This window comes from Francisella orientalis FNO12 (assembly GCF_001042525.2).
GTDB classification, from domain to species: Bacteria; Pseudomonadota; Gammaproteobacteria; order Francisellales; family Francisellaceae; genus Francisella; species Francisella orientalis.
In genome coordinates this window covers 1,037,777-1,153,119 of the sequence record NZ_CP011921.2, presented here as the reverse complement: position 1 = coordinate 1,153,119, position 115,343 = coordinate 1,037,777, and the positions used below count along the sequence as shown (strand labels likewise).

The window sequence follows — 115,343 nt, the reverse complement described above, 5'->3', positions numbered from 1 at the left end:
CACAATAAATGAATCAAATATTCAAGCTTTAGCTATATCCGAAGGAAAAAATTCTAGGTTATATTCAATATATCGTGATGGTCCACAATATTGTATTAGTGCTATAAAATTGGGCTATTCGATAAATAATAGTGCTGTGTTTTCTAGCTGTTTTGATAGTGAAACAAATGTTGGAAGTAAAGTTATAAAAGCACTTGCCTCTAAAAATGGTGATCGTTTATATTTATTCTCAAATCATATTATTTCTGAATATAGTATGTCACCAATCTCAAACAAAGTTAATTCGCAAATATCAAGTGAGCATATAGCCCAAAATATTATAGCTGTTGAGATGTTTAAAAATAAAATTTATGTTCTTACACATGAGGAAGATAGTAATAAAGGTTCCTTAATTATATTTACTATAGGAAATGATGGGGTTTTAGATAAGACAGACTCTAGGTCTTTGAGCTATACTCGAACTGGATTTAAATTCTATGAAGATGCAGGCTTTGACTATGTTTATGTTAGATCTAAAGAGCAGATATATAAATATGATATTTTGAATGATGACACAATTAATCGTTCTAGTAAGCTAGTAGATTACCCAGGTAATACAATTAAGGACTTTGGAATACTAAAAGATAGCGATAAAAAAAACACTACGAATGGAGGCGGCTTTAAAAAAATGGCGACTCTGGTCTTAGCTAGGGCGCTTTGAAACTATATATACTTAATGGTATGGGAGTGAGATTAACATCAAGTGTTAATCCAGAACTAGAGCCATATAAAATACAAGCGTATGATGAGAAAGAAATATTTATGGTAGCGTATGAGTATAGCTTTGACATTAGAGTAATTAATAGAAAAACGAATGCAATAGAAGATAAACTTGTTTTACAAAGAGGTTTTGAAGCTTCGCTTGTGGATATAGAATATAGTGATAAACTCACATCTGTAATGAGTGAGGCATCAATACAAGCATTTTATGGCTTTGTATTATCTCAAGCATTATATCTAAAAGATAAGCCTCTTCAGTTTATATTTAGTCCTGATACTCATTTCATGGGAGTGGCTAATAAAGATAGCGTAGATGTCTATGAAATAGTTAGGTCTAATGAAAACTAAAACTTTTTATGAAACATATTAAAATAGATAAGTAGTACAAACTAAGAGTTATAATGAAAATGTGACCAAACTCCATTTATTTGATTTTTTGAAGTTTCGTCGCAAGTATGTTTAAAGTTAATCTTAAGGATGTTTACTATGAAAAAATTTATTTTTATTTTTGTATTTATTATTTTTTCTGCTTCGGTATATGCTGCAGATGAACAATTAACTAGTGGTGATTTAAATTGTTTACAGGAACAAAAACATCAAGGGGAAATAAAAACTTGTTTACCATCAAAAAAGCCAGATAATTGTTCAGAAGAAGACTATGAAAAACTAAAATCAAGTGTTCAGGAATGTAGTTTTAAAGTCAGAGGTGCATTAAGATCAGCACTATAAACAAATTCTTTATAAACCTGTCTTTCTATTATAAATGTTAATAACTGTTGTATATTCGTTCTGTAAATGTAGAATTTATTCAAAGCAAGATTTTTAGTTAATATTATCATGCAAGAATCATTGAAACTAAGCGAATTTCTTGAGCTTATAAAAAGTACTATAGAAATGAGCTTTGGATATGAAGGCTTTTGGGTAGTTGTAGAGTTATCTGAATGGCGTAGATCTGGTAAGCATTACTATGGTGAGCTTATAGAGCATGATGGGGTTAGTAAATTTCCTATAGCTAAAATTAGATGTAATTGCTGGGCAAATAAAGTTGATTATATTCATAGTAAATTTAGTCAAGCTACTGGTGAAACTCTAAAAACAGATATGAAAGTTTTATTTAAAGTTGCTGTAAACTATCATACTAGCTTTGGTCTTAGTCTAAATATAATAGATATAGATCCTACTTTTACACTTGGTGATAGGCAAGCTCGTAAAATTGAGATTCTACAAAATTTATCTAAAAAAGGCATTCTAGAGAAAAATAAAGTTCTTAATATGCCAGGTGATTTTACCAATGTTGCAGTAATCACAAGTATGACTGCTGCAGGTAAAGGAGATTTCTTCGAAGAGGCTGATAAATTACAAGATTTAAATCTATGTAACTTTGATATATATGAAGCAAAGATGCAAGGTGTAGAATGTGCGAAAAGTGTCTCAACAGCATTTACTAAAATATCAGCAATCGCTGATAAATATGATGCGATAGTATTAATCCGAGGAGGGGGCTCTCAAGCTGATCTTGACTGGTTTAATAATATACTACCAGCTGAAAACATTTGTAATAGTAAAATTCCAGTGTTAGTTGGTATAGGACATGAGAGAGATAGTACAGTTTTAGATGAGATATGTACAAAAAGATTTGATACGCCATCTAAGGTTATAAATTATATAGCTAATACAATCGTTGATAATGCAATAAACGCTAGATATAATTACGAATCGATAGTGAGGGTTACTAAAAATCTAGCTAGACAAAATAAACATCAATTAGATAATCTGTATCATAACTTTAAAACACATTTAGAACATTATCTCTATCAGATGAATCAAAGTGTGGATCATAACTATAAAGAATCAACTTCTATGGCTAGAGGAGTCTCTAAATTATATGCCAAATCTATGGATACTGTATATCAAAGTATATTACTAAGTTCAAAAAGCTTGATGAGAAGTTATGAAAATAATGTTTATAATTTATATAATCAATCAATTAATAAGGCTCAAAATATTTTAAAATACTATAATCAAACAAGCGAATCTCTTTATAAGCAGATATTATCTGTATCAATAGAGCCAACTCTTAAAAGAGGTTTTAGTTTGACAAAGACAACAGATGGCAAATATATAACAACTCAAAAACAAGCACAAGCATACTCAGATTTAGAGATAGTTTATGCCGATGGACATATACAAGTAGAGGTGAAAAAAAATGGTAACTCAAAGTAAAAAATTTGCAAAAAATTATCAAATATTAGAAGAAATTAATGAAAAACTTCAAGAGCAACAAGATAATCCTCCTCTGTTAGATGAGTTAGCACCAATGCTAGAACAAGCCTCAAAAAGTTATCAGTTATGTAAAGAAAGAATCGCGGCAGCTCAGAAGTTTATAGATGAATTTGAAGGTAATGACTAGAAAACCATTCCAGGCATTTGCCATATACCAACAGCTCTAAGAGTATCTTTGATAATTATTACTTTTTCATAATCTGTAAGAGGATACATTATATTGTATCCTTTAGTCTCAGAAGTTAAGTTATGAATTTTTATATCAATCATATTATTATCAAAAGCTTCTTGTTTAAATATTGCATTAGCTCTTCTAATATCTGCTGTTGAAGTAACTAAAATGATATCAGTAGGTTTAAGGGTTCATATTTTTTATTGTCATAAAAGTATTAACGCCTTGTCATACCATGTTTAATGATTGATCTTCTAATATAATTTTGTTCAAAGGCACACTACCATTAATTAGACATTGTCTCATTTGATATGATTCAGTTTTGCCAGCTGTTACTCGACCACCACTTACTATAATAGTTGCATCTGGGAATCTAAAATAAGCTTCCAACCCTTTATAAAGTCTTTTGATTAAATATTCATTCATACTTGCATTAGAATTTAATGGAGATCCAAAAATTACAATCACAGGTATAGAACCTCGCTCGAGTTGTATCTGATTAGCACTAGTGTTTATATGTAAGTTAAAACTTCTTTTGATAATATCAAAAGTATTCACATATACGGGCATATCAGGCCATTTGGATGTTTATAATTTAGCAAATGCCTTCCTAAAGTTACTAAAATCAAAAATATATGAGTATGCTGAATCATATATTTGTACAATAGGATTATCAGGGAAGTTATCTACAAGCATATCTAAAGTTTCACCAGCTTGATTATACTCTTTTGTTTCTATTTGAAGAGAAAATAATGATAGTCCTAATTGTAAAAGTTCCTTACTATCTGGATCAGTTTGCTTCATTGCTAATTCAAGAGCATCTATATCATTATGTAAATATGTATCTGCAGATTGTTGGTTAAAAATACTATATTAAAAATGCTTGATGATGAGAATTTAGCAAATATAGCTAGTCAAATTGCTGAAGTAAAAGAGCAAAGAGAACATCATATCAAGCATTATCACAAATGAAGATTGTTGATAAATTGTGGTCAACAGATGCTAATTTTATATTAGTTAAATTTTAAGAGAGTATCTTTAATAAACTAATCGATAAAAAATAGTAGTTCGCTCTATGGCTCATTTTTTCAATGATGAAAAAGTTCTAAGAATTAGCATAGGGATAGTATCTGAAAATAAAAAATTAATCGAAGTATTACAAAAATTAAGTAGCGAATATGAAACAAAATAAATATTTATTCATTGATAGAGATGGTACTTTAATCGTTGAGTCACCTATAGATAAGCAGGTTGATAGTATTGAGAAGCTAGAGTTTTTTGAGGGTGTTTTTGAAGCTCTTAAAAAATTACAAAAAGCAGGCTTTAAACTTGTTATGGTATCAAACCAAGATGGTTTAGGTACTGAGTCCTTTCCTCAAGAAGATTTCGATGCGCCGCATAACTTGATGATGAAGATATTTAAATCACAAGGTATTGCGTTTGAAGATGTTTTAATTTGTCCACATTTTGCTCATGAAAATTGTAACTGTCGTAAACCTAAAGTTGGTTTATTGATGGATTATTTAGTAGAGCAAAAGATCTCTTATGTGATTGGTGATAGAGAAACTGATGTACAGTTAGCTCATGATATAAAAGTTAATCCTATTCAATTTGGCATTGGGAATTATCAATCTTGGGATGATATTACTATAGCGATATTAAATAAACCTAGAGTAGCTGAAATCAAGCGTATAACTAATGAGACTGATATTATTGTAAAAGTTAATCTAGATGTTCCTGGAACTCGAGAAATATATACGGGTCTTGGGTTTTTTGATCATATGCTTGATCAGATTGTAAAACACGCTGGTATTAGTGCGGTAATTTAGGCAAAAGGTGATCTTCATATCGATGATCATCATTGTGTTAAGGATGTTGCGATTACTCTTTCTCAAGCAATTGCTCAAGCTCTAGGCGATAAGTATGGTATTAATCGTTATGGTTTCTTATTACCGATGGATGAGGCTTTAGTTGAGATTGCTTTAGATTTAAGTGGCAGAAATTATTGCTCATTTGAAGCGAATTTTGATCGAGAAACAGTAGGAGATTTATCAGTAGAGTTGGTGAAGCATTTCTTTGTATCTTTTGCTGAAGGTCTAAAAGCAACACTACATATCAAAGTAACAGGTGAGAATACTCATCATATGATAGAAGCGTGTTTTAAAGGCTTAGGAAAAGTGGTCAAACAAGCGATTGCCAAAAATGGTATAGATGAGATTCCTAGTTCAAAGGGAGTATTATGATAGCGATAATAGATTGTTGTGGGAGTAATTTTGCTTCGATAAAATATGCTTTTGAGAAATTAGGGCGAGAAATAGTCCTAACACATAATGCTGAAGTTATAAAAAAATCAGCTTGTGTAATTTTGCCAGGTGTTGGACATGCTAAATCAGCAATGGCAAATCTAAAAAATATGACTTAGATAAGATTATTCCACAACTTAAGCAACCTGTCTTAGGAATCTGTCTAGGAATGCAAATTATGTATAGTTTTTCTGAAGAAGAAGATACAGATTGTTTGGGTATTTTTCCTGAAAAAGTAAAAGCTTTTAATAAAACCCAAGGTTTTAGTATTCCACACATGGGTTGGAACAGCTTACAAAATATAAATAAGGATCATTTTCTATTTAAAGATATCGCAGAAGATGATTATGTATATTCTGTGCATAGCTTTTATGCTAAGCTTAATCAATTTAGCATAGTTACTAATGACTATATAAATGATTTCACTGCAATGGTAAATAAAGATAATTTTTATGGCATTCAATTTCACCCTGAGAAATCCGGTAGAGTTGGTATGAGGATTTTAGAGAATTTTATACAAGGGGCTTTGTAAATGAATATATTTCCAGCGATAGATCTAATAAATGGCAAATGTGTTCGTTTAGAAAAAGGAGATTTTAATAAAACTACTACTTATGAACTTGAGCCAAAAGAATGTTGCAAAAGCATATGAACAAGCAGGTGCAGAGTTTATTCATGTCGTAGATTTAGATGGTGCTAAGAAAAGCCAAACTTGTCAATTTGAAACTATCGAAAAGCTTTTGGAAATCGGGGTTGATAGGGTAGTTGTTAGTAGCTTGGCTGTTAAGGATATAGCATTAACAAAGAAGTTTTTGAGAAGTATGGCGCTGAGAAGATAGTTTTAGCTTTAGATGTATTTATTAAAGAAGGAATACCTTATATAGCAATGCATGGCTGGCAAGAATCAAGCACAATAACTTTAGATGAGATATTACAGACTTATCTTGGTGACGGTCTTGAGTACGTGTTATGTACTGATATTTCTCGAGATAGTATGCTACAAGGTCCAAACTTTGAGCTATATAGAATCTATTCATCTATATATCCAGATATTCAGTTTATGGCTTCTGGTGGAGTTGGTAGCTTAGAAGATTTAGAAATTCTAAAAGAGCAAAATACTTATGGTGTTATCATAGGCAAAGCTCTATATGAAAATAAATTTACACTACAAGAGGCTTAGAATGTTAACAAAAAGAATAATTCCATGTCTTGATGTCAAAGATGGCGTAGTTGTCAAAGGTGTAAAATTTAGAAATCATAGAATCATTGGCGATATTATTGAACTAGCACAGAAATACTCAGATGCAGGAGCTGGTGAGCTGGTATTTTATGATATTGGAGCTAGTCCTAATAATAAGCTACTTTCTATCAAGTAGATACAAGAAATAGCTAAAAAGATAAATATCTCATTTTGTGTAGCTGGAGGTATTAAATCTATAGAGAATGCTCGTGCAATATTAAATGAAGGAGCAGATAAAATATCTGTCAACTCTGCAGCGCTTGCTAGACCTGATTTGATAGATGAGCTAGTCTATGAGTTTGGTACTCAATGTGTAGTAGTTGGTGTAGATAGTAAATTTATTGATGGTGAATTTAAAGTTTGCCAATATATAATATACAGGTAGTGCTGATAAAACTGTACAGACATTATTAGATCCAGTTAGCTGGGCAAAAGAAGTAGAATCTCGTGGTGCTGGTGAGATAGTTCTTAACTGTATGAATCAAGATGGTGTCAAAGGTGGCTATGATCTAGAGCATCTTAGAGAAGTTCAATCAAATGTCTCAATACCGGTTATAGCCTCTGGTGGAGCTAGAGAGATTCAGCATTTTATTGATGTATTTAAGCATACGGATATTGATGATGCTTTGGCAGCAAGTGTATTTCACGATGATATTATTGCGATACCTGAATTAAAACAAGAGCTTTTTAAAAATAATATACCTACAAGAATAGTTAAATAGGATACAAAATGGATAACAAAATTATAGAGTCTATAGCTTGGTAAAAAATGGATAATTTAGTTCCAGCTATTATTCAATCAGCGATTGATAATAGTGTCTTAATGCTAGGATATATGAGTAAAGAATCTTTAGAAAAAACTTTAGAAATCGGCAAAGTTACTTTCTATAGTCGTAGCAAGAAACGTCTATGGACTAAAGGCGAAGAGAGTGGTAATTTTCTTGAGCTAAAAGATATAGCTGTTGATTGTGATAATGATTCTATACTTATCAAAGCTATACCATACGGTCCAACTTGTCATACTGGTAGTAAATCATGCTTTACTAAAAATGAAGAAAATAGCTCTCTGTATATAATTGATAAATTAGAAAAATTAATAGCTGAAAGAAAAGATTACTTACCTGAGAATAGTTATTTAACTAGTTTATTCAAAAAAGGATTACCAAGAATTGCTCAGAAAGTTGGCGAAGAAGGTGTCGAAGTTGTAATAGCTGCGGTGAAGCAGGATTCGGATGATGAGTTGATTTCTGAGACAGCAGATTTATTATTTCATTTATTAGTTCTATTGAAGGAGAAAGAGATTTCATTAGAGCAATTTTGTCAGAAGTTGGTTTCTCGAAATACTTCTAATTAAGTTATAATTGCTATTTGAAACTAACTCAAAATTTACTTATATGGAAATAATAATTCGTATCTTAAGATTACACTTTTGGCTTTAATTACTACATCAGTGTACGCAGTGCCTGCTAAAGGTACATTTACAGCAGAGTCATCGTGTCAAGCATATATATCAAAAAACAAAATGACTAATCCTGATAATACTTATGTAATGGCAGAGCAAACTTACTCTATTCAGGAAAAAATAAAGATACTAATTCAGATTGGTTTAGAGTATTTATTTCAAATGCTAGCGAAAGTCAGTTACGCTGGGTAAGTAGTAGTTGCGGTATAGCGGATATTGAAGAAGGAGGCGATACTCCTGGTAAACAGTGCATCCAAGAACCTGAGCTTGCCGATAGCTATGTACTAGCTCTTAGTTGGCAGTCCGCATTTTGTGAGACCTATGGCTTCAGTGCTGGAAAGCAAGAGTGTAAAAATCTACCTGTAGATAGTGCAGCTGCTAAGAGTTTTTCGTTACATGGATTTTGGCCTAATCAAGATACTTGTGGTACAAATTATGGTTTTTGTGGTGCTCAGAAACAATCTAATTTTTGTAATTATGCTCCATTAAATTTAGATGATAAAACTGTAGAGTTACTACGTAGAGTAATGCCAGGATATAATGACTCTTCATGTTTACAACACCATGCGTGGTATAAGCATGGAACTTGTCAATTACATGACCAAAATTAATACTATACTCAGGCAGCTACTTTTGTAAATCAGATAAATGATTCAAAGCTAGAACAGTTTTTTAGCCAAAATATTGGTAAAGATATAATTATTGAACAGTTTGATAATGCTTTTAATCAAAGCTTTGGGGCTGATACTAGTAATAAAGTATATCTAAATTGTAAAGATGGTATGCTAGTTGATGTGTATATATCGTTACCGAAAAATGCTGATGAACCAAGTCAAAGAGATTTGTCTATTTTGCTGGCTAATGCGCCTAATGCTAACCAAAGTACATGTCCAAATAAATTTAAAATTTCTGATTTTTCTCATACTATTAACTAATCCAACAGCTTACGGATCAATGATCTGTCATATAATTAGTTGCATTTTATGCATAATTTTTGCGGATGAGCCAAGTAAAAATCTAAAGTCTATAGAGTTGCTACATTGCTAGGCATAATGGTTATTGTATCTGTAACAAAACGATTTTCATTATGGTTTTTAATATCTGCTATAAATAAGCGTAGCTTTTCTTCTGTTAATTTTGGTAAAGCAGTTATTGTCGTTAGCCTTTTTCTAGTTGGAGCGTGCCACTTTTTCATAATCTCTTTTGGAATATCTGTTAGCGCTAAAGTTAGAGAGTTGTTGTTTCTAAAAACGTTAATATTATTTTCTTCTAGTATTTTTTGATAATTTTTAGCTAGTTTCAAACATTTGTTAAATCTATTTTTTAATCCGTCAGCACTATTTAATTCTTTTATCCGTTTGTAAAGAAGATAAGGAGTTAGACCATTTCTACTACCACCTATTGTCACATCATTGTTTGATGTGTATTCAATATATCTACCACTTATATATTCTTTATTGATAATTGTTATACCACAAGGTATTGGTAGACCAATAAATTTATGACCACTTATATTTATTGAATCAAAATTTTGACATTTATGAAAATCATCTGTAAATGGAATAAAAGCTCCATTGAATGCGGCATCAGCATGTATATAAAAAGAGGTTTTAGATTCTTCTAATATATTTTTTACAATATTAATATCATCTATAGATGAAGTTATTGTTGAGCCTATAGTTGCAAAAAAAATATAATTATATTCAGATTTTATATTTGATTTCAGAGCATTATAATCGATTTCACCATATTCATTACTTTGAATTTTAATCAGTTCTAAATCTAATATATCAGCGGTTTTATCAATTGCATAATGAGAGAACTCATTGCAGATTATTTTTACTTTTTGGTTATTAGTCATTTGTAGATGTTTTTTTGCACGCCATAAGCAGTACATAATAGATTCAGAGCTACAGTTTGCAACATATCCCCAAAAATTTTTATGATCTAGCTTATAAAGATTAATGAAAAAATCAATGACACTTTTTTCGTGAGCATGACTACTAAAAGGATTATTTAAATCGTAAGGATTACCTAAACTATTCATAGAATAATCAAGAAGCTCAGCATACTGACTTAGTTTAAAATCTGTTGCTGGAGGGTAGCCTATATATAGTTCAGTATTATGTTTAAGACGATCTATGTACTTCATTTCTTTAATTATTTTTGGATATTTTTAGTATTTTACCATGAAAAAAGTTTTATCTAGATCATGAAAAGACATGTGAATAAATCATAATGTTTTTTTGTGTTTAGAAAATAGAGAGCCAAAATTATGCTAATAAATTTAGATCCATCAAATGACTTGGCAATACATTTGATAGAGAGTTTAGAATATTACTAGGTACTTTTGGATTCTCATGTGCTAAATCTTGGATTAGCTTTTTAACTTTTTTTCTTTTAAGATTTTCTTGAGATCCACATAAGTTACATGGAATTATTGGGAAATTTTCTTCTTTAGCAAATTCTATAAGATCGCGTTCTTGTACTAGTACCATTGGGCGGATTACAGTATTTTCACCTTCTTGAGTAATAAATTTAGGTGGCATAGATTTAATTTGCCCCTGATATAGAATCGACATTAACAATGATTCGATCAAATCATCGCGATGATGTCCCAGAATGATCTTATCCATTTTATGCTCTTTTGCATATCTATAGATGTTACCACGGCGAAGTCTAGAGCATAACGAACAGTAAGTTTTACCCTCTGGAACTTTATCTATCACTACACCATAAGTATTTTTTGTTTCAATCTCATAAGATACACCTAGATCACCAAGATATTTTCTAAGTTGACTATCATCCCAACCAGGTTGAGACTGATCTAATGTATACACATGAAGAGCTATATCATAAGTTTTATCTTCGATTAGTCCATGCAAAACTTTTAATAGTCCAAAAGAATCTTTACCTCCTGATAGACATAGCATAACCTTATCACCTTTTTCGATAAGCTTATAATCAGCTATAGCCTTAGTAATATAGTGACGTAATTTTTTTTCAGTTTTGCTTATTTTTATTTCAGTCATTTTATCTATGCGCCTTCTTAAAGATTCTATTCTTTTCGCGAGCCCAATCTTTATCTTTTTGAGCCTGACGCTTATCGTGAACTTTTTTACCTTGAGCAAGAGCTATTTCAACTTTTACACGAGTACCTTTCCAATACATAGCCAAAGGCACACATGTAAATCCTTTTTGCTCAATTCGTCCCATGATTTTGTCTATCTCACGGCGATTAAGTAGTAATTTACGATTTGCTGAAGCATCAGCTACCACATGAGTAGATGCTGACAATAGAGGAGTTATTAGACAATTAAAAAGCCAAGCTTCACTACGCTTGATATGCGCATGACTATCTATCATCTGTACTTTACCAGCTCTGATACTTTTTACTTCCCATCCTTGTAGGACTATTCCAGCTTCAAACTTCTCTAAAATAGTATAATCATGGAAGGCTCTTTTATTTCTAGCAATAGTTGCTGAAGAAACCTTATGTTTACTCATAACTTTATTATTTTTTGTAAAAGATATACAATGTAACGCTATATATTATCAGCAAAACACAAAAGATTAAATAAATGAATAAAGTTAATAAATCTGCAATTGTTAATTATACTGCTTCACAGATGTATGATCTTGTAAATGATATTGAAAGCTATCCTCAGTTTCTACCAATGTGCTATGATATAGAAGTTTTTGAGCATACAGAAACAGAAGCAAAAGCATCTCTAAAAATCAAATCTGGCTTTGTGAAACTTGATTTTGCTACACATAATACAATGGTAAAAGATCAGCATATTCATTTAAATCTTATGAATGGTCCATTTAAAAGTTTAACAGGTGATTGGAAATTTGAACCTCAAGATGAAAATTCATGTAAGGTATCATTAGACATGGAGTTTACCTTTGAAAATAAATTTGTTGAAATGGCTCTTGGACCTGTGTTTCGTGGGCTGGCAGATAAGATGTTAGGAGCATTTTGTAAACGTGCAGAAGAGGTTTATAAATAGTGAAAGTAGAAGTCATTTATGCTTTACCTAGTGAGCAGAAGTCTTTTTATATTGAATCTGATGATTGTATGACTGTTAGACAGGTGATTATTCAGTCAAAAATCTTAGATGCTTATTCTGAACTAGACAGTCTTGAAAATCTTAAAATTGGTATATATGGACAAATAGTTGATCTAGATCATGTTCTTGAGGATAGAGATAGAGTTGAAATATACAGAAATTTAACTATTGATCCAAAACAAGCTCGAATGCTAAGAGCAGAACAAAAGCGTAAAAGAGAAGGCATCAGAGGTTTTGGTGCGTAATAAAAAAATAGCTATTGTAGGAGCTGGACTAGCAGGTTGTTCATTAGCTTATGAATTAAGTAGAATCCTTAACTTTGATATAACTTTATTTGATAAAAACTCTGATATTGCAATCGAAGCTTCGGGGAACTTTGCGGGAATTTTAGAACCTTATTTAACCTCAGATAATAATTTCTCAGATCAGTTTCATACACTAGGCTATAGTATATTATTAGAGTTTATAAATCAGTATCGTAATGATATAGAAATTTGTAATCAGGGTGTTTTGCAAATATTAAGTGATGAAAAAGAACTAAATAGATACCAAAAGATTTTTACAAAAAGAGAGATAGGTGATGATTTAGCTAGATTAATATCTCCTCAAGAGCTTTCAGAATTACTTGGTAAAAATACTTCTAACAAAGCTGTATATTACCCTAATGCTTTATCTGTGGTACCTAAAAGTATTTGTCAGCTATGGCTTAAATTATCAACTGCTAAATTAAAATTAGATAATGAGCTCTTGGACATTAAGAAATTAGAGAATAATACTTGGCAATTAGCATTTAATAATTTTACTGAAGATTTTGATATTGTGGTATTTGTTGGAGGGTATCCATTATTTAAAAATATTTCTCTGCTACAAAATATTCCAGTATACCCATCTCAAGGTCAGTTAACAGTTATTAAAAGATGTTTTAATATCACAAATAATATTATGGATAAAGGATATATAATCCCTAATTATAAAGATAATCTACAAGTTATTGGAGCAACATTTCGAGATAATAATGATACTAGTGGAGATATAAGACAAGAAGATAATAATTTTAATATTAATCAAATTAAGCAAATATTTGATGATAAAAATTACAATGTTGAAATTGTTAATTCAAGAGTAGCTACGAGATGTGTAACTTCTGATCATTTACCACTTGTTGGTAGATTGACAGATTATGATAGTTTTGAACAAGTTTTTTATAAGCCTCTATCTAAAGGCTATCCAAAATCAAAAATGCCAAAGATTGAGTATCAAGAAGGCTTATATGTATCTTCAGGATTTGGCTCAAAAGGTTTATGTTCATCATTATTAGCGGCTCTGATTATCACAGCATACATAACAAATCAAAATCAAAAATACTCAGATAAGTTACTAGAAGCGCTTGCTATAGAGCGTTTTTGGACTAGAAGCTTCAAGAAAGGTATAAAATTTTCATAAAATATTACTTTAGATCATTTATATATAGCAATTATTGGCTATAATTGCGAGATTTTTTTTAAAATCAATTTAATAAGTTCATGAAATTAAAAATAAAAAAGAGTATTTTGTTACTCGCCACTATCATAGTATTATCAGGTTGTTCAATTAAATCGGAGACACCGGTTAATGATAGAGATCCTTATGAAAACTATAATCGTAAGATGTTTCATTGGAATAATGAATTATATGAGGATCTGACACCTGTAGCAAAAGCCTATAATTTCATTATGCCAGAAGCAGCACAAACAGGTATATTTAATTTTTTCAAAATCTTTTTGAGCCTAGTCGAGTAGCTAATAATCTTTTTCAAGGCGAGTGGAGTTATGCTGGAGATGATAGTATGAGATTTTTGGAAAATACGACACTTGGGGTGTAGGTATTTTTGATGTGGCCGGTAGTAGGTTTGGATTGCCAATGCGATATATCAAGATTTTGCAGTTACTCTTCATAAATGGGGCGTATATAAAAAAGGATATGCTTCACCATATATTGTTTGGCCAATTTTTGGACCAGGTACTATAGAGGGTGTTAGTGATGGTGTTGATGCTATGTTTAATCCACTTTCGTATTTGTTTTTAGCTCGAGGAGTAAGTACATTTACAGCGTATGCTGTAAACTATAGTGTCTATGGCTTATACTATACAAATTAAGGTGTTTTATATCTGCTAGCATATTCAAATTTAGAAGAAGTATCGGTAGATCCATATACAGCTATGAGAAACGCGTATATCCAAAATTATGATTATGGTATGGCAAAAGTTCTCAAACAAAAAGATCCATCACTTGATGGATCTCAAAACGATAAAGCTATACTAAGCGTTTTGGGTATCAACAATACTAATGCTAAATCAGAGGTTGCCTATAGTGATGAGAGTTTTGTTCAGGCATCTCAAGATACTCCACCAGTTCTAAAAAGTAGTCTTGCTAATGTAAATAAGGTTGCTGAAGTCTAATCTAAGTTATAAACAAGTCTTAAAAAATATCTTTTGTTTAGCTTAAAAGGTTTTTTTAAAATATCGTTTTTTGTTATCTTATATAGTATTATGTTTAAAAAATAGTTACTGAGGTTTATTAATGAAAAAACTATTTGTAAGTTTAATGTGTTTGGTAATTTTTTTACCAAATTTAGCTTTGGTTGCTACACCAGTACCAACAGGTTATGATTTTATCCCTATTCAAGAAGAGATGCAAATTGCTCAACCAGTTGTTGCAACTCATGGTATGGTTTCCTCTCAAGAGGCTTTAGCAAGTCAAGTCGGTTTAGATATATTAAAACAAGGTGGTAATGCTGTAGATGCTGCAGTTGCGGTTGGCTTTGCTTTGGCTGTTACACTACCTAGAGCTGGTAATATCGGTGGTGGTGGTTTTATGATTGTCCATTTACAAGATGGTAATAAGAATATAGCAATAAACTACCGTGAAAAAGCTCCTGCAAAAGCATCTAAAGATATGTTCTTAAACGATAAAGGAGATGTTGATTATGCTAAAGTTTCTGGTTCATACAGTGCTTCAGGTGCGCCAGGTACTGTAGCAGGTTTGGTTGATGCACAACAAAAATATGGTAAATTGAAATTATCACAAGTTATTGCTCCAGCTATCAAGCTTGCTGAAGATGGTATTCCAGTTAGCTATGACCTAAATCAGTCGCTTATAACTGCAAAACCATGGCTTAAAAAATCACCAGAGGCTATGAAAATCTTTTACAAGAAAGATGGCGCTGCTTATGCTGTTGGAGAAATCTTAAAACAGCCTGAACTTGCTAATAGCCTGAAGCTAATAGCAAAACAAGGTAAAAAAGCTTTCTATGAAGGAGATATTGCTCATAAGATAGCAGATAGTATGGCGAAAAATGGTGGTCTAATAACATTACAAGACTTGAAAAATTACAATGTTGAAGAGATAAAGCCACTTAAAGGGACATATCGCGGTTATACAATATATTCCATGCCTCCACCAAGCTCAGGTGGTGTGATTCTGATAGAGTTATTAAATATTCTTGAGAATTTCCCATTAGCTAATTATGGTAACAATAGTGCTAAAACTATTAATCTTATGAGTAATGCAATGAGCTATGCTTATAATGATAGAAATTCTGACTTAGGGGATCCTGGTTTTGTTAAGATGGATTTGGCTAAGTTCTTATCTAAAAAATATGTAAAACAGATTGCACAAAAAATCACTACGGATAAGCATATTCCAAGTAAAGATATAAGTACAGTTAATCCAGAAGATCGTGAGAAACTTCAGACTACTCAGTTTAGTGTAGTTGATAAAGATGGCAATATGGTATCAAATACTTATACGCTTAATTATTCTTATGGGAATGGTATTGTTGTACCAGGAACAGGCATCTTGTTAAATAACGAAATGGATGATTTTGCAGCAAAAGTGGGTGTGGCAAATGTGTTTGGTTTAGTTCAAGGTGAAGCTAATACAGTTGCTCCAAATAAGCGACCATTAAGTTCAATGACTCCAACAATTGTTCTTGATAAAGATGGTAAGCCGTTTTTAGCTACGGGCTCACCAGGAGGAAGTTGTATTATTACAACAACATTACAGGTGATTTTAAATATCATAGACTATAATATGAATTTGCAATCTGCGGTTAATAATCCTCGTATGCATAGTCAGCTATGGCCAGAAGAGATAGGTGTAGAGCAAGGTATATCTGTAGATACTATCAATTTACTTAAGAAAATGGGTAATACTGTAACTCCTTATGCTGCTATGGGTGCTGCTGAGTCTGTAATGTCTGATGGACAGTATGTCTATGGTGCTGCAGATCCACGTAGAGGTAATGCTTTAGCGATAGGTTATTGATCGAAATATCATATTAAAAATAAATAAAATCTTATATTTAGACTTAGTCTTTCAATCGAGGAAAGTATATTTATATTTAATAAGCTTAGTTCATTGATCTTTAGGGTTGTTGTGATAGGAGTCATGTCAATATTTCTTTATCAATTATCATATTCAAATATTATAAAAGTAGATAAAGAACTTACATTATCTGAAAATAATATCAACTATATTGCTACTATACACCAACCAAATGTCAAAGCTATGGCTATCAATAGTGATAGTACAAAGCTATATTCAATTTACTATAATTTTGGTCAGTTATGCGTCAATATTACTAAGTTATCAGCTTCTATTAGTTCAGCTAGTACTCATAGTAACTGCTTTGATAGTATTGATAGTAAAGACAATCATATTGTTGATATGCTAATAAATAAGTTTGGAAATGCTTTTTATTTATTTTCAAAGCATGATATTACAGCTTATAACATTTCACCCATTTCAGACAAGATCAAAGGTAGATTGTTTAACTATTATATTAATTCAGATATTATTCAGGTTATTCCTTCTATGAATTTAGATTTTATCTATGTCCTTACATCATCTGAAAACGCAAGTTCAGGGAAGCTATTAACTTATAAAGTTGATAAAAATGGACAGTTTGACAAAATTTCTGAAGAATATCTAAATTTTAAACCTATTGAGATGATGCTAGGCAAATATAATATTTATATATCAAGTAATAAAGAGATTTATAGATATAGTTTTGACTTAAAAAAAGATATTAATAAAAGTGAGAGAGTTGTATCTATCAATGATGGAGTACTCGAAAGTTTTGATATCACTGAAGATACTGATACAAAAGCTAAATTAGCTGTAGGAATTAGAAAAGTAGATTCGATTAATAATCAAGAATATGGTGTTTATAGATTATATAACTTAGATGGTTTTGTGCAGCTTCAAGAAGAGGAGTCTCTTGATAGAGTGCCAGTTAAAGTAGTTTATAGAGTAGCAAAAGAGCCTCTGATTTTATATGAGAAAGCAAAACTTAAGATTATAGGTGACAGATACATGAGTGCTGAAACTCTTGAACCTTTGAGAAAGGGTACATTAATTGCATTAAATATTCGTAATAATATGAACGGATATAGTTCAAATAGTGTTATAGATGAGAATGTATGTGTTATGACTTTTTGCTCTAAATTTTTTGCTGTAGCAACTAAAGGAGATATTTATGTTTTTAACGTAATTGGTTAATAATACTTTTGGACAGTAAAATCTTATATATGCCTCTTATCATTTAGGTCAATGTTTATAACATTTTTACATTTATTAATCTCTTTAATTTACAAAACTAGGTTTTACTAATGCAAAAATAGATATCTACTATTTATTTTTGTCTATATACAACCCTAAAGAACCCTTATTACAATATAGTTGAAAATTGGAATTTATTAATCACATTAAATAGAGGTGTTACGAATGAGGATTAGTTTTACTTTATTATTTAGTTTTATTAGTCCGATATATGCTGAAAAAGCTGGTAGTCAAGCAGTAGTGTTTATAACAAATAATTTATCAAATCAGATACGTAGTGGCTCTAGTAGAAGTGGTGATATGAAAACAACATCTGCTAGGGAGTGGATTTTATCTAAAGGAAATATCAAGTTTGTAATTGAGACTGCAGATAATGATCATCCAGGTGAGGCATACGATTGGATTTAGGTGATTGATGATAGTAATAAAAAATTTTTAAATATACGTTTTACAAAAATAAATGAAGATGAACCTTGTGAAAGTAAGCTTAGATCTAGAGCTAAGAATATATGTATTAGAGGAGATTATAATGAATTAGTTTCTAGTTATGACCTTACAGATGGTACAAATGTTACTGTTGAAGAAGGAGAAGTTATTAGTGAATATCAGCCTATACATGTAGATATTACTGTTAATTCAGAGGAGGGCTGGAGAAGCTTTGATAGTATAAATGAAATAGATGGAGAACCGGATGTAAAAGTAAGCAATAATATCTAAAGATTATTTAGTACTTAATACAACTAATACTAGTCATTTTTATTTGGAGTTGCAGAACTTCCTGAAAGTATTCTACCATCTACATTTAATTCAATCCCTGTGACATATTTTGATTCATCAGATGCTAGATATAAAGCTGCATAAGCTACATCTTTTGCTTCACCCTCAGAGTTTATAGCATGGACTTTTCGCCAAGAACTTATATCTAAATTTTCAGGGTCATGAGGACCTAAACTCTCTATAAAACCTGTAATGCCAGCATTATTAACTAAAATATTAAGTTTACCAAATTTAGATCTAATATATTGACTAATAATTATCCAATCATCTTCAAAACAAACGTCTAAATGTTTATATTCACAATTTGATGAGTTAATGTCATTAATAGTTTGATTACCCAAGCTATCGTTTATATCTGAAACAATGACATTATAGCTCCCTCACTAGCAAATAGCTCTGCTATAGCTTTACCTATTACTCTAGCAGAGCCTGTTATTAGTGCAACTTTATTTTCTCTAGTCTATGCATATTAAATTCCTTATAGATAAAAGCTTTAGATAAAAAAGAAAAGAATTAGTTTGAAAGAATATATTTTATTAAAGCGCACCACGAGATGCTTTTTTACGATCAGATTCTGTTAGATGTTTTTTTCTTAACCTAATAGACACTGGAGTAATTTCTACAAGTTCATCATCTTCGATAAACTCAAGAGCATATTCAAGAGTCAATTTGATTGGAGTAACTAGAGTAAGAGCATCATCTTTACCAGAGGCACGAACGTTAGTTAGCTGTTTACCTTTACAAGGGTTTACAGCCAGATCGTTATCTCTACTATGAATACCTATAATCATGCCTTCATAGACTTCAGTACCGTGACCGATAAACATTTTACCACGCTCTTGAAGATTCCAAAGAGCATATGCTAATGCTTTACCAGGTACCATAGAAACTAGAGTACCATTTTGGCGAGTTTCTAGAGTTTGTTTCTTCATTGGTCCGTAATGATCAAATACTTTGTTTAGTATACCTGATCCAGATGTAATCGTTAGGAACTCTGTATAGAAACCTATCAAACCACGCGATGGAATAATAAACTCAAGTTTTACTCGACCTTTTCCATCTGGTTCCATATTTTTAAGCTCACCTTGACGTAAGCCCATGCGCTCCATTATAGTACCTTGATGTTCTTCTTCAATATCTATAATAGCTTGTTCATATGGCTCATGTTTTTCACTATCAACATCTTTGAAAATTACATGCGGACGAGATACAGCAATTTCATAACCTTCACGACGCATATTCTCTAGTAAAATAGAAAGATGAAGTTCTCCACGACCTGATACTTTGAACTTATCAGGGTCATCTAATTGTTCAACTCTTAATGCTACGTTGTGAATTAACTCTTTCTCTAGTCTATCTTTGATTTGTCTAGATGTTACAAATTTACCTTCTTTACCTGCAAAAGGAGAGTTATTTACTTGGAAAGTCATGCTGATAGTAGGCTCATCAACAGAAAGAGCAGGTAATGCTTCAACATGATCAGGGTTACATAAAGTATCAGAGATCTTTAGACCTTCCATACCTGTTACACATACTATATCTCCAGCACTAGCTTCTGGTACTTCGTTTCTTTCTAAACCAAGATAGCCTAATATTTGCAGTACACGACCATTTCTTTTTTCACCTTTAGCATTCACGATAGTTATAGGAGTATTTGTCTTGATACGTCCTCTTTGTATACGACCAATACCAATAGTTCCTGTGAAGCTAGAATAATCTAAAGATGATATCTGCATTTGGAATGGTCCATCTTCGTCTACAGCAGGATGTTCAACGTTCTCAATAACAGCCTTGAAAAGATCTGTCATATCTTCTTTTTTCTGATCAAGGTCATTAGTTGCCCAACCATTAATTGCAGAAGCATAGATAATAGGGAAGTCTAATTGTTCATCAGTTGCACCTAATCTATCAAAAAGGTCAAATACTTGGTCAACAACCCAATCAGGACGAGCACCATCTCTATCAATTTTATTGATAACTACGATAGGTTTTAGACCTTGAGCAAAAGCTTTTTCTGTTACAAATCTTGTTTGGGGCATAGGACCATCAACAGCATCAACTAATAGTAGTACAGAGTCAACCATTGATAGTACACGTTCAACTTCGCCACCAAAGTCAGCGTGTCCCGGAGTGTCTACGATATTAATCCTATAGTCATTCCATTTTAGGGCAGTATTTTTTGCAAGGATTGTGATTCCTCTTTCTTTTTCAATATCGTTAGAGTCCATAACTCTTTCAACTTCAGGACCACGGTTTTTAAGCGTTCCTGATTGTTGTAGTAATTTATCAACCAATGTTGTTTTACCATGGTCAACATGTGCAATAATTGCAATATTTCTTAAATTTTCAATCATTAAGGATACCTATTTTTATAAAATCACCAACAATTATAGACTAATAAGGCGTAAAAGTACCTAAAAAAATAGATACTTTAGTTTGAAAGTGGTTTCTATTTTTAATATATGTAACAGAAGATTATATTCCTAAAAATATATCAAAGTAAATAATTTTTTATAATAAAAAAGTTTTACACACTCTAGTATTTAAGTCGAAATAATGGCTGATTTGGAGTTATCAATATAATTTTGTTAAAATTTAAAGTGAATTTGTTAAGTAATTTATAAATGTAGTTAGAGTATGCTGTCACAAGTTAATAAAGTTAAAGCACTTTTTAAGAGTAGAAATTCATATAATGATACTTATATTAGTGAGTTAATATCATCAATTCATCGTGCTGATATTAAAGCTGTTATACTATCTATACTTTGGGCAGCTGGACCTGTTACGATCATAGCTATAACTTTAGGCTATTATCTTAGTCATGGTCAAAAAGTCCCACTAGTTACAGTTGGTACTTTTCTTTTTATGTTTTCTTTGTAGGGTTAGTGGGTTTTATTAGTAAAATTATTTTTGATTCTATTAAGCATCGTAATAAAGAACAGATGCAAGATAAATTTCTATATGTGATAGAGGAGTCATATCAACGTTTATATTTGTCTAAAAAGATTGTTCTAAGCAATTTAACTGATCAAGTACGAGACAACAAAATTGCATATGAAATTTTTGCTAAATCTCATCCGACAAGTAAAGAAATTTTTTATGCTTTTGAGCTACATTTTGATAAAGAAATGGCTGAGTTTCTGAGATTATATATTTAGATCGTGATAATGGTTTTCCTATTGATACGCCAGCTAACAAACGTAAGCTAATAAAGTTTTATAAACAGATAAGTACTAGTCAAAGTATTTCTGAAGATTTGAAAGAGAAGTTCTTACAAGCTTTAGTAGGCAAATATTCAGATCTAAAAATGGGGCTTGACAGAAAAGTAGGCTTTTTATCTAAAGTTTATAATAGTGCTGGGATGTATAATCTATTTGATTTAGAAGATGCGAATAATGTTATAACTCTTTTTATAGAGCTACTACCAGGTAGAATAATCTATTATCTAAAGGCGGTTTCCAAGTTTGAAGATGCTAAAAAAGATTATTTATTTACTTCTATAGAGAATTTAAGAACGGGAATTCTCAAGAAATATAATCATATTTTAGGTATTTATAAACAATGTTATTTAGCAGTATCTGAAGTCGCTCCTGATTTTGATTTGATAGAAGTTGTTGATACTGCTCCAGATATAACAAACAATCTAAATCAATTAGAACAATCAATAAAACAACTATCTATAAAAAATTAGCCTAAAGAAATCAAAAAGCTAGTACAACAAAATAAAAACAGATTTTACCAAAGAGTGCGTATAGTAAAAACTCAGCTTAAAAGGATGAATATTTTATTGCACCAATGGAAATCTTTAGAGTTTGGTAATGATGAGAAATTGAGCAAAAATATAGAACATCAATTAGCCTATATATTTCTCGAAGAGCAAATGAGAATGTCTATAGCTTATAAGATGTTTCAATATATAAACCATGAGCATGATTTTTCTTCAAAAACTGAGCAAATCAAAGCTTATGCTCGACAGATAGTAAAAATATTACAAGAACCATTAGATTTACAAGAATCTACAGTGTTAACAGCTATTGAAAGTTCTCCAAAGGCAAATCTTAGTAGTATAAGATTTAGTAATTCAATAACAGAGAGGCTTAATACTACTTACAATCTATGTAAATCTGTTAAGACAAACATTATAGAACTAAGAAAGCATCTAAACAAAATATTAGTGACACAGTATATTTAGCAACTCATCTTGTTAATCTTGTATACCTAGCTACCATAGTTTCATTACCACTAGTTCCACCGCAGTGAATATAGATAATAGGCTTTGTAAGTTTGTGATATTCGTTTAATAATGCTCGCCAAGCTATAGGGTCATATAGTAGATCAAACTCAATTTCTGTTTGCTCTTGAAGCTTTTGGTATATCGTATAATTTTGGGTATCTAATTGCCCAAAATGAGTTTTAAAGTTTAAATTGAGAATTCTAGGATGCTTTAAACTACTATCAATATCATTAAATTGTTTTTTCAAGTATTGATTATCACCAACACATGCAACAGTATAAGCTTTACCTGGTAGATACTTTTCAAGATATAATGCAGTTGTTCCAGTACCAGATGCCACAACAACACTATAATTATCAATATCATTTTCTAGAGAGTACTTTTTGATTTCATGAGCACAGTCAGCTATGCCTTCTTCAGCAAGACTATTTCTACCACCTTGATCAAAGAAGTAATGACTATTATCTATATTGTAACTTGTTTTTATATTTTCTAGATTTAGTGAGCTTGTAGTTTCAAATAATTGCATGCCATTTTCTAGAGCTAGCTTTAGGTTGCCATTTTTAGCATTCTTAAGAAATTTTGGTAATGGTTTTATCCAATAATGGAAATTCCAAGCCTTAATTTTAGCTAGCTGCGACAATGCCAACATGAAATTAGAATGATTACCACCAAAAGATATAATAGTTTTGATGTGAGAATATTTATCTGGATTTTTAAGAAGATAAGTTAATTTTCTGGCTTTATTACCAGAGAAGATAGGGTGATTTAGATCATCTCTCATTACAATGAAATCTTTATTCTCAAAAGATATTTCTTGAAACAATGAGACCATTTAAGAAATTATTCTTCTAATAGTTCAAACTCTTCCTTACCAACACCACAGTCAGGACACTCCCAATCTTCAGGTACATCTTCCCATCTAGTACCAGGTTCGATACCATCTTCTGGCCAACCTTCAGCTTCATCATAAATTAAACCACAAACGATACAAATGTATTTTCTATATTCCATAATTAACTCTAAAAAAAAATGATTAATAAATAAAAAGTTGCGATATTTTAGCATTATAAAAATCGTATATCCAGTGCCTTATTAAAACATTACAAAAGGTTATACTTAGATTCATCAATGCCAATCTTACGTGATTTATTTGAAAAAAATATAATATTATTTTCAACGAAAAGATCTGTAATTTGTCTAGGTATATCTTTGTCTAAATGCCTTTTAATTAATCTATAGAAAGCATCTTTATTTGTTTCATTAAAGTGTTTTTTAAATGTTTTATCAACGACACCTTCGTAGCATTCAAGGAATTTTTTGATGCGCACTTTGGGGTCAGTATTGCTATTACCTGTATCACATTGGTTAGGAGCTGCAGTAGCTATATTGAATCCTTTGTGTGTATAGTATGATGCGATACCTTTAAAAATTCGGTCATTACTAAAAATTGTAATACTAAGATAAGTACGAAAATCGCAATATCTTTCGACATATTCGCCAACTTTAGCACAAATATAACCATCCATATTATCTTTGTTACCTTCACCGTAAATTATTGGTACAAGTTCAAAGTTGTGATAGATCTGGGTTTTATTGAAGTTTGCTTCTAATTCTTGTGGATTTGTAAAGACAATTACTCTGTCAAAATTACCATCAGAAATATGAGCGAAATTATTATAGTTTTCAGAATCAACTATTGCTAGTTTGAGATATTCCATAATTACCTGACTCCTTATCCTAGCGCTTATAATATCTATTTTACCTTAAAAGCTGTGTTATTATCTATACTCTGTTAAAATTATACCAAAATGGTAAAGTTTAGATTTTATGATTGATTTTCAATATAGCTATATAGATTTATCTGATAAATTTTATTCAGAACAAAAAGTGTATAGATATCCTGATGCAAAGTTACTGATTGTAAATGATTGTTTAGCCAAGGATTTAGGTTTAGATTTAGAAGGTAAATCAGAGCAAGAATTATTAAAAACTTTCTTAGGTTATAATGGTAAAAAGCCAATTTCCCAAGCTTATGTAGGTCATCAGTTTGGTAATTTTACAATGCTAGGAGACGGTCGAGCTATCTTAATTGGTGAGTACAAAAAAGCAAATGGAGAGCTGGTTGATTTTCATTTAAAAGGAGCAGGTTTAACTAAGTTCTCTCGAGGTGGTGATGGCAAAGCAGCTTTAGCGCCAATGCTTAGAGAATATATAGTTAGTGAAGCTATGTATGATTTATGCATACCCACTAGCCGAATTTTAGCTGTGATATCAACAGGTGAAAATATTCAAAGAAGTAAATTACAACAAGGAGCAATAGCTCTTAGAGTTGCAAGTAGTCACATTAGAGTAGGTACTTTTCAGTATGCGGCTATGCTTGGGGAGAGTTATAACCAAGAGTTATTAGACTATACGATTATTAGACATAATATTCCATACACTGATAATAAAGCTTTGAGCTTACTTGATTATGTCATTGATAAACAGACAACTTTAATAACACAATGGGAAAGAGTAGGTTTTATTCATGGGGTTATGAATACTGATAATATGACTATCTCAGGCGAAACTATTGACTATGGACCTTGTGCATTTATGGATACTTATGATCCTGATACTGTTTTTAGTTCAATAGATCGAGATGGAAGATATGCGTTTGCTAATCAAGCATCAATCGCTGGCTGGAATATTGCAAGACTAGCAGAAAGTTTATTGAAACTTATCTCACAGGATGAGGATGAAGCTATTAAATTAGCTCAAGATAAACTGCAAAGTTATTCAGAAATTTATAAGCAAAAATGGAGACAAATGTTTCTTAGTAAATTGGGTATTAGCAGTAGTGATGATGAAACTATTTTAGATTTACTCGTTGATATGTTTAAGCATAAGTTAGATTATACAAATACGTTCTATAATCTAAGCTATAATGATTTTGATCACTTGCGAAATAAAGGCTTAAAAGATTGGTTAGATAAATATGTCAATTGCGATATCAATTTCGAAAGTATGATGCAATCTAATCCAGTAATAATTCCACGTAATCATCAAGTTGAAAAAGCACTTGAGTTTGCAGAGAATGGTAATTTTAGCATTCTTCAAAGTCTAGTGACAGCACTTGAAACACCATATGAATTAAATGCTCTCACTAAGAAATATATCGCAGAACCTCTAGAACAAGAGAAAGTTAGATTTACTTTTTGTGGTACTTAAATAGTTTATTAAATATTAGCGTGTTAAGAAGCTTTGGTAGTTTTATCTACGATAATAGCTGTTGTCATAGTACCATGAATATTTAGGGGAGTTCTAAAGCTATCGATAATAGTGTCAACACCGATGATTAAAGCAATCATTTGCCAAGGTAGCCCAAAGTAAGAAAAAACGACACCCGCAGCAACAAATGCTGTACCTGGAATTCCAGATACACCTAGTGAAGCCAACATACAGATTAATGAAATCAATATCACAGTTGAAAATGTGATATCTACACCTGTAGCATTCATTGCCATTATTGCTAGCACTGCAGGAAATACCCCAGCACAACCATTCATACCTAGAGTAGTACCCATAGTTGGTGCAAATGTAGCAATACTACAGGTAGTACCGTATTTGTTTAAACCATCTATTGATAACGGTAGAGTGCCCATACTAGATCTAGATGTAGCAGCAACTAACATAGCTTTCCAAATACTTTTGTAGAATCTGACAATGTTAGTTCTAAATATGACTAATAGAATAATATGCATTATTAGAACAATTGCTAATGCTATGTAGCAAGTGAAGATAAAATATAAAACTGTAGAAATGCTATTATTATCTAGCTCTATGCTCATTTGTATCATCAATCCAAGTACACCATAAGGTGTGATAGCAATAATCATTCTAGCTAATTTCTTTATTACGAAAAATGCTGAATCTACAAAACTGATGAAAGGAGCTGCTAGTTTACTATCTTCACGATGAGCTATTAGCATTGAGAAGCCAAGAAGTATCGCAAATATAACTACAGCCATTACATTATTATTATCCATCTGATGGAAAATATTTTCAGGTAAAAATCCTAAGACAGTCTCAGATATGCTTGATGTTTTTATATCTTTAGCAACATTGCCTGTAATAGATGCGATATCTATACCATGACCTAAATTCATTATGATAGCAACAGTAGCTCCTATAGCAGCACTTACCCCAGTTAATATAAGTAGTATTGCTATTGTTTTATATGCAAATTTTATAACATAATAGCCTTCATAGTTTTTTAGATTTACTATTGAATGGATAATAGATGTCAGAACAATAGGTATAATTAGCATCTTAAGTAAAGAAATATAACCGTCACCCAATATATTACTAATCTGGATGAAACTATTGCTATAGCTATCAGTCGAGTTATAGATAATGCCAATAATTATTCCAGTAGCTAGAGCTAATATTGTTCTAAAATTAAAACTAACCTGCTTAATGTGTAAGTATATTAATAAGGCGATTGAGATTATAAGTAAAATTACCATATTTAAAACCTATTATAGAAAGTTGTAGAGAAGAATTTTAACATGGTTTACTAATTTGGTATACATAGTAAATGGCGGAGAGGTAAGTTATCAAAAATTAATAATGACAGTTTAAATTTGATAGATGTTTTTTTGTTGTAAAAATAAAAAAAACAAGCTTATAATCGATTACCTGTAATTTTTATTTCATCAGTTAATATGACAAAAACTCTTATGCATCAAGAGGCTAGTAGTAGCTTCGAGAAAGTTGCTAATCAACTTAAACTTAATAAAGATATTGTTAAAACTATAGTTAAAACTCTTAAGGAAAAAAATATTAAAAGAGTTATTACTGTAGCGAGAGGCAGTTCTGATTGTGTAGCGAATTATGCAAAGTATTTATTTGAAACACAACTTGGATTTAGTGTTTCTTCGTTACCACCATCTATAACAACTATTTATAACAAAAATATAGGTGATGAACATACATTAGCTATAGGTATATCACAATCTGGAGGTAGTCCAGATTTGCGTCTAGCACTTGACGGTTGTAAAAAAGCTGGATGTATTACTTTAGCTATAGTGAATGTTGAGAAATCTCCTTTAGCAGATAGTGCTGATTTGGTATTGCCTGTAAGAGCTGATGCAGAAAATGCAGTTGCAGCGACTAAGAGTGTAATAACCTCTTTAGTAGCGCTAGTAAGTATTGTAGCTGAATATAACCAAGATCAAGCTTTATTGGATAGTTTAAATAATCTTCCACAAGCACTAGAGAAAAGCTTGAATTCTGATTGGACTCCAGCAATACAAGAGCTTAAAAAAAGTAAAAATATGTTTGTTATCGGAAGAGGCTTTGGATTTCCAATAGTCCAAGAGATGGCTTTGAAGTTTAAAGAAACTTGTGGAATACACGCTGAGGCATTTAGTTCTGCTGAGGTGTTGCATGGCCCATTTGCACTTATGAATCAAACTTTTACAACATTTACTATTTTGCAGCATGATGAAAGTGCTCAAGGTACTCGAGAGATTGTTAAGCGAATGTCTGACTTAGGAGTTAGAACTGTATTTGCTACGACAGATAATGATTCTAGTGCAAAAGTTCACTTATATGTAGATGTAAAAACTCATCTAATTCTTGAAACTATAGTTCTATTGCAGAAGTTTTATCTAATGGTAAATGAATTAGCGCTGTCATTAGGATATAACCCAGATAGTCCAAGTAATCTAAAAAAAGTTACAGAAACTGTTTAATTTATTTTGAAATGATAATTTACTGATGACTTTATTTTTTAAAGGAGAAAAGAATGAAAGAAGCTAATAAGCTTAAAGTGTTTATGATTATATTCTTCTCAGCAATGGGTGGAATGTTGTACGGATATGATATAGGTATAATAGGCGGTGCTTTACCTTTTATCAAATCTGAATTGGGTATGACTGCAGCACAAGAATCATTTTTAGGAGGTTCAGTTTTATTTGGTGGAGCCTTTGCAATTCTTATAGGTGGTATATTAGCGGATATTTTTGGAAGAAAAAATATTATTACTGCGTCTGGATTAATATTCGTAATATCAGTATTCATGATTTATTCTGCTGAGAGTTATAATTTCCTTTTATTTTCAAGATTAGTTCAAGGCGTAGCAGTTGGTTTTATATCTATAACAGTTCCGCTATATTTGACAGAATCTGTGCCTAGTATGATTCGCGGTTTAGCCGTCACATGTTTTCAGCTATTTCTCACAGCAGGAATATTAATATCTGTTGCAGTAAGCTTATTGTTTATATCAAATGATCCTGTAACTGGTTTAGAAACTGGTGACTGGAGAAATATGTTTCTTACAGCTTTAATTCCTGGTCTGATTGTATTTATAGGAGGGTTTTTACTAATTAAATCTCCTAGATGGCTGATTATGAAAAACAGAGAGCTAGAAGCAGAAAAAATCTTATCAGAAACTATAGGTGTAGATGCAGCAAAACAGCAAATGCAAGAAGTTAAAGCTTTGATTGAGAAAACTAAAAATGAAGGTAGTTTATTATCGAGTCTTACAAAAATACATTATTTAATGCCAATGCTTATAGTATTCTCAGTTGCAATTTTAGCTCAAATGACTGGGATTAACAGTATCTTACAATACGCTCCTACGATGCTAAAAGAAACAGGCTTAGGTTCTGTATATGCAGCTGTTGTTGGTGGCGTTGCAATTACGGGTCTTAACTTTGTGACAACAATTATAGCCGTAGTTATAGCTGATAAAATAGAGAGGAAATTTGTAATTACTTTTGGAACTTTAATGGTTTCTATAGTCTTACTTACTCTAGCAGTTTTAATGTATGCTATGCCTGATACTTCAGCAAAAGGTATGGTATTACTTGTTGGTTTCGTATTATATATATTTTTCTTTGCAATCGGTCCAGGAGCATATATATGGGTTATCATGTCTGAGTTATTACCTACAAATATTAGAAGTAAAGGTTTAGCTGTCGCACTATTCTTAAATAGTATGGCTTCTGCAATTTTAGCTTCGTCTGTTATGCCTATTACTCAACATTTTAATGGAAATTACGGTGTAATTTTAGGTATATGTGGAGTATGTACTTTGGTGTATAGCTTTATCGCGTTTAAATTTGTACCAAAAACAAATGGACGTACTCTAGAAGAAATCGAACAAGGTTTTATCAAATAACTTTTACTAATTTTATATTCTTTCTCATCTTTTATTTTCAATAATCAAATAGTTTAGATAATATCTTTATTAAGTATTATCCATTTTAAATTTATTCAATTTGATATAAGGCATATATGAAAAAGAATTTAATAGCTGTATTACTTGGTTCATAGTGTTTACTTAAATAGTGGATTTGCAACTAATTTTGATGTACAAAAAATTCAAATAAAAAATATCAGTCAAAATAATCAGAATTTTGATATGAGTATTGATATCAAAGTTAATCAAAATCAATCAGGAAATTGGTTTTTATATGCCAAGAACTTATAATTCATCTAAAGAAGTAAATTCTGATCTTTCTCTTAAGGTAACTGATTTAAATACTAAAAAAATCGGCAAATTTAATTTATGTTAAAAAAACAGATAATCTGATTACTATGCCGATATATGCGGATGGGTATAGTAATTTATTTAGAACTATTTCTGATTTTGAACTAGAGGCAGCGCATACATATAGATTTAGTTTCGAGAATAATAACCAATGGTCTCCTAGTAATATATCATCTTTTCCTCAGAGTTTCTTTTTAATTGACTTTAAAGGGAGTGTAATAACTTCCAATGCTAATCTAGATGCTTATATATCTAAAGATACTAAGGAAATTTTAAGTATTCAGAGCTATGATCCTACTAAGATTGATATGGAAATCCAACAAAAGTTACAATTATATGTTGATAACTCAATTGCCAGTAATTCTTCTGAATTTGCAAATCAATATCATCTGATACCAAAGCCTCTAAGTATTAGTGATATTGGCTCAAAGCAAAATATAAATTTAGATAATGGAGTATATACGGATGATTCTGATAGTAAGCAGAATATCAAATTGTTAAATCAATATTTTAAAACAGATAAGATTGCAACTAATGATTTAAAAGCAGTTACTGATAAAAAATATGCGAGTATTATTCATGAAAAAGACTTATCAATTAAAAATAAAGAAGGTTATATTTTAAAAATAATTGATAATAAAATCTATACTAGATACCAGACAAGTGCTGGTTTACTCTATGCTATCCAAACCCTGAGAAACCTTTATCAAAAAGATAATGTTGGTAGTAAAAATAGTAGTAATATGTTGATATTTCCTCAAGTAACAATCAAAGATCAACCAAGATTTCAGTATAGAGGTATACTGCTAGATATCGCTAGACATTACTTTAGTGTTCAGACAATAAAACACTAATTGATGCTATGGCAAGCCAAAAGTTAAATACTCTACATATTCACTTTTCTGATGATGGAGGTTTTAGGCTAGCTCTAGAATAGTGTAGATGTTAAAAGAGCCAGTACAAGAGGATATAATGATAGCTCAACTATTCCGGTACAAATGTATCAACAAGCAAATTTAGATAAATCAAACTACTTTAATCAGAAAATAAAAGATGGCAATATTATATCGCCTAATTACCCAACAGTGCAACGATTTATGAGGGATATTATTCAAAAAAAGATATTCAAGAGATTATTAGTTATACAAATGCTAGACAAATAACAGTTATTCCTGAAATAGATTTGTCAGGTCATGCTAAAGCACTAATTGATTCAGCACCTGATATATTTATTAATAAATCTGATAAAAGTGACTATATAAGTGTACAAGGATATTATGATGATGTTTTACCAGTATGTTTATATAATCATGCAAATACACAAGGAGAACTTTTTACAGCTAAAATTGATCAGATTATAACTGAGATATACAAACTTTTTGATAATCAGAGTACAGTATATTTTGAGCCACAAATTAGTGTAGGTAGTGATGAAGTTTCCGTTGATGCTTGGACTAATGAATCAACATGTGAGAATCAAAAAGATTTAAACGCATTAGAAAAGTTGCATAAATTCTTCAAAGAGTTGCAACAAAATACTAATCTAAGAATATCTGGATGGCAGCAAACAGTTCAAAATGATCCTAATGGAAATTTAGCAGGAGGTATTGATAAAAATTCAATACCTTCTAATAAAACCGGATATATTTGGGTTTGGAGTGCATTTAACAGCTCAGGTTATAGTGAAGCACAGCAACTTGCAAAGTCTGGTTACTCTACAGTATTGGCGTATGCTGATGATACATATTTTGATTTAACGTATAGTCCTGATATTTGGGAACCTGGTTTTTATTGGGCTACGAAATATGCAGATACTCATGCTGCTTTAAATAGTGCTTTAGATTCAAAAACCACAATTACAAGTTTATCAGCAAAAGCAGCTAAAAATATAAAAGGTTTAGAAGGAGCGCTGTGGTCAGAGAATATCAATAATGCTAATCATTTATGGTATATGGAATTTCCTAAAATGACTGGTTTAGCTGAAACATCATGGGCAGATCAAAATATTACTGTCAAAGATAAAAAAAATAAACTGGGATAGTTTAGCGTATGGATTAGGAACCGATAACACTAAATTTTTGGGATACATAGATAGAATTATTAACCCTAATAATGATAAAACTATTATCTCTTATAGAGGATTCCCTAATGGTATCTCCCAAGAATTACCTAAGAAATAATAAGTATGGCTATGCCGGATTATCTATATCTATAAATTTTGTATCTAAAGCAAACTCTTGTTTAAGTAATTCAGCAATAGTCTTAACACCCTCTTTTTCAGTGGCATGATGTCCAGCTGCTATATAGTTAATACCTAGTTCTCGAGCAGTATGTGTTGTTTTTTCAGAGATTTCTCCTGATATAAAAGTGCTAGCTCCGGCCTGATATGCATATTCAATATAGTCTTGTGCTCCACCAGTACAAATAGCTACTTTTTTATTTTGATGTTTTGTAGCAATTACAGTTGGTTTTCTATCAAGTTTATTTTCTATTAAATTGCTAAAACTATCTAAATCTAAATCACAGTTACCTATCACTGAAATATCAGGTTTAGAACCCGTTTCAAAAAACTCTAGATTTGTAAGATTTAGCTTTTTTGCTAATAAGACATTATTACCTATTTTAGAATGTCCATCTAGAGGTAAGTGATAACCAAATAGGTGTATACCATTTTTTATAAGTTTTGAGATACGCTCATACTTCATACCTATGATAGGGTAACTTTCACCTTTCCAAAAATAACCATGATGTACAATAATAGCATCAGTATTCTCTTTTACAGCTTGGTCTATAAGTGCCTGACATGCTGTGACGCCGGTGACAACTTTTTTGATATCTCTATCCCCTTGAATTTGTAGACCATTTGGGCAATAGTCTTTGAATTGAGCAATATCAAAGTAGTTATTTAAGTAATTTTCTAATTCTTTAAAGTTCATAACTTATGAAAATTAATATTTATAATGATATAATCTTACATTATATAACTTTTCGTTAAATTATTTAAAAATATAAATATAATTTGGAGGTTCTTATATGAGTAAAACAAATGTTGTAAGAGTAGGAGATGTCTTAATTGGCGGAGATAATCCTGTTGTTGTCCAATCGATGACAGATACATATACTGCGGATATTGAAAAGACAGTTAAACAAATTTTAGCTCTTCATAAAGCAGGTAGCGAGATAGTTAGAATTACCGTTAATGATGAGACAGCGGCTGCCGCTGTACCAGATATTGTTAAAGAGTTAGCAAAGCACGATTGTCATGTACCTCTAGTTGGTGACTTTCATTACAATGGTCATACTTTACTTAGTAAATATCCAGAGTGTGCAAAGGTACTAGCAAAATATCGTATAAATCCAGGTAATGTGGGTTTTGGTAAGAAGAAGGACACTCAGTTTGCAGAGATTATCAAAATTGCGATTGCAAATGATAAGCCTGTTCGTATTGGGGTTAACTGGGGAAGTTTAGATCAGGCATTATTAGCTAGGCTAATTGATGAGAATAATGCTCAAGAAAATCCGCTAACATTGCAGCAAATAATGCACAAAGCGATTATTACTTCAGCATTAGAAAGCGCAAAATATGCACAAGAGCTTGGTTTAGCAAAAGATAAAATCATCATCTCATGTAAAGTTAGTGAAGTTCAAGACTTAGTAGCGGTGTATCAAAAGCTTGCTAAAGAGTGTGATTATACTCTACACTTAGGGCTGACTGAAGCTGGTATGGGTACAAAAGGTATTGTTGCTAGTGCTGTTAGCTTGGGAATATTGTTACAACAAGGTATAGGGAACACTATACGTGTATCACTAACTCCAGCACCAAATGCTCCACGTACAGAAGAGGTTAGAGTGTGTCGAGAGATTTTACAAAGCCTTGGTATGCGAACATTTACTCCAAGTGTGACATCTTGTCCAGGCTGTGGAAGAACTTCTAGCTCATTTTTTAGAGAGCTAACTAGTACAGTTAAAGAGCATTTAGATGAAAAAATGCATATATGGAAAGACCAATATCATGGTGTTGAAGCTATGAAAGTAGCTGTGATGGGGTGTGTTGTAAATGGTCCAGGTGAGTCAAAAAATGCTGATATTGGTATTAGTTTACCAGGCAGTGGAGAGTCTCCTGTGGCACCAGTATTTATAGATGGCAAAAAAGCTCATACTCTCAGAGGTGATAATATCTCAAAAGAGTTTATAGAGATTGTCGAGAATTATGTTAAAAATTGTTACGCTAAAAAATAGGTAAGTTTAAGAGGATGTCAGTAGTTTTTGTAAATACGCCTTTTGCTAGACTTAAACTAGGTTATACAAATAATACGCAAGGCTTTAGTAAAGATAAATATGCTAAATTTAATCTAGCCGATAATGTTGGTGATAAGCATTTAGCTGTAGAAAAAAATCGTAATTCATTTAGATCTTACATCAACGCTGATATTAAATGGTTAAGGCAAAATCATACAAATATTGTCACAAGTTTTGATGAATATAGAGGTGATTTCTGTGATGCTATTGTTACAGATAAGCCTAAGCAAGCTTGTGTAGTTTTGACAGCAGATTGTCTACCTATAATACTTTTTGATAAAAAGATAACAAAAGTAACTGCTATTCATGCTGGTTGGAGAGGCTTATTACAAGGAATATTAGAGCAGACTCTCAAAGAGTTTGTTGGCTTAGATCTAGTAGCTTGGTTTGGTCCTTGTATTTCTGGAAATTTCTATGAAGTTGGTCGTGATGTTCATGATAAATTTGTAGAGCAGCATGAAGCTTATGGACAAGCATTTCGTTCAAAAAGTGAAGATAAATATCTTTTTGATATGAGAATGGTAGCCCGACAGATATTAAATGACAATCACTGTTTTGATATAGTCGACTCTGGCTTATGTACTTACAGTAACAAAAGATTTTACTCTTATCGCAAAGAGGGTATTACAGGTAGACAAGCTACATTTGTATGGTTTGAATGAATTTAAATATATCTAATGGGGATAAAATGTCTGGAAAATTACAAGTTTTAAGAAGATTAATAAAAGAAAAGGGCTATGATTTTTATTTAGTCCCTTCTATAGATGATCATAATAATGAGTATGTTCCAGAGTGCTGGCAATATCGTAGCTGGATTAGTGGATTTGATGGTTCAGCAGGAGATGTGCTTATAGGTTTAGATAAAGCTTATCTTTCAACCGATGGTAGATATTTCACTCAAGCAGAATATCAACTTGATAAAAATGAATTTGTATTATTAAAGCAAACAGCTTTTTCTTCAAAAATAGAAGAGTGGCTTGAAGAGAATTTAGCTAGTAAAACACTTGCGATAGATCCAAAAAAAATAGGTATTACTAGAGCGGAAAATTTATTATCAATAGCAAAAAAAGTTGATGGTAAAATTGTTTTTGATAATACTAATCTGGTAGCTCAAGCTCAAAAAGAGCTTAATCAAGAAACTGCTATACCTAAAGAAAATATTTTTGTACACGAAATTCAATATGCTGGTCAAACGGTTGATTCAAAACTAAGAAATCTTAGAACATATTTGAAGTCTATCAAAGCAGAGTGTTTGATAGAAACAAGCTTAGACTCGATTATGTGGACTTTAAATATTAGAGGTAGAGATATCAAAAATACACCATTGGCTGTTTGCTATATGGTAGTTACAGTTGAAAGTACTTTCTTATATATTGATAAAGATAAAGTTACAGATGAGATTCATACTCATTTTGAACAAAATAATGTGATCGTTCTTGACTATAAAGAGTTCTTTGCCGATCTGAAAAAGTTTGCTGCAAAGTTTGTTATTGATAGTAATGTTGTAAGTTATGCTGTTAAATTAGCAATCAAAGAAAATGAGCATAGTAAACTTATCGAAGACACTAGTCCAATAATTTTGAGTAAGGCATTAAAAAACCCTATTGAAATAAATGGATCAAAAGATGCTCATAAAAAAGATGCTGCTGCATTTATTTCGTGGTGGCATTGGATGGAGAACAACTATCAAGGGATAGATGAACTTGATGCGATGGCAAAACTCAGAGAGTTTCGTGCTAAGCAAAAAGGTTATGTTGAAGATAGTTTCTTGTATATTGTTGGTCATGCTGCTAATGGTGCAATTATTCATTATTCAGCTAAGAGAGATGTTAATCTAAAGAAAATTGATGATCAAGCACCTCTTTTGTGCGATTCTGGAGGTCAGTATAAAGAAGGAACAACTGATATTACACGTGTACTTCACTTCGGTAGACCATCTAATGAGCATAGAAGATACTATACACTAGTTTTAAAAGGTCATCTGGGCTTAGGCAGGTCAGTCTTTCCAAAAGGAACTACAGGATCTCACTTAGATGTATTAGCACGTGAGCATTTATGGCATTTTTGTTCAGATTATGCTCATGGAACAGGTCATGGAGTGGGTAGTTTCTTAGGTGTGCATGAAGGACCTCAACGTATAAACTCGGCTTCTAAAGTTGAGCTAATGCCCGGCATGATTCTAAGTAATGAACCAGGAGCATATTTTCCATGTCAGTTTGGTATTAGAATTGAGAACTTGTGTTATGTAAAACAACGTAATCAAGATTCTCCTACGGGGCATGGACCTTTTTATTGTTTTGAGGATTTGACATTAGTACCTTATGAATATAAGTTGATTGAAACATGGATGCTAACTTATACCGAGAAAAAAACTATAAACAATTACTATAGTAGAATTAGAAAAGAAGTATTACCATTAATCGGAGATCAAGAAGTCAAAGATTTCTTATTATTCAAGACAAGACATATTAAATAGCTGAATAATTTTTTATTTCTAATATTTTTCAATTAATATAGATGAAAATTTCTAATGATGTTTTTGTGATAAAAAATAGGTAAACATGTCAGCAAAAAATAAAAATTCTAACAAAGATAATAAGAAGTCAATTAGCTATGTAAAGATAGTATTATTTTTGATATTAACTATTAGTGGAGGTTTTTCAGGACTTCTATTTGATAAGTTTGATATTAAAGAAAAAGTTATAGATTTACGTTATAAAATATATAACTTTTTTACTAGCGAGCCACTAAAGCAATATACTGCTAAAGATAATCAAAATATAATTGCAAAATTCTTTTCTGAAAGTGATAGTGCAAAAGATCAGCAGCAGCAAATAAATCAATTTGAAAATCTTAAGCAGTATTCACCTGTTAGAACACTGCCTGCTGTAACTGATTATTGTCATGGTTTTTTGGCTTATGGTAATCCTAGTTATGATGTGACAGAAGGGTTAGGACAGTCAAATCTCTACCTATGTCGTGATGGCTATGTTGTTGGTTATAATTATCAAACTAAAGAGGCGAGTTGGGTAGCATTTAAACTTACAAAGTCAAAAGTCGCTAATAAACTAAAAAGAGATGATAAATTTAAAGAGGATAGTGATATACCTTTTGTTTATCGAGCTACATTAGATGATTATTCACGCTCTGGTTATGATAGAGGACATTTGGCATCTTATGCTTCTATGGATTTTAGTAAAAAGTCTGCAGATGAGTCATTTTTATTGTCGAATATGTCTCCTCAAAAACCCGGTTTGAATAGGCAAGGTTGGGAGAGATTAGAGACGGATGAGCGAATTTGGGCAAATATGTATGATTCAATCTATGTATATACAGGTCCTATCTATAAGAAACAGAAGATATATAAAACAATAGGTGATAATAAAATAGCAGTGCCTGATTATTTCTTTAAGATAATATATGTACCCTCTAAAAACCAAGCCATAGCCTTTGTAATGCCTAATGCAAGAGTTGAGAAAACAAAGATTGCAAATTATAGAGTATCAATCAAGGATATTGAACAGCGTACAGGACTACATTTCTTGACGAATATTCAAGATAGAGATTCTGTTATAAATAATGTCTCTTCTATGAGGAGGACATCTTATTTGTAACTATTATATGATAAGTTATCTACAGTAAGCTTAGATGCTTGTTGAATAATTTTTTGATTACCCAGAGCTTTTACATCACTAAGGTTTGTATATAGAATACTTAGAGCAAAAGGTTGTTTATCCTGTGGCCAAATTATCGCTACATCATTAGTAGCTGCATACTCTCCACAAGTTCTTGTCTTATCACCAATTGTCCAATTTTTAGGCATACTATACGCTATTCTATTTGCACCAGTATTATTTTTTTGTAAATATCCTATGAAGATTTCACGATGTTTTTTATCTAAAATATTACCAAATGCTAGATTATAGATATCTTGAGTTATAGCTTTGGGCGTTGTTTTGTTGATATCACTATCTGGCTTTGTATGATTGATTTTAGGCTCATCATTTTTGATAATAGTATCTTTATCTCCAAGTTTTGTTACAAATTTGTTGAGATTCTCTAAGCCTCTAATCTCTCTAACAAGAATATTTGCTGCAGGATTATCACTTAGAATAGCTGCATAATTGAGCTGTGATATTATCAAAGTTTTACCAATATTTTTGCCTGTTACTGGAGCATAACCTAGAGTACCAATATCGTCTTGAGTTATTAGAATTTTTTTATCTAAAAAACCTTTGTCTTGCATATCATATTATAGAACTGCACCAACTAATAAAAATTTAAAAACACTACAAATTGGGCAGTGATAATTTTCATTGTAGCTGATATTAGTTTTATCATCTGTATTGACGGTATATATACCGAGTTTACCATGATATTTATTTTCCAGATTCTTAAAAGAGTCATCTAGAGTAGTGTTTGCTAGTAAAAATGTTGGAATTAAGGATAATGATGTAAATAGTAGACGTTTCATTTGAATTTAACATATTGTCATGAGTTAGTAGTTAGAGTCTATAGAAGAGTTATTCTAAACAAAATGCTATCTAGTAATTATTTGTGATACTCTCAAGATATATTAAACAATATGTTTAAATTTTAGTCGCCATGGTAAATTCAGGAAAGGATTTCATTACAAAATCTATCTTCTTCCTCCTGCTATTCTCATGCCAATTGGTGGTGCTGCTTGCGTAATTCTATTAGCATTGATATTTTGTTGTATATAATGATCAGTTTTTTCTCTATCTATATTTGTCCCATATTCTGTTAGCAGCATTATCTAATCCATAATACGGTCTATGGAATAAATATCCACACTTATAAGGAATATAGCTATATGATAAGTAATTGTTATAATATTGAGAACAGTAACCTGAATAATAATTATTTTCTAATTGATTGTTATTATTACTGCTACTATTAGTTTGATTTGAAATATTGAAGTTATTATTTATGGTAATTTTATTAGAATTTGAAGGCACACTAACTACATTTATACCTCCAAGATAGAGCTTTTTAGAGTTTTTAGTTGGTTCGTTAGAAAAAGTTGGTACTCCATTATTATCTTTTTCATATATATTAGAGGCAAAACTATAGCTTAGAGCAAGCCAAAAAATGCTAACTAAAAATATCTTATTTTCATTTATTACTTACCTCTATAAACTAGTCTTCTTTCTTTGTTAGTTCTTTTAATATTATTCCAACAACTAAGCTAAGTATTATAAGTCCAAAAATTAGAGTCATTCCAATTTTCATCCAAATAGAGTGATAGTTATTGAGATACACTGTTTGCTCAAGCGATGCATGAGTATCTTTAGGTAGTTCTTTGACAATTACTCCATCTGGGTTGATAATTGCTGTAATACCATTACTTGTAGTTGCAAGAACATATTTGATATTCTCAATAGCTCTTACTTGAGATATCTGTAGCTGCTGTTCACGTGCTATGGAGTCACCAAACCACGAGTCATCACTTATTATAGAAATAAGTCTAGCCCCTTGTAGTTGATCTCTAATTTGCTCAGGATATGCAACTTCATAGCAAATAAAATTAGCAATAGGTGAGCCAAAGGCTGTCATAATGGGTTGAATATTATCACCAGCGTTAAAACTACTAAGACCGACACTATCTACATATCCAAAAAACTTAATTGGAAAGTATTCACCAAATGGAACTAAGTGGTGTTTATTATAAATGCCCTCACCTTTGCCAATAATGATCGAGCTATTATAAATTTTAGTTCCAGCAGTTGATTGATCAGCACTTAAAGATCCTATGAGCATAGCATTATTATTTTTATTTGCTAATTTTGTAAGATTTTTAAAATATTCACTCATGAATTGTCGATAATTAGGGATAGCATTTTCGGGTAATATTATTAAGGAGTCTTTATATTTAGATGCAGCTTGTTGATAGTACTTTTGCATTTTTGCAAAGTTATCACGATCCCATTTAAATCCTTGGACAAAATCGCCCTGGATCAAAACTACTTTTTTAGGTTGATTCGTTTGAGTTTTAGGTTGATTGTATTTAATAAGATAACCACCTAAATATAACGCTACTATAATAGCTACAACACTAATGGTCTTCTTAGTAGAAGTGTTGTCACAGATGAAAAAGACTATTAGACAAGCAATTAAAGCAATTATATAGCTTACTAAATAGACACCACCAATATTTGCATACCAAATTAAAGGCGATTCTGTCTGTGAGTAACCAAGAGAAACCCAAGGAAATCCTCCCCATAGAAGGTTTGCTTTGACAATCTCAAATAGTGTCCACAATGCAGGATAAATTAATAGCTTAGAAAAGTTATTAGCTTTACGTGTGAGAATATGGCTAAAAACACCAAAAGGTATTATATGTAAGAAGCTAAGTAAAATTACTAATGCAATAGCAGCAGATAGTCCAGCAGCTACTGATTCGGTAAATAGATGAATACTTATATATACCCAAGATATACTAGTACCAAAAAAGCCTATTCCAAATAACGTAGATTCGAAAAAAGCGTCACGAATTCTAACTGATCGATTTAATAAATAAAAAAAAGCTACTAAAGCTACAACAGCTAATACATCGATGCGAAATGGAGCAAAAGCCAACGTTAGTAAGGCGCCACTTACTATTTGTGGAGCGATTTTTAGAATAATCTTTTTCATTACTTTTTAAATTTCTCTACTAAAATTTTGATGATTTTTCTATTATCTGCTTCTTGTACTATAAATTTCAAGCCATCAACAACAATACTATCGCCTTTTTCGGGTAATCTTTCTAGAGTCTGAATTATCATCCCTGCGATAGTATCATAATCACCATCATCATCTATCGAGGTTGCAAAATATTCGTTGAAATCTTCTATTGAAGTCGTAGCATCAATTATAAACTTATCATCAACAATTTTTATGATATTTTGACTAGAAATATCAAACTCATCTTCTATATCACCAACAATTTCTTCTAAGACATCTTCAATGGTTATTAACCCAGAAATTGCACCATACTCATCAACAACCATGGCAATATGATTTTGACTATTTTTAAAGTCTTTTAGCATCGCATTAAGTTTCTTTGTTTCCGGTATAAAAATAGCAGGGCGAAGTATAGTTTTTATATCTTCTGCTTCTAATTCTTCATCATCAGAAGATTCAATTTCTTTTTCAAAAATTAGTTTTAATAAGTTTTTTGAATGTAGTATACCTAGTATCTCTGACTTATCTCTACAATAAACTGGCAAACGAGTATGGCTTGAGTTTATAGTTTTTTTTAGGATTTCATTAATTGACATCGACATATCTATAGCAACTATTTTTGTATGAGAAATCATAATGTCACCAACATCTAAAGATGATATTTTTGTAGCACCGATTAGCATATTTTGTGATGTTTTATCAATAACCTCATTATCAGCTGCTCTATTAATAGCATCAATAAGAGCATCTTCGCTTTTTATATTAAAAATGCTTGATGTAAGTCTTTTTATAAAATGATTATTTTCTGCCATTTTAATTCTCTTGTTCAATGTATGGATTGGCTATTCCTAATTCAGCCAGTAACTCAATCTCTAAATTTTCCATTTCCTCAGCTTCTATATCATCAATATGATCATAACCTAGTAAGTGTAATAATCCATGGATAAAAATATGTTGCCAGTGAGCATCTAAATTTTTATTTTGCTCTTTGGCTTCTTTTTTGAGTACTTCTGGAGCTATAACAATATCTCCCCAAAAATTGGCAGCTATATCTTCTGGTAGCCCTTCAGGTTTTTCAAATTCAAAAGAGATAATATTTGTCGGTTTGTCTTTGTGACGGAATTGCTTGTTAATTTGCTGTATTTCTTGATTTGATACAATACTCACATTAACTTCGGCTTGTGAAATATTATGCTTATCAGCTACAATAGCAAAACATTTTTCTAGTAAATCTTGATTAGGTATGGGGTGTTCGTCATCATTGATAACATTTAAATTTAGACTATCCATTTTTATGCTCTTTATAATAATTTGATAATTCAATTAAGTTTTTATCGGGATCTCTAATATAAATAGATTTTATATTTCCTGTAGCGCCTGTTCTATTTACTATTCCTTCTTCTATAGAAATTCTTAATTCATCCAATTTCATTTTAAGATCATTCATATCATTATTAACAATAAAACATAAATCGGCACTTCCTTCTTTTACATTTTGTGCCTTTGGTTCAACTTCATTGCCTAATAAATGTAAATTAATTTTTTGATTGTTAAAAAGCAACGCAACTCTGTCATTATTAAAAATTACTTTTTTCATACCAAGTTTTGTGTAGAAATTAACAGTTTTATTAATATCTTTAACGGTCAATACTAAATGGTCTATTCTATTTATACTAATCATCTTATAATTACCTCTCAAAATTTTCCTCATGCTTGTCATAAGCATTTACAATTTTTTGAACTATTTGGTGGCGTACAATATCAACTGATTTTAAATAACTAATAGCTACACCATCAATATTATCAAGAATTGATAGAGCATGTCTTAAACCAGAAGTTACATTCTTAGGTAAGTCAACCTGAGTTATATCTCCTGTTATGACAGCAGTAGTATTAAAGCCAATTCTTGTTAAAAACATCTTCATTTGCTCTTTAGTAGTGTTTTGACTTTCGTCAAGGACTATAAAAGAATCATTAATAGTTCTTCCACGCATATATGCTAAAGGTGCTATCTCGATGGCTTGTTTTTCTATTAGTTTTGTAACTTTTTCGACACCCATGAAGTCAAACAAAGCATCATACATTGGACGTAAGTAAGGATCAATTTTTTGAGCTAAATCTCCAGGTAGAAAACCGAGCTTTTCACCAGCTTCAACAGCAGGTCGAACAAGTACTATTCTTCTAACTTTACCTCTTTCATAAGCAGATACAGCACAAGCGATTGCCATATATGTCTTACCAGTACCTGCCGGACCAACACCAAATGTAACAAAATTATGTTTGATATTGTCTAAATAAATTGCTTGGTTCTGTGTACGTGCTTTGAGTTTTTTGCTTCGTAATTGAACTTCAGCTTCTTCAACTTTTTTTTGAGCTTTATTACTTGATGCTACCTTTTCTTTTGCTGTAGCATTTAGAATCGTTGTGATTTGCTCTAGATCAAGTTCAGTATTTCCAGCTAAAATTTCAGCATAACATGACTTAATAAATCTTTTTGCTTGAGTATTATTAGCACTTGATTCACTTGTTATCTCAAAATCATCAGCACGGTGTTTAATTTCAACATCAAAATAATTTTCAATTGCGCGAATATTTTCATCAAGGTTACCACAAAGTAGCATCATAACATCGTAATTATAGGGCTTTAGAACAAATTGAGTTTTATTCATAAATTAAATAAACTCTCCTCTAAGAGAGTTTGGTAAGCTTTCTGTTATTTTAACCATAGCAAACTGACCAATCAAAGACTTATCGCCTATGAAATTAACAATTCTATTATTTTCTGTTCTACCAGCTAGAACATTATCATCTTTTTTAGATGTACCTTCAACTAAGATTCTTTGCTCTGTACCAACCATTTGTCTAGAAATGATTTGAGCATTACTGTTTAATAAGTCTTGTAGTCTTTTTAGTCTATCTTTCTTTACTTCCATTGGAGTATCATCTGGTAAGTCTGCAGCAGGAGTGCCAGGACGCTTGCTATATATGAAGCTAAATGACTGATCAAAATTCACATCTTTTACTAGATCCATAAGTTTTTGGAAATCTTCTTCAGTTTCACCTGGGAAACCAACAATGAAATCAGATGAAATAGTAATGTCTGGTCTTATTGCTCTTAATTTTCTAATTTTTTGTTTGAATTCTAGAATTGTATGATTTCTTTTCATATTTATTAGAACTCTATCTGAGCCATGTTGCACCGGTAAATGCAAGTGATTAGCTAGTTCAGGTACACTACCGTAAGCATCGATCAGATTTTGTGAAAACTCAACAGGATGAGAAGTTGTAAATCTAATTCTTTCGATACCATCTATCTCAGCGATGAAGTGAATTAATAATGCTAAATCTGCAGTTTCTCCATTTTCCATTGGACCTAAGTAGTGATTTACATTTTGTCCCAATAAAGTAATTTCTTTAACACCTTGTTCTGCGAGAGCTACACATTCGCCAAGCACATCCTCAAATGGTCTGTTAACCTCTGGACCACGAGTATATGGTACTACACAGTATGAACAGTATTTATCACATCCTTCCATAATTGATACGTATGCTTTAGCACCTCCAGCTTTTGGTTCAGGTAAAAAGTCAAATTTTTCAACTTCTGGGAAAGATATGTCAACTTGAGATTCTTGAGTGCTTTGTTTTCTCTTGATCATCTCAGGTAATCTATGAATAGTTTGAGGACCAAATACTAGATCTACAAATGGAGCTCTTTTGATAATGTTTTCACCTTCTTGAGATGCAACACAGCCACCAACACCAATTACTAAATTTTCTTTTTTCTTTTTAAGATTTCTCCATCTTCCTAACTCATGGAATACTTTTTCTTGGGCTTTTTCTCGAATAGAACATGTATTTATTAATATTATATCTGCTTCTTTATAGTCAGCAGTTTTAACGATATGAAAATGCTCATCTAATACCTCATGCATTTTTTGAGAGTCATATTCATTCATTTGGCAACCTAAAGTTTTTATAAAAACTTTTTTTTGTTCTTTCATTGATCTGAAACCTTTATAATTTTTATGCTGTTATTTAATTTATTCTCTAAATACTAAAAAGTTGTTTATAGTAAAATGCTCGCAAATTCTATCATAAAATTTAACTAAAAGCACGGCAAGTCTCTAGACTAATGATTATCATTAATGCAAAATACTCAGAGTCAATTATTTTATATTTTCATTTGTAATGAAACAAAATCAGTTTACTGAAGATAGTATTTGGCAATACTGTATTGAACATACGAGTAATTTATCAGCCAACCTTAATCTTTTAAATAATTCTACAAAAGAGTCTGTTCATGGTGCTCAGATGTTATCAGAAAAGGTAGTAGCTAAATTATTACAGTTTTTTGTATTTACATCTCAAGCAAAAGTTTGTGTAGATGTTGGCACATTTACAGGAATGTCAGCTATTGCTATGGCTGAAGTATTAGCTAATACAAAAGTGTATACAATTGATAGAGCTAATCAATCAGGTGAAACTATAGCTAAAGAGTTTATAGCAAAGTATCCTAATATCGAGTATTGTAAAGGTAATGCTATTGATATATTACCAACTCTACCAGATCAGATAGATATAGCATTTATTGATGCTGATAAAAAACAAACGCAACAGTATTTTGATATTTTGATTGATAAGCTATCTGATAAAGGAGTTATCATAGTAGATGATATACTTTGGCGTGGTGAGGTGATAGATCCACAAGATAAACGAGCAAAAGCATTAGATGATTTTAATAAATATGTAAGTCAAAGAGATGATTTAGAAACATTAGTTTTACCTATTCGTCATGGGATTAATATTATTAGGAAAAAATATAAAGGGTTTTAATAGTGGCAAAATTATATTTTAGATATTCAGCAATGGATGCAGGTAAAACATTGGATCTCTTAAAAGTAACTTATAATTATGAAGATAGAGGTAGAAAGCCTTTAGTTCTAACTTCAGCAATAGATAAAAGAGCGGGTTTAAATAAAGTTAAATCACGGATAGGTATAGATCAAGATGCTTATTCATTGACGGATCAAGATAACATCTTTGAATTTGTCAAAGACTATAACGAAAAACATAAGGTAGATTGTGTTTTAATTGATGAGATACATTTTTTTACTCAAGAGCAAGTCTGGCAACTTTCTGATATTGCAGATCAGCTAGATATACCAGTTATCTGCTATGGACTACGAACTAACTATTTAGGTCAACCTTTTGAAACTGCAGCTTTATTGCTTGCAATTGCAGACACTTTAGAAGAGGTCAAAACTATCTGTCACTGTGGTAAAAAAGCTAGTTTTAATATGATGGTGCAAAATGGTAAAGCTATAAAAGAGGGTAATCCAATAGTTGTTGATGATAATTCTTTAAAAGATATCGATACTCGATATGTTTCAGTGTGTCGTAAACATTGGAAAAAAGGTGAGTATCAATAAATTTTATTCAATAAGCATTAAAAATATGCTGAGCATTTCTTACGCCTAACTGAGCCGCTTTTTTATAGTAATACATAGCTTTTTCTTTATCGTAAGGTACACTATTTTGCTCTTCATTATAATACAAAGAAGCCAGCTTATAATAAGCAGGGCCATATCCTTTGTCGGCAGCTTCATTGAAGTAGTTAAGAGCTGTTTTATACTCTTTTACATTGTAGTAATATTCGCCAGCATAATACATAGCATAAACATCACCATCTTTTGCTGCTTGTTCTAATTTGTATAATTGTCTGAAGTTGTCTTTTTGAGCAAATATTTGCATTCTTTGGATTTTTTCCTCATAAGTTAGTTGAATTTTATCAACCGAAGTCTTAGGTTTTTTTATTTTGTTTTGTTTCGTTTTCTCTTTTATAGGCTTGTTTGAGCTATCTAATTGTTGTTCTTGGGTATTTATTAATTTTGGAGTTAATGATAATTCTTTAACCTTTATATTTTTAATTGCTGCAAGAGTACTTTGTTTAACCAATTTACTTTCATTGTTATAAAAAAGATAAACAATACCTTCATATTTGTTGCTATTTGCTTTTTCGCCAAAGTCAAACCGTAAAGATGACCTAACATCTATATATTTTGATAATATTAAAAAATCATCAATATAACTATAGTCTAGATTATCATTAGTATTTAATAGCTTCATATTGATAGATGCTTTTAGTGTATCTGAATAAAATTGTTGTAATTGACCTTTATTTACTTTTGAGAGATTTAAATAGATTAATCCATTAAGATTAGTTATTTCTTGTTTTGGTGTTGATAAGACAAATTCAATTTTTTTTCTGTATCTGTTCAACTCTTTTAGCATCTTCTAGCTGCTTTTTACGTAAGTTTTGTTGTATTTCTATACGTTTAAATCTTTCTTTTTCTAGAGTTTTTAATCTTTCTTGTTTAACTAGATTCTCAACTTTTACTATTTCCTTTTTAGCTAGTTCAGCTACCTTAAGATTCGAGCTGTATAATAATGTTTGCCATAGCATTAGAGCCTTATAGTTATCGCCTTTGTCTGTAAAGTTACGGGCTTGAACAATTATCGCTGGTTCATAACCATTAGCAGCAGCTGTTATAATATATTCATCTAGGGTTTTATCATTCTCATTAGGTAATTTACCATCTTTATAAGCTAGATATATTTCATATAATATTTCTGGATCAGTAGTTGATATTAAATTGTTATTAGAATTAATAATATTTGCTAAGTCTACTATTGAGTTCTTATAACCTAAGTCATACGATTTTCTGAAGTATTCTATAGCTTTTTTATTATCCTTATTAACACCTAAACCATCTTTATAAAGAGTTCCTATTTGATAAAAAGCTTGAGGATAATTTAAAGAAGCTGATTTTTTTATAGTACTTATAAGCATCAAAGTAATTTTTTTCAGTTCCAAGTCCATATTGATATGAGTATCCTAAATAGAAAAAGTCTTGAGCAGTAGCTTCATTATTATCAACGATCTCTTTGAGAATACTAAAAGCATTGTTATAACCATTACTATTATGATTTTTGATATCTGTGATAGCAGCATTATATTCTTTGAGAAACTTGTTATGTCTATAATCTAAGTAGCTATTTATGCCGTAGACACCACCACTAATCATAGCTACAATCAGTAGAGCACCAAGAATATTTTTTATATTGGCTTTAATATGAGTAAATTTTTTAGATTTTTTTGAAGAGTTTTCTAATTCAGACATTAATTATTATTTTAAGTAAATATATCCATTCTATGCTATATGATAGCTTTATATTGATTTTAAGACAATTGGAGATTATCTTCTTGCTCATTTTGATTAATAATAAGTTGTTCTTTTTCTTGTTGTATTGTTTGAGGGTCTTCTAAAGAAATTTTACCAAAATGGCCAGCTCTAAAATCATGGATAATATTTGTAGCTGCTTGTTTTACATTGTAGTTGGTTTTTGTGGCAGAAATATCTTTAATTATTTCTTGATGATGCTTTTCTAAGAAATCTTGCTCGGTTATGAAATTATATCGCGATAAGAAATTTTTTGTATTTTTCTGTTTGAGAAAGTCTATAAGATAGTATGCGGTGCCTTCGTAGTCCATAGCTGTATCACGAATAGAGCCTATACTTGCAACTCTAAAACCACTAGCTTCACTTTTAGGACTAGGGAACATAATTCCTGGAGTATCAAAAATCATGAAATTTTTACTAATATCAATACGTTGCTGAAGTTTAGTTACAGCAGGTTCATTTCCTGTTTTAGCAACTTTACGACCAGCGAGCTTATTTATCATTGTTGACTTTCCAACATTAGGTAATCCAAATATAATAGCTCTTGTAGGTTTTAAGACAGTTCCTCTTGATGGACATTTTTTCTGGGCTAACACAAGTATTCTTTTTACTATATTTTTATCTTGTAAAGTATTAACTGCGATAGCACTTCCTTTGTAAAAATCAAGCCACTGTTTAGTTATTTGAGGATCAGCTAGATCACTTTTTGACAAAATTCTTATTATAGGTTTGTCGCAAACAATATCTTCTAAAACATTATTACTACTAGAGTCAGGAATACGTGCATCAACTATTTCAATAGCAATATCAGTGGAAGGCATTTTTTTGCGAAACTCTTTGGTAGCTTTATGCATATGCCCAGGAAACCAATGTAACATTGTGGATAAAAAATATAAATTTAGTTAATATGGAGTGTGATTTTACCCATTGGAGAAACTATATGCAAAGTTATATTATAAAAGGTGCTAAAATTTATGCTAAGAATGGTTTTGACCATAAGGATATTGTAATCAAAAACAATGTTATAAGTGCTATAGATGAAGATATAAAAGCATCTGAATATAATTTGCCTGTAATAGAACTTAGTTTTGATGATTATGTAATTCCTGGATTTATAGATATTCATATACATGGATCAATGGGAGCAGATGTTATGGATGCTGATGTAGATGCTTTACATACAATATCAAAATCATTATATAAGCAAGGCGTTACTAGTTATCTTGCTACAACAATGACAGCTTTAAACGACCATATTTTAAGAGCAATGAATGCAATTAAATCTTATAATTTGCATCAACATATAGAAAGCTCAAAAATTGTTGGAGTTCATTTAGAGGGTCCATTTATCTCTCCAGGTAAAATTGGTGCGCAGAATCCAAATTATTTACAGCATGCAGATGTTGTTAAGATGGCAAGTTGGCATAATGCTTGTAATAATTTAGTCAAGAAAATAACAATTGCTCCAGAAATAGAAAATGCTAAGCAAGTTATAGATTTTTGTAATAATCATAATATTGTCAGTTCGATTGGTCACACAAGCTGTACTATGGCACAAGCTCTAGAAGCTGTAGATCATGGATGTTCGCACGCTACACATTTATTCAATGCAATGAGTCCCATCGATCACCGTAACCCTGGGGCTACTACGGCTTTACTGATGTCAAAAAAAGTTTTGGCAGAATTAATAGTCGATGGTATACATCTTCATCCAGATATGGTCAAGTTTACTTATGAAATCAAAGGTAGTGATAATATTGCTCTAATTACTGATGCAATGTCAGCACAATGTGCCGGAGAGGGTGTATTTGATCTTGGTGGTCAAAAAGTAATTGTTAAAGATGGTCAAGCAAGATTAGAAAATGGTGTGTTAGCAGGAAGTGTGTTAACAATGAATAAGGCTTTAGAAAATTTTATTAAATTTACAAACTGTAGCTTACATGATGCAGTTAAGATGACGAGTACAAATCAAGCTAAATCTCTGGGTTTTAAGAAAGGTGAGATCAAAGTTGGTTATGATGCTGGTTTTGTAGTTTTAGATAAGTATTATCAAATCAAACTGGTTTTTAATTAGAAGATGAATTTTTTAATAATAGATACTTCGAGTAAATACTGTTCTGTGGTGTTATCCGTAAATGGTCAAATATATAACGATACTAGAGAAATTCCTCGTCAACACAATAAATATGTACTAGAAATGATTAAAGGTGTCTTTGATAGTTCTTGTACTGATATCAAGTTGCTAGATTTTATAGCTTATGGTGTTGGACCGGGTAGTTTCGTCGGAGTAAGACTTGCAGCAGCAGTCTCTCAAGGTTTTGCAGTCGGTTTAGATATTCCTGTGGTAGGATTCTCGAGCATGTTTGCGCTAGCCAAAAGTATACCAACAACATCAGAAAAAGTAGCTGTGATTCTCGATGCTAAAATGGGTGATTTTTATTTGGGACTTTATAATTTGCAAATAAATCAAATAATTTCTGAGAATGTTTATAAACTTGAGGAATATTCGAAAGAGCTATATTTAGGTTATGAATTGGTTGGGGAATCTATTACTGAGCTAGAAATAATCAATGAGGATTTTAAGATTGATGTAGGTGATGTTATAGATTATGTCGTTGACAAGTACCAAAAGCAAAAATCAAGTCAAAGTTTAACTCAAGAAACTTTTCCAGTTTACTTGAGGGGGACTAGTCACTGGAAAGCTAAAGGAGAGTGATTTTATGTGTAGATGGTTAATGTACCATGGTGATAAAATTAAAATGAGTGATTTGTTAGTAGATCCTGAGAATTCGCTCATACACCAAAGTATACATTCATCTCAAGGTGCTGTTTCTGTTAATGGAGATGGTTTTGGTATTGGCTGGTATACAAGTTTACATAAAGAACCAGGAGTTTTTAAGGATTCATTACCAGCTTGGAATAATCAAAATTTGATATCTATAGCTAAACATATCAAAAGTAGAAACTTTATGGCACATATTCGGGCAAGTACTATAGCTCCAACATCTCGAGTAAATTCTCATCCATTTGTATTTGATAATCATCTTTTTATGCATAATGGCGCTATAGGTGATTTTGATGATATTCGTCAAGAGATTGAGCAACATATTAAACCACTGTATTTTAAAGCAAGATTTGGATCTACTGATTCAGAAGCTATTTTTCTATTGGCTTTGTCAAATGGTATGGATGATAATCCAACTTCAGCTATAGCTAAATCTATTGAGCAAATAACTAATATCCAAGCTCGAAATGGTCTAAAAGAAAAGGTCAAAGCAAGTATCGCATATTCAAATGGGCATATATCATATTCGCTAAAAATGTCTACCATTGGTAACGAACCATCGTTATACTACATAAGTTATAAAGATATTATAGAAACTCTAAAGCTGTCAAAAAAGCAAAAACTCAAAAATGGATATCTGGTACTATCAGAGCCCCTAGTTGATTCTGACTTGTACACATATATAGACAATTACTCTTGCATTGAGATTAAACATAATGAGTTTAAAGTAGAAAAGTTATAAGGAACTAAAATGGCATCACTAAACACAAAGATTCAGAATGTTTCGACTTCACCAACTAATGCAATGGCAGCATTAGCAAAACAAATAAAAGATCAGGGGCACGATGTTATTTCACTCGCTATCGGAGAGCCAGGCTTCAGTACTCCCGATATCATAAAACAAGCTGGTATAGAAGCTATCAATAATAATATTACAAAATATACCAATGTTGATGGTCTTAAGGAGCTGCGAGAAGCAGTTTCAGCTAGATATAAAAGAGAGTATTGTGTTGATTTTGCTGCTGATCAAATCTGTATAACATCAGGAGCTAAGCATAGTTTACACAATATATTTAACTGTATTTTAGAAGAGGGAGATGAAGCCATTTTCTTTGCACCTTACTGGGTATCATATCCGGATATGATTGCTCTTACAAGAGCAAAGCCGATTGCAGTTAAAACTAAGTTTGAGAATAGTTTTGAGATAGATGTTACAGACCTAGAAAAGCATATTACAGAAAAAACAAAGGCTGTTATTATTAACTCGCCAAATAACCCAACGGGATTAATTTATTCAAGAAAATGTATTGAAGATTTGGCTAATTTACTCAGAAAATATCCTAATATTTGGATAATTGGTGATGATATATACGATCAGCTTTATTTCAATAATAAAATTACTCTAATAACAGAAGTAGCTCCTGATCTAGCAGATAGATATGTAATCGCTAGTGGAGTTTCAAAAAACTTTGCTATGACAGGATGGAGAGTTGGTTTTACTATTGCTCCGAAACTACTAAATGATGCAATGAAAAAATTCCAATCACAATCTGCTACATGTGCTTGCTCTATATCTCAATATGCAGCTATTACCGCTATGGAGATGCCGGCTAAAGATTTGCAATACTTTGTTGACTCATACAAGCAAAAAGAACAGTTTGTTGCAAAGTGTTTGAAAGAGATGCCGTATGTTAATGTGAAAAGCGCTGATAGTACTTTTTATCTTTTTCCAGATATTCGTGATTTAATCAAGCACACGAGCTTTAGCAGTGATATGGAGTTATGTAATGCATTGCTTGAAGAAGAGTATGTTGCAATGATGTCAGGAACAGCATTTGGTTTGTCTGGATTTGCTAGAATAAGCTGCGCAAATGAAATGCCAGAGTTAGAAGAGGCTATGAGTAGACTTTCTAAGTTTGTTAATCGACATGTTTCTAAATGATTTTTAGTCTATAAATTTTCTTAAATTGTAATCTTATATATTCAAAACTTTACTAAATATTTTCGACTCTAAAGCTTATACCTGCTAAAATCAATGTATTATTTCTATTGTGAAGCTTTTATGAAAAAATGTGGTTATATTTCAATTATTGGTAGGCCAAATGTTGGTAAATCAACGTTACTGAATAACATACTAAAATATAAAGTTAGTATTACTTCACGTAAACCTCAGACAACAAGACATCAAATAACTGGGATTAAAACACTTGGAGACACTCAGTTTATCTATGTTGATACTCCAGGTATTCATATAGATGAGCCTAAAGCGATTAATAAGTTTATGAATAAAGCCGCAACAGCTATGGTAAAGGAAGTTGATGTGATTTTATTTGTAGTTGAGTTAGGTAAATGGACTGAGTTAGAGGATAATATAGTAGAGAAATTAAAATACTCGCAAGTTCCAATATTTTTAGTAGTTAATAAAGTTGATAAGAAAAAGTCATTAGAAGCGTCAATGTTTATTGAGTCAATTAAGGAGAAATTAAGCTTTTATGATGTGATATATGTATCTGCCAAGCAAGGACATAATGTCAATGAGCTAGAGTCAAGAGTAGAAAAACTTTTGCCTGAATCAGAATATTTTTTCTATGAAGATGATCAAATCACCGATAGAAGCATTAAGTTTATGATTGCTGAAATAATTCGTGAAAAAATTATGCGAACTATAGGTAATGAAGTACCATATCAAATAACTGTAGAAATAGATAGCTATAAGGTTGATCAAGAAAAAAATATAGTCGATATTTATGCTAGTATTCTTGTCGAAAGAGATAGTCAGAAAGGTATAGTTATTGGAGCAAAAGGAGCCAAACTTAAAAAAATAGGTACTGACTCTCGTATAGATATTGAAAGATTAGTTGGTATGAAAGTCAATCTTAAAACACATGTTAAAGTAAAAAGTGGCTGGTCAGATGATGAAAGAGCTCTGAAGTCACTTGGATATGATCTAATCTAAATGTTTGTTATATGCAGCGATTAGAAATCAAAAAGTCGCGAAAGTATAGAGTTATCGTTTATTCTTGTTTGATATTTCTCACAAGTTTCGTGATCGGTAGTTATCATAATCAAAACCTTATTTTTTATTTAGGAGTATTTTTAATTTCATTATCAATATTTTTGAATCTCAACTAAATAAGCAAATAATTGAAGCAATTATATTACCAAATGAATCAGATAATGAGTCCTTTATGTTTATAATAAATAGTGAAGAATCTGATTTTTGGGATATTAGAAAGCACATTATTATAAATACTTGGGTCTATAATTTACGCAGTTCAGCAAGGTTCGAATAAAAAAATCAGAATATAGTTACATAAGTCAAATTTCAAAAATAAAAATGCTATTCGTAATTTGGCTAAATATATTTCATTCACTGAAAAATAATTAATCTTTAGTATAATCTTAGGTATACTTTCATCAAGTATATATCTACAGATTCTTTCTAATGTTAAATGAATTTAAATCTCAGCTAAGAGGCTTTTTAAAAAGTAAACAAATTGTTGAGAACGAGCTGCTTCGTTATGCATACTCTACAGATGCTAGTTTATACAGAATGGTACCTAAATTAGTGCTTATTGTAAAAAAAGAGCAAGAAGTAATACAGATCATTAAATTAGCTAATCATCATAATATTAAGCTAACGTTTAGAGCTGCTGGAACTAGTCTCTCTGGTCAAGCAGTTACTGATGAAGTGCTTGTAGTTTTAGCATCTGATGCATGGTTAGATTATCAAATTATTGATGATGGTCAAAAGATTAAGCTTGAGCCTAGCATAATAGGAGAGAATGCTAATAAATATCTTAAAATCTATAATCGCAAAATTGGTCCTGATCCTGGTTCAATTAATAGTGCTAAGATAGGTGGTATTATCGCAAATAATGCTAGTGGAATGTGTTGTTGTATAGCCAAAAACTCTTATGCAGTTTTAGATTCAATGAGAATCGTATTTGCAAATGGTCAGATATTAGATACATCTGACTTTAGTAGTATCAAAAACTTTAAAGATAATAATCAAGATATTATAAATTCAATATTATCAATTCATAATCAAATCAAAAATGATGTGGAGCTTGTTGATTTTCTTAAAAAGAAATTTTCAATAAAAAATACTAGTGGCTATAGCCTGAATGCCTTTTTAGATTTTGATGATCCCATAAAAATAATAGAAAGGTTGATTATTGGTTCAGAAGGTACCTTAGGTTTTGTGAGTAATGTGATATTAAATACAGTTGCTGATCATAGATTTAAAGCCTTGAACTTGATATATGGAAGTCTTGATGAACTAGTAAAACTTACTACACAGTTAGAACCTTATGCACCATCATCTGTTGAGTTACTTGATAATTTATCATTAAAGTCAGTAGCATATGTAGCAGAGTTACAGCCCTTTTTGATAAATCTTGAGAATGCTGATATTGCTGCAATTATAGTTGAAGTATCTGAAGATGATCAAGATAAATTAGATAGTAAGCTTGAGATAATAAATCAAAGTATTGAGCAGACAAATATAGTTCATCAAGTAGGTTTTAGGCAAGACGAACGAGAGATTCAAACTATATGGAAAGCACGAAAGGGCGTTCTACCTACAATTGCTGGACAAAGACCAAATGGTAGTAGTGTATTGATTGAGGATATAGCTGTAAACATAGCGAACCTGCCTAGTTTAATAACAGATGTTAAACAATTATTTATTAAATATAATTATACTAATGCGGCAATTTTTGGACATGTTTTAGCTGGCAATATACATTTTGTGCTTACTCCAGATTTTAATGATGAAAGGCAGTTGATTGAATATGATCAATTTATGCAAGATATTACTTCATTAGTGGCAGAAAAATATAATGGGTCATTAAAGGCAGAGCATGGCAGCGGTCGAAATATCTCACCATTTGCTATAGTGGAATGGGGTGATAAATGTTTAAATATTATGTGGTGTATCAAAAAGCTTTTTGACCCCAAAAATATTCTTAATCCAGATGTTAAACTTACCAAGGACAAGAGCTTACATATTAAGAATCTTAAAGAGTTAAATAGTGTTGATGAAAAAATCGATAAGTGTATGGAGTGTGGTTTTTGTGAGCCCGTTTGTCCATCAAGAAACTTAAGTTTAACTCCAAGACAAAGAAATACAGTTATACGTAAGATTCAAACTCTCGATGGTAACCAAAAACAGCAGTGGCTCAAAGACTATGACTACTATGGTATACAAACATGTGCTACCACAAGCTTGTGCAAAACACGTTGTCCGGTCGATATTGATACAGGTGATTTTATTCTTGGTCAGAAAAAATTACAAAATAAGCTAGTTAACCATGACAAAGAAATAAATAAAGCTAAACAAAAAGTTATGTTGGGAAATTTAGCTGGCAATCTAATTGGAAAGAAAAATCTTCAGAATATGACTAAGTTATTACATAATAACTTTAAATCTATTCCCGTATATTTAGAAACTATGCCAAAAGTCCAATCAGCAAGTTTCATAAACTCTCTTAAAGACAAGTTAAAACCGAAAGTACTGTTAGTGCCAGCTTGTCCCAATAGGATTTTTGCTAGTAATAAAAGATATTTGAAATATCCAAGTCAATTGATACTAGAAAAGCTAGGTTTTGAAGTCAATTATCCTCAGAAGGTTAAGAGTCAGTGTTGTGGTCAAATGTATAATTCACAAGCGAATAATATCCAACAACATACTTCTGAAGAGTTATTAAGACAGAGTGTAGATTATGCTCAATATGATTATATTGTGACTGATAATAGCTCTTGTGCTAATTTTGCTGAAGGTCGAAATTTAAATATTGTAAATATTAATAATCTGATTATATATAAGCTAGATAATCTTAAATTAACTCGAAAGTTTAATAAAATAGCTTTGCATATTGATTGTTCTACTCGTAAGCAGAATATGGATAATAAATATTTAGAAGTTTTGAAAAGATGTAGTACTTCTGTAATTGTTCCTGAGCAAATCTACTGTTGTGGATTTGCAGGAGATAAAGGATTTACAACCCCGGAGTTAAATGCTTCAAGTTTAGAGTCTCTTAAGTCACAAGTTAAGGGTTGTGAAATTGGAGTTAGCTTTAACCGTAACTGCCAAATAGGTTTGTCATATCATGGGCAGTTGGAGTATATATCTTTTACAGAATTATTATTAGAATGTTTGAATTAGAAATTATTTAAGTTGACTAAAAATGTCTTGAGATACTTTTTCTACGGCTTGATCACCATCTATTTTTATATATTTTGGTGTCTTTGTATTTGTAGATGAGAAGTTTCTATAAAAATTAATTAGTTTAGAAGTTTGAGCATGGTAGACTGAAAGTCTCTCTCCAACAGTATCTTCGTTATCATCGGTACGAGTTATTAAATCCTCTCCAGTAACATCATCTTTACCTTCGACTTTAGGAGGATTAAATTTAGTATGATATGTTCTACCAGATGCAGGATGAACTCTTCTACCTGTTATTCTTTCGATTAGAAGACTATCTTTAACATCTACTTCAACAATATAGTTGATATTCACCCCCAATTTATCTAATTCTTCTGCTTGAGTTATTGTTCTAGGTACGCCATCTAGTAGAAATCCATTTTTACAATCATCTTTAGATATTCTATCTTTAACAATTTTGATTATAAATTCATCTGAAACTAATTGTCCAGCATCTAGCACTTTCTTTAACTCTTGACCTATTACACTTCTGGATTTGATAGTTTCTCTGATCATGTCACCAGTTGATATATGAGCAATGTTATATTTTTCTTCGATTATCTTTGCTTGAGTTCCTTTGCCAGCTCCGGGAGCACCTAAAAGTATTATACGCATAGTTAATTTAGCCTCAACGTTTTAAAACTATAGTTTACTTAATATGGATTTAATTATAAAATAAACAAACTTATATATCTAGAAATAGAATGTCTATTTTTAGGCTATAGTTTTTTATAAGAAATTTTATGATATCGTTACTACTTGAAAAAAGACGCAAAAAAGCACAAAAAACAGTTCTAGGTATTGAATACGATAGGTGTTCACTAGCTAGCGTGAAGCTTGATAAAAGACGAGAGGATTACACATTAGTAAGCTGTAATAGTCATGTATTTGCTCTAGAAGCTTATTTTGAAGGTGAATTGACGAATGAGTATGTTGGTAATGTTGTTGCAGAAATTATAAAGGAGAATAAGCTTGGTCGCTTTGTTAAACTAGGATTTACTAGTTACAATGAAATTGATGTCACTAAAGAAGAAATTACTTGTGATAAAAGAGCATTAGAAATAATAAAAAAAGAGGGTGTGTTTTTTTATATAAATGTATATTTCTTAAAAAACGCTTTCCAGATAGTTATACAGACATTGCGTATGATTATTATGATTAACTAGAGAGTAATGGTACTTTAGTTATATATTATATTAAAATAATGAAAAGATTAAAAGATTATATAGTATTTCTAGCAAAGCAAAATGAGCACTATCTGTTTGTGTTCTAGATAAACTTGCGATTAGTAACTTTGTTTCAGAACTTTTTCTTAGTGAGATATCGCAATACTCTAGTGATAGTGTTTTTTTAGGGTTATATTCAGATAAGTTATCTATTTATAGTTTTTCTCCACAAGGTGAACTAAAAAGTTATGAATCTGTTAAAATAAGATAATAATGTTTATGTATATGGAATTAAACAAAATTTTGAGAATATCTTCGAATCAATAAAGGATTTATCTCAAAAGAATTGTAAAATACTTGATCCATTCATAAACATAGATTGTCAAAAGTTTGGAGATATAGAGCAACCATATAGGTATGTTTTACCAATAGCAATTGCTATGAAGGAGGCTCTAAAAGTAATGAAAGATCTTAATTTTGTACGTGGTCGTTGGCGCCAAAACAGCTTACTTATATAGGCATAGATCTTGGTTTTATGATATTCGTAGCTTTTGTATCTATGTTTATTCTTTCGGTAGTATTCTCGTGGTCTAGTGATGAGGATATCAAAGTAGAGAGATACATCTAAACTCAAATAACTAAGCTTAATAAAAACGTAGCTGAATATCTAACTGTGAAAAGTCAAAGAGATAAATTATTAGATGTATCTTCAGACTTAGCCAATATCAAAGCTGGTCAATATTATATATTACTTGGCTTAGAAAAAATTTCTAGAGCAATTACGGATCAGTTATATATTACAAATATTAATTATGTTGCAAATACAGATATTATTGTTGTTACAAGTGAAGTGAGAGATTTGAAATTACTTTCAATTTTTATGAAAAACTTATAAATTGAGTTAAGAGTTAAAAAAGTTAAACTTAAAAATTTAGGATCAGAGAAAAATGGTCAAAGAAGTTTTTTATTAGAATTTAAATTTGGTGAGGGTAATGCATTCAAGGGAGAAAGTGTAAAATGTTAGATAAAATAAGAAAACTCCTTTTATCTAACAAGTACGCTATAATAGTTATAGATGCTCCATTAAAGATTAAGTTGCCTGTCTTTATAATCGCTCTTGGATTATTTTTATTTATTTTCTATGGTATTTTAGTTAGTCCAGTGATTTCACAAGCGAATCAAAGAGAAAACCATATAAACTCAATGGAATCTTAAATACCAAGACTTATTAAGAAAGAAAAAGATTTAGAAGCTCTTAAAGAACAAGTGAAGATATTAGAAAAGCATAATATTGAAGAAAAATTTAGTATTCCTGAGCGCCATTCTGTGCCTATTTTCTTATCAGCATTAAATGAAGCTATTCGTAGCTCCGGTATTACAATTATTGATTTATCACCAGCGGGGATTGAAAAGAATAAATATTTAGATCTATATGCGTTAGATTTTAAAGCTAAATTAGTAGGTGACTTTACTCAGTTGATTAAATTATTTGTAGCTTTAATAGATATGAAAGATATAGCAGTTATAACTAATATAAATATTAAAAAAGAGTCTGATTCTAAAATAGTTACTGAACTAAATTTGCAGACCTATTCACGTCAAGGAGTAGGAGTGTAATTTAGATGAATAAATATCAAAGATTAAAACTTTTATGTTTGATGCTAATGATAACTAGTTATAGCTACTGCTATGCTAGTTATGAAACTAGAATAGACCAAGTTAATCAACTTATTCAGAATAGTACTAAAAGTATGAAGAGCTCAGAAAAAATAGATATTCCTGAATATAAAGGTGATACATTAACTTTTGAGAGATTATCGAAGATACGTAATGTTTTTAATATAGACCATACGCTACCTTTTGAAAAAAGAGTACCTATTAAAGGAGTTAAATAGAAACAAGAAGTTGTTAAACTCAAACCAATAATTATTCCAGAGGAACTCAAAGAAGTTATGAATACTAAGCCTACAAGCTTACAACAATATCCATTAAGTTCTTTTAAGTTTAAAGGGACAGTCTCCCAAAATAATCAAATATGGGGTGTAGTAGAAAAATCAATGGAAACTAAGCCAATATATGTAAAAGAAGGCGAGTTGATTGGACAAAATTATGGAAAAGTCGAAAGTATTACTAAAGAAGGTATTGTAGTTGATGAATGGAAAAAAGATGATCAAAAGAGAGTTTGGCAAAAAGCTCAAGTTGTTATACATTAGGGTGAATTAATGTTTTTTTAGAAATAATAAATTATTAACTGTTTTGACTCTATTTTTGGGGTTACTAGGTTATGAAACTTCATTTGCAGACTCGCAAGATAACAGTCAAACATCAGCAAATCAGCTTCAAGAGACTAAACCGCCAGAAACTAAAGTTGTTGGAAGAGATGAAAATAAAACTACAAATTATAGTAAACATATTAAGACCTAGAGTTTCATCGAAGCCTTAATGGTAGTGCAGTGTTTGATGTTGTTTTTGAAGAAAATATTAGTAATTTTGCTGGATATAAGACCAAACTATCTCGAGATGGTTATACTCTTACTATAACTTTCAATGATACTACTATTTCTGATAAATGGGTTAGTAATATTGATACTAAAGTATTCAATACAATAGTGGATTCGATCAAAATTCTCAAATATAATGGAAATGTAGTTTTTGTTATTCATTCTTTAGACAGAATTGCTTTGAGTGATTTTAAAGAAGGTAATACTTTTAAATTTAAAATTGATAGACGTAATAGCAGTGTTGAAGGCTTTAATGTTAATGAACCTATATTAATATTATTTAAAGATACACCTGTACAGACAGTTCTCCAAGTTCTATCAGAGTTCGCAGGATTAAATCTAGTTGTCAGTAGTAGTGTGCGTGGAAATATGTCGATCGATCTTAAAAATGTTCCATGGAATGAAGTAATGAATATTGTTCTTGTAGTAAAGATTTAGCTACTAAAAAAATGAGTAGCATCCTATATGTTGCTACAGCAGCTGAAATTGCAGCTCAAGAACAACTAGAGCTACAAACAAAAAGATCATTAGAAAATAATGCGACATTAGTAACAGAGTTTATTCCTTTAAACTACACTACAGCCCAAGCAGCGCAAACAGTTATTACTTCTATGGCAAAACAAAATGGTGGGATTATGTCACCGCGAGGTAGTATAACTTCAGATACTTGTACAAATACTCTTATTGTAACTGATACCGAAGAAAAAATTCCACTAATTAGAAATGTTATAAATGAAATTGATATACCAAATGATCGAGTACTTATAGAGGCAAGAATTGTTGAAGTTTCTAGAACAAGTGGTTTAGAGCTAGGTTTTAATTACAATATCAATTATGATCCATATGTTAACTTAGGACTTAGTACATTTTCTAATACAGCTCCAAAACCTGGAGAACAGAATCCTGTTGTTGCTAGTACTTTAAATCTAGCCTATACTATAGCGGGAGGTCTTCAGTTAGAAATGGAGATAAGAGCTCTTGAGAATGAATCATTAGCTAACCTAGTATCATCACCTCATTTGGTTGTTTCTAATAATGAAACTGCATTTATTAAAGATGGTAAAGATGTACCATATCAACAAGCAACAGCTTCAGGTGCTGCATCTGTAGCATTCTAGGAGGCAGTACTAGAGCTTCAAGTTACTCCTCAAATTGCACCAGATGGTAATATTGTGATGGAAGTACTTATAACAAAAAATAGTGTTGGTGCATCTTCAGGTAAAACCTCAACAGGTGAAGACTTACCTCCTATAATCAATAAACGAGAAGTAACAACCAAAGTAATGGTTAAAGATAGTGAAACTGTAGTGATTAGTGGGATTTATACCAAAGAGCAAGCAGAAGCGCGTAATAAAATACCTTTTTTAGGTGATATACCTTATTTAGGTTATTTATTTAGTTATACTAAAATAGAAGATAGAGATGCAGAGCTTTTGATTTTTATAACACCTAAGATTATTGAATCGAAGGTCCAAAAATGATAGCAGATAATAGTTGCAATAATATTAATATTTAGGTATCTTATAGCCTATAATTTTTTATGTACAAGGGGTGATTGGTAACAAACTATCACAGTGTGTAATCAACTTATAATTTTGAGTCAAAAATGATAAGAACAAAAAATATTTTCTTAATTGGTCCAGTTGGTGCTGGAAAATCTACTATTGGTAAGCAATTAGCAAAACAGTTAAAGTTAGAGTTTATAGATTCTGATGATACGATAGAAAAAAAATGTGGTGTTGATGTTAACTGGATTTTTGACCTAGAAGGTGAAGAAGGCTTTAGAAAGCGTGAGCGAGATGTTATTGCTGAAATTTTAACAGAAAAACAAAATATAGTATTAGCGACGGGTGGTGGTGCTATACTTGATCCAGATACAAGATCATTATTATCGTCGCGTGGTAAGGTTGTTTATCTTGAAGCTACTATTGAACAACAATTAGAAAGAACTGCTAAAGATACAAAGAGACCTCTTTTAAGAGTCGATGATAAAAGACCTGTGTTAGAGCAATTAATGGTTGAAAGAGAGCCTCTGTATAGAAGTATCGCTGATGTCGTTGTAGAAACTAATGGCGCAACAGTAAAAAATATAGTCAACAAAATATCTACATTCTTAGTTGAAGAAACAATCCTGTGATTAGTCAACTATTAGTAAATCCTACATCCAGTGAGAGTTATAATATTATAATAGATTTTTCACTAGATATTTCTCATATTATTTCTCATATTGAAAATAAACAAGTATTAGTTGTTACAAATACTACAGTTGCTGGTTTATATCTTGATGGATTTTTAGAGTCAATACCTGATAGGTTAGATATCAAAGTATGTGTGCTTGAAGATGGCGAACAATATAAATCTCAAGCAAGCTTAGATAAGATATTGTCATCTTTATTAGAAAACCAATATACTCGCAACTCTACTGTGTTAGTAGCATTAGGTGGTGGTGTTATTGGAGATATTACAGGTTTTGCTGCTGCAATATATCAGCGAGGAGTAGATTTTATCCAAGTTCCAACTACACTATTGTCACAGGTAGACTCTTCTGTTGGTGGTAAGACAGCAATAAATCATCCTTTAGGTAAAAACATGATAGGAGCTTTCTATCAACCAAAGCTTGTTTATACATCTGTACAATTTTATCAAACTTTACCTCAACGAGAATATACATCTGGTATGGCTGAAGTTGTTAAGTATGCTTTTATCTCAAAAGATTTTTATTATTGGCTTGATTTAAATAGAGATAAAATTTTAGCTAAAGATGCTTCTACCTTGATAGATATGGTCAAAAAAAGTTGTCAGATTAAGGCTCAAGTTGTAGCAGAAGATGAAAAGGAAACTACGGGCGCTAGAGCAATCGTTAATTTTGGACATACATTTTGTCATGCTATTGAGAAATGTCAAAAATATCTAGGTTTAAAGCATGGAGAAGCTGTAGGTGTTGGGATGGCTCAGGCTATAGATTTCTCTTGCTATTTGGGGATGATATCAGAACAACAGGCAAAAGATTTTAAGGAGTTTATAATTAGCTTTAACATTTCTATTGATTTCCCTAGAGATATTTGTCAAAAAGAGTTTTTAGATGTAATGCTTTTGGATAAGAAAAATAGTAATAAAGAGTTGAAATTTATTCTTATAAAAGATATCGGTGATTTAGCTTTGCAAAAACAATCTAAAAGAGACTTAGAATTATTCTTGACTGTTTCTAATAGAAAATAACGGATTATATTGATAGTATATTTCTATTGACCATTTCTATAGATTGTAAAAATGAAAAATAAAATTTTAATAAAAGGGATGTTATTACTTTCACTATCGGGAGTTTCTTTTGCAAGCTATACTGTTTTAGATGATAAAGGTAAAGTATAACTAACTGTGCTGATTTAGAAATAGAAAAAGATAATCAAGATAGATTTTCTAGAGCTGTTTTCTCAAAATGTAATAAATAGAGAAGTATTTTCTTACACTGGGAATTTTAGATATTAAGAAAGATAAAAAGCTAACCGAAATAAAAAAGTTACTTGGGGTATTAAAACCTATTAATTTAACTAATTTTTATTATCTATCAAATTTCTAGTAGCTTTTTTTAACTCGTTTCTGTAGTAATCAAGGTTTTTTGAAGATTCAGCCTTTAGATCTTTGATTTGTTGAGTGAGAAATGCAATTTGGCTCTCTAAACCTTCTTTCAAGTTGGAAATGCGCTGTTTTGATTGCTCTTGAATAAGATCACAGTAAGATTTAGCATCTTTAGCTAATCTTTCAGCTGTTTCACGACGGATACTTTCTTTTACTAATGCTGAATATAATTTTTTAATTTTGATTTCATCATCAGATTCATTTAGTAGAGTCGACCACTCATCCGAAATATTGCTAAATAAATCTAGTTCATCGATATCTTGAAGTATTTTTGTAACATTTTGACTAATAGCCATTAAATCTTAATCCTTTTAGTATTTTTTGTTTGAATAAACTTATTTTAGATAGGTAATAAATAGTTATGAATAAACCTAAAATTATAGAGCAAATAATACCGGATTGTTTAGCTAAATAAAAGAGTATTTTTTGAAATAATTCCTTTAACGGTATTGGTTGTCTTAAGTGTATAGTATATACTAGTGTAATCCTTATATTTAATAAGCTTGACTATCATGATAATGAGGAAAGATGATCTCATATTCAGCTCAGTAGAAAAAATAAAATACTCTGCACGCAGAGGTATGCTAGAACTTGATATAATATTAGCACCATATTTAAATAACTGTTATATGCGAGAAGATCTTGCTGGTAAAAAATTGTTTGTTGAATTTTTGACTAGTGAAGATAATGATATGTTTGATTGGCTGTTTAAAGGAGCTACTCCGCCAGATAGATATAAAGAGCTTATTAACAAAATTATTTTAGAAAAGAAAAAGTTTAATGAAAATAGATTAAAGTAAGTATAAAAGGAAGCAATATGAATAACTTATTGAACCATTCAGGTGAGTATCCTATTTCAAATGAAATAATGAATATCTCTAAATATTGGCTTATAGAAGAAAAAGAGGCTGTAACTAAACTTGTAGATAAAGCTCATATGTCTAGTGTGCAAAAAGCACAAGTAAGAGAAAGAGCATATGGTTTAGTAGAAAAAGTTAGAAAAAATAGGCTAAAGAAATCTAGTATTGATGCCTTTATGATTGAGTATGATTTATCATCTGAAGAGGGTATCGTACTAATGTGTTTGGCTGAGACATTATTAAGAGTACCTGACAAATACACTATTGATCTACTCATCAAAGATAAATTAACTAGCGCCTCTTGGAAAAATCATGTTGGTAGAGAAAAACATTTGTTTGTTAATGCTGCTACATGGAGTTTGATGTTAACTGGTAAAATTTTGAAGAATCCTCATGGAGCATATAGAAAGGTTTTTCAAAACTTGCTAAAAAAATCAAGTGAACCAGTAATTCGTCAAGCTATGAAGCAGGCTATGAAAATAGTTGGTAAGCAATATGTACTTGGTGAAACTATAGAAGAAGCATTAAAAGTATCAGAAACTAAAGTTGCTAGAGGATATAGTTATTCTTATGATATGCTAGGCGAAGCTGCGATGACTATGGCTGATGCTGATTATTACTATGGTCAGTATTTGCATGCTATAAATGAGCTAGCTAAATATGCAACAAATAAAGAGATTAAAAAGAATCCGGGTATATCTATCAAGCTATCTGCTTTACATCCGCGTTATGAAGTTGCAAAGCATCAAAGAGTTCATGAAGAATTATATCCAAAGTTACTTAAACTTACTCAGTTAGCTAAAGAATATAATGTAGGAATGAATATTGATGCTGAAGAAACTGAGAGATTGCAAATATCACTAGAATTGGTGGAGAGATTGGCTCATGAGCCATCTTTAGATGGATTTGATGGGATTGGTATAGTTGTTCAGGCTTACCAGAAAAGAGCTCCTTATGTATTAGATTACTTAGCTAATCTTGCTAAAAAAACTAATCGAAGATTTATGATTCGTCTTGTAAAAGGTGCATATTGGGATGCTGAAATTAAACAGGTACAAGAGCAAGGCTTAGCAGGTTACCCAGTATTTACACGCAAATATCATACAGATGTTTCTTACCAAGCATGTGTGAAGCAACTCTTTGAAAATCATCAATATATTTACCCGCAGTTTGCCACTCATAATGCCCAAACTGCAGCTGTAGTGATGGAGTTAGCTAATGGCAATAAAGATTTTGAGTTTCAATGTCTACATGGTATGGGTGATCCTTTATATGACAATATAGTTGGTAAAGAAGGTTATGAAGATATTCCTTGTAGAATATATGCTCCGGTTGGTGGACATAAGCACTTACTTGCTTATTTAGTTAGAAGATTACTAGAAAATGGTGCCAATAGCTCATTTGTAAATAGAATCGTTGATGAGAACTTACCAATTGAAGAGTTAATAGAAGATCCTGTCAAAAAAGCTATTGACTATGGTTGTGGTCAGCATCCTAATATACCATATCCAAAAGATATAGTAGCCCCTAGGTTAAATTCACAAGGTCATAATACTAGTGACTTCGCAGTGTTAGCAGAGATGTATAAAAATATTGAGAAATATACTCTTAAAAACACATATAAAGCAAAGCCAATAGTTTCTAATGTTGATATTGACAAGAGTACAGCTGAAGCTGTTATAAATCCAAATACTGGCGATATAATTGGTACTGTAATTAATGCTGATGCTAAAATGGCAAAAAGAGCGTTAAAAAATGCTCAAAGTGCATTTGAAGATTGGAATAATACTCCAGCTAGTCAAAGAGCTGATATTCTAGAAAAATTCGCAAATTTATTAGAAAAGAATACTGTTGAATTTATTGCTATAGCGATGATTGAAGCTGGTAAAACTTTATCAAATGCCATTGATGAGGTTAGAGAAGCTGTAGATTTCTGTCGTTATTATGCTGCTCAGGCACGTAGAGAATTTAATGGGCCGATTGAATTACCTGCATTATCCGATTATCTAAAACAAATTGAGTTTACAGGTCGAGGCGCAATGGTATGTATTAGCCCTTGGAATTTCCCTCTAGCAATATTCTTAGGTCAGATTACAGCTGTTTTAGCTGCTGGTAATACTGTAGTAGCTAAACCTGCTGAACAAACTCCTATTATCGCTTATAAGGCTATCAAGTTATTATTCAAAGCAGGCCTTCCTAAAGGTGTATTACAGTTTACTCCAGGAGATGGGGCAACTGTTGGTAGTGCCTTAGTTAAAAGTCCTGTATGCAAAGGAGTTATATTTACAGGATCAACTGAAGTTGCAGGGATTATAAACCAAACATTAGCATCAAAATCTAGTGAAATATTACCATTTATAGCAGAAACTGGTGGTCAGAATGCTATGATAGTAGACTCTTCGTCTCTACCAGAGCAGGTTACTAGAGATGTGATACGTTCAGCTTTTGATAGCGCTGGTCAGCGTTGTTCAGCATTGCGTATATTATGCTTACAAGAGGACATCTCTGATAATTATATCAAAATGATTGTTGGTGCGATGAAAGAGCTTAAAATAGGTGATTCAAAGTATATTGATACAGACGTTGGTCCTGTAATAGACAAAGAAGCAGCTGATAACCTAAATGCATATATAGAAGAGAAGAAAAAACAATTTAAACTTGTATATCAAGCTCAACCAAGTGAGGATACTCAAAAAGGTACATTTGTAATGCCTACAGCATTTGAAATAGAGAAGTTATCTGACCTTGGTAGAGAACAATTTGGTCCAATTCTTCATATCCTTAGGTTTAAAGCAAATGAACTTAGCAAACTTATAAAGGATATTAACTCTACTGGTTATGGATTGACTGCAGGCGTTCATAGTAGAATTAATGAGGTTATGAACTATGTTAAAAATAACATCAAAGCCGGTAATGTCTATGTAAATAGAAATATTGTCGGTGCTGTTGTCGGTGTCCAACCTTTTGGAGGACAAGGTAAATCTGGTACTGGTCCTAAAGCAGGTGGTCCATACTATATGCATCGTTTAGCAAATGAAAAATTATCAGGTGTTGGTGCAGTAGAAGAGATTTATAATCCTGAAAAAATTGCTAATGATGAAATAGCTACAAATAAACTGATAAAAGATAAGTATAGTATCACTAATATTGTAGCTGGTGAGAAAGCTAAGAAGGATAAATTTGTTGATCTAAAATCTGCTGCTGATAAGAATATTGGTAAAAAGTATGTTGCCTCTGTGAGTACCGTCGATAAATCTATAGAAGTAGCTTATGCAGAAGCAGATGCTTGGAATCATATAAATGCTGAAGATAGGGCTTTAATTGTTGAAAAATTCTTAGATTTATTAGAAAAAGAGAGTCATCTAATAGCATCATGCTTGGTTACGGAGTCAAATGTATCTGTAGAAGATGCTCATATTCAGATTGATAAAACTATACAGCAAGTAGCATACTATTGCTTACAGGCTAAAAAAGAATTTGCACATCCTGAGTTGTTACCTGGACCTACAGGCGAGATCGATGAACTAAGCTTGAAAGGGCGTGGTGTAGTAGTTAGTATGTGCTCAAGTTGTGACTTATTAATAAGATTTGTAGGTCAAACAACAGCTGCATTATTAGCAGGTAATACTGTTGTTGCAAAACCTGCATATACAGGTAGTTTAACAGCTTATAATATTGTTAAGTTAATGCTTAAGGCTGGTGTTAATCCTAAAGTTATTAATTTAATTTTATCTAATGATGAAGAGATTACTTCAGCGCTACTGTTCAATAGTAAAGTAGCTTTAGTGGCTTTTTCGGGAAGTATCTTAGAAGTTAAACAAGTTCATCAAGCTTTGGCATTACGTAGAGGCGCAATTATCCCGTTTGTTGCAGAAAGTGTTGCTAAAGACGGCAAGTGTACTAGCTTAGCAATAGAAACAGCATCACCTCTATATTTACGTAGATTTGTTGTAGAAAAAACTGTCAGTGTTGATACTACTGCATCTGGTGGAAATGCTTCTTTAATGAGTTTAGAGGAATAAAAATATTGTGAATTCATATTCTTGATGGTAATTTAAAACTTACCTTGTCAAATTTTTTGTCAGTCGATGCTTAAAATTTATCAAAAAGTTATAGCCAAAAAATATGTCAAATATATTTTTGTCTAGTTTTAAATCAATTATAAGGAAAGAATATGAGTGATAATGTATCTGTAAAAAAGATGTCGTTGTTTAGTGCTGTATTGATTGGTACTACTTGTATGGTCGGTTCAGGCTGGTTATTTAGTGCTCAGCTTACAGCTAAGAGTGCTGGTAACTAGGCTTTTTTAGCTTGGATTTTAGCAGCATTAATTGTTGTAATGATAGCGCTATGTCTTGGTAAAGTTGTATCTTTGTATCTAGTAAGAGGAGCTACAACTAGATCAAGCGCATATCCCATAATAGTATTTTTGCAATGCCATTTGCTTTCGCGAACTGGTTTGGTATTGTTGTAGTTATTTCATCTGAAGCATTGGCGACTACTCAATATCTATCTGGTGTTAAGTCTATGCAATGGTTAATGAGTGATGGCGTTTTGACTACAGCTTGAATGACTTTTGCACTAGCTGTACTATTTGTGTATCTGGTTATTAATTTTTATGGTGTCAAATTGTTAGCTAGAATCAATAATGCTATAACAGTATTCAAGATGGCAGTACCATTTATAATCGTTATTATATTTATAGCCTATGCACTTATGCATAGCTCTGATCATGTTAGTATGTTTTCCGAAGATACTCCAAACAACTCTCAGTTTGGATTTGGTTCAGCATTAACAACTATTGTTGCCGGTGGTTTGATCTATACTTTCAATGGATTTTAGACTGTTGTTGCTTATGCTAGTAAAGTAAAGAATCCTGGTAGAAATATTCCTTTATCAATTATTTTAGCATTAGTAATAGTTTTAGCTTTATATTTAGGTTTGCAATATGCATTTATGCAGGCAGTTCCTCATCAATACCTATTAGAAAAAGGTGGCTGGGCAGGATTAGATTTCGATTCACCATTATTACAATTAGCAACACTATTAGGGCCTGGTTATATATCGTTCTTACTTATAGTTGATAGTGTAGTTAGCCCCATCTGCTACAGGATATACATATTTAGGTGCTTCTTCGAGAATGCTATACGCAATGTCTTCAGAAGGACAAATGCCTAGATATTTTGCTAAGATTACTCCTGTAGTAAATATCTCTCGTAGATCTCTTCTCGCAAACTTTATTTTATCAGTTATATTTTTGTTTTTCTCAGATAACTGGACTGGTTTGATGTTGGTTGTGACAGGTTTTCATATTATAGGATATATGGCAGCGCCTGTGAGCATGGGAGCTTTAGCGCCACGCACTAGAATATTTGGTTTGGTTGTATTTGTAGTTTTGACATTATTGCTTAATACGGTAGAGATTCAGACTCAAATAAATATGAGTGCAATACTTGTAGTTTTAATGACTATATATGCAAGCCTTGAGTTTAGAAGAATTGATATTAAAAATCTTTTAATGCTTATATTGCTATTTATAATTTTTGTATGTTTAACTACACATATAACAAACTATTTTGCGGATGCTATTATTGGCGCAGTATTCTATTGGTTTGTGACTGATAAGCGTTATGTAGCATTTTGTAGATCTACAGCAAATGAGAAGAATATTATTGTCGATTAATGCTTTTTAGCTATAGTCATTAAACTTTTATCTATCTATAATACATCTCTAATATTATCAATTTATTTTGAATAATGAAAAATGCAAAATGGATTTTAGCAATACTGTGTTTAGGTTACTTTATAGATTTTTATGATTTGACTGTATTTAGCGTCTCTTATGTTGACCTACTAAAACAACAATTTGGAATTTTTGATTCTACTAAAATTCAACAAACTTATTATTTGATAAATAATATTCAAATGGTTGGTATCTTAGTCGGTGCAATCCTCTTTGGTATATTGGCTGATAAGTTTGGGCGTATTACGGTCATAAAATATAGTATTTTGCTTTATTCTTTGACTACTTTATTATGTATATTTGTAAATAATATTTACATTTTTATGCTACTAAGATTTTTAGCATACCTGGCTCTAGCAAGTGAGTTTGCTGTATCTAGTGTTTTGATAGTAGAATTTTTTCCGCCTAGATTAGCTGCTTGGGGAATGAGTCTTTTATATATTCTTGGAGTATTAGGAGGAGTGGTCGCTACACTTTTTGGAGTTTTCTCTTATAAAGTAATGTTTATTTTTGGTGGATTTGCTGGTTTGGGAATATACGCATTTCGAAGAGTGTTGGAAGAGTCACCGCATTTTATAGCATTGTATAAATCTGATAAATTTAAAAATGCGGGAAGTATTAGTTTTCTTATTAGAAATTATAATAAACCGCTGATTCTTAACTTTTTAATTACGCTACCTTATTTCTTTGTGATAACAGTAATGTTTGCATTAGTGAAATTCATCGCGAATGATATGGATTTTGCAAGTTTAGTTAAGCTATTTTTATTTGGATTTTTTGCAGGAAATATCATTAGTAGTATTCTTAGTGGAATATATAACCAATACTTTAAATCACCAAATTTATTCTTTGTAATAAATATAGTTATATTTCTGGTGAGTATCTTTGCGTATAAATATGTATCTAGTGATTTTATATTTTTCTATGGAATACTTATTGGGCTTATTGGTGGTGGTTATAATATTATGTGGGCACAATATGCAGCGACTGAATTTCCGACAGAAGGCCGTTCATTAGCTACTAATATGATATTTGCTTTAGGTAGAAGTAGTAGTATTTTCTTTGGGATTATTTTTGCTTATTGGATTACTAATGAAAGTACATTTATAATGAATGTAAATATCTTAGCTGTATTAGTAGCTATTATGGTCTTACTAATAATTATGTTTTATAAAAGAGAGAATATATTAAATAAATAGAGATTAGTATTTATGAGTAATAAGATTTTATTTGGGATTACTGGTAGTGTATCAGCTTTTAAAACTATAAATTTGATAAGACTTTTTATTAAAAGCGGTGTTGAATGTAGAGCTGTAATTACTAAAGGCGCACAGCAATTTATAAAACCCGAGCTTTTAGTAGCTTTATGCTGTAATGTCTATACTGATGAATCTTTGAATATGAGTGAATATAGTCAAAGTATGGCACATATCAATTTATCACGTTGGGCTGATAAAATATTTATAGTTCCGGCTTCAGCAAATACTATTGCAAAATTAGCTCATGGTCTAGCTAATGATTTATTAAGTCAAACAATATTAGCTAATGATGACAATTCTAAAGTATATATAGCTCCTGCTATGAATGTAAATATGTGGCAAAATAAATTAACTCAGATGAATATCACAAAGCTTCAAAGTATAGGGTTTAATTTGATTGCTCCAGATCAAGGCATTCAAGCTTGTGGAGATATCGGGAGTGGCAGATTACATGAGCCTGAAGTTTTGTTTGAGTTATTGAGTGTTGCTCAAGATTTCAAAGCTAAAAAAGCAGTGATAACAGTAGGAGCAACTGTAGAAGATATTGATGGAGTAAGATATTTATCAAATTATAGTTCTGGAAAAATGGGCTTTGCATTAGTAAAAGAGCTTGTTAATAGAGGAGCGAAAGTTACTGTTCTTAAAGCAAAAACTATAATAAGTTTTGATATTAAACATCCTAATTTAGAAATTATTGATACCAAAAGTGCTGATGCAATGAATCAAGCAATGCTCGAGAAAGCTAAAGATAGTGATATCTTTATTGGTTGTGCAGCAGTGGCTGATTATAAGATCAAAAATAAATTTACTAATAAAATTAAGAAAACTGATGAAAATTTCACTTTAGAATTTATTAAAAATCCTGATGTTTTAGCAAATTGTAAAAAATCATATCCAAGTATTTTTGCTATAGGATTTGCGGCTGAGTCTGAAAATATAGTTGAATATGCTCGATCTAAGCTTGTCAAAAAAAATCTAAATATGATAGTTGCTAATTCAACCGAAGTATTTGGAAATGATAATTCAAGTGTAACAATCTTATCTGAAAATAATTTAAAAGAGTATAATAATATATCAAAATCACAAGTTGCAAAATTGATATTAGACTATGCTAAAAGTATCTACTAAAAGAATTAAAACCGCACAAAGTTTCCTAAATGTAATTTCATTAGAAAATGATAGTATCCAATTAGACTTATTAGATATTGGGGCTACTGTATATTCTCTCAAAACTAGAGATAACAATGGTAAGTTTGAAAATATAGTCTTACAGTATGCTGAGATAGAAAACTATTTTAATAATCCATCATATTATGGAGCTAGTATCGGTAGGGTAGCTGGGAGGATCAAAAATGGTGAGTTTATTCTAAATAATAAAACGTATAGTGTTGGCAAAAATGAGAAATTTATTAATACTCTTCATGGAGGTTTTAATAATATCTCCCATCAGCGATTTGATTATACAATTAATCAAAATAAAGTTAAATTTAGTCGTATTCAAAAATCATCGGATGATGGTTTTCCAGCAGATCTACAGATTGATATAACTTATAAATTACAAGAAAATTCACTAATAATCTATTTTGAAGCTATAGCTAATGAAGATACATTACTAAATCTCACAAACCACAATTACTATAATTTATCTGGAGATTTTAAAGCTACTATAGAAAATCATAAACTACAAGTATCTGCAAAGAGAGTAGTAATAACTGATACAAACAGTATACCTAAGCGAATTATAAAAAATTCCTTATGAAATGGATTTTAGTCAAGAATCAGTTATTACAGATAAAATAGAAACTAATTTTGAATATTTTAGTGGTAGTGGGGATAGATCATTGTTATATTTTTGATGGAGCTATTAAATTGACAGATGAGATTAGTGGACGAAAGCTTGTAGTAACAAGTTCTTATCCAGCTATACATATATATACTACTAATTTTCCTAATGGTTTGAAGTTATCAAATGGTTTAAACTCACAGAAATTTCATGCAATCTATTTTGAGCCACAGTTTATACCAGCAATTGGTGAAAACTATGATAATTCAGATATCAAACTCAAGAAAGGACAGCAATATAAGCAATTCATTAAGCTTGAATTTTAGAAAAAATTAAAGTAATTGAATTATTTCCAATAATAAAGAGCACTATTACCAAGTTCACTTTCTATTTCTAATAAGCGATTATATTTAGCTATACGTTCACTACGACATGCTGAACCAGTTTTTAGATGTCCTCCATCCATAGCTACTGCAAAGTCAGCTAAAAAATCATCCTCTGTTTCTCCTGATCTATGTGATATAAAGTAACGCCAGCCATTATCTCGACACATTCTTACAGCCTCTATAGTTTCAGAAACAGTACCTATTTGATTAAGTTTAATTAATGCTGAATTTGCAGTTTTTTCTTTTATACCACGAGAAATATATTCGGTATTTGTAACAAATATATCATCACCAACAACTTCTATATGCTTACCAAGGTCAGCTGTAAAATCTCTAAAACCATCCCAATCAGCTTCTGATAAAGGATCTTCCCATAGGATAATTGGATATTTTTTAACCCATTCTTTAGCTAAAGATATTAGGTCTTGATTAGTTTTTTTACCAATTCCAGACCATTTTAGATCATATTTATCATCAATATTTGGTGAGAATGAACTAGCTGCTGAATCTATAGCTATTGATATGTCTTTACCTGGTGTATAACCTACTTTTTTAATAGCTTCGATAATTAGTTCAATAGCGGCTTCATTACTTTCGACATTTGGAGCAAATCCTCCTTCATCACCAACACTAGTTACTAGGTTACGTTCTTTAAGGATACTTTTTAATGTATGAAAAGTCTCTGCTACATAGCGTAAGCCTTCACTAAAGGATTTAGCGCCAATAGGCACAGCCATAAATTCTTGGAAATCAACATTATTATCTGAATGCTCGCCACCATTTAGGATATTCATACATGGTACAGGTATTCTTTTAGCTCCAGCACCACCAAGATATTGGTATAAAGGTATTTTATGGGATAGTGCTGCAGCTCTTGCAACAGCCATTGATACTCCTAGTATTGCATTAGCTCCAAGTTTTGATTTATTTTTTGTGCCATCTAACTCAATCATTATGCGATCTATTTGTGATTGTTTATGAGCATTTATTCCAATTAATGCAGGAGCTATAACTTTACTAACATTTGCAACCGCTTTTAATACACCTTTGCCACCATAACGTGATTTATCTCCATCACGTAACTCCACAGCTTCATTTTCACCTGTACTAGCTCCAGAAGGTACTGATGCTGTAGCTTGTGTACCATCTTCAAGTTCTATATAAACTCTAACAGTTGGGTTACCACGTGAATCTAAAATTTCCATTGCTTTAATAGCTTTTATTTTATCATTCATAACTATTCTCCTCGATTGCAACTAACTATACTAATGATCTCAAATATAAATGCTATAGACTATAGATAATTAATAATATGGATAACATTAGCTTAGCTTCTTATGCAATTCTAATGCCTCGTCTCGAGATTTCTTGAGATCTATTACAGGTTTTGGATAGTTATCACCTAACATAACTCCTGCTTCTTGTAATATTAATTCGCTTGTTTCCCATGGCTTTGCAATTAGTTTATTTGGTAGAAACTTAAGTTCAGGTACATACTTACGGATATATTCATAAGCTTCAAACTTCTCAGACTGTAGTACTGGGTTAAATATTCTAAAGTAGGGCGCAGCATCTAAACCACAACCTGCTACCCACTGCCAGTTAGTATTATTACTAGCAATATCTGCATCAAATAAAGTATCAAAAAACCATCTTTCTCCATATTTCCAGTGGATTAGACAGTTTTTTATAAGAAAGCTAGCAACTATCATACGAACACGATTATGCATATAACCAGTTTGCCAAAGCTCTCTCATACCAGCATCAACTATTGGAATACCTGTTTGTCCAGTTTGCCATTTCTTGAGAAGAGTAGGGTTGTTATCCCATTCAAAATTATCAAATTTTTGGTTGATGTTTTTATTATGTAATTCAGGATAATAATATATCTGATAATAAGAGAAATCACGCCAAACTAACTCTTTGATAAAGTGCTTTTCATTGTTACCGATATAGTCTAGATTCTGCACTGCATTAAAAATTTGGTTAGGTGATATCTCACCAAAATGTAAATATGGAGATAATTTAGAAGTTGAGTCTGTACTCATAAAGTCTCTAGCTGTTTTGTATTCTTTTACTTTATTATCTAGAAACTCTTCAAGGATTTGGTGTGATGCATCTTCACCAATTTGCCATTGATCTATTATGTTTTGCCAAGAAAGTTTTGGTTCTAGTAGTTTTAACGAGTCTAAGTCAGCAGCAGCCTCTAACTTTTTTAGCGAATTAAAACTTGGTTTGACAATATTTGAGCGATATTTTCTAATTTTGATAAGCTCCTTGTAGAAAGGGGTGTAGACCTTATAGTGTGTACCATCATCTTTTTTACATTGCGATGGTTCAATAAGTAGACTTCCATTAAAGCTACTTGCATTTATATTTTGTTCCTGCAAAAATTGTTTAATCTGCGTATCTCTATTTATGCTGTATTTGTCATAACATCTATTCCAATAAAAATCTGTGATGTTATTTTCTTTGATAAGTTTTTTTATGATTTCTAGTGGATTACCACTAAAAAAATTGAGTTTATTATCTAGAGATTTATTTAAACTATTTAGAGAGTGGGACAACCAAAGCTTGCTAGCTCCACCAATCTCTTGATTCTCGTCTAGTATAAATATCGTGATTGTTTCATCTGTTTGACTAGCCTGATGTAGAGCAGGATTATCCGCAAGGCGTAAATCTTGACGAAACCAATGTATAGCTATTTTTTTAGACATATTTCCTCATCTATAATATTGTATAACATATCGACATGCTCATTACTATTGTTTAAACACGGAATCAGATTAAACTCTTTACCGCCTTTTTCAATAAAGTTTTCTTTTTCAGAAATTGCTAGTTCTTCTAATGTTTCTAGGCAATCGGCACTGAAGCCTGGCGCTATAACTACAACTTTTTTATTTTGTTTGGCAAATTCTTCTAATTTGACTGTTGTATATGGTTCTAACCATTTTTTAGGACCAAAACGAGATTGAAATGATAATACAAAACCTATATTAGGATATTCATTCTGTAGGCTCTCTTTGACTAAACGATAAGTTTTGTGGCAATGACAATAGTAAGGATCACCTTTATCAAAATATTCTTGTGGTAAACCATGAAATGAAAATAATATCATATCTGGAGTATAGTTTAAATTTTGTAAATGATTTTTTATTTGCTGGCTTATAGTTTGAATATGAAACTTATTATCATAATAAGGGTTTATTCCTTTGATAGTAGGTTGCCATCTCAGCTTTGATAAGACTCTGTATATTTCATCATAAACAGTAGCTGTAGTAGTCGCTGAGTATTGTGGATATAATGGGAGGATTATTATTTCAGTAGCTCCTCGCTCTTGTAAGCTTTTAATCTTACTTTCGATGCTTGGATTACCATAGCGCATCGCACAATCTACTATGTAATTATCGAGTTTTTGATCTAGTTTTTTTGCTAGATTTTCAGTGTATAGGAGCAAAGGCGATTTATTGTACTTTTTATCCCAAACTGCTTCATAAGAGTGAACATTCTTTTTTGAACGAATTGGTAGAATAATTAAATTTAAGATTAGCTTCCATAATAAAGGATTAGCTTCTATGACTCTACGATCAGATAAAAATTCTCTAAGATATTTTCTAATAGATTTTACATCATAGTTATCTGGAGTGCCTAGATTAACTAATAAAATAGCTTTTTTATTATATTTAGTACAGTACTGTTGCATATCTTTCGTGTAGACATTTACTCTAAAGATAATTGTAGCAAAATATCTATAGTCTAAAGTTAAATTTTTTTCATATAAGTAACTAAAAAAGGTTATAATTAATTTTGGGTTAAAGGCCTTTTAAAGGAGATATAAAAGATGAAAAAATAACTCTAATTACTGTGGGTTTATTAAGTGTGGCGATGAGTTATGCTTATATGCGACCAGCTAATCCATACAGAATGTATTATGGGCCGGAAGTAAAAGAGGAGAGAGTACAAGGTGCTGCTTATGCGCTACCAGATAGACAGTTTATTAATTCAAGATATGGTGAGTATATCGACAATAGACAAGTAGAGTTTAGTCCTGGTGATGATGCAAATAGACTATTTTGGTCTTATAGTCAGCCATAATAACGAGGAGATATTTTCTAAGTTTAAATTCAAAGTATTTTGTATGATTAGAGTATAAGATATAAATAATTATCAAATTTTATATAACCCATTTTTTTGAAAAAAATCTAGAAATATGAATACTAAAAAAGCTCGAAAATTAATTAAAAAAAGAAAAAGACTAGAGAATTCTAAATTTTTAGGTTTTGTAGCACATAGAGTTACAAACAAAAGTCTATGGGTTGCTAATTACAATACTGTTGCAAGAGGTGTTTTTATAGGATTTTTTTGGATGATGATTCCATTACATTTGCAAATGACTCCTGTAGTTATTTCAGCTATAACTCTGAGAGCTAATATACCAATAGCAATTTTGACGGTATGGATTAGTAATCCTTTAACATGGGTGCCAATGTATTTGGGTAATTATATATTTGGATGTTTTTTGCTTGGAGAACAGGTTGATATCTCTAACCGGGAAACATTTGGTTCTTATATGCTAAATCATTTACATGAATTTTGGAAACCACTGTTTTTAGGTAGTTTTGTTGCGGGTCTTTTAGTAGCGAGTGCTGGATATTTAGCAGTTTATGTATTGAGGGTTATTAATCATTTCTGGTTAAGAAAAATTAGATCAAAATAAAGATTGTTGAAATAAGGTCAATTAGTAGATATCAAATAAGTAATTTAATCTAGCTGTTAATTAGTATATTTAGTATTATTTTACAATATATAAAGTTTTGAATTATTTTTTATAAAATGCAACAATGGCACCAGTTAGAGTTTACACTAAAATCTAAATATTTTGACATAGTCGAGAATTACCTCTTTGATAGTGAAGCAGGTTCTGTAACAAGAATAGATAAATCCGATGATATCGTCAGTATTACAGTCTTATATGAGAACCATCATGATATAGATAGTATTATTGCTAACATTCAAAAAAAGTTTGAAAACATAATTGAAAGTGAAATAAATTACGAAATAATTAAAGATCAGCAGTGGGAAGCTGCTTGGTTATATGATTATGAACCTATAGAGATTGGTAAGAATATAGTTGTCTATCCAAATTGGCGACAGCCACCTCAAGATAATGAACATACTTATATAATAGTTGATCCAAGTATGGCTTTTGGCTGTGGTAATCATGGGACAACAAAAATGTGTCTAGAATGGTTAGAGCAGCATGTTAGTAAAGATTCAACAGTTCTGGACTATGGTTGTGGTACTGGAGTGCTAGCAATTGGAGCTATTAAGTTAGGTGCAAAGTATGCTGAAGGTATAGATATGGATCCAAACTCAATAGAGTCATCTATCAAAAATGCTCAAGAAAATAGCGTAGCTGATAAAACCCATTTTAGTAATAATGCTCCTACACAGCAATTTGATTTGGTAGTAGCTAATATTTTCTCAAATGTATTAACTAGTCTAGTTAAAAATATTACAGGTAGTCTAAAGCCTGGTGGAAGATTAGCACTGTCTGGAATCATAGAAAATCAAGTTGATGAAGTTCAACATGAGTTTAAAAAATACGGTATAAAATTTGATAAACCCAAACAAATGGGGCAATGGTTTCTATTAGATGGTGTGAAAGATGAGCTTTAAAATAGCAGATATAGAAATTGAAAATAATGTTGTACTTGCACCAATGACAGGATTTTGTGATAGTGCATTTCGTACTATATGCAAAGAGCATGGGGCAGGACTAATATATACTGAGATGGTTAGTAACAAAGCCGTAGTTGAGCGTAATTGGGAAACTATGGAAATGCTCTATATGGAAAATAGTGAAAAACCATTAGGTATACAGATATTTGGTACAGATATTGATAGTTTTGTTGGTGCTACAAAATATATCGCAGAGAATACTGAATGTGATTTTTTAGATATAAATATGGGTTGTCCTATGCCAAAAGTTGCTAAAAAATTGCAAGCTGGAGCGGCACTTCTAAAAGATGTTGATAGAATCCATGAGATATTAACAGCTGTAGTAAAGGCAGTATATAAACCAGTAACTGTAAAGATGCGTATTGGTTGGGATGATGAAAATATCAATGCTATAGAGGTTGCTAAAGCATGTGAAGATGCTGGTGTAAGTGCTATTACGATACACGGACGTACGCGTGAGCAGATGTATACCGGTAAAGCAAATTGGGATATTATCCGTGATGTCAGAAAAGCTGTAGATACAGTTGTGATTGGTAATGGAGATGTGTTCTGTCCTCATAGCGCTAAGGCTATGATAGAGCATACAGGTGTAGATGCTGTAATGGTGGGGCGCGCATCTCGTGGTAATCCTTGGATTTTTAGGAAAATTGCCAAGTATCTAAATACAGGTGAGCTAATATCACCACCAACACCAGTTGAGCGTGTTGAGGTATTAGGAGAGCATCTAAGAAGACTTATTAAGTTAAAAACTGCCAAAGTAGCTGTAAAAGAAATCCGTACTCATGCTAGTTTTTATCTTGCTCATTTATCAGGCTCAAAAGAGTTTATAATGAAGTTGAATCAGTTAGAGGAAGAAGGGGAGATTTTTAGAGTTCTAGAAGAATATAAAAGGTTATTATATAAGTTTTAAAAATTCTTTTTTAATTTCTTATGTTGTAAAATTGTTCCTAGTTAATTTTCACTCTAGTTGATTTAATGGAAGAAAAAAACCTAATAGAAAAATTCATCAAGCTTAAAGAAGAAATAAAATACTTAGAATAGGGTATACAAGATAAGCATATTAGTCTTGATGATGAATATGAAAGGATAACCTACGTATTTCAAAACAAATCTAGAAAAATAGATAACCCAGAGGAAAGAGTCCAAGCAGATACTTTTTTAAAATTAGTATATGACTATGATTATAGTCTAGAGTATATAAATCAATTTGAGAATATAACAGATGGATCTACTAAAAAAGAAGTAGATATTGTTGTCTATGATGATAAAGCACATGAAAAGCCAAAGCTAATTGTAGAGTGTAAAAAAACAAGAAGTTTTAGAGTCAGAATATCGTCAAGCGGTTAATCAAGCCTTTAGTTATGCGAGATTTATTTCTAGAACTATTAAATATATTTGGGTGATATCAGGTATCTTAAATGAGTATTTTAGGTTTGATAAGGATAAAAATATAAAGGAAACATTGCCAGATATCCCTAAGTTTGGTGAAGACAGGGTACCACCATTTAAGTATGCAAAAGGCGGGGTTTGTAAAGAAGCTAAGTATAAAGCTTATAACAACAAAAAGTTTAAAGATATCCAAACTGTGGCAGAGTGAGCTAACTAGAATTTTAAACAAGTGCGTGATGCACTTTGGGCAGGTGGGCAGCTAAATCCTTCAGAAGCTTTTGATGAGTTAGATAAACTAATATTTTGTAAAATTTGGGATGAAAGATATAACCTTGAAGGTAATAATAAAAAAGCTCGTAAGAATGGTGAAGTATATCATTTTCAAGTAATACAAGAAGAGCTAACTAAAGAAGATAAAGAGAAAAATATGGATGAAGATTATCGTACTAACAAAGCTTTAGCTGAGCGAGTAAGATATATTTATAATCGTGGTAAAGAGTTCGATAAAGAAGTTTTTAAAGATGATATTAGGCTATCAGATTCTAGAATTCGGACGATTGTAAATTACTTGCAAAGTATAAATCTTAATAAGACAGATTTGGATAGTAAAGGTCGAGCTTTTGAAACTTTTATGGGAAGTTTCTTTAGGGGTGATTTTGGACAATATTTTACGCCACGACCTATAGTTAAGTTTGTTGTAGATACTTTAAATATCAAAATACTGATAGAGTATTAGATACATCTTGTGGTAGCGGTGGATTTTTGTTGCATGCTTTGGATAAAGTTAGAGCTCAAGCAGATCAAGAGTATCCTGATTTTGAAACTGATATAGATGATGCAAAGTACCATCATAGCTATTGGCATGATTTTGCATAGAAGACTATTTGGTATAGAGATAAACGAGCAAATAGCTAGAACTGCTAAGATGAATATGATTATTCATGATGATGGTCATACAAATGTAATAGCTAGTGATGGATTAGTTGGCTTTGATGAGATGCAAAAAACAAATAAAGAATTCAAAGCGAACTCTATGGATTTTATTATTACAAACTCACCGTTTAGGAGTAAGGTCAAAAAATCTGAAAAAAACTATCTAAAAACTTTTGACTTTGGTAGTACAGAAATAGACTGGCTTGATCTAAAAACTAAAAAAAGCAAAGAAAAGGATTCACAAAGTACAGAGGTTCTATTTATAGAGTAGTGTTATAAGTTTTTAAAAGAAAATGGCTTTCTTGCGATAGTTATACCTGATGGGATACTCACAAATAGCTCATTACAATATGTAAGAGATCAAATAGAAGATTGGTTTAGGCTAGTGGCTGTAGTGTCTATGCCTCAGACAGCATTTGCTGCAAATGGTGCAGGTGTCAAAAGTTCGGTGCTTTTCTTGAGAAAGTGGCCAGCTATAAAAAGCCAAGCTTATAGGCAATTAAAAGTAGATTTGTAGGATAATATAAAAAGTTTACAAAACTATGAAAATACTTGTAAAGTGATAGAAGCCGAGAAAAAAGCAATAATCAAAAATCATACTGGATTTATAAATACTACAGCAGAGACAGATAAAAAAGCTATAGAGAAGACTCAAGAATTTAAAGACTGGAAAACATAAATCTCAGCAGAATATAACCAGAAGTTAGCAGATTTCAAAGAAAAGCTAACAGATCTATATCAGAAGCAAAGAAAAGAGCAAATAAAAGCTCAAAATCTTGATTATCCTATATTTATGGCAATAGCTGAAAATATTGGCTACGATGCAACAGGTAAAGAAACTGGTAATAACGAGCTAGATGAAATACAGAAGCATCTAACAAAATTTATCAAGGATATTGAAGATGGCAGAATATAAATTTGATAGCTCTGTGGATAATAATAAAATTTTTTTGGTGGATTATTCTAATATTGACGGGAGAGTCGATCCTTTTTTTATATTCCTGATATAGCTAAGATAGATGATAGACTTAAACAGCTTGGAGCAAAGCCTTTAAGATATTATACAAAGATTGTATCTGGCTGAGTTACGCCAAAAACTACAGAATCTATCTCCTTCAGGAAATTTATCGTTGGATGATGTTAAATATATTAATCAAGAAACTCACCAAGGTTTATTAAAAAGAAGTCAAGTAGCCGAAGGAGATTTATTAATTAAAATAACAGGTGTTGGTAGAATGGCTGTTGCTTCTATCGCTCCAGAAGGTTTTGTAGGAAATATAAATCAACATATAGTTGTAATAAAAACAAGCGATAAAAAACTCAGTGAAGGTATAGCTGCATACTTAAATACAGACATAGGTGAAAAGTTAGCAAGTAAGAGAGCTACGGGAGGAACTAGGCCAGCTTTAGATTATAAAGCTTTATTATCAATACCTATTTTACTTGATTCTAAAATTTTAGCTTTATCAAAAAAAGCCTATCAACAAAAGCAGCAAAAAGAACAATGAATGAAAAAGAATATAGAATAATGCTCTTAGAGTTTTATAAAGAAAATTCTAAATTTATGGAAAAACTCATACCTAGTACATCACTCGTTGCTATAGGTGCATTTATAAGTAAGGTTGATATAACAGTCAGCCTAAGTTGCTATATGAAGATGTTTTTTCTATTTTTTATATTTTGTTTTGCATTAACAATAGTACTATCAGTTTATACGATTGTTAAAACACAGAAAATAATTAGAGAAACTTATGAAGATCTAAAAAATGAGAAATTTCAAATCGTTGAGATATTAGAAGATGGCTATAGATGGCTTTTTATTATTTCTCTGTGCATTAGTTTTATTTTTATATCAACAATCGTTATAGGAGGATAATTTTATGTCAAATGATACATCTAAAAAATTAGTAAAAGGGATGGATTTTACAGATTCAGCACCGATGTCTTGTATAAAAGTACCAAATCGCAATAAACCTTTGTAAGAGGGAGCCTCATCATCGAATGTTAAACCTTCTCAAACAACGAACGAGAATCAAAATGGAAAAAAATAATGCAGTAAAATTCACAATGAACCCAAAAGAAGGAACTTTTGCAGCACCGCCTTAAAACATACATCTAAAATTGAAAGCTGAAGGGGCATCACCTAACAAAGTAAAACCAATAACAGACAAAAAGAAGACAAAGGATAAAAATAAGTAAACTATTTCTTCACATTCCTATCCAAAACTCTTTTACCCAAAAATATCGACATTACAATTATAAAAATACGAATAGATTGTTGTAGTGTGAAAGTTTCTCTAAATAATATATAGCTAAAGATAAGTGCTAATGATATTCCAAAAGCTGTATTAGATGGAATTAGAAGGAGTGGTTTACGTATAGCTAATTTAAGTGATGATAAAACAAGAAAAATAAAGCTAATAAAGCATAAAAATACAGAAATAATAGGTTTTAATATTAGACTTAATAGATATCTTGAATATGATGATAATATGGAAGGTTTTGAAAAAAAAAAGATGAAACAAGAGCTTTTAGATTATTATGAATTAAGTGAAAAATAGTAATTTATAGATATCAAAACAATTCCATCTGCTTATCATCAACCTCCCCAAGTCGTACACCTATACCAATTAGTCTAATCGGGTGATTTTGTTTTTGATGTAACTCAATTATTAGATTTTTTATAACTTCTTTATCTAGTGTTTTTGCTACTCTAGCCAGGCTAGTTTTATTAAATTTTGTATCTGTAAATTTGACAATAATACCTATTATAGAATTATAATGACTCTTCAGTCATGCGACTGGTCAACTTGTTATATAAGTTAGGTAGTTTTTCTAGGCAAAGCTCGAGAGTCTTTAGATCTTCTAAGTATGTATTTTCTACACTTACAGATTTACGGATACTTACTGGGTTAACTTCGCGGTTATCAATACCTCTGGCATAGTTATATAAACTACTTCCAAATTTACCAAACTTATCTAGAAGAGTAGTTAGACTTAGTTGCTGCAAATCTAAGCAAGTCTCGACATTCATACTTTTTAGTTTTTCTTGTGAGACTCTACCAACACAAAAAAATTTCTTAATTGGTAGATCTTTAACAAAATCATTAACTTGCTCAGGAGTGATTACATATAATCCATTAGGTTTATTTATATCACTAACTATTTTTGCAAGTAGTTTATTTGGAGCTACTCCAGCTGATCCTGTGAGCCTAGTTTTGTTAAAAATTTCTTGTTTAATAGCTTGAGCAATTAGTGTTGCACTATTTTTATATGCTGCAACATCTGTAACATCCAGATACGCCTCATCAAGAGATAGAGGCTCAACCTTATCTGTGAAAGTCTTAAATACCTCTCTTATAATGGATGATTTAGCTTTATATTTTGCAAAGTCAGTATTTAGAAGTATAAGATTAGGACACTTTTGCATAGCAATTGCAGTAGGCGTAGCCGAGTGTACTCCATATTCTCTAGCTATATAGTTACAAGTAGATATTACCCCTCGCTTGGGGTTGGTACCACCTACAACAAATGGTTTATCTTTAAGGCTTGGGTTTGCTTTTTCCTCAACTTGAGCAAAGAAATAATCCATATCAATATGTATGATTTTTCTTGTTTTACTCATAAAAATATTTGCTGTATAAGTTTTTGGTTGAGAACTATTAGCTATTATACATTCTAATAGTTTATGGTTTTTAATTTAGTAGGATATATATGAAAAAGATAATTATACTTATAGTAAGTTTTATGGCCTTTAATTTATGTTTTGCGAGTAATCCAGAGCTATATTTATTTTTAGGAGGAGATTCAGCAAAAGATCATATCAAAGAAATTGATAATCCACCGGTAAAAGGTGCTCAGATAGTTTATTCTTGGAAAAGATTGGAGCCGCTAGAAGATAGCTATGATTTTTCAGCTATTGAAGAAGATTATCAATTATTAAAAAAGTACCATAAAAAGCTCTTTGTACAGCTACAAGATAAATCGTTTGAAATCAAACATACTCCAGTTCCAAAATACTTACAATCTGACGTCTATGATAATGGAGTGCTCAGACAAACTGATTTCGCAGGAGAGGGACAGCCTTTAGGAGCTGGTTGGGTTACTAAACAATAGAATCCTAAGCTAAACAAAAGATTTCATAAGTTAATAGATCAGCTAGCTAAACAGTATGATGGTAAAGTAGCCGGTATAAACTTACCTAAAACATTTATTGATATAGATGAGAAGTTTTAAACGGATAAGTTTTGTTAGACTTATATAGATTCAATAGTTAGTAATATGCTTTATCTTAAAAAATAGTTTAAGCAAAGCAAGGTAGTGCAATATATCAATTTTTTACCTTGTGAATGGAATAATGATCATGGTTTTACGCAAGAGATATTTGCTATAGCAATCAAAAATAATATCGGCATAGGCAATCCTGACACAGTACCATATCGAAAAAGTCAGATGAAAAATAGTTATCAATTTTTACATAAATATAAGGCAGATATAAATACTATTACTATTGCAGTTCAGGAGCCTGATTATACATATACAAATCCAAAAACATCAAAGAAATTTACACAGGCAGAATTATATGATTTTGATAAGAATTATATCGGAGCTAATATTATATTTTGGAATATTCAACAGCCGCAGTTTGATAGCGTTTTAAAATTCTTTGCAAATAACTAGCTATTTATAAATATCTGCAAATTCATCAACATTTACATCTTCTTGCTATGAATATTCTAACTCTATACTCTTTTGTTTAGCTACATCATAGCCTAAGATATCTGCGATAAAACCAAGAGACATATCTATGCCCGCACTTATGCCAGAGCTTGTATAAATATTACCATCTTTTACCCATCTAGCTTTGTCGATCTAGTTTACATCTGGAGCTATAGATTTTGTCCATTTTAGAGCTTTTTTTATTAGAGGTAGCTTTTTTGCTATTAAGCAGATTTGTTTGAGAGAATAAGGATGAACCTGTACAGACTGTAAGTATATATTTAGCATTATTTACCAGTCTAGTTAATTCAGCTATTAATTTTTTATTGTATATTAACTTTCTTGTACCAATACCTCCCGGTACAAATAATATCAGGCTTTTAAAATTAGCATCTGAGAGTTTTTTGGTGTTTATACAAACATTTTGATTACTATATATTACCTCCTTATAGAGAATAATATTCAAGTTTAAAGTGCTCTTTGAAACTCCCAAAAATCTCAATTGGTCCAAAAACATCTAAAGTTTCAAACTCATTAAATAATACAATAATTATATTTTGCATCATAGATATTAGTATAGATAAATACTTTGGATAGTATAGTATTATTAGATCTGTAAAATGATTTATAAAAATACCAAATAGTGTAAACTTTTAATCTATATTTTATAAAGATATTTCTCATATGTTGTTGATTTCTATAAAAATAATATTATCAGCTTTAATGGTACTAGGACTGATATATATCTGAGAAAAGTCCTAGATTAGAGGGCTTATTTTCATGTTTACCACTAAGTGATGGTCTTTTTACTTATTTTTATGCGCGTGAGAATGGTCTACAGTTTTTGATAAACTCAATGCCTTATGCTTTTGCAGGATTCTGTTGTACTTTATTCATTTACAATAGGATTCTATTTAGGAGGTAAATTATTTCTCAATAATCGTTACTTTAATACTTTAAGTGCACTTATTGTTGGTTTTGTTATTTATTTTATTAGTGGCTATATTCTTACAAGATTTAGTATTAATATATTCTCTGGTTTCATGATATTTTTGGTTGCCATGTTTATTACGATTCTTTTTTCAGAAGAGTTGCTGATAATAAGCATACAAAGATAGCTGTCAAGCTTAAACCAGTTAATAAACTAGTTGTTATTACATTTAGGATTATTTTAGTTGCTACATTAGTTTTGTTGATTACTGGTGTATCTCGTATAGTAGGTCATGAGTGGGCTGGTATATTTTCATCATTTCCAGTTATGCTAACATCCGTGACTACAGTTTTGATATTTACATATAAAGATCAGCTATTTCCATGAGTATTAAAACATTTCTCTTATGGAGTGTCTATATTATTAATTTACGACTTATTAATATATTGGTTATATCCAATTATGGGTATTAATTGGGGTACTGTAGTTGCTTATATTGTTTGCTTCGTATATTTATCATTACTAAATAAGCTAAATCAGTAGCTTATATTTGAAAATCACTTTTATATAAATACTCAATGTATATAATTTAGCTAATGAAATATTTATATTAAAACAAATGATTTTCTTTAAAAAGGTATCTTATCAAGTAGAGATAAAAGAGCTTTTTGATAGTATTAGCTTCTCAATCTTTCCTAATCAAAAAATAGGTCTTGTGGGTAAAAATGGTACAGGTAAAACGACACTTTTTAACCTTATACAAGGCAATCTGATACCAGATAAGGGCGATATTGAGATTGCTAAAAATACTCGCATAGTTACTGTTAAGCAAGAGGTTGATGATTTTGAAGCGAAAGTTATAGATTATGTAGTCAATAGTATAGAGTCTTTAAAACAATTGAAGATCCAAATGCAAAAATCTTTAAGGTCTGAGAACTTTGTAGATTATTCAAAATATCATGAAGAGTATGAATCTTTAGGAGGTTATGCAATAGAGTCTCAAGCTGGTAAACTGCTATCAGGTTTAGGTTTTAGCGTTAGTCAACTCCAACAAAAGGTAAAAGAGCTATCTGGTGGTTGGCAGATACGATTAAATCTTGCTCAAGCACTACTGCAAGAGTCAGATATTTTACTACTTGATGAACCAACCAACCATTTAGATTTAGATGCTGTACTATGGTTAGAAGAGTATCTACAAGAATATAAAGGTTCTTTACTACTTATTTCACATGATAGAATCTTTTTAGATAATGTTGTCAAGCAAATATTTCATATCGATAATAAGAATATAGATACTTATACTGGTAACTATTCATCTTATGAAAAGCGGTCTTATGAGCAAAAAGTACTACAACAAAAGCAATTTGAGAAACAACAAAAGCAAATTGCTCATTTACAGAGCTTTGTTGATAGATTTAAAGCTAAAGCCTCAAAAGCAAAACAAGCACAAAGTCGTGTCAAGATGTTAGAAAAAATACAGAGAATAGAGGCTGTTAAGTCAGATTCTGAATTTAGCTTTGAATTTAAGCAGGTTAAAGAGCATCTTGGAGGTACTTTAGTCAGTTTACAAAATACTGATCTTGGTTATGGCGATAAAAAAATTCTTAATAACGTAAAACTAAATATCTATAATGAAATGCGTATAGGTCTATTAGGTCTAAATGGAGCTGGTAAATCAACACTCATTAAATCTCTTATTGGTGATATAGACATTTTATCAGGTAAGATAGAAAAACATCTAAATCTTAGAGTAGGGTATTTCTCGCAACATTCATTGGATATGCTTGATTCTGAGGCTTCACCACTATTGCATATGCAACGCTTAGACTCACAAGCAACTCAAGAAAAGCTTAGAACTTTTTTAGGCAGTTTTAACTTTGTGGGCGATAAGGCTTTGGCAAAGGCAGGAACCTTTTCTGGTGGTGAGAAGGCTAGATTAGCTCTAGCAATGATTGTATATCAAGAGCCTAACTTTTTATTACTAGATGAACCAACAAACCACTTAGATATCGGAGTTCGAGAGGCTTTAACTGTAGCATTACAGAGTTTCCAAGGAGCTATAATATTAGTTTCCCATGATAGATTTTTATTAGAATCAACAGTTGATGAATATATGCTTGTTGGTGAAGGGCAGGTTAAGCCTTTTGATGGTGATATGAAGGATTACTATAAGTACATTCTTGAAGTTAAAAAAGCTGAGAATAATACATCAAATATAGCAGTACAATCTAATAATGATTCTAAAAAACAGGATAGAAAATTATCTGCTGATAAAAGAAAGCAACTTAAGCCACTTCAAGATAAAGTCAAAAAACTTGAAAGGGCATTAGAAAAATTACAACAGCAAGAACAACAAATGCAAGATGCTCTCCAAAACCAAGATATATATGATGATAAACAAAAACTTCAGCAAACTTTACTTGAGCATTCTCAGTTAAAAGAAAAAATAGAACAAACTGAATTAGAATGGTTTGAAGCTTTAGAAGAACTAGAGGTTTTAAAAGAGTAAATAGTAGTTATGTTTTAAATACTATTTAAGATTTTACTGAAACTCATTTTCTATTTCTTCTAATGTCTTTCCTGCAGTTTCTGGAATAAGTTTTTTAACAATAATAAATATACAAATGAACTTATAAAAATAATTCCAAACATAATATTAAAGCCGTATCTCTCGCCTATTTGTAAGAAATATCCGATAAAGAAGAATGCAAATAACATTAAAACTACGCCTGCCATGAAAATACCAATAATTCTTACTCTGTTAGATAATAGTTCATTTATAAGGGTTACGATGACTCCAGAAGGACCAAATGCTAATCCGACAATACATGTTATCAAGAACAAAATCACTAGTATGTAATTATAATCAAAAGTAGGTAGGCTATATAATACTATTAGCAGTATCATGCTTATTAATGTAATTGTCAGTCCTGTAAAGATAACTTTTTTTCTTCCCCACTTATCTATATAAAAGATGGTTAATATGGTGACCCCAAAGTTAACAATTAAAATTAGAGAGTTTGCTATATGAGTTATATAAATGTTATTTGTTAATGGTGAAAGAATTAGCTCTGAAGAAAAAATAATAAAATTAATACCAGTTAACTGATTTAAGATTAAGATTGTTGTTACTAATAAAACAGGCCAAATATCTTTGCCAATTAAAATTTTTTGTAAAAAAGTCTTAGGCTGGTGTTCTCTGAGGCTAACTCTAACTTCTTCGATATGCTTTTGTATTTCCTGCTTTGTCAAAGTGGGTTGAGTTTTACTTATGACTATATATGCATCATCATATCTCTTTCTTAATACAAGCCAAGTAGGGCTGGGGGGTAATATGCAAATCAATCCGAGCAAAACTATTACAAGAAATATTGTAATGTATAAATATTGATACCAGCTAAGAGCATTATAAAAGAAAAATATTATAACTCCTGATAAACACATTCTAGCTGTCCAGAATAGTTGAAATAAAGTTACATACATGCATCTTCTATTAGCTGGAGATATTTCTGTAATATATATGGGAAATGCATAAGTACAAAGTAGAATAGCAGCTCCTTGAATAAATCTGACTATTATTAGAGTATTATAGCTATTAGATATTACAAAAAGATAAGTTCCTATAATATACATTATTGCAAAAGAAATTATCATTGCCCTTCGACCAATTCGATCTGTAGCTAACCAAACAACTTTTGCTAAAATACCCCTAGGAATACTAAGCCTAATAAAATAGATAATTGGTGATTATCTAAGTTGAAGCTATATTGAATATCTTTACCAATGCCTCCAACAATTGCTAAGGCATAGCCACCAATGATAGCGGAGATGATATATACAGGAAGAATAAACTTAAAACTGTATCTAAAATTTAAATTCATAATCCTAACACCGTATATATTGAGTCTATTAATTGTCCATACATGCCTGTTCTATAAGTTTTACCTTCAAAATTCTAGGATAGATAATTAGACTATGCACACTGTTCGCCATAATTATAATGGTAATCTTATTTTGAAAATCAGAAATGAAACATTGTCCTGTGAATCCAGTATGTCCTATAGTTTGATCACTACATTTTTCACCAAAAAAAAGTCTGTTTTTGAGTCCTTTTGCTGTCCAAAAACCTAATCCAAAAGAAGGGTTAACGTTAGATGGTTGACTAAATTCTTTTATAGTACTTTGAGTAAAGAAAGTATTTTCTTGATATAATAAGCCTGCTAGTTTGGTAATGTCATCAATAGTAGAAAATAATCCTGCATGACCAGCAATACCACCCATTGAATAGAGTGCTTTCTCATCATGGACTAAGCCTCGAAGAGTATCAGTTTTTATATTGTTAAAACTAGTTGTACCACAATTAGTATGACCGTCAATTTGAGTTGCTACTATTTGATTTGGCAAATAATCTTTTTCCAAAGGATTAAAACAAGTGTTTTGAGTACCAACTTTTGAGTAGATTTCTCTTTCTAAGAAATCATCCATTCTTTGATTTGTTATGGTTTCAATTAAACAACCTAATATTTTCATACCTATATCTGAGTAAATACAATATTTTTGTGCTGGTTCAACGACTGACATTTTTGTTTTTAAAAAATTGATAGTAGTCTCTCTATCTTGGCTATATAGAGAATCTGTAATGTAGTTATTGTAGAAATCAAAAAATGGAGCTATACCAGTAGCATGATTTAATAAATCTCGAATAGTTGGAATATAAGAGGTATTTTTAAATTTAAACTCTGGAATATATTTTGTTATCTTATCATCTAGTTTAATTTTTTGTCGCTCATATAAATACATAATTGCATAAGTAGTTGCGAAGATCTTTATCAGAGATGCTATATCAAAAAGCATGTTATATTTTAAAGCTTGTAGATTACTGACAAGATTTCCTTCTTGATTATATCTATATGCATAACCAAAATTATTTTTATAAATAGGTTTATTATGAAAAACCACACTCACAGCTACCCTTGAGAAGCCATGTGAAATATCATGGTTAATAATATTTTCTAAATTCTGAAAATCCATTTTTAATATGTATCTATACTACTTACAAATATTAAAGCATAACTTGATACAAAATAGATATTTAAAATTTTTGTAAGGGATATAAAAGAAACTTAATTATGAAAAAGAATTAACAGAAATAGCAACTAGTTTTGGTAAGCCTCATCCCAGTTACCAGTTAGACCTGCAACCTCATATTCAGTCACACGGTTTTCAAAGAAGTTTGTATGATCAGCACCATTTAAGATCCACTCTAACCAAGTAAGTGGATTTTTATCAATATTAAATATTTCATTTAAACCAAGCTGATTTAAACGTCTATCTGTAATATGGCGAATATACTCTTTTACTTCATCAGCTTTTAGACCTTCGATAGTACCAATCTCATAAGCTAAATCAATAAATTTATCTTCAAGCTCAACGGCTTTGCTAGCCATTAGGTATATTTCTTTTTTAAATTGATTATCAACTATATAGGGATTTTCTTGGCAGTACATTCTAAATAATGCGGCGTTACCTTCGACATGCATTGATTCATCACGGATTGACCATTCAACGACTTTACCCATTCCTTTCATTTTACCAAAGCGTTGGAAGTTAAGTAACATTGCAAATGATGCAAATAGAGCCACACCTTCATTAAAGACAGTCTTAGCAAGACAAAGTCCTAAACCACGACGAGTACTAGGATCAGCATCCATCATAAACTCAATTTTATCTGTCATTGCCTTATATTCTAAGAAAGCGTGATATTCAGAGTCAGGAAGACCAATGGTGTCATTTAGGAGTGCGTATGCTCTTTGATGAATACCTTCACGAGCTGCAAATGAACCTAGCATATTTCTAACTTCATTGTTTTTAAAAGCTGGAATGAATTGATCATAATAGTTTTGACCAACGGCTACATCAGATTGAGTAAATAGTCTTAGAATATTAGTAATATACTCTTTTTCAACTTTAGTGATTTTGCCATTTTTCCAATCAGTAACATCCTCTGACAAATCAATCTCATCTTCTATCCAATGAGCTTTTTCATGTTTGACAGTTAGATCAACAGCCCAAGGATAGCTAAAGGGTTTATACGTTTTCGAAAAGGTTGTTAATGATGAACCTTTAACACGAGCGATAACCTCGCCAGCTCTAGCCATAAGGTTGTCATAGCCTCCAATATGGACATCACCAACAAATATCTGAGGTACAGATTTAATATACTCTTCAACAAGAAGAATATTCTTATTTACTTCAGTATAGAAATTTAATCTTTCTTGATCGTCATCAAGAGTAATTTGTGTAAAAGGAATATCATTTGTACCAAACCAACTTTTTGCGAGGTCGCAAAAATGACAGCTTGTTTTTGTATATATTTTTACTTTCATCTTTTATCCCTCGCAAGCTATACATTCATTCTCAGATTGTTTTAATTCAGAGAACTCTACAAGCCTATTCTTTGCAACTTTTTTAGAGATGTTTTCAGCTCTATTAGAAGTTTCAGTTCTCAAGTAATATAGTCCTTTACAACCATACTTCCAAGCATTGAAGTGTACTTTGTGAATATATCCACGTGAAGCACCAGCTGGGAAAAATATATTCAAAGACTGTCCCTGACACAGATATTTTTGTCTTTGACCACCTAAGTATACTGCCCAATCTTGATCCATTTCAATAGCTGTTTTAAATACTGATTTAATTTCATCACTTAAAAAATCTAGCTGTTGAACAGAGCCACCATTAGTAATAATATCAGACCATACCTCTTCAGTATTTTTGCCAATTCTTTCTAATTCTTTTTCTAAGTATTTATTTTTGGTTAAATGCGAGCCTACTCTAGTCCTAGATGTAAATGCATTTGCTTTCCAAGGCTCTATACTTGGAGAAGTATTTAATATTAATGAGCTATTAGCATTAGGAGCTATTGCTAGTAGGTGAGCATTTCTACGACCTGTACCAGTCATATCAGGAGCTTCTCCTTTTTCACGGCCAAGTATTAGAGTTTCTTCTACAGCTTGCTCTTTTATACGTTTAAATATCTCTTCATTGATTTGTTCTGCTCTTTGAGATTCAAAAGGTACATTGTGTTTTTGTAAATAAGAATGAAAACCCATAGCACCTAAGCCAAGACTTCTTTCACGAGAAGCACTATATCTAGCTTTAGCGATCTCATCCCCTGCATGATCTATAAAAAATTGTAAGACATTGTCTAAAAATCTAATTAAATCTTTAATTAGAGATGCATCTTTCCATTCATCATACTTTTCTAAATTTACTGAAGAAAGACAGCAAACTGCGGTACGTTTCTCATCAGTTACTAGATGAATCTCGTTACATAAATTAGAACCTTTGATTGTCAAATCAAGTTCTTTTTGAGATTTTGGTAGAGCTCTATTTGCTGTGTCAATAAAGTTTAGATACGGTTCACCAGTACGATAACGCGTCTCAAGTATAGTTTCCCATAATTTACGAGCTTTTATGATGTCTCTGACTGTCTTATCATCTGGATCTATAAGTTTCCAATCTTCATTATTAGAGACCGCTCGCATGAATTCATCAGTTAAGTTGACAGCATGGTGTAGATTTAGACATTTTCTATTTACATCACCAGTAGGGACACGTATACCGACAAACTCAACTATATCAGGATGAGATATATCCATATATGCAGCATAAGAGCCTTTACGAGTTTTACCTTGTCTATAAGCAACCATGTCTGCATCAACAGTATGCATAAAAGGTATTGGTCCTGGAGCTTTGTCAGAAACTGCTCTTACATTAGACCAGTGACCACCAACCCCACCACCTTTTACAGATAGCCATCTTAGTTCAGATGAGTGCTCAATAAGACCTTCCAACGAATCAGGCACATAAGACAAGAAGCAACTAATCGGTAATGATTTAACTTTTGCACCCGGAAGAGGTGCGTTTGAAAGTACAGGAGATGCAAACATAAACCAACCTTTAGATGCAGCATCATATATACGTTGTGCAAGATTAATATCACCAAAAGAATATGCTACTGAAGCTCTTGCAAACGCATATTGTGGAGAGGGTTCATTCTCAAGACAATAATAGTCAGTAAGTAACTGTTGTGCTTGTTCTGAAAGTTCACGATCCTTAGATATATCTATATCTATGCCAAGATATTTTTCATTAGACATAATAAATAAAAACCCTATTTAATTTTAAAGTATTTTCAAAAAATACTAGGTTGAGCATAACCTATACTAAACTAGTATAATTGTTGACATTCTAGATAGTGAAATTTTATCAATTTTTTCTAATTTTAGAATACTAAAAAGTCAAATATTATACTTGACTTTGCTGAATCAGTTATGAGATGTATACAGTACAACACTTACTGTCTAAACTTGCCAGAAAATTAATTTGCTAAAATCTCAGCAGCGGCTTTGTTTAGTTCTTTTACAGCATTGATTGATACTTGTAATTGCTCTTTTTCTTTATCAGAAATTTCAACTTGTATAGGTCTTACACCATTTGCAGAAATTTCAGTAGGTACACCTACAAATAGATCTTCATCAACACCATACATACCAGCTTTTATTTTTGCAGCACATGGAAGAATCATTTTTTTATCTCTTAGATAACTTTCTGCCATTTGAATACCTGCAGCAGCTGGAGCATAGTAAGCAGAACCAGTTTTTAGTAGAGCTACAATCTCACCACCACCATTTCTAGTTCTAGCTACTATAGAGTCTAGTCTTTCTTGGCTGATTTTGCCTTCTTTGACTAGTTGCTCTAGAGATACGCCAGCAACATTAGACATTTTTGTAAGAGGTACCATAGTATCTCCATGTCCACCCATTACATAAGCTTGAACTTGTTGTACAGAAACATTTAGCTCGTCTGCTAAGAAAGTTCTAAATCTTGCTGAATCTAGTACACCAGCCATACCAACAATTTTGTTATCAGGAACACCTGAGAACTTTTGTAGCATATTTACCATGATATCAAGAGGATTTGTGATACATATTACAAATGCATCTAGGCAGTTGTGTTTGATACCTTCACCCACAGCCTGCATTACTTTGATATTAATACCAAGTAAGTCATCGCGAGACATACCTGGTTTTCTTGGTACACCAGCTGTTACTATTACTACATCAGAGTGTTCTAGATCTTTATAATCATTTGTACCTCTAACTTTGAAATCAACTCCTTCAATAGGGCAAGTTTGTAATAAGTCTAGAGCTTTACCTTGAGGCATGCCTGGAGCTATATCAAAAAGAACCACATCACCTAGCTGCTTGATTAGTGATAAATGAGCAAGTGTTCCACCAATATTACCAGCACCAATAAGCGCTATTTTCTTTCTAGCCATTAAAATCTCCTTAATTATGCTAAAAAATGAATCAAAAAAGATATTTCATAATTATAACTAATAGTTTAGCTGTTATTCAATGAAAACTTTTGTAACGATTATAGTTTATAATTATAATAGTTTTCAATTAAACTTATTTGATTTTTTGTATGTTAAAAAAGTTATGAACAACTCAGGCTTATTGGTGGGAATTATAGGTCTAATCATATTTATGTTTGGTTTAGTTGAAATAGATGTTACTCAAAAAAATCTTATAGTTTTTTTTGCGACTTTTTTCTTGTTTTTATCAGCTGTTATTCAAAAGGAACCATTTTTTAGTGGTTTTCAAGGTATCGCATTTGTTAGCGCAACAATGGTCTTTTTTAGTTTTCCTCAAATATATAATTTACTAATATTTATAATCCTTGCAGTTGTGTTTTCAATCTTTTATTTTAGCAAATATAAGATAAATACAGCTAGAGTTTGTGCTTTTGTAGGGCTTGTAGCTTTGTGTTTTGGTATACTATTAGGTAGAAATGAGCCCATGGTAGTTTGTGGTATAGTGTTAGCTATCTATGCTGTATTTTCTATTAAAGAAGGATACTCTGTGGGTTGGGTATTTTTGATACTTAATTTGCTTTTTTCAATTGTTGCTGCTAATGCACTATTTAGTTTTATTTAACTAGGAAGATCGGTTATGAGAAAATTATCTTTTTTAGATAAAGTTGTTGAGGAAATTGACAGTTATGCAAGATTTACAAAACTGCCTCTTAATCCTAATAGAAAGTCACCAAGTGGTGATACGGTAGATGGTCAATTATCAGATGATGATAAAAAACATGCTGCTGGACTAATGCGAGTTGATTATACAGGAGAGATTTGTGCTCAAGGACTTTATAGAGGGCAGGCATCTGTAGCAAAATCAGCGCAAACTAAAGAGCATTTATATCATGCTGCCAATGAAGAATATGATCATCTAGCATGGTGTGCGGAGCGATTAGAAGAACTAGGGGCTAAGCCAAGCTTACTTAATCCTTTTTGGTATTGGGCATCATTTGGAATAGGGGCTACTGCGGGCTCTATCAGTGATAGTTTAAGTTATGGTTTCGTTGTAGAGACAGAAAAGCAGGTTATGAAACACTTGGATTCACATTTGAAAAATTTGCCAGTGAATGATAATCGCTCACGAGAGATACTTAAACAGATGTATCTTGATGAATCAGATCACGCTATAGAAGCAGAGAAGGCTGGTGGTAAAAAGTTACCTAAGCCTGTAAAAGCTATAATGAAACTTCAGTCAAAGGTAATGACTACACTAGCGTATAGGTTTTAAACATAATCATATTTGAATCATTGTTTCACTTATAATCTATGTAGTACCCTTTATTCCTAAACCAACTCCTCTAACTGTTGGATGAGGAATAAAGCTTATTACAGTACCAATTATTGAAAGTGTATATTTAATCTTCATTTAGCATCTTCTTTTGATGTTTTATTTATCTATAAAATTACTAATATCATTTATATTAGTAGATTTATTAGCTGAAATAGAAAGTTAAATCCATATTGATAAGCACCATCTTGAAAAGCACTAAAAATCAACTTAGGGACAGATAAAAATATTCCAACATTTATAAAAAAGTAAATGCTATAAATTAGCATAATAAAAGATGAAATTACCTTATTCTTTATTGAAAAGAAAATACTTACTACAATAAATAAATCCTCTAAACTAATATATTCATGAAAGATAGTGATTAAAGTATATCTTGCAAAAATTAATGAAATAAGTAACCCTATAATTGAGGTTGTTTGGATAAAATATAATTTTTTCATTCCGCTAAAGCTCCTATTCCCAGTCCTGCTCCTCGCAAATCTAAACCTACACCTTTTGCTATAGGATGAGGCAAGAAACTAACTTCATTTACCATCATTATTAGAACTAAATTTTAATAACCATAATATGAATATAACAATACTCAATACTAAAGTTATGCATAAAAATAGTAATACAGCAGCAAGTTGGAAATTACCATTAGAAATAGAATTAAATATTGTAACAGGGATATTTGAAATATTTCCTATTTTAATTAAAGTAAATAATGAATATATGCATATAATTATTGATGAATATATTTTTCTTTTAAAAGAAAAGTATAAAGATATAAGAATAAATAAATCTAATAAAGAAAAAGGAATAGTTTCTGCGAAATACATTATTTGCAAATATGTTCCTTTAAGTAAAGCAAACAAAAGAAATAGAGTAATAAAAGATAGAGCTAAATATAACTTTTTCATAGTTACACTCCCGCCTTACTCATAGCTAAAGCTGTACCTCTCATTCCTAAACCAACTCCTCTAGCTATAGGATGAGGAATAAAGCTGATTACCGTACCAGTTATTGAAAGAGTGTACTTTAGTCAAACAGCAAATTCGTGTAAAAAACTCTCTTGTTTGGCTTCAGCTTCTTTTCCATTTTTTATAAAAGTTATAGCAAAATCTATAGTTAAAGAACTTGACGATATAAACCTCTTATCAATAGTAATATCTTCATTAGATTTTGTTATAGTTCCTTCAACATAAATATTACCTTTTTCATCAGGTTGAAAAACAGTTTGTGTTATTGTATAACTAGCAAATTTCCAAGATATATTTATACTTTTGTTGATATTTTCAAAATCAATATTGGTAACCACATCGACAATAGCAGCATTATCATTACTTTGATCTTTAGGAGCTTTACCATAGTCATTATGTATCCATTTCTGAATTTCTTCCGATACTGAGTTTTCTATAGATACTTTCTTTTGCTCTAAAGTCACATTTGATATTGGACTCTGTGTATCTGTAACTGTCATATCTCCTGATAACGATATTGTCCCAAAGTATCTATAACCATTTGATACACCTGTTACTGTAGCCTTAGGTGTATTTATTTCTGCTTTAGTACTTGGATAACCAAATTTAACATCCTTGTCATCTAATAGCTTTATCTGTGCTTGAGATGTCTTTTTAAGTTGGTTCTCATCAAAGTCTGGTAGCATCATTGCAAACGCATAAATTAGTTTATCTAAGGTACAGTTCTGTATGCTTGTGTAACATATAAAATCTGTACCAGTACAATTAGCTTGATATAAATCACAATCTACGAACTTACAATTAGAAATATTTGCTGTAGCAAAATTATCTCCAGCACTTTTAAGACCTACAAAATCACTATCAGGAATCTCAACAGCAGAGAAATCATTTCTTAACGTCTGAGAGTTTTGTACCTCATTAGCTATCCACTCACTATCACTAAAGTTACATTGCTGGATATTTTCATTATAAAGAGAATATTTATAGATGCTATTACCATGAGCAAAGCTAACCTTTAACCAAGCATTATTACTAAAATCACTATTCTGTATCTGACTTGCAAAAAATGTTGCTTTAAGAAGTGAGCTATCAACTAATGTGACTGAATCAATTACAATTGAGCTAAACTGGCTTTTATTAAATTCACTCTTTGAAATCTTAGTATCAAATATATTACCTTTGTACCAATCTCAGAATTAAAGATACATTCAAGAGTATTACAGTCGTAGAAGTCACTTGTATGGAGTTGTGTACCAAGAAAGCTACACTTACTAAAAGTACAGTTTTTAAACTCTACATCTTTTATATTTGTTCCATCAAACTCTACATTTGTAAAAGTACAGTTATCGAAATTTGCTTGCCCTATTTCAGCATTAGTAAAAGAGTTATTCTCAAATTGGCAACTCTTAAACTCACCACCATGTATTTTTGTCTTAGTAAATTTAGCGTTTCCAAAATTAGCACCTGTATATTTATTAGATACTATGGCACAGTCTTGAGCATTTAGATTAGTAAAGTCAGTATTTTGATGATCTATAGTATCTATAGTCTTATCTTGCCAATCTTTATTTAGTTTCTTAACCTTATCTAGTAACAGATCATATGCTGGCTTTGTCCATAACTTATCATATACAAAATTATTTACACTACATAGCTCTACAGGACCTTCTAATATCTCATCAACCATATTAGGACCTAATGGTACATTATATAAAGGAGGCTCTGCACCATACTTACCCTTATGATCTATAGATGGGATACTTGCATCATAGTCATCCAATGGGCGTTTCTTTTTCTTATCATCTGACATAAAAATACCTGTTTGAAATAAAGTGAAAATATAGAATAAAATTTATCTAACTATGCTTAAAATTGTAAAGGCTTAGTGTTTTATTTGGTTTTTCTTTATAAAAAATATTAGATTTTGCAGTCTTTAAGTTGAGATATATAAAGAGTGGTATATGCTTTAACTTTATTTGCTATATTTTTATCTTCTTCAATCTTAGCTTTATTTTAAAATGTGCTAGCCTTATAGCGTTTAAATCCTGTCGCTCCAAGCATATATGCCATGTATAGATTTTCGCTATCACTCATCTTAAGTTTTAAAGATTTTGTAAGTTGGGACATATACCAGCCTATAAACTGTACGCTATCATCAAAATTATTTCTTTTGGCATTAGGCTTAACCTCGTCTTGAAAATGTTTCCATGTGCTATTTATTGCTTGGGATAACTGTAAGCTGTTGAATAGTTACTTTTTGCTTCAGCATCAAAGCGAGATTCTTGATAGATTAGCCCCATTGCAAAAGCAGGAGAGAGGTTATATTTGTCTTGAGTTTTTTTAAGAGATGATTTCCATCTAGGATTTTGATCTAGTATCTCACAAGCTCCCATATTAGCGTCGACTTGTATATCAGATGATGTATTTGAGAAAAAAACTGCGACAATAACAATTATTACAATAAGTAGTATATACCTAAGTCTGATCTTTTTTTGGCATTCTTTAAATAATTTTTGATTGTATTCTATTTATTAGGGTAAATGATATAGAAACGTATTTCTAGGGTTTGAAATATTTTTATTTATTAAAATCATCGCCAACAATATCGTTGATAACAATGCCTGCTATTGTGAGACCAAATAGTGATGGCATATAGCTGAGGGTTCCATTTGTTGCTCTAGATCTACCTTGTTGATTTGGCTCTGGATCACTTGGTGGAAGAGGGCTAATGTCTTTCTGTGTTGAGAATACTGCTTTGATCCCCTTTGAAACAAGCTGTTTTTTTAATCTTGTTCGCATCGTTCGTGCTAGGGCACATACGTCAGTTTTATATATATCCGCTACTTTTATTTGTGTGGGATCAGTTTTGCCTCCAGCCCCCATACTTGATATTGTTTTTATACCAAGATCTTGATGAGCTATTTTTACGAGATTAACTTTAGCATTAAGAGTATCTATAGCATCAATTACATAGTCGTACTTCTCATTGCTAAGTAGCTCAAGGGTATTTTCTGGATTTATAAAAGTTTCTAAAGCATTAACCTTACATAGAGGATTGATATCATTGATGCGTTGCTTCATAACTTCTACCTTAGGCTTACCAATAGTGCTATGTAAAGCAATAAGTTGACGGTTAATATTTGATGAATCAACTCTGTCCATATCAACTATAGTAAGATTACCAATCCCTGCTCTAGCAAGAGCTTCAATCACATAAGAACCAACGCCACCACAACCTGCTACAAAAATATTTGCATTCTCAAGTTTTGTAATTCCAATTTCATTTACTAAAATACTAGTTCTTTGAGTAATTGCATCAATCATAATCTTATAAGTATACCTTATTTATATCATCAATATATTTATAAGCAAATAGATTTGCATAAGTCTCACCAGTAACGTGATCTACTTCATTGATATCAAGTTGAACTGGTAGCCAATCTGTAGTATTCGTTAGAATTTTGTTGTTATCTAATATAAAACCATCAACAATAGCATTAGCATTAGCATTTCGCATGAATTTGTCATAATTAAGTCGAGTTACTATGGAGTCCTCTTTGAGTGCAAATAGATATAAAGGAGTTCTAGTTTTTTTGCCAAAATCAACAATGTCAGCAGCTTTCATGGTTTCAATGAGTTCTTTATTAGTGAATATTTTTTCATTAAATAAATCATACATTGAGTTATTACCAGTAGGTATGGCATAGTGAGAAGCAGATTCTTGCTTAGGGAACTTTTTATATAATGCACTATTAAATATAGCAGCAGCAAATTGATTGTTTGGTAAATGCTTTTGTAAGAATAATGTGTCAAAGTTATAACGTTTGCCTTTAATATCACACTTTTCTTGAGAGAATGTTGAACATTGCATTTCAAAGAAGCCTTTATCAAAATCATTTATGCTAATGGTTTTTGAAACGTTACTATAATTCAGGTAGCTCATAAAAGTATTTGCCATTAATCCAGGTTTCAGCATTGATGTGATAAGTTTGCTATGCAGAAAATACTTGCTAGAATTATTGTTATCAGTCATAAAATTTAAGGTGGTCTTACTGGCATCGTAGGCTCCACTTAAGCCAGCTGCGGATCTATATCTATATAGAATATCTAATTTATCTACACCTTCACAGTCACCACGCCAACCTAAACATTTAGCTGTCCATATAGAGTATGCGCCACCTTCAGAATAACCAACAGAAAAAAGATTTAGCGTAGAATTATCTTTTAGACTATATTTCTTACGAATATTAGAACTAACATTATTCAATAAATCAACTGCTGTATTAATAGTCTGTTTTGGGTATAAAACATAAGGGTGGTAGTTTTTATAGTCATCTCCTTGACCAATATAATCAGGAGCAACAACAATATATCCATTAGCAGCATATATAGCAGCATAAATTGTATTAAGATATAAGCTAGTTTCATTTTTTTTATCTAAATTAGAGGGGACACCAGCATTATCAAATACAGTAGGGTGATAGTATAAAACTACTCCTTTTGGATGATTAGTATCAGGAAGCATTACAAGTCCAGATACATGAGATGTTATCTCTCCAGTAGCTGGAAAAGAATTAGTTGCTGTATATGATATTTTGTCAAGCTGGATATCTTTTATGTCTTGGTTGCCAAGAGAATTAACATCGATACCATATTCCTTCATGTTTCTAAAATTTTTATCACAATCATCTTTTGATAAGTTTTTATTACAGAAGTATTTTTTTTTAAAATTCTTTTCAATATCTTGAGTTGTCCATGTTGCTGTATCTACAACCTGTGTATATCCTAAAGAGGAGAACAACATCATGCTCAAAAGTATACTTTTTTTCATAGTTTAAATTTGCTCTTTCTTATCTTAAGTTAATGTTTCTAACATCAGTAATAGTCATTCCAGCCCGCAATGCACTAATAAGACCTGGTACGCCATCTTCAAACACGTGACATTCACGAGGTTTGATATTGTATTTATTGGCTAATAATGTAAATGCTTCAGGCGAGCTTTTATTTGGATGTGAGTCATCTGCTGTAATTATCTTATCAAAATAATCAGTAAGTCCTAGAACATCTAGCGATCTAAGTACATTAACTTTTTTACCACCAGATATAACAATCATAGGCATTTTATTATGATAATGGATAACTAAATCAACTATAGGTTGTATAGGTTTTGTTTGACTTAGCAGTTCGTAAGAAGCTTCTTTAATTTTTTCAGCAATTATTGGGGTTTCAACATCACTGAAGTTAAAGACTTCTTTGAGTATATATTCACTTGGTAGTCCATTATATTTATCGAAATCAATAGATTCTACTTCAGGCTTGGTATTTTTTAAAACACTAAGCCAAGCATCTATATGAATATTCATATTATTTGCAATCGTTCCATCGCAGTCAAAAATTAGGAGTTTTGTGTCATCATGAACAGGTAAAAGCATATTAAATTTTGTTAATAAATATTATTATCAATATTATATACGATAAATAGAGTTGACATAAGTATAATTAGTAAGCAAAATTAGAAGCGTTAAATTTAGAAATTGACCATAAAACTTTGTATAAATGGAGGATAAAATTATGGTATTAGTAGGTAAAAAAGCCCCTATATTCAATGCACCAGCTGTATTAGGAGCTGGTGAGATTGTTGATAGCTATGACTTCGCTAAAGCTATTCAAGGCAAGTATGCAATTGTTGTATTCTATCCATTAGACTTCACATTTGTTTGCCCATCTGAACTTATCGCTTTAGATAAAAGAACAGCTAGATTAAAAGAGCTTGGAGTTGAAGTGGTTTCTGTATCTATAGATTCTCATTTTACTCACAATGCTTGGAGAAATACTCCAATTAATGAAGGTGGTATTGGACCAGTTCAGTACACTATGGTTGCGGATATTAATCAAGAAATTGTTAAAGCTTATGATGTACAATCAGAAGGCGGTATGGCATTCAGAGGTACTTTCTTGATTGATAAATCTGGAGTTGTTCGTCATCAGGTTGTTAACGATCTTCCACTAGGTAGAAACATGGATGAAGTAATCAGAATGGTAGAATCATTACAGTTCCATGAAGAGCATGGTGAAGTTTGTCCTGCTGGTTGGAACAAAGGTGATGAGGGTATGAAAGCATCTCCTGAAGGTGTAGCTGAATACTTATCAGGTCATGTTGTAGATTTATAATTTATCGATTATTCTATTATTTTCTATTTAAATTTAATCAATATTTATTGCGCATAGATGAAAAATATTTTTCTAATACTAATAAGTTTGCTTATGCTGACTTATGATGTCTATGCTGCAAGTGATGTTACAGATATCAATACACAACAAAAACTAGTTGATACTGATGAATCAAAAGGAAATGTTTCGAAGATGATTCAGCTTTGGATACTGTTGAACAGTATTAAGGAGAATCTATCACACTAGGATCAACTTTTGATGTAGGAAAATCTCTTTTAAAACTATCTCATGCAGATAAGGTCAAACCACCATTCTATCAAGGAATAAAAAAATAATGTAATATTCTCTCAAGCAATGCTTAATACACAGCAAGAAACTGGTGATCCAGAATTTGTTATCTTATCGCGTCAAAATGGTTTATTAAAAGATGATTACTTATATGTAGGAGGAATGGCTTCCTTTACGCCCACTTGGGGCAGAAATTCTCAAAATGGTGTATCAGCAAACTCAATTAATAATTATGCACTAGAATATTATGTGGCGAGTACATTGGGTGAGTGGACTTCTGTATATGCCTCTTTAAGTACCTATACGATCAATGGTAAGTGGTCTGCAACTCCAGGTGGCGTGTACTTTATATTAAGTAATCTTAATAAATTACCTGTTTATACATATGCTACATTATCAACTGTAAATTTTGGTAATTTTGATGAAACTACTAACATTATATCAACATTAACACGTTTATATTTTATGCAGTCGGGTGGTAATGTTAACCTTTCATATAACAAAGATGGCTTGCAGACTAATTTTGTGTTTTTAGCTACATCTAAGGGTGGTTTTTTGAAAGTAGCTAATGCGTATGAAGGTAATTCTAAATTAAGTTTTGCTGTTAACATGAAATATACTCAAGATTTACAAAGCGTAGGGGATTACTGGTATGTTGGTGCTGCCTACTCAAATGTTTCGGGTTTTACAAATGATCATAATGATAATGTTGGCGTAGTAAATTTTAATTTAGGAATGAATATTAGTAAACTTGAATTTGTTAATGAGTTTGTATTTACAGATAAGGGAGTAACGTCAGTGACGGATGTATCGGGAGGTTTTAATCTAAGAGAATCTTTTGCATATCAATATTTCCAGATTTAACTTCAAATCAATTTTTAACAAGTGGAGGTAATGTTTTTGGTTGGTCATCACAGCTTGATTATACAGCAAATGTTATGAACAAAGATCTAGTTCCTTTTGTTAGTTATTCTCAAATTCAACAAGCATCTGATAATTATGCGGCATCAGTTTCTACAGGATTTAGATATAATGTTTTTGCTGATGGATGGTTAGGTTTTAGTTATACATATGTGAAAGGACAAGCAAAAAACTTTTCCGAGCAAGATAATATTATGACTATGTACTTAAGAATATTTAATCTAAAACAGATTGTAAATAATATAATAAGATAAATAAATATAATGGATAGTAATTAGAAGTCTATAATGTTATATTAATGCACACTAAAGAAATTATAGGAATTTTATGTCTGATTATCCTTGTCCTAAATGTCAATCTGAATATGTTTATCAAGTTTCTGAAATGTTAATATGCCCAGAATGTGGTTATTAATAGCAACCAAATGAAAGTGCTGATGAACAGCTAGTTGTCAAAGATTCAAATGGCAACCTTCTTGTCAATGGTGGTACTGTTACTGTAATCAAAGATCTTAAGTTAAAAGGTTCATCACAAGTTATCAAAGTAGATACTAAGGTTAAGAATATTCGTTTAGTAGAGGAAGATCATGATATTGACTATAAAGTCGATGGCTTTAGAGCTATGAAATTAAAGTCTGAATTTGTGAAAAAAGTATAAAATGAAATCTACTAGGATATTTTTTCTTATTATTTTTGGATTTATTAGTAGTTTTTGTTATGCATATTATATAGAAGAAAATGGTAAAAAAATTCCTGTGAGCAAAAGAGTAGCTGATACTATAGATGATATTGAAATAAAAGAAGGTGAAGCACTAAGTCAGCAGCAGATTGTTGACATAATAGAACAAAATGACAAGGACTTAGGTAACAAAGAATTTATAGTTTCATGCTTAGAAAATTAGTAGCTTTAGCAAGTATTTTGATGATATCTACATTTAATGTAGCGATTAGTGCTACACAAAGTACAGATTCAAATTCAGATATTTCTAACTTTGCAGAGAATAGCTATGATTCGGATGATATTCGTAGACTTGAATCTAATGCTTATAGAAGAGTTTTTCCTAACCAAGATTATATATTCAATAAAGCTCCTTTGAGTGTTGAACAACAAGAAAAAATTGAAAAGCAAGCGATTCAAGACTTATCAGTTAAAGAGAGTGAAGCTCTAACAGATAGTGAAAAACGTGCATTAGCTAAGAAGACTTTTGATACTAAAGTTAACCAAGCATTGAATATTGATGCTATAAAAACCTCATGGTTTAATGGATTTAGGGTCAGTGAGACACTAACTCACGCTATGCTTAACGTACAGTCAGATACCGGAGATCCTTTATTTAAGCTCCAAGCTAGACAGCAAGGTATTTTGGACGATAACTATATATATTTTGGGACTAAAGTAGCTCTAATTGATTGGCAAAGACTAAATAAAGTGCCACCAGGTGGTGAGCAAAGATTTTTTTCATATGCTGTAGATTTTTATGCTGCATCTACAATTTCCAAGTGGTTTACCTCTTTAGTTGGTTTTACATTATATCAAGATCATCAAGATGGCTTTAATATAGATCCTAACACCATATATTTAATTGTAGGAAATTTGTCCGAAAGTCCATTTTTTGGTTATGTTGCCAACTCAACTGTAATGTATGGTAATTTTGATATTGTATCAAACTATGTTTCAACATTGACTAGAATATATTTTATGCAGTCTGGCGGTAATATAAATTTTTCTTACCATACTCAAGATCTGCATTTAAATGCAGTACTTCTAAATGCAAATTCTAATAGTTATTTTGGTGTTACCAATGCACAGAGTAAAAGTGGTGTAGGATTTTCTTTAAATAGTAAATATGTTTACGAGATGGATACTATTGGAGACTAGCAGTTTTTCGGAGCAGCATACTCAAATGTATCAGGTTTTCAAACCAAAAATGGTGGAAATATTGGAGCATTTGATGTTAACTATGGTTTAGCTATTTCAGATATCAACTTTGAAGCCGAGGCTCTTTTAACAGATAGAGGGGTTGGAGGTATCAATAATCCTTCTTCTGTTAGCCCAAATAATATTGCAGGAGTCCATTTTTGGGTTCAGTAAGACCTAGTGCTGCGCTGATATATGACAATTTCTTAGGTACAGGAGAAAATGTAGGTTCCTGGTCTTTACAATCAAGCTATACGGCAACAGTTTATGGCAAAAGACTGATTCCTTATATTGACTACTCACAGGTTTTGCAAAACAAATCAAATTTTGCTTATCAGTATAGTTCAGGTTTGAGATATAACGCTTTTTATGGTTCCTGGTTAGGTTTGGATTATACAAATATTTATTCACGCAGTAGTAATTTTAGGGAGCGACAGAATTATCTTTCTCTAAACTACACTATATACTTATAGACGTGCACTGTTATAATTAAACGTTAGTAAAGTTAATGAGGTTTTTTTGATGTCTAGGCAAGTTTTTATAGATACAGAGACAACTGGTTTTGATTATAAGATTGGTAACAGGATCATAGAATTTGGAGCGGTTGAGGTTATCGATAGAAAAGTTACAGGTAATAACCTACATTTCTATTGTAATCCTAATTATGAAGTAGAGGCAGGAGCATTAGCTGTTCATGGACTTACTAATGAATTTCTAGCAGATAAACCGCTTTTTGAAGAAAATGTTGAAAAAATGATTGGTTTTTTAAAAGGTGCTGAAGTGATCATTCATAATGCAGCATTTGATGTGCCATTTATAAATTGGGAGCTTGGGCTTCTAAAAAATAATAAATACGGTACTTTAGAGCAGCATGTTGCAAAAATTACTGATAGTTTAGAACTTGCTAGAAAAAAACATCCTCTTCAAAAGAGTAACCTTGATGCTCTTTGTAAGAGGTATCACATTAGGAATGACCATCGTACTTTTCACGGAGCTTTATTAGACAGTGAGTTGTTAGCCGATGTTTATCTTGCTATGACTGGTGGACAGACTAATCTTGTTTTACAAACCACAAAAAATGCTAGTAAGAATAATATAGATATTGACTTTGATAAGTTAAATTTACGTTCAGCCTTAGAAAATATTATAAATACCTCAGAACACGATAAATATCTTTGCGATATATTGAAATTAGAAGAGTCTAATAAATGGTAAAAAAAATAATATTTACTGAAGCTAATAAAGAAAGTTTATCTCATGTGGGTAAAGACTTCTTTGATCGAGATGTATTTCTAGAAAAATCTACACATCTAGCGTGGTTAGAATTATATAAGGCAGCAACAAAAGAAGGTATTTCTTTATATATAGTATCGGGCTTTAGAAGTTATGAATATCAGCAGAAAGTAATAGATAGAAAACTAGCTAATGGCCAAACTCTAGAACAAATTATGAAAGTGAATGCTTTGCCAGGAGAAAGTGAGCATCATACAGGAAGAGCTATTGATTTGACTACTGATGGTGAAAAAGAGGTCTTAACAGAGTTGTTTGAGAGTACATTGGCTTTTAGATGGTTAAGTAAAAATGCTCATAGATTTGGATTTAAAATGAGTTTTCCTCGTGATAATGAATATGGATATATTTATGAACCTTGGCATTGGTGTTATCAAAAATGAAGAGAAATAAAGTAAATAAACTTCTAATACTAGTTATATCTATAGTTTTTTTAAACTCATGTACTACTACTGATAAAGAAGTGACAAAAATAAAATTTGCTTCTTATAGCTATCCTTGGATATTTGCTCCGGTAAGAAAGAATCTTGTAGAAAATAATATATCTGAGGCTATAAATAAAAATAATGATATTGCTAACATAAAGCAGTTTAAAAATCTTAACTATCTTGAATCAGGAAGATTGCATCAGCTTAATGATAATTATCCAGAGTCAATAAAATTCTATGATAAAGCAATTCAATCTATACCAAAGAATGAAGAAGAATCATTAGAGCAAGCAAAGAAAATTTTATTGGATAAAAATACATATAATTATTATGATATTAGAACAGCATATAACATTCCTGATTATGCAATAAGCTTTTTGTACACATATCAAGCACTTAATTATTTAAAAACAAATAATGTTAATCTAGCACTTAAATCATTAGATAGTTTAGGTACTGCTAAAATTTGGCGTAATGAACAAGATTTAATTGTAGGAGGTATGAAAGAGCTTGCTAAAGAAGATCTTGATAGAAATGATATTACTAATGATAATTTAGGTATAGATAGCTTCAAATCATTAAAATCTATGCTTGAATTTTCAGCAGTGATTCCAAATGCTTATGGCAATCCGATGACTTATTATCTAAAAAGTTTATTAGATTCAGCTGTTTCAAAAAACTATCAAGAGTCATTAAACGATCTCGAAAATGCTCAGAAGTATACAGTTGGTAATAGATATCTTGATCAAACTGCTAATGAATATCGATCTGCAGTAATTGGAGAAATATCGCCTTTTTCTATGGGTATGGGAAGGGTTGTAGTTTTTTATGAGCAAGGTCTTGTCAATATACGTAAGTCTGCCAAAGATAATCTTGATCTAGGAGATATAGGAGTTAGAAAAATGGAGTTTTCTGTATATAAAACTAAGTATAGTTTTTTTGATCCTAAGAGAGTAATAATATCATCAGGTAATAATATATTAGCGGATACATATACAGAAACTTTACTTGATACAACTTTGTATGCCATGAAATCATTTATTGAAAGTTATTCAAAGGTTGTTACTCAGAATGTTGTGATCGAAGCATTCAAATATGATTATGATAAAAAATTTCCTTTAGGAGGTATTTTAGGTAGCCATTTAAAATTTGATTTGTCAAACACAGATCCAAAAAGAGCTGATATGAGATCGTGGTTGTTATTACCCAATAGCATTGATTTATTTGAGCAACAAATCGATAGTGGTAACTATACAATCCAAATTAATAATATTCGTCAAAAGATAGATGTAAAGCAAGGTAAAACTACTTTATTATGGATTGTAGATATTGGAAAGTTTAAAAAAGTATACTATTTCATTTTTTAGAATATAAAGTTAGTATTCTCATAGTTTTAAATTAATTAATCATTTCTATTTTTAAGACTTAGTTATCAGATATCTTCAAAATAACTAATAAATCCAACACGAATTATATTTACTCATAGCAGTCCAAGTGATATAAATTAAAGTACAAGAGACGTAATTTTGAGGTATTTATGAAAAATATCGTAATACTTGGTGCTGGCTGAGTCGGGTCTTTAGTTAGTTGCTTACTAGTTGAAAGTGGCGATTATACTGTTCATTTAATTGATAGATACATTCCTCATGACAAACCAATTTTAGAAAAAAATGTAGATAATTTGATATACGTGGAATTAGATGCTACTAACTCTTCAGATTTAAAAAACTATGTGCAGCAGAATGATGTAAAAACTATAGTTTCATGTTTACCATTTTTCCTTAATAAGGATATAGCTAAGATAGCAGGTGAGTTAGAGCTTAACTACTTTGATTTGACAGAAGATGCGGGGCCACTAACTATATCAAAAGTATAGCAGATAAAGCAGAAAATAGTTTCTTTGCACCACAGTGTGGCTTAGCCCCTGGATTTATTAGTATTGTATCTAATAATCTTAAGCAAGAGTTCGACTCAATCGATACCGTACGTATGAGAGTAGGGGCTTTACCTTTAAATGTTTCAAATACACTCCAGTATGGTTTAACTTGGTCTACCGAAGGGCTTATAAATGAATATGCTAAGCCTTGTGAAGGAGTTGTTGATAGTGAAAAAAGAACTCTAGCTCCATTAGCTGACGTTGAAGAGATAAAAATAGATGGGCTTACTTATGAGGCTTTTAATACCTCTGGTGGTATTGGCTCAATGATCGAGACTTATGCAGGTAAGGTTAAAAACATAAACTACAAAAGTATCCGTCATCCAGGGCATTGTGATAAAATGAAATTTTTGATGCAAGATATGAAGCTAGGTGAAGATTTGGACACTATGGTTAAGATTATGGAGAGAGCGATTCCAAGAATTAATCAAGATGTAGTTCTTATATATGTATCAGTTGATGGTATCCGAAAAGGTCTAAAAGCAGAGCTTCATTTTGCGCAAAAATATCCTTCAAAACGCATGTTTGGTAAATATTTCTCAGCATTACAATTAACTACTACAACAAGCTTGTGTGTGAGTGTAGACTTATTGCTGAACTCTAAAGATAACCCTACAGGATTTATAAACCAAGAGTCTATATGTTTACAAGAATTAAATTTAGGTTTAGAAGCACATATAACTAATGATAATAAAAATGTTATAGAAACTTTAAGTCCAGCAACTGGTGAGCTTTTGGCTAAGGTTAAAAATCAAAACCTAGATGATATGCAATATGCTATTACAAAGGCTGCGGAGGTTGCTAAACAATGGCGTCAAGTTCTAGCACCTAAAAGAGGTGTGTTAGTTAGACTGATTGGTGAAGAACTCCGTAAAAATAAAGATCATTTAGGAAGCTTGGTATCTCTTGAGATGGGTAAATCGAAGCAAGAGGGTGATAGTGAAGTTCAAGAGATGATTGATATGGCAGATTTTGCTGTAGGACAAGCACGTATGTTATACGGTGTGATGATGAATTCTGAGCGTCACGATAATAGAATGTATGAGCAATGGCATCCATTAGGAGTAGTTGGAGTCATTTCCGCATTTAACTTTCCAGTAGCTGTGTGGTCTTGGAATGCTTTTATAGCGGTTATTTGTGGTAATACTGTAGTGTGGAACCTTCAGAAAAGACACCGTTATGCTCAATTGCTGTACACAATATATGTCAAAAAGTAATTCAAGAACATGGTTATCCTGAAATTTTTTATACAATAATTTCTAAAGAAATTGAAGTTTCAAAGGCATTAGTTAATGATGAAAGAGTAAACTTAGTATCTTTCACAGGAACTACAAAGGTTGGTCAAGATGTAGAGCAACAAGTAGCTAAAAGATTTGGCAAGTCAATTTTAGAGCTAGGCGGTAATAATGCTACAATTATTGATGAATCAGCTAACCTAAAATTAGCAATACCAGCCGCAGTTTTTGGAGCAGTTGGTACAGCAGGGCAGAGATGTACTTCTCTAAGAAGGCTATTTGTACATGAGTCGATCTATGATTTGGTCAAAGATAAAATGGTCAATGCCTACAAACAAGTTACAGTTGGCGATCTACTAGATCAAAAAAATCTTATGGTATCTCTTATAGATCAAGCATCAGTTGATAATTTCTTAAAAACTGTAGATCAAGCTACAATAGAAGGCGGTAAAATTTTAACTGGAGGTAAAAAAATAGCAAAAGCTGGTTTCTTTGTTGAGCTAACAATAATTAAAGCAAATACTAATATGCTAATAGTAGCAGAAGAAAATTTCTGTCCTATTTTATACATAATGCCATTCAAAGATATTGATGAAGCAATCAAATTCAACAATAGTGTTAGATATGGTTTATCAAGCTCTATATTTACTGATAATATCCAAAATGCTGAGAAGTTTCTATCAAGTTTAGGTAGTGATTGTGGTATTGCTAATGTAAACATTAGTACATCAGGTGCTGAAATTGGAGGCGCGTTTAGAGGTA

Annotated in this window: 119 protein-coding genes and 20 pseudogenes (1 of these 139 cut by a window edge); 95 read left to right on the top strand and 44 right to left on the bottom strand. The window is 31.3% G+C overall.

All coding sequences use genetic code 11. The features are described from left to right. Positions 1 to 109 precede the first annotated feature (109 nt). The 5 genes from FNO12_RS10860 (at position 110) to xseB (ending at position 3,169) form a co-directional block, all read left to right on the top strand. The gene (locus FNO12_RS10860; RefSeq protein ID WP_233418134.1) at positions 110 to 700 is read left to right on the top strand and encodes a hypothetical protein; all 591 of its coding nucleotides are present in this window, start codon (positions 110 to 112) and stop codon (positions 698 to 700) included. Beyond that, positions 697 to 1,107, top strand: coding sequence for a hypothetical protein (locus tag FNO12_RS10855; RefSeq protein WP_231138763.1), 411 nt, complete (start codon positions 697 to 699; stop codon positions 1,105 to 1,107). Before FNO12_RS10860 ends, FNO12_RS10855 begins: the two co-directional genes overlap by 4 nt. A 138-nt stretch (positions 1,108 to 1,245) precedes the next feature. Continuing rightward, complete coding sequence (locus tag FNO12_RS05945; protein ID WP_014715559.1) at positions 1,246 to 1,488, top strand: hypothetical protein; 243 nt, start codon at positions 1,246 to 1,248, stop codon at positions 1,486 to 1,488. A gap of 108 nt (positions 1,489 to 1,596) precedes the next feature. After that, entirely contained in the window at positions 1,597 to 2,982 is a 1,386-nt protein-coding gene (gene xseA / locus FNO12_RS05940) for an exodeoxyribonuclease VII large subunit (RefSeq protein WP_014715560.1), read from the top strand. Beyond that, positions 2,966 to 3,169 (top strand): exodeoxyribonuclease VII small subunit, encoded by a 204-nt coding sequence (xseB, locus tag FNO12_RS05935; RefSeq protein WP_014715561.1) that lies wholly within the window; start codon positions 2,966 to 2,968, stop codon positions 3,167 to 3,169. The genes xseA and xseB overlap by 17 nt, the downstream gene beginning before the upstream one ends. Here xseB and FNO12_RS10850 read toward each other — a convergent pair. The 3 genes from FNO12_RS10850 to FNO12_RS10840 form a co-directional block, all read right to left on the bottom strand. Further along, complete coding sequence (locus FNO12_RS10850; protein WP_030005664.1) at positions 3,166 to 3,312, bottom strand: hypothetical protein; 147 nt, start codon at positions 3,310 to 3,312, stop codon at positions 3,166 to 3,168. The genes xseB and FNO12_RS10850 overlap by 4 nt on opposite strands. Positions 3,313 to 3,442: 130 nt before the next feature. Continuing rightward, positions 3,443 to 3,784, bottom strand: a complete 342-nt coding sequence (locus FNO12_RS10845; protein ID WP_094888836.1) for a YdcF family protein — start codon at positions 3,782 to 3,784, stop codon at positions 3,443 to 3,445. A gap of 18 nt (positions 3,785 to 3,802) precedes the next feature. Further along, positions 3,803 to 4,018, bottom strand: a complete 216-nt coding sequence (locus tag FNO12_RS10840; protein ID WP_014715562.1) for a hypothetical protein — start codon at positions 4,016 to 4,018, stop codon at positions 3,803 to 3,805. A 374-nt stretch (positions 4,019 to 4,392) separates the two neighbouring features. Here FNO12_RS10840 and hisB point away from each other — a divergent pair, with 374 nt between their 5' ends. From hisB to FNO12_RS10790, 12 genes and pseudogenes are all read left to right on the top strand, one after another. Further along, a complete protein-coding gene (gene hisB, locus FNO12_RS10835; RefSeq protein WP_231138762.1) occupies positions 4,393 to 5,043 on the top strand; it encodes a histidinol-phosphatase in 651 nt (216 codons plus the stop codon). Positions 5,044 to 5,061: 18 nt separating this feature from the next. Continuing rightward, a complete protein-coding gene (locus FNO12_RS10830) occupies positions 5,062 to 5,457 on the top strand; it encodes a hypothetical protein (RefSeq protein WP_306807237.1) in 396 nt (131 codons plus the stop codon). Further along, positions 5,454 to 5,636 (top strand): hypothetical protein, encoded by a 183-nt coding sequence (locus tag FNO12_RS10825; RefSeq protein ID WP_231138761.1) that lies wholly within the window; start codon positions 5,454 to 5,456, stop codon positions 5,634 to 5,636. Before FNO12_RS10830 ends, FNO12_RS10825 begins: the two co-directional genes overlap by 4 nt. A 50-nt stretch (positions 5,637 to 5,686) precedes the next feature. Continuing rightward, positions 5,687 to 6,049 carry an imidazole glycerol phosphate synthase subunit HisH gene (gene hisH / locus FNO12_RS10820; RefSeq protein ID WP_331243370.1) on the top strand — a complete coding sequence of 121 codons (363 nt, stop codon included), beginning with the start codon at positions 5,687 to 5,689 and terminating at the stop codon, positions 6,047 to 6,049. After that, on the top strand, positions 6,050 to 6,169 hold the full coding sequence (locus FNO12_RS10815) for a HisA/HisF-related TIM barrel protein (RefSeq protein WP_233418133.1): 120 nt from the start codon (positions 6,050 to 6,052) through the stop codon (positions 6,167 to 6,169). It begins immediately after the preceding gene. Next, positions 6,132 to 6,356: a HisA/HisF-related TIM barrel protein gene (locus FNO12_RS10810; RefSeq protein ID WP_233418132.1), complete on the top strand. Its 225-nt coding sequence runs from the start codon at positions 6,132 to 6,134 to the stop codon at positions 6,354 to 6,356. The genes FNO12_RS10815 and FNO12_RS10810 overlap by 38 nt, the downstream gene beginning before the upstream one ends. Beyond that, positions 6,314 to 6,697 (top strand): 1-(5-phosphoribosyl)-5-[(5-phosphoribosylamino)methylideneamino]imidazole-4-carboxamide isomerase, encoded by a 384-nt coding sequence (locus tag FNO12_RS10805; RefSeq protein WP_306807228.1) that lies wholly within the window; start codon positions 6,314 to 6,316, stop codon positions 6,695 to 6,697. The genes FNO12_RS10810 and FNO12_RS10805 overlap by 43 nt, the downstream gene beginning before the upstream one ends. A gap of 1 nt (position 6,698) precedes the next feature. Beyond that, positions 6,699 to 7,479: pseudogene (gene hisF / locus FNO12_RS05900) on the top strand (imidazole glycerol phosphate synthase subunit HisF). Between the two features lie 47 nt (positions 7,480 to 7,526). Then, positions 7,527 to 8,111 (top strand): bifunctional phosphoribosyl-AMP cyclohydrolase/phosphoribosyl-ATP diphosphatase HisIE, encoded by a 585-nt coding sequence (gene hisIE, locus FNO12_RS05895; protein ID WP_149294482.1) that lies wholly within the window; start codon positions 7,527 to 7,529, stop codon positions 8,109 to 8,111. Between the two features lie 75 nt (positions 8,112 to 8,186). After that, entirely contained in the window at positions 8,187 to 8,411 is a 225-nt protein-coding gene (locus FNO12_RS10800) for a hypothetical protein (protein WP_030005658.1), read from the top strand. Continuing rightward, on the top strand, positions 8,375 to 8,830 hold the full coding sequence (locus FNO12_RS10795; protein ID WP_306807227.1) for a ribonuclease T2 family protein: 456 nt from the start codon (positions 8,375 to 8,377) through the stop codon (positions 8,828 to 8,830). The genes FNO12_RS10800 and FNO12_RS10795 overlap by 37 nt, the downstream gene beginning before the upstream one ends. Positions 8,831 to 9,001: 171 nt before the next feature. Beyond that, positions 9,002 to 9,154 carry a hypothetical protein gene (locus FNO12_RS10790; RefSeq protein ID WP_030005657.1) on the top strand — a complete coding sequence of 51 codons (153 nt, stop codon included), beginning with the start codon at positions 9,002 to 9,004 and terminating at the stop codon, positions 9,152 to 9,154. A gap of 89 nt (positions 9,155 to 9,243) precedes the next feature. On the opposite strand, the gene FNO12_RS05885 is transcribed toward FNO12_RS10790, so the two are convergent. The 3 genes from FNO12_RS05885 to smpB all read right to left on the bottom strand — a co-directional run bounded on the left by FNO12_RS05885 (position 9,244) and on the right by smpB (position 11,726). Then, entirely contained in the window at positions 9,244 to 10,371 is a 1,128-nt protein-coding gene (locus FNO12_RS05885; RefSeq protein WP_014715564.1) for a histidine decarboxylase, read from the bottom strand. Positions 10,372 to 10,492: 121 nt separating this feature from the next. After that, positions 10,493 to 11,251: a tRNA 2-thiocytidine(32) synthetase TtcA gene (ttcA, locus tag FNO12_RS05880; RefSeq protein ID WP_041265067.1), complete on the bottom strand. Its 759-nt coding sequence runs from the start codon at positions 11,249 to 11,251 to the stop codon at positions 10,493 to 10,495. A 1-nt stretch (position 11,252) separates the two neighbouring features. After that, positions 11,253 to 11,726, bottom strand: coding sequence for an SsrA-binding protein SmpB (gene smpB, locus FNO12_RS05875; RefSeq protein ID WP_014715566.1), 474 nt, complete (start codon positions 11,724 to 11,726; stop codon positions 11,253 to 11,255). Positions 11,727 to 11,800: 74 nt separating this feature from the next. On the opposite strand from smpB, the gene FNO12_RS05870 reads away from it, so the two are divergent. From FNO12_RS05870 to FNO12_RS05835, 8 genes and pseudogenes are all read left to right on the top strand, one after another. Continuing rightward, the gene (locus tag FNO12_RS05870) at positions 11,801 to 12,232 is read left to right on the top strand and encodes a type II toxin-antitoxin system RatA family toxin (RefSeq protein ID WP_004287948.1); all 432 of its coding nucleotides are present in this window, start codon (positions 11,801 to 11,803) and stop codon (positions 12,230 to 12,232) included. Beyond that, a complete protein-coding gene (locus FNO12_RS05865) occupies positions 12,232 to 12,537 on the top strand; it encodes an RnfH family protein (protein ID WP_030005656.1) in 306 nt (101 codons plus the stop codon). Before FNO12_RS05870 ends, FNO12_RS05865 begins: the two co-directional genes overlap by 1 nt. Then, positions 12,527 to 13,735, top strand: coding sequence for an FAD-dependent 5-carboxymethylaminomethyl-2-thiouridine(34) oxidoreductase MnmC1 (mnmC1, locus tag FNO12_RS05860; RefSeq protein WP_014715568.1), 1,209 nt, complete (start codon positions 12,527 to 12,529; stop codon positions 13,733 to 13,735). Before FNO12_RS05865 ends, mnmC1 begins: the two co-directional genes overlap by 11 nt. A gap of 80 nt (positions 13,736 to 13,815) precedes the next feature. Further along, positions 13,816 to 14,730 (top strand): annotated as a pseudogene (locus FNO12_RS11580) (MlaA family lipoprotein). Between the two features lie 121 nt (positions 14,731 to 14,851). Further along, entirely contained in the window at positions 14,852 to 16,597 is a 1,746-nt protein-coding gene (ggt, locus tag FNO12_RS05850; protein WP_014715570.1) for a gamma-glutamyltransferase, read from the top strand. Between the two features lie 123 nt (positions 16,598 to 16,720). Next, positions 16,721 to 17,833, top strand: a complete 1,113-nt coding sequence (locus FNO12_RS05845) for a hypothetical protein (RefSeq protein WP_014715571.1) — start codon at positions 16,721 to 16,723, stop codon at positions 17,831 to 17,833. Positions 17,834 to 18,058: 225 nt separating this feature from the next. Further along, positions 18,059 to 18,301 carry a hypothetical protein gene (locus tag FNO12_RS05840; RefSeq protein ID WP_030005655.1) on the top strand — a complete coding sequence of 81 codons (243 nt, stop codon included), beginning with the start codon at positions 18,059 to 18,061 and terminating at the stop codon, positions 18,299 to 18,301. Then, positions 18,302 to 18,610: a hypothetical protein gene (locus FNO12_RS05835; RefSeq protein ID WP_030005654.1), complete on the top strand. Its 309-nt coding sequence runs from the start codon at positions 18,302 to 18,304 to the stop codon at positions 18,608 to 18,610. It abuts the gene before it with no gap. Positions 18,611 to 18,639: 29 nt separating this feature from the next. Here FNO12_RS05835 and FNO12_RS11775 read toward each other — a convergent pair whose 3' ends face one another. Then, positions 18,640 to 19,011: an SDR family oxidoreductase gene (locus FNO12_RS11775; protein ID WP_014715572.1), complete on the bottom strand. Its 372-nt coding sequence runs from the start codon at positions 19,009 to 19,011 to the stop codon at positions 18,640 to 18,642. 195 nt (positions 19,012 to 19,206) lie between these two features. Further along, positions 19,207 to 21,024 (bottom strand): translational GTPase TypA, encoded by a 1,818-nt coding sequence (typA, locus tag FNO12_RS05825; RefSeq protein ID WP_014715573.1) that lies wholly within the window; start codon positions 21,022 to 21,024, stop codon positions 19,207 to 19,209. A gap of 283 nt (positions 21,025 to 21,307) precedes the next feature. Between typA and FNO12_RS09685 the strand changes: the two genes are divergently transcribed. The 4 genes from FNO12_RS09685 to FNO12_RS10750 all read left to right on the top strand — a co-directional run bounded on the left by FNO12_RS09685 (position 21,308) and on the right by FNO12_RS10750 (position 22,862). After that, a complete protein-coding gene (locus tag FNO12_RS09685; protein ID WP_014715574.1) occupies positions 21,308 to 21,550 on the top strand; it encodes a hypothetical protein in 243 nt (80 codons plus the stop codon). A gap of 5 nt (positions 21,551 to 21,555) precedes the next feature. Further along, the gene (locus tag FNO12_RS10760) at positions 21,556 to 21,828 is read left to right on the top strand and encodes a hypothetical protein (RefSeq protein ID WP_231138757.1); all 273 of its coding nucleotides are present in this window, start codon (positions 21,556 to 21,558) and stop codon (positions 21,826 to 21,828) included. Positions 21,829 to 21,926: 98 nt separating this feature from the next. After that, entirely contained in the window at positions 21,927 to 22,361 is a 435-nt protein-coding gene (locus FNO12_RS10755) for a hypothetical protein (protein ID WP_231138756.1), read from the top strand. A gap of 84 nt (positions 22,362 to 22,445) precedes the next feature. Continuing rightward, positions 22,446 to 22,862 (top strand): hypothetical protein, encoded by a 417-nt coding sequence (locus FNO12_RS10750; RefSeq protein ID WP_231138755.1) that lies wholly within the window; start codon positions 22,446 to 22,448, stop codon positions 22,860 to 22,862. Between the two features lie 4 nt (positions 22,863 to 22,866). Here the strand turns inward: FNO12_RS10750 and FNO12_RS05815 are convergent, their stop codons facing one another. The 3 genes from FNO12_RS05815 to FNO12_RS05805 form a co-directional block, all read right to left on the bottom strand. Next, positions 22,867 to 23,739: a pyridoxal-phosphate dependent enzyme gene (locus FNO12_RS05815; RefSeq protein ID WP_014715575.1), complete on the bottom strand. Its 873-nt coding sequence runs from the start codon at positions 23,737 to 23,739 to the stop codon at positions 22,867 to 22,869. Positions 23,740 to 23,747: 8 nt separating this feature from the next. After that, entirely contained in the window at positions 23,748 to 23,918 is a 171-nt protein-coding gene (locus FNO12_RS05810) for a rubredoxin (protein WP_014715576.1), read from the bottom strand. Between the two features lie 89 nt (positions 23,919 to 24,007). Next, the gene (locus FNO12_RS05805; protein ID WP_014715577.1) at positions 24,008 to 24,625 is read right to left on the bottom strand and encodes a PIN domain-containing protein; all 618 of its coding nucleotides are present in this window, start codon (positions 24,623 to 24,625) and stop codon (positions 24,008 to 24,010) included. A gap of 109 nt (positions 24,626 to 24,734) precedes the next feature. Here FNO12_RS05805 and FNO12_RS05800 point away from each other — a divergent pair, with 109 nt between their 5' ends. Continuing rightward, positions 24,735 to 26,117 (top strand): protein adenylyltransferase SelO, encoded by a 1,383-nt coding sequence (locus FNO12_RS05800; protein WP_014715578.1) that lies wholly within the window; start codon positions 24,735 to 24,737, stop codon positions 26,115 to 26,117. A gap of 23 nt (positions 26,118 to 26,140) precedes the next feature. On the opposite strand, the gene FNO12_RS05795 is transcribed toward FNO12_RS05800, so the two are convergent. After that, a complete protein-coding gene (locus FNO12_RS05795) occupies positions 26,141 to 27,415 on the bottom strand; it encodes a dicarboxylate/amino acid:cation symporter (RefSeq protein ID WP_014715579.1) in 1,275 nt (424 codons plus the stop codon). A gap of 198 nt (positions 27,416 to 27,613) precedes the next feature. Here FNO12_RS05795 and FNO12_RS05790 point away from each other — a divergent pair, with 198 nt between their 5' ends. The 6 genes and pseudogenes from FNO12_RS05790 to FNO12_RS10735 all read left to right on the top strand — a co-directional run. Next, a complete protein-coding gene (locus FNO12_RS05790; RefSeq protein WP_014715580.1) occupies positions 27,614 to 28,645 on the top strand; it encodes an SIS domain-containing protein in 1,032 nt (343 codons plus the stop codon). 53 nt (positions 28,646 to 28,698) lie between these two features. Beyond that, on the top strand, positions 28,699 to 30,075 hold the full coding sequence (locus FNO12_RS05785; RefSeq protein WP_014715581.1) for a sugar porter family MFS transporter: 1,377 nt from the start codon (positions 28,699 to 28,701) through the stop codon (positions 30,073 to 30,075). Positions 30,076 to 30,219: 144 nt separating this feature from the next. Further along, positions 30,220 to 30,387, top strand: a complete 168-nt coding sequence (locus FNO12_RS10745; RefSeq protein WP_030005653.1) for a hypothetical protein — start codon at positions 30,220 to 30,222, stop codon at positions 30,385 to 30,387. A 107-nt stretch (positions 30,388 to 30,494) separates the two neighbouring features. Next, positions 30,495 to 31,301, top strand: coding sequence for a glycoside hydrolase family 20 zincin-like fold domain-containing protein (locus FNO12_RS10740; RefSeq protein ID WP_030005652.1), 807 nt, complete (start codon positions 30,495 to 30,497; stop codon positions 31,299 to 31,301). An 8-nt stretch (positions 31,302 to 31,309) separates the two neighbouring features. Further along, on the top strand, positions 31,310 to 31,384 hold the full coding sequence (locus FNO12_RS11770) for a family 20 glycosylhydrolase (protein WP_071794885.1): 75 nt from the start codon (positions 31,310 to 31,312) through the stop codon (positions 31,382 to 31,384). A gap of 156 nt (positions 31,385 to 31,540) precedes the next feature. Continuing rightward, positions 31,541 to 32,386: pseudogene (locus FNO12_RS10735) on the top strand (family 20 glycosylhydrolase); the annotation flags it as partial. A 250-nt stretch (positions 32,387 to 32,636) separates the two neighbouring features. Here the strand turns inward: FNO12_RS10735 and FNO12_RS05765 are convergent. Then, on the bottom strand, positions 32,637 to 33,383 hold the full coding sequence (locus FNO12_RS05765; RefSeq protein WP_014715582.1) for a Nif3-like dinuclear metal center hexameric protein: 747 nt from the start codon (positions 33,381 to 33,383) through the stop codon (positions 32,637 to 32,639). Between the two features lie 97 nt (positions 33,384 to 33,480). Here FNO12_RS05765 and ispG point away from each other — a divergent pair, with 97 nt between their 5' ends. The 4 genes from ispG to FNO12_RS05745 all read left to right on the top strand — a co-directional run bounded on the left by ispG (position 33,481) and on the right by FNO12_RS05745 (position 38,360). Beyond that, a complete protein-coding gene (ispG, locus tag FNO12_RS05760) occupies positions 33,481 to 34,686 on the top strand; it encodes a flavodoxin-dependent (E)-4-hydroxy-3-methylbut-2-enyl-diphosphate synthase (protein ID WP_014715583.1) in 1,206 nt (401 codons plus the stop codon). Between the two features lie 14 nt (positions 34,687 to 34,700). Continuing rightward, positions 34,701 to 35,408: a peptidoglycan editing factor PgeF gene (pgeF, locus tag FNO12_RS05755; RefSeq protein WP_014715584.1), complete on the top strand. Its 708-nt coding sequence runs from the start codon at positions 34,701 to 34,703 to the stop codon at positions 35,406 to 35,408. A 26-nt stretch (positions 35,409 to 35,434) separates the two neighbouring features. Next, a complete protein-coding gene (locus tag FNO12_RS05750) occupies positions 35,435 to 37,222 on the top strand; it encodes an aminopeptidase P family protein (protein ID WP_174805275.1) in 1,788 nt (595 codons plus the stop codon). An 85-nt stretch (positions 37,223 to 37,307) separates the two neighbouring features. Next, complete coding sequence (locus FNO12_RS05745; RefSeq protein WP_014715586.1) at positions 37,308 to 38,360, top strand: DNA/RNA non-specific endonuclease; 1,053 nt, start codon at positions 37,308 to 37,310, stop codon at positions 38,358 to 38,360. Here FNO12_RS05745 and bla read toward each other — a convergent pair. From bla to miaB, 8 genes and pseudogenes are all read right to left on the bottom strand, one after another. Then, positions 38,351 to 39,220: pseudogene (bla, locus tag FNO12_RS05740) on the bottom strand (class A beta-lactamase). The gene FNO12_RS05745 and the pseudogene bla overlap by 10 nt on opposite strands. A 165-nt stretch (positions 39,221 to 39,385) precedes the next feature. Next, positions 39,386 to 39,520, bottom strand: a complete 135-nt coding sequence (locus tag FNO12_RS10730) for a hypothetical protein (protein ID WP_014715587.1) — start codon at positions 39,518 to 39,520, stop codon at positions 39,386 to 39,388. 386 nt (positions 39,521 to 39,906) lie between these two features. Continuing rightward, a complete protein-coding gene (gene lnt / locus FNO12_RS05730) occupies positions 39,907 to 41,403 on the bottom strand; it encodes an apolipoprotein N-acyltransferase (protein ID WP_014715588.1) in 1,497 nt (498 codons plus the stop codon). Next, positions 41,403 to 42,245: a CorC family transporter gene (locus FNO12_RS05725; RefSeq protein WP_014715589.1), complete on the bottom strand. Its 843-nt coding sequence runs from the start codon at positions 42,243 to 42,245 to the stop codon at positions 41,403 to 41,405. The genes lnt and FNO12_RS05725 overlap by 1 nt, the downstream gene beginning before the upstream one ends. 1 nt (position 42,246) lies before the next feature. Beyond that, complete coding sequence (ybeY, locus tag FNO12_RS05720; protein WP_014715590.1) at positions 42,247 to 42,723, bottom strand: rRNA maturation RNase YbeY; 477 nt, start codon at positions 42,721 to 42,723, stop codon at positions 42,247 to 42,249. After that, the gene (locus FNO12_RS05715; protein ID WP_014715591.1) at positions 42,716 to 43,114 is read right to left on the bottom strand and encodes a VOC family protein; all 399 of its coding nucleotides are present in this window, start codon (positions 43,112 to 43,114) and stop codon (positions 42,716 to 42,718) included. Before FNO12_RS05715 ends, ybeY begins: the two co-directional genes overlap by 8 nt. A 7-nt stretch (positions 43,115 to 43,121) precedes the next feature. Continuing rightward, positions 43,122 to 44,102 carry a PhoH family protein gene (locus FNO12_RS05710; RefSeq protein WP_014715592.1) on the bottom strand — a complete coding sequence of 327 codons (981 nt, stop codon included), beginning with the start codon at positions 44,100 to 44,102 and terminating at the stop codon, positions 43,122 to 43,124. Between the two features lie 3 nt (positions 44,103 to 44,105). Next, entirely contained in the window at positions 44,106 to 45,434 is a 1,329-nt protein-coding gene (gene miaB, locus FNO12_RS05705; protein WP_014715593.1) for a tRNA (N6-isopentenyl adenosine(37)-C2)-methylthiotransferase MiaB, read from the bottom strand. Positions 45,435 to 45,621: 187 nt separating this feature from the next. Between miaB and FNO12_RS05700 the strand changes: the two genes are divergently transcribed. Together FNO12_RS05700 and FNO12_RS05695 are read left to right on the top strand one after the other, a co-directional pair. Next, positions 45,622 to 46,266, top strand: a complete 645-nt coding sequence (locus FNO12_RS05700) for an O-methyltransferase (RefSeq protein ID WP_030005648.1) — start codon at positions 45,622 to 45,624, stop codon at positions 46,264 to 46,266. A 2-nt stretch (positions 46,267 to 46,268) separates the two neighbouring features. Then, positions 46,269 to 46,862, top strand: a complete 594-nt coding sequence (locus FNO12_RS05695; protein WP_014715595.1) for a thymidine kinase — start codon at positions 46,269 to 46,271, stop codon at positions 46,860 to 46,862. 3 nt (positions 46,863 to 46,865) lie between these two features. Here the strand turns inward: FNO12_RS05695 and FNO12_RS11575 are convergent. Together FNO12_RS11575 and ylqF are read right to left on the bottom strand one after the other, a co-directional pair. Then, positions 46,866 to 48,614 (bottom strand): annotated as a pseudogene (locus FNO12_RS11575) (tetratricopeptide repeat protein). Between the two features lie 59 nt (positions 48,615 to 48,673). Continuing rightward, positions 48,674 to 49,552 (bottom strand): ribosome biogenesis GTPase YlqF, encoded by an 879-nt coding sequence (gene ylqF, locus FNO12_RS05685; RefSeq protein ID WP_030005647.1) that lies wholly within the window; start codon positions 49,550 to 49,552, stop codon positions 48,674 to 48,676. Between the two features lie 62 nt (positions 49,553 to 49,614). On the opposite strand from ylqF, the gene nagA reads away from it, so the two are divergent. From nagA to FNO12_RS05650, 7 genes and pseudogenes are all read left to right on the top strand, one after another. After that, positions 49,615 to 50,748 carry an N-acetylglucosamine-6-phosphate deacetylase gene (gene nagA / locus FNO12_RS05680; RefSeq protein ID WP_014715599.1) on the top strand — a complete coding sequence of 378 codons (1,134 nt, stop codon included), beginning with the start codon at positions 49,615 to 49,617 and terminating at the stop codon, positions 50,746 to 50,748. 3 nt (positions 50,749 to 50,751) lie between these two features. Beyond that, positions 50,752 to 51,390 carry a tRNA (adenosine(37)-N6)-threonylcarbamoyltransferase complex dimerization subunit type 1 TsaB gene (tsaB, locus tag FNO12_RS05675; protein WP_014715600.1) on the top strand — a complete coding sequence of 213 codons (639 nt, stop codon included), beginning with the start codon at positions 50,752 to 50,754 and terminating at the stop codon, positions 51,388 to 51,390. 4 nt (positions 51,391 to 51,394) lie between these two features. Next, positions 51,395 to 52,201 carry a class II glutamine amidotransferase gene (locus FNO12_RS05670; protein WP_014715601.1) on the top strand — a complete coding sequence of 269 codons (807 nt, stop codon included), beginning with the start codon at positions 51,395 to 51,397 and terminating at the stop codon, positions 52,199 to 52,201. Positions 52,202 to 52,210: 9 nt separating this feature from the next. Continuing rightward, complete coding sequence (locus FNO12_RS05665; protein WP_014715602.1) at positions 52,211 to 53,401, top strand: pyridoxal phosphate-dependent aminotransferase; 1,191 nt, start codon at positions 52,211 to 52,213, stop codon at positions 53,399 to 53,401. A gap of 120 nt (positions 53,402 to 53,521) precedes the next feature. After that, positions 53,522 to 54,415: a GTPase Era gene (gene era / locus FNO12_RS05660; protein ID WP_014715603.1), complete on the top strand. Its 894-nt coding sequence runs from the start codon at positions 53,522 to 53,524 to the stop codon at positions 54,413 to 54,415. 11 nt (positions 54,416 to 54,426) lie between these two features. Continuing rightward, positions 54,427 to 54,843 (top strand): annotated as a pseudogene (locus tag FNO12_RS11570) (hypothetical protein). Between the two features lie 61 nt (positions 54,844 to 54,904). After that, a complete protein-coding gene (locus FNO12_RS05650; protein ID WP_014715604.1) occupies positions 54,905 to 57,628 on the top strand; it encodes an FAD-binding and (Fe-S)-binding domain-containing protein in 2,724 nt (907 codons plus the stop codon). 3 nt (positions 57,629 to 57,631) lie between these two features. Here FNO12_RS05650 and adk read toward each other — a convergent pair whose 3' ends face one another. Continuing rightward, a complete protein-coding gene (gene adk / locus FNO12_RS05645; RefSeq protein ID WP_014715605.1) occupies positions 57,632 to 58,282 on the bottom strand; it encodes an adenylate kinase in 651 nt (216 codons plus the stop codon). 128 nt (positions 58,283 to 58,410) lie between these two features. On the opposite strand from adk, the pseudogene FNO12_RS05640 reads away from it, so the two are divergent. The 9 genes and pseudogenes from FNO12_RS05640 to FNO12_RS10700 all read left to right on the top strand — a co-directional run. After that, positions 58,411 to 59,288 (top strand): annotated as a pseudogene (locus FNO12_RS05640) (type IV pili); the annotation flags it as partial. A gap of 6 nt (positions 59,289 to 59,294) precedes the next feature. Continuing rightward, a pseudogene (locus tag FNO12_RS05635) lies at positions 59,295 to 59,857 on the top strand (PilN domain-containing protein). After that, positions 59,851 to 60,450: pseudogene (locus FNO12_RS05630) on the top strand (type IV pilus inner membrane component PilO). Before FNO12_RS05635 ends, FNO12_RS05630 begins: the two co-directional pseudogenes overlap by 7 nt. A gap of 5 nt (positions 60,451 to 60,455) precedes the next feature. Further along, positions 60,456 to 60,728 (top strand): hypothetical protein, encoded by a 273-nt coding sequence (locus FNO12_RS10710; RefSeq protein ID WP_231138751.1) that lies wholly within the window; start codon positions 60,456 to 60,458, stop codon positions 60,726 to 60,728. Between the two features lie 57 nt (positions 60,729 to 60,785). Then, complete coding sequence (locus FNO12_RS10705) at positions 60,786 to 61,046, top strand: pilus assembly protein PilP (RefSeq protein ID WP_231138750.1); 261 nt, start codon at positions 60,786 to 60,788, stop codon at positions 61,044 to 61,046. Positions 61,047 to 61,089: 43 nt separating this feature from the next. After that, a pseudogene (locus FNO12_RS05620) lies at positions 61,090 to 62,815 on the top strand (type IV pilus secretin PilQ). Positions 62,816 to 62,940: 125 nt separating this feature from the next. Continuing rightward, complete coding sequence (aroK, locus tag FNO12_RS05615; protein WP_014715607.1) at positions 62,941 to 63,471, top strand: shikimate kinase AroK; 531 nt, start codon at positions 62,941 to 62,943, stop codon at positions 63,469 to 63,471. Beyond that, on the top strand, positions 63,468 to 64,553 hold the full coding sequence (aroB, locus tag FNO12_RS05610) for a 3-dehydroquinate synthase (RefSeq protein ID WP_014715608.1): 1,086 nt from the start codon (positions 63,468 to 63,470) through the stop codon (positions 64,551 to 64,553). Before aroK ends, aroB begins: the two co-directional genes overlap by 4 nt. Positions 64,554 to 64,604: 51 nt before the next feature. Then, positions 64,605 to 64,820, top strand: a pseudogene (locus FNO12_RS10700) (hypothetical protein). A 62-nt stretch (positions 64,821 to 64,882) separates the two neighbouring features. Here the strand turns inward: FNO12_RS10700 and FNO12_RS05600 are convergent. Further along, positions 64,883 to 65,266: a hypothetical protein gene (locus FNO12_RS05600; protein ID WP_014715609.1), complete on the bottom strand. Its 384-nt coding sequence runs from the start codon at positions 65,264 to 65,266 to the stop codon at positions 64,883 to 64,885. A 216-nt stretch (positions 65,267 to 65,482) separates the two neighbouring features. On the opposite strand from FNO12_RS05600, the gene FNO12_RS05595 reads away from it, so the two are divergent. From FNO12_RS05595 to FNO12_RS10695, 7 genes and pseudogenes are all read left to right on the top strand, one after another. Beyond that, a complete protein-coding gene (locus tag FNO12_RS05595; protein WP_014715610.1) occupies positions 65,483 to 65,770 on the top strand; it encodes an FAD assembly factor SdhE in 288 nt (95 codons plus the stop codon). Between the two features lie 17 nt (positions 65,771 to 65,787). Beyond that, complete coding sequence (putA, locus tag FNO12_RS05590; RefSeq protein WP_014715611.1) at positions 65,788 to 69,852, top strand: bifunctional proline dehydrogenase/L-glutamate gamma-semialdehyde dehydrogenase PutA; 4,065 nt, start codon at positions 65,788 to 65,790, stop codon at positions 69,850 to 69,852. Positions 69,853 to 70,004: 152 nt separating this feature from the next. Continuing rightward, positions 70,005 to 71,513, top strand: a pseudogene (locus FNO12_RS05585) (APC family permease). Between the two features lie 74 nt (positions 71,514 to 71,587). Then, on the top strand, positions 71,588 to 72,772 hold the full coding sequence (locus FNO12_RS05580; protein ID WP_014715612.1) for an MFS transporter: 1,185 nt from the start codon (positions 71,588 to 71,590) through the stop codon (positions 72,770 to 72,772). Positions 72,773 to 72,784: 12 nt separating this feature from the next. Further along, a complete protein-coding gene (gene coaBC, locus FNO12_RS05575) occupies positions 72,785 to 73,960 on the top strand; it encodes a bifunctional phosphopantothenoylcysteine decarboxylase/phosphopantothenate--cysteine ligase CoaBC (protein ID WP_014715613.1) in 1,176 nt (391 codons plus the stop codon). Further along, on the top strand, positions 73,941 to 74,591 hold the full coding sequence (locus FNO12_RS05570; protein WP_241692556.1) for an aldose epimerase family protein: 651 nt from the start codon (positions 73,941 to 73,943) through the stop codon (positions 74,589 to 74,591). The genes coaBC and FNO12_RS05570 overlap by 20 nt, the downstream gene beginning before the upstream one ends. A gap of 50 nt (positions 74,592 to 74,641) precedes the next feature. Continuing rightward, entirely contained in the window at positions 74,642 to 74,941 is a 300-nt protein-coding gene (locus tag FNO12_RS10695; protein ID WP_241692557.1) for an aldose epimerase family protein, read from the top strand. A 20-nt stretch (positions 74,942 to 74,961) separates the two neighbouring features. Here the strand turns inward: FNO12_RS10695 and eno are convergent, their stop codons facing one another. The 3 genes from eno to hemH all read right to left on the bottom strand — a co-directional run bounded on the left by eno (position 74,962) and on the right by hemH (position 78,704). Next, a complete protein-coding gene (gene eno, locus FNO12_RS05565; protein ID WP_030005646.1) occupies positions 74,962 to 76,236 on the bottom strand; it encodes a phosphopyruvate hydratase in 1,275 nt (424 codons plus the stop codon). Between the two features lie 87 nt (positions 76,237 to 76,323). Beyond that, positions 76,324 to 77,718: a cryptochrome/photolyase family protein gene (locus tag FNO12_RS05560; protein ID WP_014715614.1), complete on the bottom strand. Its 1,395-nt coding sequence runs from the start codon at positions 77,716 to 77,718 to the stop codon at positions 76,324 to 76,326. Further along, positions 77,703 to 78,704, bottom strand: a complete 1,002-nt coding sequence (hemH, locus tag FNO12_RS05555; protein WP_014715615.1) for a ferrochelatase — start codon at positions 78,702 to 78,704, stop codon at positions 77,703 to 77,705. Before hemH ends, FNO12_RS05560 begins: the two co-directional genes overlap by 16 nt. A gap of 182 nt (positions 78,705 to 78,886) precedes the next feature. On the opposite strand from hemH, the gene FNO12_RS05550 reads away from it, so the two are divergent. From FNO12_RS05550 to FNO12_RS05520, 11 genes and pseudogenes are all read left to right on the top strand, one after another. Continuing rightward, a complete protein-coding gene (locus FNO12_RS05550; protein WP_048349231.1) occupies positions 78,887 to 79,096 on the top strand; it encodes a hypothetical protein in 210 nt (69 codons plus the stop codon). Positions 79,097 to 79,211: 115 nt separating this feature from the next. After that, positions 79,212 to 79,718, top strand: a complete 507-nt coding sequence (locus FNO12_RS05545) for a DUF2062 domain-containing protein (RefSeq protein WP_014715617.1) — start codon at positions 79,212 to 79,214, stop codon at positions 79,716 to 79,718. Between the two features lie 116 nt (positions 79,719 to 79,834). Beyond that, positions 79,835 to 80,680, top strand: a complete 846-nt coding sequence (gene prmA / locus FNO12_RS05540; protein ID WP_014715618.1) for a 50S ribosomal protein L11 methyltransferase — start codon at positions 79,835 to 79,837, stop codon at positions 80,678 to 80,680. Then, positions 80,670 to 81,653, top strand: a complete 984-nt coding sequence (gene dusB, locus FNO12_RS05535) for a tRNA dihydrouridine synthase DusB (protein WP_014715619.1) — start codon at positions 80,670 to 80,672, stop codon at positions 81,651 to 81,653. The genes prmA and dusB overlap by 11 nt, the downstream gene beginning before the upstream one ends. Before the next feature lie 134 nt (positions 81,654 to 81,787). After that, positions 81,788 to 82,090: a type I restriction enzyme HsdR N-terminal domain-containing protein gene (locus FNO12_RS09835; RefSeq protein ID WP_196762100.1), complete on the top strand. Its 303-nt coding sequence runs from the start codon at positions 81,788 to 81,790 to the stop codon at positions 82,088 to 82,090. Positions 82,091 to 82,142: 52 nt separating this feature from the next. Further along, the gene (locus FNO12_RS09830) at positions 82,143 to 82,340 is read left to right on the top strand and encodes a hypothetical protein (RefSeq protein WP_030005644.1); all 198 of its coding nucleotides are present in this window, start codon (positions 82,143 to 82,145) and stop codon (positions 82,338 to 82,340) included. Between the two features lie 21 nt (positions 82,341 to 82,361). Next, on the top strand, positions 82,362 to 82,868 hold the full coding sequence (locus tag FNO12_RS09825) for a type I restriction-modification system subunit M (protein ID WP_030005643.1): 507 nt from the start codon (positions 82,362 to 82,364) through the stop codon (positions 82,866 to 82,868). Positions 82,869 to 82,964: 96 nt separating this feature from the next. Next, positions 82,965 to 83,582 (top strand): annotated as a pseudogene (locus tag FNO12_RS10690) (HsdM family class I SAM-dependent methyltransferase). Between the two features lie 276 nt (positions 83,583 to 83,858). Then, positions 83,859 to 83,981, top strand: coding sequence for a hypothetical protein (locus tag FNO12_RS10685; protein ID WP_014715621.1), 123 nt, complete (start codon positions 83,859 to 83,861; stop codon positions 83,979 to 83,981). A gap of 214 nt (positions 83,982 to 84,195) precedes the next feature. Beyond that, the gene (locus FNO12_RS05525; protein WP_030005637.1) at positions 84,196 to 84,573 is read left to right on the top strand and encodes a restriction endonuclease subunit S domain-containing protein; all 378 of its coding nucleotides are present in this window, start codon (positions 84,196 to 84,198) and stop codon (positions 84,571 to 84,573) included. After that, positions 84,570 to 84,941 (top strand): hypothetical protein, encoded by a 372-nt coding sequence (locus tag FNO12_RS05520; RefSeq protein WP_030005636.1) that lies wholly within the window; start codon positions 84,570 to 84,572, stop codon positions 84,939 to 84,941. Before FNO12_RS05525 ends, FNO12_RS05520 begins: the two co-directional genes overlap by 4 nt. A 698-nt stretch (positions 84,942 to 85,639) precedes the next feature. Here FNO12_RS05520 and dinB read toward each other — a convergent pair. Continuing rightward, positions 85,640 to 86,690 (bottom strand): annotated as a pseudogene (gene dinB, locus FNO12_RS05515) (DNA polymerase IV). 89 nt (positions 86,691 to 86,779) lie between these two features. Here dinB and FNO12_RS05510 point away from each other — a divergent pair. Continuing rightward, positions 86,780 to 87,181 (top strand): hypothetical protein, encoded by a 402-nt coding sequence (locus FNO12_RS05510; RefSeq protein ID WP_014715624.1) that lies wholly within the window; start codon positions 86,780 to 86,782, stop codon positions 87,179 to 87,181. A gap of 204 nt (positions 87,182 to 87,385) precedes the next feature. Continuing rightward, the gene (locus tag FNO12_RS05505) at positions 87,386 to 87,745 is read left to right on the top strand and encodes a hypothetical protein (RefSeq protein ID WP_014715625.1); all 360 of its coding nucleotides are present in this window, start codon (positions 87,386 to 87,388) and stop codon (positions 87,743 to 87,745) included. Positions 87,746 to 87,790: 45 nt separating this feature from the next. Here the strand turns inward: FNO12_RS05505 and FNO12_RS05500 are convergent. Then, positions 87,791 to 88,347 (bottom strand): annotated as a pseudogene (locus FNO12_RS05500) (DJ-1/PfpI family protein). 300 nt (positions 88,348 to 88,647) lie between these two features. On the opposite strand from FNO12_RS05500, the gene FNO12_RS10680 reads away from it, so the two are divergent. The 3 genes from FNO12_RS10680 to FNO12_RS05490 all read left to right on the top strand — a co-directional run bounded on the left by FNO12_RS10680 (position 88,648) and on the right by FNO12_RS05490 (position 91,224). After that, the gene (locus FNO12_RS10680; RefSeq protein ID WP_030005635.1) at positions 88,648 to 88,902 is read left to right on the top strand and encodes a hypothetical protein; all 255 of its coding nucleotides are present in this window, start codon (positions 88,648 to 88,650) and stop codon (positions 88,900 to 88,902) included. 74 nt (positions 88,903 to 88,976) lie between these two features. Beyond that, a complete protein-coding gene (locus FNO12_RS10675; RefSeq protein ID WP_030005634.1) occupies positions 88,977 to 89,102 on the top strand; it encodes a hypothetical protein in 126 nt (41 codons plus the stop codon). Between the two features lie 232 nt (positions 89,103 to 89,334). Continuing rightward, complete coding sequence (locus tag FNO12_RS05490; RefSeq protein WP_014715627.1) at positions 89,335 to 91,224, top strand: ABC-F family ATP-binding cassette domain-containing protein; 1,890 nt, start codon at positions 89,335 to 89,337, stop codon at positions 91,222 to 91,224. A gap of 59 nt (positions 91,225 to 91,283) precedes the next feature. Here the strand turns inward: FNO12_RS05490 and FNO12_RS05485 are convergent, their stop codons facing one another. The 6 genes from FNO12_RS05485 to mdh form a co-directional block, all read right to left on the bottom strand. Next, on the bottom strand, positions 91,284 to 92,369 hold the full coding sequence (locus FNO12_RS05485; RefSeq protein ID WP_014715628.1) for an MFS transporter: 1,086 nt from the start codon (positions 92,367 to 92,369) through the stop codon (positions 91,284 to 91,286). A gap of 44 nt (positions 92,370 to 92,413) precedes the next feature. Continuing rightward, the gene (locus tag FNO12_RS05480) at positions 92,414 to 92,596 is read right to left on the bottom strand and encodes a hypothetical protein (protein WP_014715629.1); all 183 of its coding nucleotides are present in this window, start codon (positions 92,594 to 92,596) and stop codon (positions 92,414 to 92,416) included. Positions 92,597 to 92,624: 28 nt separating this feature from the next. Next, on the bottom strand, positions 92,625 to 93,746 hold the full coding sequence (locus tag FNO12_RS05475) for a serine hydrolase (protein WP_014715630.1): 1,122 nt from the start codon (positions 93,744 to 93,746) through the stop codon (positions 92,625 to 92,627). A 125-nt stretch (positions 93,747 to 93,871) separates the two neighbouring features. Continuing rightward, the gene (locus tag FNO12_RS05470) at positions 93,872 to 95,101 is read right to left on the bottom strand and encodes a ribonucleotide-diphosphate reductase subunit beta (protein WP_014715631.1); all 1,230 of its coding nucleotides are present in this window, start codon (positions 95,099 to 95,101) and stop codon (positions 93,872 to 93,874) included. A gap of 3 nt (positions 95,102 to 95,104) precedes the next feature. Beyond that, a complete protein-coding gene (locus tag FNO12_RS05465) occupies positions 95,105 to 96,877 on the bottom strand; it encodes a ribonucleoside-diphosphate reductase subunit alpha (RefSeq protein WP_014715632.1) in 1,773 nt (590 codons plus the stop codon). A 221-nt stretch (positions 96,878 to 97,098) separates the two neighbouring features. Then, positions 97,099 to 98,058, bottom strand: coding sequence for a malate dehydrogenase (gene mdh, locus FNO12_RS05460; protein ID WP_014715633.1), 960 nt, complete (start codon positions 98,056 to 98,058; stop codon positions 97,099 to 97,101). Between the two features lie 163 nt (positions 98,059 to 98,221). On the opposite strand from mdh, the gene FNO12_RS05455 reads away from it, so the two are divergent. Continuing rightward, positions 98,222 to 98,719, top strand: coding sequence for a hypothetical protein (locus FNO12_RS05455; protein WP_041257535.1), 498 nt, complete (start codon positions 98,222 to 98,224; stop codon positions 98,717 to 98,719). Positions 98,720 to 98,734: 15 nt separating this feature from the next. Continuing rightward, positions 98,735 to 99,370, top strand: a complete 636-nt coding sequence (gene coq7 / locus FNO12_RS05450; protein WP_014715635.1) for a 2-polyprenyl-3-methyl-6-methoxy-1,4-benzoquinone monooxygenase — start codon at positions 98,735 to 98,737, stop codon at positions 99,368 to 99,370. Positions 99,371 to 99,558: 188 nt separating this feature from the next. Here coq7 and FNO12_RS05445 read toward each other — a convergent pair whose 3' ends face one another. Further along, positions 99,559 to 99,873 carry a hypothetical protein gene (locus FNO12_RS05445; protein WP_014715636.1) on the bottom strand — a complete coding sequence of 105 codons (315 nt, stop codon included), beginning with the start codon at positions 99,871 to 99,873 and terminating at the stop codon, positions 99,559 to 99,561. Positions 99,874 to 100,030: 157 nt separating this feature from the next. Here FNO12_RS05445 and FNO12_RS05440 point away from each other — a divergent pair, with 157 nt between their 5' ends. Continuing rightward, positions 100,031 to 100,360 (top strand): hypothetical protein, encoded by a 330-nt coding sequence (locus FNO12_RS05440; protein WP_148663985.1) that lies wholly within the window; start codon positions 100,031 to 100,033, stop codon positions 100,358 to 100,360. Positions 100,361 to 100,457: 97 nt separating this feature from the next. Here FNO12_RS05440 and FNO12_RS09675 read toward each other — a convergent pair whose 3' ends face one another. From FNO12_RS09675 to FNO12_RS05410, 7 genes are all read right to left on the bottom strand, one after another. Next, entirely contained in the window at positions 100,458 to 101,084 is a 627-nt protein-coding gene (locus tag FNO12_RS09675) for a hypothetical protein (RefSeq protein WP_064504917.1), read from the bottom strand. A gap of 422 nt (positions 101,085 to 101,506) precedes the next feature. Then, positions 101,507 to 102,205 carry a pentapeptide repeat-containing protein gene (locus FNO12_RS05430; RefSeq protein WP_014714570.1) on the bottom strand — a complete coding sequence of 233 codons (699 nt, stop codon included), beginning with the start codon at positions 102,203 to 102,205 and terminating at the stop codon, positions 101,507 to 101,509. A 203-nt stretch (positions 102,206 to 102,408) separates the two neighbouring features. Beyond that, positions 102,409 to 102,615, bottom strand: a complete 207-nt coding sequence (locus tag FNO12_RS11765; RefSeq protein WP_250637406.1) for a transglycosylase SLT domain-containing protein — start codon at positions 102,613 to 102,615, stop codon at positions 102,409 to 102,411. Beyond that, positions 102,612 to 102,788 (bottom strand): transglycosylase SLT domain-containing protein, encoded by a 177-nt coding sequence (locus FNO12_RS11760; RefSeq protein ID WP_014715021.1) that lies wholly within the window; start codon positions 102,786 to 102,788, stop codon positions 102,612 to 102,614. The genes FNO12_RS11765 and FNO12_RS11760 overlap by 4 nt, the downstream gene beginning before the upstream one ends. 184 nt (positions 102,789 to 102,972) lie before the next feature. Then, a complete protein-coding gene (locus FNO12_RS05420; RefSeq protein ID WP_014715020.1) occupies positions 102,973 to 103,719 on the bottom strand; it encodes a tRNA threonylcarbamoyladenosine dehydratase in 747 nt (248 codons plus the stop codon). A gap of 4 nt (positions 103,720 to 103,723) precedes the next feature. Further along, positions 103,724 to 105,226: an alpha/beta hydrolase family protein gene (locus FNO12_RS05415; RefSeq protein ID WP_014715019.1), complete on the bottom strand. Its 1,503-nt coding sequence runs from the start codon at positions 105,224 to 105,226 to the stop codon at positions 103,724 to 103,726. A gap of 19 nt (positions 105,227 to 105,245) precedes the next feature. Further along, a complete protein-coding gene (locus FNO12_RS05410) occupies positions 105,246 to 105,827 on the bottom strand; it encodes an HAD family hydrolase (RefSeq protein ID WP_030005628.1) in 582 nt (193 codons plus the stop codon). Positions 105,828 to 105,966: 139 nt separating this feature from the next. Between FNO12_RS05410 and FNO12_RS05405 the strand changes: the two genes are divergently transcribed. The 11 genes and pseudogenes from FNO12_RS05405 to FNO12_RS05360 form a co-directional block, all read left to right on the top strand. After that, complete coding sequence (locus FNO12_RS05405) at positions 105,967 to 106,566, top strand: peroxiredoxin (RefSeq protein WP_014715017.1); 600 nt, start codon at positions 105,967 to 105,969, stop codon at positions 106,564 to 106,566. 57 nt (positions 106,567 to 106,623) lie between these two features. Continuing rightward, positions 106,624 to 108,029, top strand: a pseudogene (locus FNO12_RS05400) (hypothetical protein). Between the two features lie 73 nt (positions 108,030 to 108,102). Beyond that, positions 108,103 to 108,432, top strand: a pseudogene (locus tag FNO12_RS05395) (zinc ribbon domain-containing protein YjdM). Position 108,433: 1 nt separating this feature from the next. Continuing rightward, complete coding sequence (locus tag FNO12_RS05390; RefSeq protein ID WP_014715015.1) at positions 108,434 to 108,676, top strand: hypothetical protein; 243 nt, start codon at positions 108,434 to 108,436, stop codon at positions 108,674 to 108,676. Next, a pseudogene (locus FNO12_RS09670) lies at positions 108,661 to 110,165 on the top strand (hypothetical protein). The gene FNO12_RS05390 and the pseudogene FNO12_RS09670 overlap by 16 nt, the downstream one beginning before the upstream one ends. 49 nt (positions 110,166 to 110,214) lie before the next feature. Next, the gene (gene dnaQ, locus FNO12_RS05375; RefSeq protein WP_030005626.1) at positions 110,215 to 110,907 is read left to right on the top strand and encodes a DNA polymerase III subunit epsilon; all 693 of its coding nucleotides are present in this window, start codon (positions 110,215 to 110,217) and stop codon (positions 110,905 to 110,907) included. Further along, a complete protein-coding gene (locus tag FNO12_RS05370) occupies positions 110,901 to 111,365 on the top strand; it encodes a M15 family metallopeptidase (protein WP_030005625.1) in 465 nt (154 codons plus the stop codon). The genes dnaQ and FNO12_RS05370 overlap by 7 nt, the downstream gene beginning before the upstream one ends. Next, entirely contained in the window at positions 111,362 to 112,777 is a 1,416-nt protein-coding gene (locus tag FNO12_RS05365) for a COG3014 family protein (protein WP_014715012.1), read from the top strand. Before FNO12_RS05370 ends, FNO12_RS05365 begins: the two co-directional genes overlap by 4 nt. A 260-nt stretch (positions 112,778 to 113,037) precedes the next feature. Then, positions 113,038 to 113,286, top strand: a complete 249-nt coding sequence (locus FNO12_RS10655; RefSeq protein WP_231138790.1) for a hypothetical protein — start codon at positions 113,038 to 113,040, stop codon at positions 113,284 to 113,286. Further along, a pseudogene (locus tag FNO12_RS10650) lies at positions 113,274 to 113,645 on the top strand (saccharopine dehydrogenase family protein); the annotation flags it as partial. The gene FNO12_RS10655 and the pseudogene FNO12_RS10650, both read left to right, overlap by 13 nt. Before the next feature lie 339 nt (positions 113,646 to 113,984). Next, positions 113,985 to 115,343 (top strand): annotated as a pseudogene (locus FNO12_RS05360) (aldehyde dehydrogenase family protein) (it continues 133 nt past the right edge of the window).

What these genes read in the sequence shown, in the direction of transcription:
- FNO12_RS05945 (WP_014715559.1), top strand. Translation starts at nt 1,246, where the DNA reads ATGAAAAAATTTATTTTTATTTTTGTATTTATTATTTTTTCTGCTTCG.
- xseA (WP_014715560.1), top strand. Translation starts at nt 1,597, where the DNA reads ATGCAAGAATCATTGAAACTAAGCGAATTTCTTGAGCTTATAAAAAGT.
- xseB (WP_014715561.1), top strand. Translation starts at nt 2,966, where the DNA reads ATGGTAACTCAAAGTAAAAAATTTGCAAAAAATTATCAAATATTAGAA.
- FNO12_RS10850 (WP_030005664.1), bottom strand. Translation starts at nt 3,312, where the DNA reads ATGATTGATATAAAAATTCATAACTTAACTTCTGAGACTAAAGGATAC.
- FNO12_RS10845 (WP_094888836.1), bottom strand. Translation starts at nt 3,784, where the DNA reads ATGCCCGTATATGTGAATACTTTTGATATTATCAAAAGAAGTTTTAAC.
- FNO12_RS10840 (WP_014715562.1), bottom strand. Translation starts at nt 4,018, where the DNA reads ATGAAGCAAACTGATCCAGATAGTAAGGAACTTTTACAATTAGGACTA.
- hisB (WP_231138762.1), top strand. Translation starts at nt 4,393, where the DNA reads ATGAAACAAAATAAATATTTATTCATTGATAGAGATGGTACTTTAATC.
- FNO12_RS10825 (WP_231138761.1), top strand. Translation starts at nt 5,454, where the DNA reads ATGATAGCGATAATAGATTGTTGTGGGAGTAATTTTGCTTCGATAAAA.
- hisH (WP_331243370.1), top strand. Translation starts at nt 5,687, where the DNA reads ATGCAAATTATGTATAGTTTTTCTGAAGAAGAAGATACAGATTGTTTG.
- FNO12_RS10815 (WP_233418133.1), top strand. Translation starts at nt 6,050, where the DNA reads ATGAATATATTTCCAGCGATAGATCTAATAAATGGCAAATGTGTTCGT.
- FNO12_RS10810 (WP_233418132.1), top strand. Translation starts at nt 6,132, where the DNA reads ATGAACTTGAGCCAAAAGAATGTTGCAAAAGCATATGAACAAGCAGGT.
- hisIE (WP_149294482.1), top strand. Translation starts at nt 7,527, where the DNA reads ATGGATAATTTAGTTCCAGCTATTATTCAATCAGCGATTGATAATAGT.
- FNO12_RS10790 (WP_030005657.1), top strand. Translation starts at nt 9,002, where the DNA reads ATGCTAGTTGATGTGTATATATCGTTACCGAAAAATGCTGATGAACCA.
- FNO12_RS05885 (WP_014715564.1), bottom strand. Translation starts at nt 10,371, where the DNA reads ATGAAGTACATAGATCGTCTTAAACATAATACTGAACTATATATAGGC.
- ttcA (WP_041265067.1), bottom strand. Translation starts at nt 11,251, where the DNA reads ATGACTGAAATAAAAATAAGCAAAACTGAAAAAAAATTACGTCACTAT.
- smpB (WP_014715566.1), bottom strand. Translation starts at nt 11,726, where the DNA reads ATGAGTAAACATAAGGTTTCTTCAGCAACTATTGCTAGAAATAAAAGA.
- FNO12_RS05870 (WP_004287948.1), top strand. Translation starts at nt 11,801, where the DNA reads ATGAATAAAGTTAATAAATCTGCAATTGTTAATTATACTGCTTCACAG.
- ggt (WP_014715570.1), top strand. Translation starts at nt 14,852, where the DNA reads ATGAAAAAACTATTTGTAAGTTTAATGTGTTTGGTAATTTTTTTACCA.
- FNO12_RS05845 (WP_014715571.1), top strand. Translation starts at nt 16,721, where the DNA reads ATGTCAATATTTCTTTATCAATTATCATATTCAAATATTATAAAAGTA.
- FNO12_RS05840 (WP_030005655.1), top strand. Translation starts at nt 18,059, where the DNA reads ATGAGGATTAGTTTTACTTTATTATTTAGTTTTATTAGTCCGATATAT.
- typA (WP_014715573.1), bottom strand. Translation starts at nt 21,024, where the DNA reads ATGATTGAAAATTTAAGAAATATTGCAATTATTGCACATGTTGACCAT.
- FNO12_RS09685 (WP_014715574.1), top strand. Translation starts at nt 21,308, where the DNA reads ATGCTGTCACAAGTTAATAAAGTTAAAGCACTTTTTAAGAGTAGAAAT.
- FNO12_RS10750 (WP_231138755.1), top strand. Translation starts at nt 22,446, where the DNA reads ATGAATATTTTATTGCACCAATGGAAATCTTTAGAGTTTGGTAATGAT.
- FNO12_RS05815 (WP_014715575.1), bottom strand. Translation starts at nt 23,739, where the DNA reads ATGGTCTCATTGTTTCAAGAAATATCTTTTGAGAATAAAGATTTCATT.
- FNO12_RS05810 (WP_014715576.1), bottom strand. Translation starts at nt 23,918, where the DNA reads ATGGAATATAGAAAATACATTTGTATCGTTTGTGGTTTAATTTATGAT.
- FNO12_RS05805 (WP_014715577.1), bottom strand. Translation starts at nt 24,625, where the DNA reads ATGGAATATCTCAAACTAGCAATAGTTGATTCTGAAAACTATAATAAT.
- FNO12_RS05800 (WP_014715578.1), top strand. Translation starts at nt 24,735, where the DNA reads ATGATTGATTTTCAATATAGCTATATAGATTTATCTGATAAATTTTAT.
- FNO12_RS05795 (WP_014715579.1), bottom strand. Translation starts at nt 27,415, where the DNA reads ATGGTAATTTTACTTATAATCTCAATCGCCTTATTAATATACTTACAC.
- FNO12_RS05790 (WP_014715580.1), top strand. Translation starts at nt 27,614, where the DNA reads ATGACAAAAACTCTTATGCATCAAGAGGCTAGTAGTAGCTTCGAGAAA.
- FNO12_RS05785 (WP_014715581.1), top strand. Translation starts at nt 28,699, where the DNA reads ATGAAAGAAGCTAATAAGCTTAAAGTGTTTATGATTATATTCTTCTCA.
- FNO12_RS10740 (WP_030005652.1), top strand. Translation starts at nt 30,495, where the DNA reads ATGCCGATATATGCGGATGGGTATAGTAATTTATTTAGAACTATTTCT.
- FNO12_RS05765 (WP_014715582.1), bottom strand. Translation starts at nt 33,383, where the DNA reads ATGAACTTTAAAGAATTAGAAAATTACTTAAATAACTACTTTGATATT.
- ispG (WP_014715583.1), top strand. Translation starts at nt 33,481, where the DNA reads ATGAGTAAAACAAATGTTGTAAGAGTAGGAGATGTCTTAATTGGCGGA.
- pgeF (WP_014715584.1), top strand. Translation starts at nt 34,701, where the DNA reads ATGTCAGTAGTTTTTGTAAATACGCCTTTTGCTAGACTTAAACTAGGT.
- FNO12_RS05750 (WP_174805275.1), top strand. Translation starts at nt 35,435, where the DNA reads ATGTCTGGAAAATTACAAGTTTTAAGAAGATTAATAAAAGAAAAGGGC.
- FNO12_RS05745 (WP_014715586.1), top strand. Translation starts at nt 37,308, where the DNA reads ATGTCAGCAAAAAATAAAAATTCTAACAAAGATAATAAGAAGTCAATT.
- FNO12_RS10730 (WP_014715587.1), bottom strand. Translation starts at nt 39,520, where the DNA reads ATGCTGCTAACAGAATATGGGACAAATATAGATAGAGAAAAAACTGAT.
- lnt (WP_014715588.1), bottom strand. Translation starts at nt 41,403, where the DNA reads ATGAAAAAGATTATTCTAAAAATCGCTCCACAAATAGTAAGTGGCGCC.
- FNO12_RS05725 (WP_014715589.1), bottom strand. Translation starts at nt 42,245, where the DNA reads ATGGCAGAAAATAATCATTTTATAAAAAGACTTACATCAAGCATTTTT.
- ybeY (WP_014715590.1), bottom strand. Translation starts at nt 42,723, where the DNA reads ATGGATAGTCTAAATTTAAATGTTATCAATGATGACGAACACCCCATA.
- FNO12_RS05715 (WP_014715591.1), bottom strand. Translation starts at nt 43,114, where the DNA reads ATGATTAGTATAAATAGAATAGACCATTTAGTATTGACCGTTAAAGAT.
- FNO12_RS05710 (WP_014715592.1), bottom strand. Translation starts at nt 44,102, where the DNA reads ATGAATAAAACTCAATTTGTTCTAAAGCCCTATAATTACGATGTTATG.
- miaB (WP_014715593.1), bottom strand. Translation starts at nt 45,434, where the DNA reads ATGAAAGAACAAAAAAAAGTTTTTATAAAAACTTTAGGTTGCCAAATG.
- FNO12_RS05700 (WP_030005648.1), top strand. Translation starts at nt 45,622, where the DNA reads ATGAAACAAAATCAGTTTACTGAAGATAGTATTTGGCAATACTGTATT.
- ylqF (WP_030005647.1), bottom strand. Translation starts at nt 49,552, where the DNA reads ATGTTACATTGGTTTCCTGGGCATATGCATAAAGCTACCAAAGAGTTT.
- nagA (WP_014715599.1), top strand. Translation starts at nt 49,615, where the DNA reads ATGCAAAGTTATATTATAAAAGGTGCTAAAATTTATGCTAAGAATGGT.
- tsaB (WP_014715600.1), top strand. Translation starts at nt 50,752, where the DNA reads ATGAATTTTTTAATAATAGATACTTCGAGTAAATACTGTTCTGTGGTG.
- FNO12_RS05670 (WP_014715601.1), top strand. Translation starts at nt 51,395, where the DNA reads ATGTGTAGATGGTTAATGTACCATGGTGATAAAATTAAAATGAGTGAT.
- FNO12_RS05665 (WP_014715602.1), top strand. Translation starts at nt 52,211, where the DNA reads ATGGCATCACTAAACACAAAGATTCAGAATGTTTCGACTTCACCAACT.
- era (WP_014715603.1), top strand. Translation starts at nt 53,522, where the DNA reads ATGAAAAAATGTGGTTATATTTCAATTATTGGTAGGCCAAATGTTGGT.
- FNO12_RS05650 (WP_014715604.1), top strand. Translation starts at nt 54,905, where the DNA reads ATGTTAAATGAATTTAAATCTCAGCTAAGAGGCTTTTTAAAAAGTAAA.
- adk (WP_014715605.1), bottom strand. Translation starts at nt 58,282, where the DNA reads ATGCGTATAATACTTTTAGGTGCTCCCGGAGCTGGCAAAGGAACTCAA.
- FNO12_RS10710 (WP_231138751.1), top strand. Translation starts at nt 60,456, where the DNA reads ATGAATAAATATCAAAGATTAAAACTTTTATGTTTGATGCTAATGATA.
- FNO12_RS10705 (WP_231138750.1), top strand. Translation starts at nt 60,786, where the DNA reads ATGAATACTAAGCCTACAAGCTTACAACAATATCCATTAAGTTCTTTT.
- aroK (WP_014715607.1), top strand. Translation starts at nt 62,941, where the DNA reads ATGATAAGAACAAAAAATATTTTCTTAATTGGTCCAGTTGGTGCTGGA.
- FNO12_RS05600 (WP_014715609.1), bottom strand. Translation starts at nt 65,266, where the DNA reads ATGGCTATTAGTCAAAATGTTACAAAAATACTTCAAGATATCGATGAA.
- FNO12_RS05595 (WP_014715610.1), top strand. Translation starts at nt 65,483, where the DNA reads ATGATAATGAGGAAAGATGATCTCATATTCAGCTCAGTAGAAAAAATA.
- putA (WP_014715611.1), top strand. Translation starts at nt 65,788, where the DNA reads ATGAATAACTTATTGAACCATTCAGGTGAGTATCCTATTTCAAATGAA.
- FNO12_RS05580 (WP_014715612.1), top strand. Translation starts at nt 71,588, where the DNA reads ATGAAAAATGCAAAATGGATTTTAGCAATACTGTGTTTAGGTTACTTT.
- coaBC (WP_014715613.1), top strand. Translation starts at nt 72,785, where the DNA reads ATGAGTAATAAGATTTTATTTGGGATTACTGGTAGTGTATCAGCTTTT.
- FNO12_RS05570 (WP_241692556.1), top strand. Translation starts at nt 73,941, where the DNA reads ATGCTAAAAGTATCTACTAAAAGAATTAAAACCGCACAAAGTTTCCTA.
- eno (WP_030005646.1), bottom strand. Translation starts at nt 76,236, where the DNA reads ATGAATGATAAAATAAAAGCTATTAAAGCAATGGAAATTTTAGATTCA.
- FNO12_RS05560 (WP_014715614.1), bottom strand. Translation starts at nt 77,718, where the DNA reads ATGTCTAAAAAAATAGCTATACATTGGTTTCGTCAAGATTTACGCCTT.
- hemH (WP_014715615.1), bottom strand. Translation starts at nt 78,704, where the DNA reads ATGCAACAGTACTGTACTAAATATAATAAAAAAGCTATTTTATTAGTT.
- FNO12_RS05550 (WP_048349231.1), top strand. Translation starts at nt 78,887, where the DNA reads ATGAGTTATGCTTATATGCGACCAGCTAATCCATACAGAATGTATTAT.
- FNO12_RS05545 (WP_014715617.1), top strand. Translation starts at nt 79,212, where the DNA reads ATGAATACTAAAAAAGCTCGAAAATTAATTAAAAAAAGAAAAAGACTA.
- prmA (WP_014715618.1), top strand. Translation starts at nt 79,835, where the DNA reads ATGCAACAATGGCACCAGTTAGAGTTTACACTAAAATCTAAATATTTT.
- dusB (WP_014715619.1), top strand. Translation starts at nt 80,670, where the DNA reads ATGAGCTTTAAAATAGCAGATATAGAAATTGAAAATAATGTTGTACTT.
- FNO12_RS10685 (WP_014715621.1), top strand. Translation starts at nt 83,859, where the DNA reads ATGGCAATAGCTGAAAATATTGGCTACGATGCAACAGGTAAAGAAACT.
- FNO12_RS05520 (WP_030005636.1), top strand. Translation starts at nt 84,570, where the DNA reads ATGAATGAAAAAGAATATAGAATAATGCTCTTAGAGTTTTATAAAGAA.
- FNO12_RS05510 (WP_014715624.1), top strand. Translation starts at nt 86,780, where the DNA reads ATGAAAAAGATAATTATACTTATAGTAAGTTTTATGGCCTTTAATTTA.
- FNO12_RS10680 (WP_030005635.1), top strand. Translation starts at nt 88,648, where the DNA reads ATGCTTTTGCAGGATTCTGTTGTACTTTATTCATTTACAATAGGATTC.
- FNO12_RS05490 (WP_014715627.1), top strand. Translation starts at nt 89,335, where the DNA reads ATGATTTTCTTTAAAAAGGTATCTTATCAAGTAGAGATAAAAGAGCTT.
- FNO12_RS05485 (WP_014715628.1), bottom strand. Translation starts at nt 92,369, where the DNA reads ATGATAATTTCTTTTGCAATAATGTATATTATAGGAACTTATCTTTTT.
- FNO12_RS05480 (WP_014715629.1), bottom strand. Translation starts at nt 92,596, where the DNA reads ATGAATTTAAATTTTAGATACAGTTTTAAGTTTATTCTTCCTGTATAT.
- FNO12_RS05475 (WP_014715630.1), bottom strand. Translation starts at nt 93,746, where the DNA reads ATGGATTTTCAGAATTTAGAAAATATTATTAACCATGATATTTCACAT.
- FNO12_RS05470 (WP_014715631.1), bottom strand. Translation starts at nt 95,101, where the DNA reads ATGAAAGTAAAAATATATACAAAAACAAGCTGTCATTTTTGCGACCTC.
- FNO12_RS05465 (WP_014715632.1), bottom strand. Translation starts at nt 96,877, where the DNA reads ATGTCTAATGAAAAATATCTTGGCATAGATATAGATATATCTAAGGAT.
- mdh (WP_014715633.1), bottom strand. Translation starts at nt 98,058, where the DNA reads ATGGCTAGAAAGAAAATAGCGCTTATTGGTGCTGGTAATATTGGTGGA.
- FNO12_RS05455 (WP_041257535.1), top strand. Translation starts at nt 98,222, where the DNA reads ATGAACAACTCAGGCTTATTGGTGGGAATTATAGGTCTAATCATATTT.
- coq7 (WP_014715635.1), top strand. Translation starts at nt 98,735, where the DNA reads ATGAGAAAATTATCTTTTTTAGATAAAGTTGTTGAGGAAATTGACAGT.
- FNO12_RS05445 (WP_014715636.1), bottom strand. Translation starts at nt 99,873, where the DNA reads ATGAAAAAATTATATTTTATCCAAACAACCTCAATTATAGGGTTACTT.
- FNO12_RS05440 (WP_148663985.1), top strand. Translation starts at nt 100,031, where the DNA reads ATGCATAAAAATAGTAATACAGCAGCAAGTTGGAAATTACCATTAGAA.
- FNO12_RS09675 (WP_064504917.1), bottom strand. Translation starts at nt 101,084, where the DNA reads ATGATGCTACCAGACTTTGATGAGAACCAACTTAAAAAGACATCTCAA.
- FNO12_RS05430 (WP_014714570.1), bottom strand. Translation starts at nt 102,205, where the DNA reads ATGTCAGATGATAAGAAAAAGAAACGCCCATTGGATGACTATGATGCA.
- FNO12_RS11760 (WP_014715021.1), bottom strand. Translation starts at nt 102,788, where the DNA reads ATGGGAGCTTGTGAGATACTAGATCAAAATCCTAGATGGAAATCATCT.
- FNO12_RS05420 (WP_014715020.1), bottom strand. Translation starts at nt 103,719, where the DNA reads ATGATTGATGCAATTACTCAAAGAACTAGTATTTTAGTAAATGAAATT.
- FNO12_RS05415 (WP_014715019.1), bottom strand. Translation starts at nt 105,226, where the DNA reads ATGAAAAAAAGTATACTTTTGAGCATGATGTTGTTCTCCTCTTTAGGA.
- FNO12_RS05410 (WP_030005628.1), bottom strand. Translation starts at nt 105,827, where the DNA reads ATGCTTTTACCTGTTCATGATGACACAAAACTCCTAATTTTTGACTGC.
- FNO12_RS05405 (WP_014715017.1), top strand. Translation starts at nt 105,967, where the DNA reads ATGGTATTAGTAGGTAAAAAAGCCCCTATATTCAATGCACCAGCTGTA.
- FNO12_RS05390 (WP_014715015.1), top strand. Translation starts at nt 108,434, where the DNA reads ATGAAATCTACTAGGATATTTTTTCTTATTATTTTTGGATTTATTAGT.
- dnaQ (WP_030005626.1), top strand. Translation starts at nt 110,215, where the DNA reads ATGTCTAGGCAAGTTTTTATAGATACAGAGACAACTGGTTTTGATTAT.
- FNO12_RS05370 (WP_030005625.1), top strand. Translation starts at nt 110,901, where the DNA reads ATGGTAAAAAAAATAATATTTACTGAAGCTAATAAAGAAAGTTTATCT.
- FNO12_RS05365 (WP_014715012.1), top strand. Translation starts at nt 111,362, where the DNA reads ATGAAGAGAAATAAAGTAAATAAACTTCTAATACTAGTTATATCTATA.